The sequence below is a fragment of the Rothia sp. ZJ932 genome, from assembly GCF_016924835.1.
In the GTDB taxonomy this organism is placed as follows: domain Bacteria; phylum Actinomycetota; class Actinomycetes; order Actinomycetales; family Micrococcaceae; genus Rothia.
Genome location: NZ_CP070480.1, coordinates 115,343 through 230,685 on the forward strand (window position 1 = coordinate 115,343; position 115,343 = coordinate 230,685).

Here is a 115,343-nt window from a genome sequence, read left to right on the forward strand (position 1 = left end):
GTGCCGTGGGTGCGCGCCAGCGTGTACAGATGGGTGAGCTGCCGGGCGTCCGGGGACACCGGAGTAACGCCGGTATGCTCCTCCCAAGCATGCGCGCCCACCCCAGAGAGAGCAAAACCAACCGGGGCACCCCAATCAATCTGAGCACCAATCACGCAAGAAAGCCCGCCGGAGGGCGTCCACCCCGGAGTCTCATAAGCAAAGAAAGCTCGCGCAGCCGGGTCTGCGATATTCGTGGCGAATTCTTTGAGCCAGCTATCACGCTGGGCTTCTTGCCGTTCCGCAAAATCTGGATGAAGAAGCTGCGGATAGGTTTCAGCCAAGCACCTGAGCTGCAGATCAACATATTTATTGGCGTCCCCGACCTCAACCGGAGCCAACACATACCTGCCATCAACAACAAAACCCATGAGCGTTCCTTGAACTTTTACCTAGCTCAACAGCCTATAGCGTAGGCTTATTCCGTGGCTAAACGACGTAAAAAACAAGAACCCCTCATGACCGAACCCGCCGGGCTCGTTGAAGGCAAATACAAGATTGATACCGGCATCGCCGAACTCATCGAAGATGACTACACCCCCAACGGGTGGGTGCTTGAAATCAACGGCATGGAATCCTCCCACATCGTTATAGGACGCCCACGCGAACTCGACTTTGAGTACATGCGCTGGCTTGCCGCCGTCATCGAACCCTACATCCAAGCCCACCTCGATGCCGAGAAACTACGCATCACCCACCTCGGCGGCGGTGCCTGCTCGATGGCACGCTACCTTGCCGATGCTTACCCCAAATCCCGCAACACCGTAGTTGAACTTGACGGAAAACTCGCCGAATACGTGCGCGAATGGTTCGAACTACCCAAAGCACCTCTGGTGAAGATTCGTGTGGGCGAGGCACGCGCCGTCACCGAAAGTTTCACCCCAGCCTCCCGCGACATCATCATTCGCGACGTCTTTTCGGGCTACATCACCCCCGAACCACTGACCACCCTGGAATTCACCCAGATTGCCGCGCACTCGCTGGCAGAAAATGGACTCTACATCATTAACTGCGGCGATACCCGCGACTTAATAGGCGCTCGCGCTGAGGCGGCAGCTATCGCTGAGGTGTTCCCCTACACATGCGCGGTTGCTGACCCTGCCATGCTCAAAGGCCGCCGCCGCGGCAACATTATTCTTGCGGGTTCTTTCTCACCGCTACCACTGGAAGGTGAGGTGGCGACAGTCGCGATTTCTAAGCGGTTGCTGGGTGGTGGCGTCCCTGCCCAATACAAGGACGATGCGTGGACGCGCGACTTCGCCCGCTCCGGCAAGCCCCGCCGCGACCCAGCAGTGGTTGAAGCAGCCGTCCCCACCGTCCAGAGTGCAATTTAAGACAGGGTTTCGCCTAAAACCTGTACTTTTTGCATTCTCGACGGGTAGGGTTGCCTTACTCCACGTTCCCATCTATGTAGAACCATGCCCCGCCCTCGCGTACAAAGCGGGAACTCTCACTCTGCACCCCTTTTACTTTTTGCTTATCTGGCACAGCGGGCAGTGAGCGATAAAACGCGGCGAAACGTACTGTTCCGGTGGAGTCGAAGACCCCACCGCGCGCGTCCTGAATATCTAGGCGGTACCAGCGTAAGGTTTCATCGAGTTCTAAGGACGCCGGACGAGTGCTGGGGTGCCAGGTTGCAAGCAGGTAGTCTGTAGCGCCCACGGCGAAGGCAGTGAAGCGTGAACGCATGAGAGCCTCAGGCGTGGGGGCAGTGAGGGCGCCGGTTTCAGCGAATGTACTGTGAAAGCACGCGCAGCAGTTGCCGTAGGTTTCGCCCGTTCCGCAGGGGCAGCGAGTGTCTGTGTTCATGATGCTCTATTTTAAAAACGTCTTGTCGGATTTTATGGCGTTTTGAGAATAAAACGTCATAAAATCCGACAAGACGTGGGACGCGGGCTAGGGGTGCCTACTGCGACACTGAGCCTCTGCCCATCCTTTTGCGCAAGTTGCCTGGGAAGGTGATGGGTCACGAAAGATCCCGGAGAGGTTTTAAAGATTTAGCATTTTTTCAAGGTTGGTAATCTCAATATCATAAGGAAACTGGTATCTTTTTTCTACTTCTATGATGTCAGGAATAGTGGAGTGTTTTTCCATTTTTTCTGTATCAAGGTTGAATCGGTAAATATCAGCGTCTTGTCCTTTGTGAAATTTTATCTGAAATAAGTATTTATCATGAAACTCAAGGAACCCTGGGCTTGTTTTGGTGTCGTAATCAGCTAGATGGAACACCGTGGTGCTATGGGCGGTTTTAAGGTCTGTTTTAATAACATCACCACTGCCGGAAATCCACCACAATGAATTATTGTAGGAGTATGCACTACTGAGTTGTGAGTGCCACATCTCATCGTTAATGCGAGTTGACCAGTCGCCGCTCACCTCTTTTTCTGTAAATTCCCCAGTTTTAGTATTATAAGAAATCAGTGATGACCCGCTGAAGTCTTTTGGCCCTCCACCTATGGTATCTGTTATTTCTGGTTTGAAATTATCAACAAAGTAGTAGAGAGTATTTCCTTCGCAAATTGTTGGAACTGACTGGGAGTTGAATTTCTGATAGTTGAAAGAGCCTTGGGGATCTGGTGAAAAGTCTGGGTAGAGCGAGAGAAACTGGGCGGGTGAATTGGCAGGGCCGTAGCCGCTGTTGAAGGAGGTGTCATAGGGGCTTGTCCTGCCCCAAACGCTCCCATCTTCACACTGAGTCGCCCCAACAATATGGTGTCCGATAGTGTGTGAGGTTCTTTGGCCATTGTGATTAATGATGACGTCCCAGCGGTAGCCATGGGTGCTACTTTCAGATAGTGGTTCTTCGTTATCAAGCAGTTCTCCGTTTTCTTGAGTCACTCCGACATTACTTAGCGCAATAGAGCCAGGCATATCGTGACGTAGGGGGAAGCTCAAGGGGATTCTTGGGGTTTCATGGTCTGGGTGGGCAGCGACAGTAGTTCCTTCTGGGGTTAAAACGTAGTCATTTTCGTAGTCGTAATAGTGCAGGTTAACTCCGTCAAAATTAAAACTTGCTTTTTCGAGGCCGCCGGTAGCAATATCACTCCATGATTTTGACTGTGGGTTGTAAAAAAGGATGCTGCCACCAGGGTTGTTATTAACTCCGCCAGCACCGTGATAGTCGGTTGCCATTGATAGGGCAAAAGCACTATTTTTTAGTTGTTCCTCAGGTTTTTCATTGCTGATCTGTATATTCCCAGGGGCACATGCAGTGAGTGCTGAAACTAGGACTATGGCGGTGTAAAAGGCACGGGGGTTTTTCATGAGGTTATCTCTTCGTGATTGTTGCATAAGTGGGAAAATCCCTGCTCACGCTGGTTCAGTTACAGGCGGATTTCATACCATGTTGTCCATGATGAGTTTGCAATATCGCTTGGATACACGCCTGGACCTCCATTGGCGTCAAGGTCAACGTTTGGATCATTTGATTTATAAGCAGCCCATACAAGCTGGGAACAATTGTATTTAGACGCATTAATTTTCTTATTGTTAAAAAATACGCCATTGTAAGGTTTTCCTACTTGTTGCAGGGCAAAATTAGCTGCTTTGATTTTATTGGGGCTCTGCTTATCCCAACCCACATAGTATTTATGAGCTGGGGCAGGCACAACTCGATCTCCTGCATAGGTTCTTACAACTCCTTTCGAGAATCCAGCAGCCTCAACATAGTGGCTTAGAGTATAATAAATTCCATTGTGTCCGTGTCTGATGCCAAAACTGCTATTGGAAGAGTAGAAAATGTCTCCAATGTAACGTGCTTTTCCAAAGAAGTTGTGCGCCCTCCCCTGCTTGCAACCTCAGCGTTTTGATTTGCAGTGGTGCGCGATTCATGTTCCATGCTGGAAGCATAGAATTGGTAATCTTGAACTGCTTGGGCAGCAGCCTGCTCAACTGAGATGCCTTCTTGTTGAGACAGATTCTTTAGGTCATCTATTACTTCGGTGCGTACTGTGTAATCATTAGTTTTTGCACCAACTGATGTTACAAGGTAATTAATATTCTGCTCGTAATCACTTTGAGCAAATACTGGTGAAACAGCGCCAAAAGTAAGAAAAATTGTTGCAACTGCAGTAGTGGTTAATTTCAGGAACTTCATATTTTTCCTAACTTTAAGTATGAGGCCGATCAAAAAACTCTTAGATAGTTCTGGGTGAGGTAACGGCGAACTAACTTTCTCGTAGGGTTCGCTAGAAATAACTAGGCAATTTATGTCAGACCTAGTCATTTTGCCTTTGCTGTGTTCCTCCGCCGTCAGAATTTTGAATAATCCTCTATTTAGTCATGGGAATTACCGGAAAATTAAATTTTCCGTGTGCTTTCAATCTAAACCTTCTGGTGCTTGTTCTGAAGATTTTGCTTGGAAGAGGGTACTTAAGTACTTTTGCCTTGATGATCAGCCTGGCAGAGGGGGAGTCTGCTATTCTCAATAGCAACAGATTCACTTCGTCCTGTCCATAAGAAGATACGTGTGCAGAGCATCAGCCTAACCTTCAAGCAACTAGCTTTCATTCCGGCACCACGCAGCATCAGGGTTGTTGCGCTCTGCGGTGCGTTTGCTCTGTGCTTCCTAGAAATCGCGTTTCATATCGATTACCTCTTGACCCCTTACGGCATGCAGGCTTTGGTTCTGGTTAGTCATTTTGCAGTTTGGGGGCTTCTTTTCTACAGGGGCAGTAGACTTTCTATACTGGTGTACTGGTCAGCTCTTCTTTTTGGCTCACTTGTTTTTGCTACCTACTCTGACTATTATTTTCTTTTCTCGCTTGCGGTCTTTCCTGCGGCGGTAGCTTTCAGCTCTGCTCGTAGCAACCTTGTGAATTTCTGTATTTTTTGTGTTGCACTTGTGGACGACGTCCAAGGCGCCAGCATTTTCAACGCCGTTGCTTTCGTATTGGTTAGTCTTTCCGTCTTTTTCTTCTTCCCGCTTGCTCTCAGGATTCATTGGGAACGCAGACTGCACGAAACTAAAGAGCGTGAAGTGTTTCAGTCTCTGACTGAAGAGAGTAATAAGGAATTAGCTAGAGAACTTCATGATGGGCTCGCGCGACATATTAGTTCCCTTACCTTGCAAGCAAATAAAGCTCTTGCCACCCAAGATATTGATGGTAAGAATGAGCTCTTGATAATGATGAGCAAACAGTCACGCGATGCCTTAGACGATTTACGGCGGATTATGCGTGTGTTGCGTAAAGAGCAAGATTTGGTGCCACGGTCTAATCTGACGGGTACTAGCATGAACCTCAACCACTTCCTGAATCAGAGGGTGGAAGACCTCCACGAAGAGGGGTTTACTATGCAGGTGCAAATAAATGACCTTGATTCAGTGCCGACCAGTCTTATTCCCACAGTGCAACGCATTATTAATGAACTATTTTTTAATATTAAAAAACACGCTGATCAGTTAGAAACTATTACCTTTTCAGCAATAGTTGAGGGGAAAATTTTAAGTATTAGTACCAGTAATCGAACTCGTAGTGTTCTGGGTGTTCCGGGTACACAGTATGGTCTGGCTGGAATTGCTGAGAGAATAGAGGTTCTTGGCGGTACTATCGACGCGAGCCGTAACCATTCTATGTGGAGAGTTCAGATTTCTCTCCCACTTTAGGACGTCCAGTGAAAAAGAAAATCACAGTAGTTGTTGTTGATGATGTACCCGAAGCGCTAGATGCTCTTGCTTTCTATATCACTTGTTACTCTGAGACTCTAGAACTTGTGGGTCAAGCTACTAATGGTATGGAGGCGGTAGAGCTCATTCGTGAGCTGCGTCCTGATGTTGTGCTTATGGATCTTCAGATGCCCGTGATGGATGGGATCCAGGCGAGCAAAATAATCCTTTGTGAGATTCCATCGACAAAAATTATTGCTGTGAGCACTTTCCATTCAGATGATTATGTGGTGCCAGCTTTGCAGGCAGGAGTACACGGCTATCTCCTTAAAGACTCTCTGCCTGATGAGGTCTATAACGCTATTATTTCTGCCGGACGTGGTCGTTCAACTGTTGATGCTAGGGCAATGCATAACCTTGTGTCTTCTCTGCCGCAGCCTCAGGCAGCGCCTGGGCAAGTGTGGAGTTCGCTCAGTAGTACTGAGCAGAGAATTACTGCTGCGCTCTGTAACGGAATGAGTAACCGTGAAATTGCCCGATATACCGGTTATGCGGAGTCAACAGTGAAGAACACATTGGTGCGTGTGATGGAAAAACTGGGGGTAAATAGCCGACTGCAAATTGCAGTTGAGGCGGGCAAGCACCGCTTTCCTGTTCGAGAGCTTTAGTTATAAGCGGTGGTTGTTCAGGGAAAGAAGAACAAAATTGGGCGATTTCTGTTCTTTGACAGTCAGCGAAAGAACAGAAATTGCCCAATGGTGGGGGTGAGGTTTAGAAAACCCTAGCCGTGCATCCAGCCTTCAATGACGCCCATGCCGAAGAAGATTAGGAAGGCGAGCGATACAACGTACATGATGGGGTGTACGTCTTTGCCTCGACCCTGAATTACGCGGATGAAGGTGTAAGCAACGAAGCCCGCACCAATGCCGTCTGCAATGGAGTAGGTGAAGGGCATCATAATGATGGTCAAGAAGGCAGGAATGCCCAAGCCCCAGTCAGCCCAATCAATGTGGATTGCCTGGCGAACCATCAAGAAACCAACTACTACCAGCGCCGGTGCAACCGCCTCGAAGGGCACAATGTTTACCAGCGGTGAGATAAAAACAGCTAGCAGAAAAAGCACACCGGTGACGATGTTGGCGAAGCCAGTGCGGGCACCTTCACCGATGCCGGTTGCTGATTCTACGAAGATCTGGTGGGCTGAGCTTGATGAGCCACCACCTGCGATAGAGCCTGCTGCGTCAATCAGTAGGACGCGGTCGATGTTCTCGATTTTGCCGTCGGTGTCGATGGTGCCGGCCTCGCTTGCCAGACCCACAGAGGTGCCCATGACGTCGAAGAAGACTGCCAGCAGAATAGCGAACATGAGCATGGTTGCGCCCAGAGCGCCGAGTGCGCTGCCCGCGAAGGCACCGGTCATATCAACTGCACCAATCAGTGACAGGTCGGGGGTGCCTACCCACTGGGTGGGAATAGCGGGGATCATCAGTGACCAGCCGGTAGCTGAGTCTAGGGAAGAACCTGAGGGTGAAACCTTTTCAAGAATGATCGCCAGAACCGTTGAGGTAACCACGCCAATGAGGATTGCACCGCGCACGTTGCGAATAAAGAGTGCAATGGTCAAAAACAGGCCGAAAAGGAAGACGAAGATCGGCCAGCCTTGCAGGTGACCACCGGCGCCGAAAGAAACGGGGACGGTGGTGCCCGCTGCGTCCGGCATGCGGCGTACGATGCCCGCATTAACCAGACCAATCAGAGCGATGAACAAGCCGATGCCCACCACAATCGCGGTTTTCAGCGACTCGGGAACAGCCTGAAATACTGCGCGGCGGAAGCCGGTGAGTACCAGAATCGCCATGACGATACCTGCCCAGACTACCAGACCCATAATTTGCGGCCAGGTGAGGTTGGGGGTGGTTGCAATGGTGGAGGCAAGCAGGGCGTTAACTCCCAGACCTGCTGCCATGGCGAAGGGCTGCTTTGCCCACAGACCCATGATGATGGTGAGGATGCCGGCAATCAGGGCGGTTGCTGCTGCAACGCGTTCTACGCCGAGGGTGTTGCCTGCCGTGTCGGGGCCAAGACCCAGAATCAGCGGGTTAAGTACCACAATGTAAGCCATCGCGAAGAAGGTGGCGAGACCGCCACGGAATTCGGTGGCGAGGGTTGAACCACGTTCGGTGATCTTAAAGTAGCGATCCAAGCCGTTCTTCGGCTGTGGCGCTGAAGCGGAAGCATGAGCCGCGGTGTTCTCAGAAGACATTCGTGAAAATCCGTAGATACTCGTGGGGTGTGTGCGCCCCAAAATGAAAAGAGCGTCCCGCTGCGTGCATCTTTACCCCAGTGATTGAGGGCCCGGCGGCACACAGTTGACGCTCAGAAATGACGTATCAATATTACGGGGCGTGAGCACTGCACCCCACCGTTTGGGCGGGGGTGCGGGGTGTGTTTGTTCTTACGGACGCGCGGGTTCGGTGTTGATGCGCGCCCGGTTCTCTAAGGTTTACCTAACTTTTCATTTCAGTAGGTGAACATCGCTATATTTTGGGCAGGCGTAGCGGTAGGCTCACTGGTGGGTTGATAAGCAATCATTGAAAGATAAAAAAGTAGAGAGGCTCTGTGATATGAGCGAAAGCTCCGAGCATATTTCTGGCTCCGCTGATGTGGTTGGTCTTGACTCGGCTAGGTACCCCGGTGTTGATGAGATGGATTTCGTGAGTGAAACCATTGTTGATACTGACCGTCCTGAGCGTTACGCCAAGCAGTTGGCGTCGCATTTTGGTCATAAGATTCCGTGCAATGAGATTGAGCATGGGCACCGCCTGATTTTTAACCGTGAGGGCATATTTGGTGGATATGCCGATATCGTTGTTGAGCCAATTGACGGTGTTAATCATCTCAAGCTTGTAATTTACGCACCTGATGCTGCTAAGCGTGAAAATCTTGCCGGCGTGGTGGGCAGGCACCTAGAGCGCTTTGGTGAAAAAGACAGCATTGAAGTGTACTGGGATTTCTAGGCTTCACGGCTTAGACACTGATGTGGGCAGTTACTGTCGCGGTGGGTAGTTCAGCTGCCTGTTTGCGTGGGTAATTGCCCGCTGTCGTAGGGTGCTGAGTGGGCACGTCCGCCCGTTTTTTGGGTTTTGTCTCACTTATGCCTTGGAATCGCGGGGTATGCTTGCTCCCGGTGGCGTGGGCACAAGTAGACTGGTGGGAATACGTAATTACATAAATAATTCGCGCCCTTGTCAGGGGGCTTGAAAGGATTTACTGTGTCTGAAGCTTTGCGCCCCTTGCGCGTTGCGGTTATTGGTGGCGGTCCGGCTGGTATTTACACCGCCGATATTCTCACCAAGTCTGAAGAGGTTCGCTCGGGTGAGGTGGAGGTTTCCATTGATATCTTTGACCGTTACCCTGCGCCTTTTGGTTTGATTCGTTACGGTGTTGCCCCTGACCATCCCCGCATTAAGGGCATCATTACCGCTCTGCACAAGGTGCTTGATCGCGGCGATATTCGCTTCTTCGGCAATGTTGATTACGGTACTGATCTGAACCTGGCTGAGTTGCGCGAACACTACGACGCAATTATCTTCGCTACCGGTGCTATTAAGGATGCGTCGCTGGATATTCCCGGCATTGGCCTTGAGGGTTCTTTCGGTGCGTCTGACTTCGTCTCATGGTATGACGGTCACCCCGATTACCCCCGCGAGTGGCCCCTGAACGCCAAGGAAATCGCGGTTATCGGTAACGGTAACGTGGCGCTGGACGTTGCGCGTGTGCTCTCTAAGCACGCCGATGACATGCTGGTGACTGAGATTCCCGATAACGTCTACGAGGGTTTGAAGAGCTCCCCGGTCACTGACGTTCACGTTTTCGGACGTCGCGGCCCGGCGCAGATTAAGTTCACCCCGCTTGAGCTGCGCGAACTTTCGCACTCACGCGACGTTGATATTGTTCTCTACGAAGAGGACTTCGAATTTGATGAGGCGTCGGACGCACTGGTTCAAGAAAACAACCAGGTCAAGACTATGATGAAGACCCTCACCACCTGGCTCACCGACCAGGAAGAGTCAGAGCAGACCGCTTCGCGTCGCTTGCACCTGCACTTCTTGCAGTCACCCGTTGAGGTCTTGGGTGAAGACGGCAAGGTCGTTGGCATCAAGATGGAACGCAACGAACTTGATGGCAAAGGCGGAGTCCGTGGCACCGGCGACTACACCGAGTACCCCATGCAGGCTATCTACCGTGCGGTGGGCTACTTCGGTTCAGAGCTGCCCGAGGTTCCCTTCGACGAGCGTCGCGGCATCATCAGCAACAACGAAGGTCGCGTCACCGATGAAAATGGTGAGCACATTCCCGGTCTCTACGCATCAGGTTGGATTAAGCGCGGCCCTGTAGGTCTCATCGGTCACACCAAGGGTGATGCGCTCGAAACCATTACCCACCTGCTAGAGGACCGCGAAAACCTCTACACCGCCACCGAACCCAACGCCGACGCCCTCACCGACTACCTCGATTCCAAGGGCATCGAATACACCACCTGGGAAGGCTGGCACAAACTCGACGACCACGAAAAAGCCCTCGGCGCAGCAGCCAAGGACGCCGCGGGGGAGCCGAGAGCCCGCGTTAAGGTAGTAGACCGTGAAGAGATGAAGAAAATCTCACGCGGCTAGATTCTTAGATTTAGCTAGGTTAGTTACCTCTAACCACTCACGCGAAGGGAGCTTTGGGCAGCTTCTGTACAGAAACTGCCCAAAGCTCCCTTTTATGTACCTGCTTAGCCCAGCAGAACTTTTTCGAGGTAGGGGTTTAAGAAGGTGCCGTGTGGGTCGAGTTCTTCGCGTAGTTGGGTGAAAAACTCAAACTCTGGGTAGAGCGTGCTGAGGGACGCGGCACCCTGAGTGTGCAGCTGACCCCAGTGGGGGCGTCCGCCGTGGGCTTTGAAGATGTCTTCGATGAATTTGAAAGTCTCAGTGTAGGGGAAGCGCCAGTATTCGCGTACTGAGATGAAGCCGGTCGGGCGTCCGTAGGCAGGCGAGAGCGGAATATTGTCTGCCGCCGCTGATCGCACCACGAGAGGGTAAGAGAGCGTGAAGGGAGCCTGGGGCAGAACCCCCCGCAGTTCGTCGAGCACACCCTGAATCTGCGTAATATCAAAGGCGTATTCCATGTTATTCTGGCGCACTCGGCGGTTGATGGTGAAAACCTCAGGCGCTAGATCGGCGTAGCGGCGGTTGCCTCGGCCCATAGCGGTTGCTACATGACTGACTTTCTGCGCGGCGGGAACTTTAGTGCCGAGCATCAGTAGCGGTTCAAAAATTCCGTTGTTCACAAGGGTGTCTCTGCCGTGGCGGCGCAGGCGGCTCAGCTGGGCGTAGTGGGGTTCAAAGCCTTCGGGCAGCAGTTGCAGGTGCGTGAGACGGCGGGTGCGTACTTTGTCAGAGCCGGGCATCCAGCTCACTTCGTAGTGGTCAGCGCCTTCGGAGCGTTCAACGAAGCTGGACATGATGGTGTTGTAGGCGTGGCGGCGTTCAGCGGTGTGCAGGCGGAACATTGGCACCACCCTAAAAGTAATGCTGACTAGCACACCCAAAGCGCCCAGACCCACTAGAGCTGCCCTGAAAATCTCGGGGTTGAGATCGTGTGAGCACTCCACCAGATCGCCCTCACTGCTAACCATCACGAAAGACTCTACCTGCGTGGCGATAATGCCATACCTCAGCCCGGTGCCGTGGGTGCCGGTGGTGACCGCGCCTGCCAGGGATTGCTCGCCCAAGCGTCCGAGATTCTCAAAAGCTAAACCGTAGTGGGCGAGTGTTTTATTAGCATCGAGGACGCTGGTGCCCGCCAAAAAAGTTGCGGTCAGTTGGTGTTTATCAATGTCAGTGAGACCCGTCAGAAAATCAAGGCGCATGAGCTGATCGGTGGGCTGGGCAATAGCTGACGATGATTTTGAGTACCCCACCACTTTCAGCTTCTTACCAGCAGTGGACGCGGCCGTCACCGCAGCTTGCACATCGGCAATTGATCGGGGAGTGAGCACCTGATCGGTGGTGAAAGTGTGCTGGTGTCCCCAGGTCGACCAGGTATGTTTTTCGCTCACAATAACTCCTTGAAACTGCGTTTGAGGTGCCTGTAGCAGGTGAACCTTTTCTTGTTTCTATTGTGACATTCTTAGCGCCAGATGAACTGTTGGCAGGGCAAAAACAGGGCAATCGCGGTTCCATAAGGGTTGCTGGGAGTATGCGGGGTATACAATCACAATCCGATAAAAAGGGTTTTGACGGGGGCGCTGTTGTGCTGAAATGGGTTTAAAGAGAAAAGTTTTCGATTAACCGTAAAGCGCGGTGCTGGAAGTGTTATTTGCAGCGCTGCAATGAAAGGGGAATCCCCGATGACTATTTTAACTCGAACCAAGGTCTTGAAGACTGCTGCAGCAGCGGTGGGTGTCGCGTCCGCTCTGACTGCTGGACTCATTGCCCCCGCTCACGCGGTAGAGCCGGTCGAGAACCCGGCAGTCAGCTCGCCTGCTGCAGCCCAGCCAACCGGTAACGCTTACTACCAGCCTTTCGACGGTGGGGTGCATGTAAGGCATGATTTTCTGGGAACCCACACCGTTCGGGGCGGAATTTTCGCGGCATGGCACACCAACCACTCCCTCACCGCCCGCGGTGCCAGCCAAGTCTCTGACCTCATGCCTACCACCAACGAAACCCCTATTGCTGGAGGTTTCCAGCAAGCCTTTGGTCTAGCCAATCAGGGCCGCGGCTACTACTTCTGGAGCGAGGCAACCGGCGCCCACTTCGTTGATCTCGATACCGCAGCCGGTCAGTTTTACATCAAAAACGGCGGCCCCCAAGAACTGGGCTTCCCCACCGGCGAGGTTGTCACCGTTGATGGTGTGAGCGTCCTACCCACACAGTACGGCGCTTTCACCGCCACCTTCAAAGACGGTGCAGCGATCGCCCAGTTCATACCCAACCCGGCGGGTAACTAAGCACGTCATCACCCGGTGCTCAAACGCTGTTCAACTCCACCGAAATATTCAGTCACACCGGGGCGCAGGTGTGTTCTAAGTCAACAAACAGGACTACACTTGAAAGTAGAAAGCCCCCGGTGCTCACGGGTAAAGGCGCTCGCACCGGGCAGAAGTCCTCTTATAGAAGGAGCCCTAGCCATGACCGCTGAATCTCACGAATCCTTTGGCGTACAAGCCGTAAGAAACCGCACTAACGAGGCTGACTTAGCCAATATCTCCGGTGAAATCATCGTTGGTCTTGACGGTTCAGAGCAGAGCTACGGCGGACTTCTATGGGCAGCCCACGAGGCGAAGCTACGCCAGGTGCCCCTGCGTATTGTGACTGCTTACTCCCTGCCAGTATTTACCGGTAGCGGCTTCGACTCAGGCTACACCGTTGTTGATGAAGAAGTACTTGAAGAGGGCGTCGCGCAGATTCTCGATGAAGCCCAGAAGCGCCTTGTCGCTCTCGCCGATGAGGTTGAGCTGCGCACCAGCGTCCAAACCGGCGATGCTTCAGTGATTTTGCTGGAACTCTCTAAGAGAGCTGAGCTGATGGTTGTCGGTTCTCGCTCGCACGGTTCTTTCTTGGGTCGTCTGCTAGGTACGGTTTCTACCTCTCTACCTGCTCACTCGCACTGCCCGACTGTTGCAGTTCCGCAGTCTTACGCTGAGAAAATCGCTGACAACCCCGCGGTTCTCAATGAAAAGCAGCCGGTGGTTGTGGGTTCTGACGGTTCTGATCAGGCGCGTATAGCGATGCTCAAAGCGGCAGAAGAAGCTGAACGCCGCGGTGTGAAGTTGGTGTTGGTTAATGCTTTGGCACCGTACACGGGCGCTCTTAACTGGGTTCCTGCGGCGGTTGATTTCGAAGCTGTATACCGCGAGATTGCTGCTCTGCAGCGCAAAGCTGCCGAATGGATCCGCAGTTACTTTCCCTCTCTTGAGATTGAGTTCAAACTTATCGACGGCTCACCAGCACAGGTTTTGGTTGAAGAGGGTAAGAACGCTTCACTCATGGTGGTGGGCACACGCGGACGCGGCGGCTTGGCGGGTATGGTGCTGGGCTCGACCTCTCAGGGCGTACTGCACCACGCGCATACTCCTCTCATGGTCGTCCCTGAGCTGGAAGATTCCCGCATTGAGAATGCTCCCTCCGCAGATATCACCTGGGGCTAGGGAACGCATATAGACAAAGTTTTCTAAAGCTGAAAACAGCAGGGTAGCGTCGGCGATGTTCTTATGGTGAGTGCATCGGCGGGCTATCCTGCTGTCTTTTAAAAATTTGAGAAATTTTTGGAAGAAATTTATCTGCTCTAAATGTTGGCTTTGGTTAGGGTAAATAGTTTTCTGTGTAAAGTATATTTGCAATTTTTTGTGCTCTGGGTAACCAAAAAGCACCGTTTGGGGTGGGTTTTGGCTATTTTTCGATTTGCGCGGTCTTTTAATCTCCCGTAGAGTATTACTTGTTCGAGCGACGAACCGAAGAAAATAAAGTTCGAAGTTAGCGAATAGGCCCCCATCGTCTAGCGGCCTAGGACGCCGCCCTTTCACGGCGGTAACACGGGTTCAAATCCCGTTGGGGGTACAGTGAATCTTGCGAAAGATTCACGGCCTTATTCAAAACCTCGGTTTTGAATGTTAGGCCCCGTAGCGCAGTTGGTTAGCGCGCCGGCCTGTCACGCCGGAGGTCGCGGGTTCAAGTCCCGTCGGGGTCGCTCCGACCGCGTATTCTTTCGAGAATCGCGGTTGTGGCATATCTAAGCGATGTGCCTGGCTCTGTAGCTCAGTTGGTAGAGCGTGCGACTGAAAATCGTAAGGTCACCGGATCGACGCCGGTCGGAGCCACGAACCTATTCCCCAGGCTTCTACAGTGGGAATAGGTTCTTCCCAATTAACGGGAAAATTTTTCAAGCCCTAGCGGTTACCTTGTATGAGGTGAAGCGCGAGGGCTTTTTCTTTTTAAGTTTTACCTCTTCTGTTCTTGCGATTCTCCTTTAATTGCATGATTCACCCCGTGTGTATGGGCGAATCGTGCATCTAAAGGTGACTTACGGGTTTGCTGCCACTTGAAAGCGTATCGTTTTTCGATATGCTTAACCATATCGAATATCAATATGTTAAGGGCTAAGAAAGGACGTGAGGACGCGTGCCACCGCTTGAAGAGCACCGCATCAGGTGTCACCTGGACGAGCTGCTAGAGCAGCGCTCTATGAGCTTGGTGGAGCTTTCAGACAGGGTGGGCATCTCCGTCGCTAACCTTTCGATCCTTAAAAATAACCGTGCCAAAGCAGTTCGATTTTCAACTCTTACCGCTTTGTGTGAGGTGCTGGGTTGCGCACCGGGTGACCTATTTTCTCTGGAAGGAGAGGCTCATGTTAAAGGTTAAAGATTATTTTGGGTGCAATGCCCAAGAGGCTCAGCCCGCTGAAAACCACTTCTCTCTGCCGCTTGTATATAGCGGTGCGCTTCTAGTGTTTTTTGCTTATCTGGCGCTTCTGCAATGGCCTGCGTCTGGTATTCCCTCAGCCTTGCAACAGTACAACCTGCAACTTGAAGGCGGTACTTACTGGGTTGCTGATAAAGACCTACCTGCTTATGCGAAGGTTCTGGCATGGGTTGCTTTCGCCTGGAAGTTCTTTATCTACATCACGCTTACAGCGCTCATGTACCGGTTGGCACGTACCTTTTACACCAAGGCTGACTTTACTTCTCGCGTCTTCAAGACCCTGAAAGCAGCTCAGCTGACTTTACTCATTGGCATGATCGTTTATTCAATACTGGTGCATTTTGTGGGACGCGCAGTACAGCAGGCAAGCGGGTTAGCTGAATTTACGCAGATACCCACTTTCCTTTCAGACCAGGGTTTGCTGACTTTTCTTTTCTTGGTAGCGCTCTTCTTTATCGAGGGTGCGCTGCACCGTGGGCTGACGCTACAGGAGGACGTGGACGCCACCATCTAGCTTCCTGCTTCCCGCTGCGCGCCCACTGGCGCCGAGATCCTGATTTATCGCTGAGCCGGTTGCGGGGAGAGCCTAGCTCAGCTCCACTACTACGGGAGTATGATCGGACGCACCCGAACCGGCACGTTCGTCCTTATCAATGAACGCACCGCTCACGCGCGCAGCTAATGCGGGAGAGAGTAACTGAAAATCGATGCGCATGCCTTCATCTTTAGCGAAGCGCCCCGCCTGGTAGTCCCAGTAGGTGAAGCCGGGGGCGCGTTCGCGCACCGGATCAACCAGCCCGGTGTCTAAAAACCCGTTAAAGGCATCGCGCTCAGGGGCAGAGATATGTGTGAGTTCGTTGTCTAAAAAGTACTGGACGTCCCACACATCTTCATCGCGTGGTGCCACGTTCCAGTCACCCACTAGGGCAAATTCTGCGGCAGAATCAGCATTAAGCCAGGTTTCAACATTACCGCGCAGAGCATCCAGCCAACGCAGCTTGTAATCCATATGCGGGTCGGTGAGTCCGCGCCCATTGGGCACATAAAGACTCCACACCCGCACCCCACCGCAGGTTGCACCTATAGCGCGGGCCTCCAAAACCTCGTCCTCACCGGGCTTACCGAACACCGGCTGATTCTCGAAGCCGCGCTGAACGTCCTCAAGACCTACGCGCGAGGCAATGGCAACACCGTTCCACTGGCTGAGCCCAAAATGCGCTACCTCGTAGCCCATGAACTCAAAAATCTCTGACGGAAAATTGACGTCCGTACATTTGGTTTCTTGAATGGCGAGCACATCGACGTCACTGCGCTCTAACCATTCTTCAACGCGTTCGGCGCGGGCACGCAGAGAGTTCACATTCCAGGTAGCAATTTTCATGGTTTTAACCCTACCCGAACCGCGAAAACCGATAGTCTGGGTTAAGAAGTCATTGTAGGAGAGGTTGCTATGTCTGAAGAATCGCTAGTACTGGTCGAGGTGCGTGGAGGTCTTGGGGTTATCACCCTCAACCGTCCACGCGCGGTCAACGCCTTGAACTATGAGATGCTGAAAAGTGTTGATGGTGCTCTGACTGATTTCGAGAGTAATGAGGGCGTACACGCTGTGCTGATTCGCGGTGCGGGGGAGCGTGGGTTGTGCGCCGGTGGCGATGTTGTCTCTTTGTACCGCGCTATCGAAGAAGAGAACTTTGCTTTTGCTGAGGATTACTTCCGCGTGGAGTACACCCTCAACCACCGTATAGCTCATTACCCCAAGCCCTACATCGCTTTGATGGACGGGTTGGTGCTCGGCGGCGGTATTGGTGCATCAGCGCACGGTTCGCACCGCATTGTCACCGAGAACACTAAAGCTGGTATGCCCGAAACGGTGATTGGTTTTAGCCCCGATATTGGTGGTTTGAATATTTTGGCGCGCGCTCCTCACCACTTTGGCACGGCGATGGCGCTCACCGGTATTCATGTGGGTGCGGCGGACGCCCTGGCAGTGGGCTTGGCTGACTACTTTATTCCTGTTGAGAGGCTGGATGAACTGCAAGAAGCTCTCACACAGGTAAGTGGTGCCGAGCAGGTTACCCGAACCATTGAGCAGTTCACGCAGGACGCCGGTGCTTCAGCTTTTGAAGAAAATAAGGAGTGGATCGAGGCTGCCTTTAGCAAGGAGAACCCCCAGCAGATTGCGGATACGTTGAAGAAGGCGGCGCAGGGGGAATCAAGCAGTCTTGCTGAGGAGTTATATGCGTCCATTTTGCGTAACAGCCCCACGGGCGTGAAGACTGCCCTGAAAGCCATTCGTCGTGCCGAGGGTCAGAGTTTGGCGCAAACGCTAGAGCAGGATTATTTGACCTCCTGCAATGCTTTGCGTGCTCACGATATGCGCGAGGGAATTCGCGCTCAGGTGGTTGATAAAGACCGCAACCCGGTGTGGGAGCCCGCTTCTTTTGATGAGGTGAGTGACGAGCTGGTGGAGAGCTTCTTTGCACCGCTGAATGAAGATGAAGATTTGAAGTTGTAACTATGGGTGTGGGCAAAAATTGTTGGTTTGTATCTAACAGGCAACAATTTTTGCCCCTTTTTGTTGTGGGAAAGAAAGGGAGGTTATGTACGAGAATATTTTGGTTGAAACCCGCGGGCGCGTAGGAGTTATTACCCTCAATCGCCCCAAGTCGCTGAACGCTTTGAATGAGGCAAGTATGCGTGAGGTTGTCGCTGCTGCTCGGGAGTTTGATTCTTCTACCGAGATTGGCGCAATAGTGTTGGCAGGTAGCGAGAAGGCTTTTGCTGCCGGTGCTGATATTAAGGAGATGGCTCCGCAGAGTGCTACCCAAATGTTTGCCGCTGACTGGTTCGCGCACTGGGAGGGTTTGACGAGCGTGCGGACGCCCGTGGTCGCTGCCGTACGCGGTTATGCCTTGGGCGGTGGGTGTGAGCTGGCGATGATGGCTGATGTGCTGGTGGCTAGTGAGGATACTACGTTCGGTCAGCCCGAGATTAATCTAGGTATCATGCCCGGCATGGGTGGTTCGCAGCGTCTGACCCGCGCTGTCGGTAAGGCTAAGGCGATGGACATGATTTTGACCGGTCGAATGATCGGCGGGTCAGAGGCAGAACGTATTGGTTTGGTTTCCCGTTTGGTAGAGGATGAGCAGGTGCTTTCCACTGCTCTAGAGGTTGCTGAGACCATTGCGGGTAAGTCAAAGCATGCCTCCCAGGTTGCTAAAGAAGCGGTAAACACCGCTTTTGAAACCACACTGGCTCAGGGGCTGCTCTTTGAGCGCCGTGCCTTCCATGCCCTGTTCGCCAGTGAGGATCAGAAAGAGGGCATGGCTGCTTTCGTTGAAAAACGTGAGGCTGACTTCAAACACCGCTAAATTGATGTACCCCGCCTATTACGCAATATTTTCGTCTGCTCTCGTTTTCTCGGTAAAGTAAAGTGCATGACTACTAAGCAGCCAGATGACCTGGCTAATGCGCGTTTATTTCTTGCCGAGGTTGCGGGTGACCTCGATCTTGATGCGCAGATGATTGAGGACGCGATGCCCTACTTGCTGGGTATGACCAAGCACGTGGCGCATCGGGCGGTTCGACCGGCGGCACCTTTGGCAGCGTTTTTGGTGGGGTACGCATCCGCCCTCGCCGCACAAGATACTGACGGTAGCACCCTTGAAACGGTGCGCTCCAAAATCGGTAGCGTCGAGAAAGCACTGGAACAGTGGGTTGAACCTAGGGAGGGTGAAAAGTAACCGTGGGCAGAATTAATATCTCGGTGGCTACCACCAAGGTCACTCGTAACGCTGATGGCTCGTTTAGCTACAACAAGCGCGGCGATGCAGTGACAGCCGAGGAACCCCTAGAAATCAGGCTCAGCGGCACCACCATTACCACCACCATGCGCACCCCCGGTCACGATATTGAGCTGGCGCACGGCTTCTTGCACTCAGAGGGCATGATTCATTCGGCGCAGGACGTCACCAACGCCCGCTACTGCGCCGGAGCTACCGGCCCCGACGGACAAAACACCTATAACGTTCTTGATATCACTCCCATCAGCACAGTACGCGCGCCGGGTCTTGAGAACCTGCGCCTGACGGTCACCAACTCAGCCTGCGGCGTGTGCGGTTCAACGTCTATCGACCAGATTATGCACAAGGCCCACCGCCCGATTGCACCGGTGAAACTAGACCCCGAGACGATTCTTCAACTACCCGAGATTCTGCGCAAAGAACAGAAACAATTTCGGCGCACCGGTGGCATTCACGCGGCGGGCGTTTTTGAGCCGGACGGCACCCTGATTGTCGCCCGCGAAGATATCGGACGCCATAACGCCGCTGACAAGGTCATCGGTCACCTCATGCTTGAGGACTCTCTCGACACCCCCGGACGCATTTTGGTCATGAGCTCGCGCGCATCCTTTGAACTCGTGCAAAAGGCGATTATGGCAGGTTTCTCGGCACTGGTTACCGTCAGCGCAGCCTCCTCACTTGCCGTTGATTTGGCGCGCGAAGCCGGTCTCACCCTCGTCGCTTTTGCCCGTGAAGACCGCTTCAACCTCTACTCCGGTGAACTTGCCGAGGCGTCATAAATGTCCAAAAACTAAGCCTGTCTAGTAATCTTTAAAAGAAGCTCGAAAGATACATCCCACGCCCCACAAACTGTTAGGTATAGAGCTATGAATGCACCTTTAGAATCAAATCTTCCTACTGTCAGCCGGGTTAGCGAAGAAGCTAATGCTTTTGACAACCCCAAAGTAACCCATCGCGAAAAGGCTGCTGCCGGTATTCCTGGCGTTTTGCACGCGATGCAGCACGCTATTCCTGCGCGCGGTCTGCTACCCCTGATTAACATGAACAAGCACGGTGGCGTTGACTGCCCCGGTTGTGCATGGCCTGAGCCTAACCAGAAAGACCTCAACATTGTTGAGTTCTGCGAAAATGGTGCTAAGGCTGTTGCTGAAGAGACCACCCCTGATCGCGCTACCGCCGATTTCTGGGCTGCTCACACTATCAGCGATTTGCAGAACCAGACCGATCACTGGCTGGGCAAGCAGGGTCGTATCACCGAGCCCATGTACTATGATCGCGCATCAGGCGATGAGCACTACCGCCCCATCAGCTGGGAAAAAGCGATTTCACTGATCTCAGAGCAGCTGAAGAAGACCGACCCTAAGAAGGCTGTTTTCTACACTTCAGGACGCGCGTCCAACGAAGCTGCTTACACCTACCAGCTGCTTGCCCGCCGCCTGGGTTCAAACAACCTGCCCGACTGCGGTAACCTCTGCCACGAATCAACCGGTAGCGCACTGTCACAGACCCTGGGGCTGGGCAAGGGCTCTATCACCATGAATGATCTTGAAACCACAGACCTGTACTTCTCGGTGGGTCAGAACCCCGGCACCAACCACCCGCGTTCGCTGACCTCTTTCACCAAGATGAAAGAGAACGGCGGCAAGATGGTAGTGCTGAACCCTATGCCCGAGACCGGTCTGATGGCGTTCAAGGAACCCCAGTCCATTAAGGGTGGCTTGGGTATTGCTGAGAAGTTGGCGGACGAGTACCTGCAGGTTCGTCTTGATGGCGACCGCGCTTTCTTCCAGCAGCTTAACCGCGAACTGATTCGCCGTGACGCTATTGATCACGTATTCATTGAGAAGTTCACCTCTGGTTTTGAAGAGACCGTTGAGCACCTGATGAGCCTCGATGATGCTGAGCTGGAGCGCGGCTCAAACATCTCAGCTGCCAAGGTTTCACAGATTGCTGACATGGTTGAGAAGGCTGGCTCTGTGATTGTTGGTTGGACCCTCGGTGCGACCCAGCACAAGAGTGCCGTTGCAACTTTGCGCGAAATCGTTAACTTCTTGCTACTGACCGGCAACATCGGTAAGCCCGGTGCGGGCACCGCCCCCTTCCGCGGTCACTCCAACGTTCAGGGCAACCGCACCGTGGGCATCTGGGAAAAGATGCCTAAGCGTTTTATGGACGCTCTGCAGGACTACTTCGGTTTCGATGTTCCCCGTGAGTTCGGTTTGGATACCGTTGATTCACTGCGTCAGATGCGCGATGGTGAAAACCAGTTCTTCATGTCTTTGGGCGGTAACCTGGTGCGTGTTGCATCAGATACCAGCGCCTGTGAACGTGCAATGACCCAACAGGAAATGACCGTTCACCTCTCCACCAAGCCCAACGGTTCACACGCTTGGCCCGGTGAGAAGTCCTTGATTCTGCCCGTGCTGGCTCGTACCGATGTTGATATGCAGAAGTCAGGCCCGCAGCAGATTACCGTTGAGAACTCAGCTGGCGTGGTGTCAGCGTCTATCGGTAAGCGCACTGCTAATAAGGATCTGAACCTCAAGTCTGAGGTCGATATCATTTGCTCTATCGGTCGCGAGACCTTCGGGGACGATTTCTGGCAGCCCATGATCGACGATTACAGCGTAATCCGTGACGCGATTGAGGGCACCATTCCCGGTTTTGAGCGCTACAACGAGCGAATGAAGAAGCCTGGTGGTTTCTACCTGCCCAACGGCCCGCGTCAGCGCGTTTTCAATACCTCTGACGGTAAGGCTCACCTGACCGTGAACCAGCCTGCTGTTCTTGAGGTTCCCGAAAACCACTTCTTGATGTCAACCGTTCGCTCGCACGACCAGTTCAACTCAACCATGTACGGTTTGAACGACCGCTACCGTGGTATTCATAACGGTCGTCGCGTTGTCTTTATGCACAAGGACGATATCGCGGCGCAGGGTATGCGTAACGGTGATTTGGTAGACATCGTTTCGGTCTGGGAGGACGGCGAGCGTCGTGCGCCTAACTTCCGCGTGGTGGAGTACGATCACGCCCGCGGTTGCGTCAGCACCTACCTGCCCGAAGCCAACGTTCTGGTTCCTCTTGATTCCACTGCGGACGAGTCAAATACCCCCGTCTATAAGTCAGTTCTGGTTCGCTTGGAACCCCTGGGCAAGAACGCTGCGGACGCCTAAAAGCAAGGTCATTCTCACTGCTAAGTACCGTGTGAGTTAGCCCCAAAACGGCACCTAAAAACCCCGGTTCTTTCCTGAATCCTGTATTCAAGAGAGGGTCGGGGTTTTTAGCGGACGGGGTGAATGCTGAAAGTAATTAAAAAGGGGCTACCCTCTCCACTACTCTCATGCCGGCATCTCGCCGGGAGGTAGAAAGATAAGGTAGCCCCTTTCACTCCGAGAGCGTTAGTGTCGCGGGTGGTGCTGCCGCCCCGCTGACGCTTCTAGCTCTCGGCGCGCGGGAAGGTGGGGGTGGTGCGTCCTGCCATTGACTCAAGCACGCGAATTACCTGGCAGGAGTAACCGAACTCGTTGTCGTACCAGACGTACAGCAATACATTCTTGGGAGTCACAATAGTTGCTAGCCCATCGACAACACCGGCGGCACGCGAACCTACAAAGTCGGTGGAAACAACCTCGTTAGAATCGGTGTAGTCAATCTGGCGACGCAGCTTAGAGGTCAAGGACGCCTCACGCAGCAAGGTGTTCAGCTCGTCCTTATCAGCGGGGAGCTTCTCAAGCTGCAGGTTCAGAATCGCCATTGACACATCGGGGGTGGGCACGCGAATAGCGTTGCCGGTGAGCTTACCCTCCAGCTGTGGCAGTGCCTTCGAGACAGCTTTAGCCGCACCGGTTTCGGTAATCACCATATTCAGTGCAGCCGAGCGTCCGCGGCGGTCACCCTTGTGGAAGTTATCAATCAGGTTCTGATCGTTCGTGAATGAGTGAACGGTCTCAACGTGACCATGCTCAACGGTGTATGCATCGTCAAGAACCTTTAACACCGGGGTAATAGCGTTGGTGGTACACGAGGCTGCCGAAACAACGAGGTCAGAATCTTCGATGGTGTCATCGTTGACGCCGCAGACGATGTTCTTCATGCCCTTACCGGGTGCGGTGAGCAGCGCACGCTTGACGCCCTTAGACTTTAGGTGCTGACCCAGGCTCTCTGCATCACGCCAACGACCGGTGTTATCAACAATAATCGCGTCATTAATACCGTAGGCAGTGTAGTCAATATCAGCAGGATCAGAAGCGTAAATGAACTGAATCGGGGTGCCGTTGGCAATAATAATGTTGTTCTCTTCATCAACGCGAATAGTGCCCTTGAACGCCCCATGCACTGAGTCACGGCGCAGCAAAGAGGCACGCTTGAACAAATCAACGTCTGAATTCTTACGTACCACCACAGCGCGCAAATTCAGCTCAGACCCTGAAGAACGTTCAAGTAGAATACGTGCCAGCAGACGACCGATGCGTCCAAAACCGTAGAGCACTACGTCCTGCGGAGCCTGCTCATTCTTGCCCTTGCCGTCAATCACTTCAGCCAACTCTTCGCGCAACCACGCCTCAAGATCAGCGGAGTCAGACTTTTCAAAAGCGTGCCACAGCGCAGCAATATCAATAGAACACGCCCCCAAATTCAGGCCCTGCAGAGAGTTAAGAACTTTCAGGGAATCACTGGGGTTCAGCTCCACAGTGTCAATCTGGCGGGCAAAACGGTGAGCCTTGAGAATCTGAATAACAGACTTATTAATCAGGCTTCGTCCGTAGATGCTCACAACCACATGGTTTTCGCGGTTGAGCTTACCAATCAGAGGAATCATTGCCTCTGCTTCTGCTTCGCGTGCTACCCACTGGTCACGGGCTTGTGCGGGAGAAATAGTCACTGGTCTCAGACCTACTTCCTCGGTTCTGCCTCATTGCAGAACCGGTAGAGCACACTAGGGTGCGGTGTGATGAGCGGATCCAACTCGCATCATTCAACGATTAGGCGACCGAATCGTCGTTGAAACGAGCGCTACTTCTAGCTTATCGGTTGCTTACAACAGAAATCATTAAAACGGAGGGTGTTTTAGAAAAACAGGTGAAGCAAAGAGTTATGCCGGACGCTCACCATTGAGGTCGAGGTACTCACGCACCTCAGGTGCCGCGAGTGGGTTCTGCGGGTGATCGAGACGCACCGAACGCAATTCGTGGATGCTGAGGTAATAGTTTTCGAGATCAGCAAGGTGACGCGCGATCGCGTCACTGACAAGTTCGGAGACGGCTACGCCTGCGCGCACGCTAATGTTCTCCAGCCGTTCAACGAGGGAGTCATCTAAGGGCACAGACAGAATTTTTTCCATAATTTAAATGCTACAAAAAACTACCCCGAAGCTAGGCGTTACCCACCGTCTATAGACATAAGTGGGGTAAAGAAGATGCGTCTTACCTAACTGTAGGATCCACTTCACAGTCGCTGATAAAATGAGTTCATGTTGACTGTGATTGGTGAAGCCCTCGTAGATATTGTTAAGCGCCCCGGAGAGCCGGAGCACGCCCACCCCGGTGGTAGTCCCATGAACGTTGCCGTGGGGGTCAGCCGCTTGGGTCACCATGCTCAGTTCATTGGTCGTTACGGCGCCGATGATAACGGCGAGATGATTGACAAACACCTCAAAGACTCCGGCGTCATTCTGCCGGTGGGTGCCGACCAGAAGAAAACCTCAACAGCCCAAGCAAACATCAGCGAGACCGGTGCCGCTGACTACGAGTTCGACATCGACTGGTCGCTGGACGCCGCAGCCGATGCCCTTGCCGAGGTCGCCCGTGCCGCGTCCGCCATCCACGTTGGCTCTATCGGGGCAATGCTTGAGCCCGGCGCTTCAACCGTCGTAGAAACCATCAAAGCTGCCGATAATCACGCACTAATTACCTATGACCCCAACTGCCGCCCGACGATTATTCCTGATTCATCGGTTGCCCGCGCCTGGGTTGATCGAGTAGTTGCTCACGCCGATGTTATCAAGGCAAGTGATGAAGATATTCTGTGGCTCTACCCGCACCGCACCCTCGAAGAGAGCGCCGTTGCCTGGTTAGAAGCCGGCGTGAACCTTGTGGTGGTTACCCGTGGCGAGATGGGGCCTTGGGCTGTTAACAGCCAAACCCGTGACGTCGGTGTTGCTGTTCCCGCTCACCGGGTTGAGGTTGCAGACACCGTAGGTGCGGGCGATTCTCTCATGGCAGCGCTCATCGCCAACCTACTCGACCGGGGAATTGAGGGGGCAGAAGCCAGCGCCAAGCTCGACGCGCTGACCGCCGAAGACCTCACCGAGATCCTGACCTTCTCAGCTACTGCCGCTGGAATTACCGTCTCACGTGCAGGCGCTAACCCGCCCACCCGCTCTGAACTGATGCAGGTCTTGGGCAACTAGTTACTCGTTTCGCGCCATCTACTACACTGAAATCTAATTGCTAATCCCGTAACTCAAAGGAGCTACATCCATGTTGAACCGTGAACCCTACGCCGATCTGCCTGACCTGCCTGAATTTACGCTGACCTCCACTGACATCGCTGAAGGCGAGAAGGCTCAGCCTGCCCAGCTTTCGGGCATCTTCGGCATCGAGGGCGGCAAAGATATTTCGCCGCAGCTTTCGTGGAGCGGTTTTCCTGCTGAAACCAAATCGTTTGTGGTGACCTGTTTTGACCCGGACGCACCCACCCCCAGCGGTTTCTGGCACTGGTGCGCCTCAAACATCCCCGCAAGCATTACTGAACTGGCTACCGGCGCAGCCGAAAATATGCCCGAAGGTACGTTGCGTCACCGCAATGACGGTGGTACAGACGCTTTCTTGGGCGCGGCTCCTCCTGCCGGTCACGGTGCCCACCGCTACATTTTCTGCGTGACCGCTGTAGACGTTGAAGAACTCGACATCGATGCAGAGACCAGCCCCGCCGTCGTAAACTTTAACCTCTTCTCCCACGGCATCGCGCGTGCTTTCCTCACCATCACCCACGAGGAACACTAAAAATCACCCATGATCAAACTGATAGCCAGCGATATCGACGGAACCCTTATCGGACACGATTTTGCCTTTAGACCGCGCACCTTGGATGCGCTGGCGGCTGCTCGTACCGCCGGGGTTCATCTGGTGCTGGTCACCGGGCGTCCCTACCGCTGGTTATCTGCCATCGTGGAGCAAATGGGTGGTTACGATTCTTATGCTATCTGCTCCAATGGGGCGGTGACCTATCACCTGGGGCGTCAAGAAATTATAGAAACCCGTACCCTTACCGGCGAGCAGATGTTGCAGGTACACTCATTATTGAAAGAAGCGTTACCGGGGGCACACTTTACTGCTGAGACTATTGATGCCGCCTACATTGACGGTGATTTTCAGGTGGTGCCCGGTGGACCTTTCGACGGTATTAGATGTGAGTACGGTGCCCTGGAAGATGCCATCACCCCAAAGAGCGAAATCATCAAATACCTGGTGCGTCTTGATGAGGCTGACCCGGCTGAGCTTCTAGAAAAAGTGCGGTCTTTAGTGGGGCAGTATGTGTCTGTAACCCACGCAGTACCGGGTAGCCCCCTGATTGAGATGGCTCAGCTGGGGCTGAACAAAGGGTGCGTACTGGAGGATTTCGCCGCAGCTCGCGGTATTGATGCCAGCGAAGTCGCAGCTTTCGGCGATATGCCTAACGATACGGAGATGCTGTTGTGGGCTGGGCACGGCTACGCCCTAGAATCAGGTGCGCCCGCTGTTCAAGCGGCGGTGGGACGCACCTGCCCGCCTTTTGACGAGGACGGTGTAGCTCAGGTGATTGAGCAGCTCTTGGACGAGAACCGGTAGTTGATAACCGCCTTCTTTCACCTTATCTGTGGGGGTGAGCGGTGGTGCTCCTCGCAGTAACCATTAAGTTGTAGTATAAAATTTGTAGTTATGGTTGCACCCTCCACTTCAGCTGAGCAGCGTCAGACTATTGAGCGCTTCGCCCACCGCGGTTTTAGTCTCAACGCGCCAGAAAATACTCTCGCGTCTTTCAAAGATGCCCTGGACGCCGGTACCCAGTGGCTAGAAATTGACGTAAATACCACTGTAGACGGGGTGCCTATTGTTTTTCACGACCCCTTCTTGAACAGGCTTACCGGTCACTTTGGTCTGGTACGCAACACCCCTTGGAAAGAGATCAAAGAGCTAGAGCTTGAGGGCGGGCACCGCATCCCCTCGCTCGCCGAGGCGCTCGAAGCGTTCCCCGAGGCGTCCTTCAATATCGACATGAAAGATGCCGCCTCTGCTATTACGGTGCCGCGCGTTCTCTCGCAGGTGAAGAAACTACCGCGCGTGCGCATCACCTCTTTTACCGAACGCACCCGAAAAGCTGCCTACCGAAGCCTGGCTTTTTATGGGCTACAAGATCAGGTAACTCTGGGCGCTTCGGAACTGTCGATGACTTTTCTCTACCTTTCATCGCTGATTCACCCCAAGATGTGGAGTGTCATCAGTGCTAAAACTAATAACTGGGTGGCGCCCATCGACGCGGTGCAGATTCCCCTAACCCATAATTGGCTGGGCAAAACCTGGCAGGTGCTGACCCCGCGTCTGCTCGAAACAGCTCAAACTGCTGGTTACCAGGTGCATATTTGGACCATTGATGAGGCAGAACGTATGCGCGAACTCATCGAGCTGGGTGTCGATGGAATCATTACAAACCGCACCGATATTCTTAGCCGGGTTCTCAAAGAGCTGGGTAGATAACTTCACATCCTGAGTGCATAAGTGCCCCTTTCGAATACCGGAAGGGGCACTTATACACTCAGTTTTTGTTTGCTCGGTGGGCGCGCTATAGCCTAGTGGGCGCTAGCTGCCGGGTCTGAGGGGTCTGTGGCGTCAGGGGTGAGCGGGTGGGTACCTGCTGCCCCGGTTGCCTTATTGATAGCTGCCATCACGTGGTAGACGATCAGGGTTGCCGTGGTGCCCAGAGCGATACCGGCAAACTGTAGACCACCGAAATCCCAGGTGTAGTCGGCGATGCCGATAATCATGGCAATGGACGCGGTGCTCAGATTGACTTGGTTGGAGAAATCTACACGATTCTGTACCCAGATGCGTACACCGAGCATGCCGATCATGCCGTAGAGAACGGTTGCCGCACCACCCAGGACGCCGGCGGGAACGGATGCAACGGCGGCGCCGAAGACCGGGAAGATGGAGAGTAGCAACGCGAAGATAGCAGCTACCCAGTAGGCGGCGGTGGAGTAGACCTTGGTTGCTGCCATAACGCCAATATTTTCAGCGTAGGTGGTAGTACCCGAACCGCCGCCGAAACCGGCAACAGTGGTGGCAAGACCGTCAGCCATGATCGCGCGTCCTGAGTAAGCGTCGAGGTTTTGGTTAGTCATCAGTGCCACTGATTTAACGTGACCGATGTTTTCAGCAACCAAAACTAGAATTACGGGAATGAAGAGACCGGCGAGGTTCCAGTGGAATTCAGGGGTCTGAAAATGCGGCAGACCAATCAAGCCCTCGGTTTCCCAAGTCTGGCGGATGGCTGAAAAATTGACTTCGCCGCGCAGTACAGCGGTGATGTAGCCGATGACGACTCCCAGCAGAATTGAAAGACGCCCAATCATGCCCTTAAAGAGTACTGAAATCAGCACGATAGAAACCAGGGTGATGAAAGCGGTAACGGGTGCTTCCATAAAGTTCTTCTTCGCGCTGGGAGCGAGGTTGAAGCCAATCAGCGCTACGATAGCGCCGGTGACCAACGGCGGCATGAGCTTGGTGAGCCAACCGGTACCCGCGAACTGAATAATTAGACCCACGATAAAGAGCGAAACGCCAGCCATGACGATGCCGCCCAAGGCACCGGCGGGACCGTGCTGGTTGGTTGCCGCAGCCAGGGGCGCGATAAAGGCGAATGAGGAACCCAGGTAGGAGGGCACTCGTCCTGCTGTAATCAGCAAGAACAAAATTGTGCCTAAACCTGAGAAGAAGAGGGTAGTTGCCGGGGGAAAACCGGTCAGGAGCGGCACCAAGAAGGTAGCACCAAACATTGCCACCACGTGCTGGGCGCCAATACCGATAGTGCGACCCCACGCTAGGCGCTCATGAGGGGCAACAACAGCGCCGGGGGCAACGGTTTTACCGTCGCCGTGAAGCTGCCAAGAAAAAGGAGAACGAGACACGAGAAAAATCCTTGCGAGTAAGAAGACTCAAACGCCCTCAAGTTTACTACCTCTACCGGTAACCGGTTGATAGTCGGTAGCGGGGAAAACTCTCGCACTGCCTTGAGGTCGCGGTGCTCTTCTGAACATAGCCAGGCGCGTATATTCCCACGATGACCGCCAATTTTTGTGGAACCGCCCATAACAGTAAGCAGAGATTATCGACTAAACTAGAGGTAACTACGCCCAAACACAAACACGTAAGGCCTTCTTGTGACCTTCATTCTTTTTGCTTTCTTCTTGTGTTCTGTGGTTGCCCCTGCACTGTACAAAAAGCTCGGCATCAAGACCTTCTATGTCTTAGCGGCTATTCCTGCCCTAGCGCTGGTGTACGTGCTGGTGCATACTCAGCGCATTCTTGGCGGCGACGCTTTAGTACAGCAGCTGCAGTGGGTTCCACAGCTGAACCTTGAACTGACCTTCCGCCTCGATGTGCTCTCATACATCATGAGCCTGCTGGTGCTTGGAGTGGGTTCTTTGGTGCTCTTCTATTGCGCCTCTTACTTTGAGCACTCCAAAGGCTCGGTAGGAACTTTTGCCGCTTACCTCTTCGGTTTTGCGGGCGCGATGTTCGGTTTGATTACTGCGGACGACGTCATTGTGATGTTCGTTTTCTGGGAAATCACCACCATTCTTTCCTACCTGCTCATTGGCTATTCTTGTGAGCGTCTGTCTGCGCGTCGTTCTGCCTTGCAGGCACTGACTATTACCACCTTCGGTGGTCTCGCCATGTTCATCGGCTTGGTGATAGTAGGTCAGGCAATGGGTACTTACAGTATGCGCGAGTGGACGCAAAATGGCGCTGAGTTCGCCGGTCAGGTGCTTGCTGGTGAGGGTTCAATTTCATCTACAGTCTTATCGTGGGCGCTGTTCTTAATTCTTTTGGGCGCTATTTCTAAATCTGCTCTGCTGCCCATGCACTACTGGCTGCCCGGTGCAATGGCTGCACCGACCCCCGTCAGCGCCTACCTGCACGCTGCGGCGATGGTGAAAGCCGGTATCTATCTTCTGCTGCGTCTGGCACCTGCTTTCGGCGAGGTTCAGGTGTGGCATTACACCCTGCTCTTCTTGGGCGTTGCAACCATGCTTTTTGGTGGCTACGTTGCCCTCAAACAGTACGATCTCAAACTTGTTCTTGCCTACGGTACCGTTTCTCAGCTGGGTTTCTTGGCGCTCGTGATTTCAATTGGCACGCCGGATGCGATCTACGCGGCTATTGCCATGATGCTGGCGCATTCGCTCTTCAAAGCAACCCTCTTTCTCTCGGTAGGCATTATTGACCACCAGACTGGTACCCGAGATATCCGTAAGCTCTCCGGTCTCTACCGCCGTGCCCCCAAACTCTTTATCGCGGCTCTGATTGCTGCCGCGTCCATGGCGGGTGTGCCCCCGCTTGCCGGGTTTGTAGCAAAAGAAGCTGTGCTTGAAACCGCCCTGCACGGCGTACATACACCGCACGGGCTGTTGGCTGTTGCCGGTGTAGTGCTGGGCTCAGCACTCACTTTCGCCTATTCGGCACGTTTTGTCTGGGGCGCTTTTGCCGTCAAACCCCAGGGCTACATTGTCACCGACCAAATCAAATACTGCGAAGATGTTGATCTCGCCAAGGTCAAGCACGGACGCAACCAGCCCAGCCCTGACACCCGCTTTCACGCGGTCACCAACGGCTTTTTGGTGGCTCCAGCGGTATTGACTGTTCTGACTATCATCTACGGTCTGTACCCCGAACCCGTTCACCAGCTAATCTCAGCGCACATGAAAACGGTGGGGGAGTACGAGCTGCACCTTGCCCTGTGGCACGGTATCACCCCGGCTCTGATGACCTCTGTGGGTATCCTAGTCACAGGCATCATTCTCTACATCTTCCGCAGCCCAGTTGAACGCTTTCAGAAAGCGCTCCCGGCTATGCGCGGTGCCTACATTATTCACCGCGACATCATGGACGCGCTCGACGTGCTGGCGGTGTGGGTCACCGGTAAAACCCAGCGTGGTTCACTGAGTTTCTACCTCTCGGTTATCCTAGTCACCGCAGTGACCCTGCCCACCATCGCGCTCTTCGTAGAAACCACCCCGCCGCTTGCCAACGTCCGCGCCAGCGAATCGCCGGTGCAGTGGATTGTTGCTATCACCATGATTGTTGCAGCCATCGTTGCTGCTGCAGTGCGCAAACGATTCCTCGCGATTCTGATGGTCTCGGTCACCGGCTACGGTATGGTTCTGCTCTTCGCCCTACGTTCAGCACCCGACCTTGCCCTTACTCAGCTGCTGGTTGAAACCCTCTCACTCATCGCCTTCGTACTCGCCCTGCGCGTTCTCCCGCGCAACATGCCCCGCGATATTGTCGCCAACCGCAAACACCGCATGACCAAAGCAACCCGCATGGTCATCGCCATCGGCTTCGCGGTGCTCATGATGGCACTCGCTATGTTCACCTTCTCCTCGCGTGAACTGACCCCCATCTCGGTAGAAATGCCCCACCTCGCCTACGAATACGGTTACGGTTACAACACCGTCAACGTCACCCTCGTCGACATGCGAGCCTGGGACACCTTCGGCGAAATCTCCGTGCTAGCACTGGCAGCAACGGGCGTTGCGTCCCTCATCTTTATCGGCGGACGCAACGACACCCTGGGCGCCAACCCCAGCACCGCCAAGATGCGCACCATCGAAGCGTCCTTCAACAAGGGCAAAGTCAGCCAGCAGCGCAAGATGTCAAACATCTTCGGGCAGGTTGAAGGCAGCAGCCGAGACCCCTTCTTGATCGCAGGACGCACACTGCCCCCCGAGGCGCGTTCGCTACTGCTTGAAGTGATGACCCGACTGCTCTTTCACACCCTGCTGATAATCTCGCTCTATATGCTGGTCGCAGGGCACAACCTGCCCGGCGGTGGCTTCGCCGGCGGGCTACTCGCAGGTCTGGCATTCACCATTCGCTACCTGGCAGGCGGCGGCGCTGAACTCAGCAGCTCCGTACCCTTCTCAGCCGGTACCTTCCTCGGCACCGGCCTTGCAATTGCAACCCTCTACGCCGTAGCGCCCCTCTTTGCAGGAGACCCCGTCTTCACCTCCTACGTCTGGGACTTCTGGCTGCCGGTCTTCGGCGACGTCCACTTCGCCAGCGCCGTCATCTTCGACATCGGCGTCTACCTACTAGTCATCGGCCTCGTCCTCGATATCCTCCGCAGCCTCGGTGAAGGCATTGACGACGCCATCGCCGATAACACCGTCAACGTCAGCGAACAAGTCGAAGAGAGATCCGACGCAACTACAGGAGGCCGCAAATGATCATCGACCTCAGCCTCATCCTCGTCATGGGCGTCTTCTACGCCGTAGGCGTCTACCTGGTACTCGCCCGCTCACTCACCCGAGTGCTGCTAGGGCTCATGCTCATCTCCAATGCCACTAACCTGCTCATCTTCCACGCAGCAGGCCCGGCAGGTCTACCCGTCTTCTACGAAAAAGACATAGACCCCAGTGAGTACTCAGACCCGCTACCGCAGGCACTGGTACTCACCGCAATCGTCATCGGCTTCGCCATGGTTGCCTTCATCCTCGGCATGATCTACCGCGGCTGGGTGCTCTCCCGCGCTGATGAGATTCAGGACGATGATGAAGATATCCGCGTGGCATCAGCCGACCGCTTTGATGCTGAAGAGGACGCGCTCGCAGACGTTGAAGAGTCAGAATTCGACGCCGACGAGCAAACCCGCTTGCAGCAGCAAGAAGAAGAGAACCTGCGACGCTCAAAGGCAGGTTCAAGTGCGGCGGGTGTAGACGATGATGAAGAAGTCGCCTTGACTGCCCCCGGTGCTCCTGACCTCTCTGACCGAATCTCGCCCGATGCTTCCGCTACTATCCCGAAGGAGAGCTAACCAATGAATATCTTTGCTCTTGCTCCGCTCTCTGTTGCTCTGCTTTTCTTTGCGGCGGCACTGACTTTTATTCTGCTTAAGTATCCGCGTGCCCAGGCACTGATTTCATTCGGCGCTATTTTGGTGGCGTTGGGTCTTGAAATCACCCTGCTGCTGGCGGTGTGGAACAAAGAACCCCAGGCGGTTCATTTGGGTGGTTGGGAGGCTCCCTTCGGCATCGTGATGGTGGTGGACCAGCTCTCAGCCTTGATGCTGGTAGTCTCATCGACAATCTCGCTTGCAGTCTTGGTCTTCGCCACCGGTCAGAACCTGGCTGATGAAGACGACGAAGTGCCGATTTCGGTCTACTACCCCACCTACCTGCTGCTGATTGCCGGTGTGTCTAATGCCTTCTTGGCGGGTGACCTCTTCAACCTCTACGTGGGCTTTGAGATTCTGCTCTTTGCCTCCTACGTACTGACCACCATGAACGCTTCAACCGAGCGCATTCGCGCGGGCGTTACCTACGTGGTGGTGTCAGTGATTTCGTCCATGCTGTTCTTAATCGCCATCGGATTCATCTACGCTTCGGTGGGTACCGTGAACATGGCGGATCTTGCACTGAAACTGGGTACCCTGCCCGAAGGCACCCGTATGCAGCTGCACCTCATGCTGCTGATTGCTTTCGGCATTAAAGCGGCGGTCTTTCCGCTTTCGCTCTGGCTGCCAGACTCCTACCCGACGGCACCGGCACCGGTGACCGCGGTTTTCGCGGGCTTGCTGACCAAGGTGGGCGTGTACTCGATTATTCGTACCGAGACCCTGCTGTTCCCCGGCGGACATCTCAACACTCTGCTTGCTATCGTGGCGATTTTGACCCTCTTCGTGGGTATTCTGGGTGCTTTGGCGCAGAAAGACATCAAACGTCTGCTCTCCTTCACTCTCATCAGCCATATCGGCTACATGATCTGGGGTATTGCCCTGAGCAGCGAGCTGGCACTAACCACAGTGGTCTTCTACATCGCCCACCACATCGTCATCCAGACGGCACTGTTTATGGTGGTTGGTCTCATCGAACGTCGCACCGGCAGCACCAACACCGACCGCCTGGGTGGCATGCTCGCTATCTCACCGGTCTTGGGTGTTCTCTACATGGTTCCAGCCCTGAACCTGGGCGGTATTCCTCCCTTCTCAGGCTTTATCGGCAAGATCGGTTTGCTGCAGGCAAGTGCAGACGCGGGCACCTGGCAGGCATACGCCATGGCAGGGGTCGGCGTGTTAGTTTCTCTGCTGACCCTGATTGCCCTCATGCGTATCTGGAACAAGGCATTTTGGCGTCCGGTCGCCCAAGCCGAAGACCCCATGGTTGAGCTACTGAGCGCCGAGGAATCAGATAATCCCTCACGCTACAAGCACAAGCCCATTCCCACCTCAATGTTCTATTCAACTCTCGGGTTGATTTCGGTTAGCGTTGCCATAACTTTCTTGGCACCCCCCCTCTTTGAACTTGCAGACTTCGCCTCGGATAACCTCTTTGAACCTGACCGCTATGTACAGGCGGTCTTCGGTCAGACAGCGCCGACCATCGAAGAGTACCTGGCAGATCACGCAGGAGGAGCACAATGAAACGCATCAAAGATTTTTTCTTGCACGGGCTACCGCCCCTGCTGTGGATTCTGCTGGTCTGGTGCGCCCTCTGGCAGGATTTCTCAGTATCTAACGTAGCTTTCGGTCTGGTGCTCGCCGTCCTCGTGACCGTGCTTTTTCCCATGCCCAGCCTCTACCTCTCAGACAGATTTAACCCCTGGTACGCCTTTCAGTTTATGGTGTTCTTTCTCTGGCAGGTGGCGCTGGCAAGTTTCAAGCTACTCTTTCTTGCTCTCTCCTTCGGCAAACCCGTCAATAGCGCGGTAGTGGGCGTGCAGCTGCGTACTAAATCTGACCTGTTTATTACTGCAACCTCCCATACGCTCTCACTGATTCCTGGATCTCTGGTGGTAGAAGTGGATCGAGCGAACTCTATTCTTTACTTCCACGTCATTGATATCTCCACCCCTCAAGAAGCCATTGACTACTGCCTGATGGCACGCGATGTTGAGGCGAGAATCCTCAAAGCGGCAGGTCACAGTGACGAGTATCGGGCGCTTTTGCATGAGGAACCCAGCGATGACACTCAGGCAATAGAAATCGTTGCCAGCTTTACCCGCGAGAACGCAATCGTTGGTGAACGCGAAAAAACTCCTCAGAGCATGAAGGTCGCACAGAAAGGTCCCCGCTCATGAATATGACTATAGTTGTCTGGATCTGCGGCATTATTCTAACCTTTGCCACCGTGGGCGCTCTCTACCGCTTGTGGAAAGGGCCGACCCTGCTTGACCGCGTAGTGGCGTCAGACGTCATTCTTACCATTATTGGTGCGACCGTGTGCATCAACATGGTCTACGACAAAAGGTACGATCTGTTGCCCATGCTGGCGGTTGTTTCAACCATTGGTTTTATTGGTTCGGTGACGGTGGCTCGCTTCGCATCGAATGCGCCGGTGAGTTCTGAACTTGATACCTACTCAGCCGAAGAACTCAGCGATGACCTGGCTACGGGTACACGGGAGGACGCTTAAATGCTGATTGATATTCTTGTTTCGCTCTGCCTGATTACTGGCTCGCTGATGTCGCTGGCAGCTGCTGCCGGTCTGGTGAGGTTCCCCGATTTGCTGACCCGTTTGCATTCTGGTTCTAAGCCGCAGGTGTTTGGTTTGCTCATGATGGTGGTGGGTATCGGGCTGTACGCTCGAGATTTGAAACTGTTGCCGCTGCTCATTGTAATTTTCATGTTGCAGCTGCTGACTATCCCCATTTCAACGCACATGATGGCGCGCTCAGGCTACCGCAACAAGCACTTCCACAAGGAAGACCTGCTGCGGGATGATCTTCGCGCCCGCGTGGAGGCAGAGGAGTAAAACCCCCTAACGTCGAGAGGACACTGGTGCGTCATTTTTAGACCAAAAATGACGCACCAGTGTCCTCTTGCGGTGGAGCGCTGGGGTGTTAGCGGATTCCTGCCATCCTCTTCACAATCCACTTGTTCATTGCCCACAGGGCAAGACCAATAGCGACAGTGATGATGCCCAAGGTGGTGAAGTAAGGTACTTCAGTTTCGAGGGAGTAGAAACGAGCCAACCAACCGGCAAGGACGGTACCCAGTGCAACAGAGGTGAAGTAAAGTGCCACCATTGCTACACGGTGATTCTCGGGTGCCAGCTTGGTCGCCAGTGAGGTACCCACCGGTGAGATAGAAAGCTCACCCATGGTGCAAATGAATAGAATCAGCACAATCCACATAAAGTTCACGTTGGTGTTGCCCGCCTGGGTCAAGAAAATCAAGAAAGCAATGCCAATAAGAATCAGCGCGATGGCGAACTTAACCGGCGTCGCAGGCTGCTTGTCGCCCATCTTCGTCCACATTGCGGTGAAGATAGCACCGAAGATGATGATGAAGACCGGGTTGATGGAGTTCATGAACTCGGGGGTCAGCTGCAGACCGAAGATGTTCCAGTTAATGCGTGATTCTGAGTAGATCGCCAATACGGTGAACTGCTGCTGAAAGAGCGCCCAGAAAGCCACGTTACCGATGAACATGGGAATGAAAGAGACCACGCGGGAGTGTTCTTCAGCGGTGGTGAGTTTAGAGGTGAGCAGGGTGTAGAAGAGAATCGCTGCGCAGATAGCAATGATGCTCATGACCCAGGTCGCTAGGTTCAGCGGGTTGATGATGCCGGTGAAGACCAAGAGCAGAATGACCGCCAGTATGACAACAGTACCGATGCCGTAGACCTTCTTCTCTCGTGCGTTGAGCGGCTGTGAGAGCTGGTGGACGCTGGCGGGCAGGTTTTTGCGGGTTAGTGCGTACTGAATCAGACCGACTGCCATACCTACAGCTGCCATACCGAAAGCGATGTGGAAGCCGTAGTTTTCACGCAGAATACCTGTGAGCATGGGGCCAAAGAGCGCACCGATGTTCACGCCGATGTAGAAGATGGTGAAGCCACCGTCTCGGCGGGGGTCGGTCTTGTCGTAGAGCGAACCGACGAGTACGGATGCGTTGGTTTTCAGACCGCCTGAGCCAATAGCTACCAGCACCAGACCTGCGATAACGCCAGCAGCGCCGGGCAGAATGGCAAGTGCAATGTGACCTGCCATGATGGCGATTGCTGAGTAGAAGAGAGTGCGTTCGGGGCCGAGGACACGGTCGCCCAAGATACCGCCGACCACAGCCATGAGGTAAACCATGCCGCCGTAGGCACCCATAACGCCCGCTGCTGAGGTTTCGCTGAGCAGTGCTAGACCGCCGCGCTCTGCCTCCCAGTAGAGGTAGTAGAGCATGATGACTTGCATGCCGTAGAACGAGAAACGTTCCCACAGCTCTACCGAGAAAAGGTTAGCCAGGCTACGGGGGTGACCGAAGAACCCCGTGCTCTGCGTCGTCTGGGGTGTGTTAGGCGGGGTTGCCTGCACACCTTCAGAGAGTGATGCCATGTGTATCTCCCACAAAATGGTGACGCGTCCTGAAAACGCTGTAAAACTCAGGACGAGTAGTTTATTTTTCGTGGTTGAGTCTACTCTTCTTTGGGTAGGTGGGTGACATTTGGTTACAGGGTGTTAAACGGCAAGGTACACGGTTTTTCTAAAAACCTGCGTCAAAAGGGTGAGGCTCAGGGCATGGCTGCGAATAAAACATGTATGTGTGATTCAAATAACCCCAATGCTAAGAAAAACGGAGCTTTGTTAAGCACTCAGAGCGCAAAGTTACCCATGTTCCAGACGAAAACCTGTTAACTCTGCGCTCTGAGGAGAGCGAACCGCGAGAGGTTAGAGAGATTTAAGCGATGACGCTATCTACCAGTTTCTTCGCTTCAGCCTGCACCTGCGCCAGATGGTCAGCGCCTTTGAAGGATTCGGCATAAATCTTGTAGACGTCCTCAGTACCTGATGGACGCGCCGCAAACCAGGCGTTCTCGGTGGTTACCTTGAGACCGCCGATGGACGCGCCGTTGCCCGGTGCCTCGGTCAGCTTTGCGGTGATTGCTTCACCGGCAAGTTCAGACGCGGTCACATCAGCGGGGGAGAGCGCACCGAGCTTTGCTTTCTGCTCGCGGGTGGCGGCGGCGTCCACCCGCGCGTAAGCGGGCTCGCCGAAGGAACGAGTGAGTTCAGCGTAGCGCTGTGAGGGGGTCTTGCCGGTAACAGCGGTAATTTCTGCCGCCAGCAGAGCCAGAATGATGCCGTCCTTATCGGTTGTCCAGACCTTGCCGTTACGCATGAGGAAGGACGCGCCCGCTGACTCTTCACCGCCGAAACCGATGGCTCCGGTGCTCAAGCCATCGACGAAGTACTTGAAGCCCACGGGAACCTCAACGAGCGTGCGTCCCAGCGACTCGGCAACGCGGTCAATAATCGAAGAAGAAACCAGGGTCTTGCCAATGCCAGCATCTGCCGCCCAGCCGGTGCGGTTGCGGTAGAGATAGTCGATAGCAACAGCCAGGTAGTGGTTGGGATTCATTAGTCCGGCGTCGGGGGTGACGATGCCGTGACGGTCTGAGTCGGCGTCATTACCGGTAGCGATATCGTACTTTTCTTTGTTCTCAATCAAGGACGCCATAGCGCTGGGTGAGGAGCAATCCATGCGGATTTTTTCGTCCCAGTCCAGGGTCATAAATGCCCACTGCGGATCAACCTGCGGGTTCACCACGGTCATATTGAGCTTGTACTGCTGCGCGATGCGCTGCCAGTAGGCAACGGATGCGCTACCCATGGGGTCAGCGCCAATTTTCAGACCTGAGGCTGCGATGGCGTCCATATCAATGACGTCACCCAGCTCATCAACATAAGCACCCAGGTAGTCGTAGGTGCCGGTGGTCTCAGCAGCCTTCGCGTTCTCTAGGGAGAGGCGGGCGACGTCCTTGTTGTCGCCTTCAAGAAGCTCGTTGGCGCGGTTAGCGATCCAGCCGGTTGCATCGGAGTTAGCCGGGCCACCGTGAGGGGGGTTGTACTTGAAACCGCCGTCAGCGGGCGGGTTGTGGCTGGGGGTAATCACAATGCCGTCGGCCTGTGCGGTGTTTGCCGGGTCAGCGTTGTGTACAATAATTGCGCGAGACAGCGCAGGGGTGGGTACAAAGCCACCATCAGCATCAAGTAGCACGGTCACACCGTTAGCTGCCAGCACCTCCAAGGCGGTATCTTGCGCGGGGCCTGACAGCGCGTGGGTATCCTTACCCATAAAGAGTGGGCCTGTAATACCCTGCCCCTTACGGTACTCAGCGATCGCCTGCGAAATAGCGGCAATATGCGCGTCATTAAAGGAGCTCTTGAAAGAGCTACCGCGGTGACCCGACGTACCAAACGCTACACGCTGGGCGGGATCACTCAGATCAGGGATGAGGTCATAGTAGGCGCTGATCAGCGCGTCGATATCAACAAGATCTTCAGGGATGGCAACAGTGCCGGCACGATTAGACATACTTCAAGAGTAACCCGCAACACTCCAGTAATCGGCTCGGTTAAGGATTTTCGCGAATAGTTACGCGGGAGTTTTCCCGAGCACTTGGCTGTAGGCTGAAAAATTCTGCCAATCTTGTAGCACCCGGTCGCTGGTTCTAAGCTGAAAGGTAAGACAAAGATTTTTTCTTGCGAAAGGTGAAAACCGTGAACGATGATATTCCCCAGGTCACCGTAGACCAGATTCCTGAAGGCGCAAAGATTCTGGACGTGCGCGAGGACTACGAATGGCAAGAAGGTCACATTGAAAACGCCCAGCACATTCCCCTGGGTGAAGTGCCCGAACGCTACGGAGAAGTGCCGCTGGACGAAGACGTGTACGTCATCTGCCGCGCCGGTGGACGCTCCCTGCGTGCCGCCGCCTACCTCAACCAGTACGGTTTCGACGCCATTAACGTTATCGGCGGTATGGGTGCATGGCAGGACGCCGAACTGCCTATGGTCTCAGAAAACGGCGAAACCCCGCAGGTGCGCTAAAAATTTTCTAGGCTTGAAAGCCTTACCCCGTTGCTCTTTCATCTGGTTTTCAGTTGTTGGAGCAGCGGGGATTTTTATACCCGCTTGCCTCTCTACCGCTAGAATTCTTGGGTGACTACTGCGCCCCACACCTGCCCCGAATCGCTGACCGTTCGCCCCCTTATTACGAGTCTTTCTGTAGCTGAGATCTACCGGACTATCTCTGCTAACTCTGATTATTCTTTCTGGTTAGACTCTGCCCGAGAAGAATCACCCATGTCGCGTTTTTCTTACCTGGGGGTCGTACCGCAGGGCACCGAACCTCTCATCTGCACGGACGTGCGCACCACCGATTCTTTTGCCACTGACCTAGAAGCGGCTCTTGCCAACGCACCCCAACCTCACGACGTCCCATCAGAACTGACCGAAGCACTTTTGGGCGGTTACGTGGGGTACTTCGGGTACGAATACCGTGCCCTGACTGAACCGGCGTCTTCTGTTCGCCACCGCGCGTCCACCCCTGATGCCCTCTGGATTCCTGCCATACGATATATCATCCATGTGCATGCCACCGAAGAAAACTGGCTGATTGGTGATGAACAGTGGTGTGACGAGATGGAGCCGCACCTGGCAAGTACCGAAAACCGTGACTCGGCAGCAAGCCTCCTGACCGGCCTCACCTTCACCCCGCCCACCCGCGCTCGCTACACCGCAGCCGTGCAAGAATGCCAGCGTGAAATCTTTGAAGGCAATAGCTACGAAGTTTGCCTGACCGCGCAAACTCGGGCACGCGCATCCGCGCCAGTGAGCAAAGAGAGTGCGCTTGCCACCTACCTGGCGCAACGCGACCACAACGCAGCCCCCTACGCTGCCTTTATGCACTGCAAAGACTTCTTCATTTTGAGTTCATCGCCTGAGCGTTTTTTGAGTATCAGCACCGATAGGGTCTCTGAAACTAAACCCATCAAAGGAACCATCGCTCGTGCAACTGATTCGGTGGAGGACGCCGCCCGCGCCCACTGGCTCACCACCGACGCCAAAACCCGCGCTGAAAACCTCATGATTGTGGACTTGCTGCGCAACGATCTTTCGAGGGTCAGCTACCCCGAAACGGTGCAGGTGCCGGTACTTATGGGCGTGGAATCTTATTCAACCGTACACCAGTTAGTCTCGACCGTGCGCTCTCGTCTGCGGGCAGATGTGAGTTCGGTGGGGGCGGTGCAAGCCTGTTTTCCCGGTGGGTCGATGACTGGTGCGCCCAAGCCTTCGACCATGGACATTATCGACCGGCTTGAGGGACGCGCTCGCGGGATTTATTCTGGGGCGCTGGGGTTTTTCTCTGCTTCTGGGGCGGCGAACCTTTCGATTGTTATTCGCACCCTGGTGGTCTCTGCCTCCGGTGAAGTCAGCCTGAGCGCTGGGGGTGCAATCGTTGCGGACTCAGACCCCGACGCCGAATACGAAGAGATGCTGACCAAGCTGCGCGCAGCCCTGCCGCCGAGCGTGGGCGGGCTGGGGTAGCGGGCGGAGTTCTCCCACTTGGGTGTTAATTCAAAATAATGCTTACATCTGCGTGTTCCACCAGACGCGCATCGTGAGTGGCAACCACTGCTATGCCTCCCTTGGCGCAGTGTTGGTTGACGAAATCCCCGACGCGCCCCGCATTATCGTCATCCAAAGCGGCTGTTGGTTCGTCCAAGAGAACTAAGGGGGTATGACGTAGAGCCAAACGTATGAGACCGACCCTTTGCTGTTCACCACCACTTAGCTGAAAAACAGGTCTATCAAGATAATCGTAATCTAAGTTGAACCGCTCAAACGCTTCCTGGGCTTCCGCTTTGTGCTCCGCGACTTTGTAACCAGCAATATCTAGATTTTGCCGTACAGTCCATGAAGCAACTAGACCAGAGTTCTGGAAAGCAAAACTAACTTTGGTACGCAGAAAATCTCGTCGCGACTTTCCCTTTAGATGAGCGGGGTTTATATTGTCGAATTTAATGTCACCAGCTGTTGGTTTTTCGAGCCCTCCCAAACACTGTAATAAAGTAGTTTTTCCAGAACCGCTGTGCCCACGTAAGGCGATAAAGGAACCGGAGGGTGCTTCAAAACTGATGTTTTCCCATAAAGTTATAGCGGGGTAACTGAAACCGAGTTCTACGACTGATAAAGAGTTGCTTATAGTCATATTTTCCTTCCTAAGCTCATGAAATTTCAAGGGCGAAGCGCGAAATGGTGTAGTTATATCTACGTAAGGTTGTAGTGACTACTAGGAAGAAAACACACAACACGCCCAATGCGATCAGAACGGCGGGGAGAGGCTCCAGCGCAGACATAGCGACTGAAACTGCTACTGGTAGGGCAATAAGTAAAAGTATTTTATTCAGGAAACCCCGTGTATCTCAGTAAAATTAGCTCCCGACATAGTTTGCAAAAAGATTACTGCTCTATTACGGCTTACATAGATATACACTAATAAAATAGCACCGATAATCAATGCGCCTGAAGCTACAGATGTACCGATAACGACAACGGCAAGAGCAGCTTTTCGGTCTGTTTGGGCTAATTAGGTGTATTGCGAAAGACTCTCAAATCCAATAACCGCTAAGTCAAGATTATTCTCTGATACTGCTGCTTGATAAGCTGGGGCGCGATAGACCGTTTTTAAAGTCTCAACACTGCTTGGAGGTAAAACATTATTAGTGGAATCGACCACCACGAGGATGGGGTTCTTTATGTACATTTGAGTGTCAGTGCTGAAGTAGAGTAGCGGTATGATTCCCGTATTAATATCCGATGCAACTTTTACTGAAATATCACTATTCTCAGGCTCCTCCGGGGTGTTCTGAAAAGATGCCCATGATTGAACGCTTGACCGTATTTGATCTTCTGCGGAGGCATGCTCTGAGGGAATAAGTGCCACTACGGTGGAATCGGCAGATGCCATATCTGATATTTCTTCCACCGTCTGTTTATCAATCTCTGTAAAGGCAGAAAGATAATTAGGGCTGACGGCCATATTATGAGTAAGCACGCTGTCGCTTTGTTCGGTGTCAAAAAGAACATTTGGCTCAGCTAGAAAGCTGTCCCCAGTTCTTTGAAGCTCTGTGAACACATTGCCATAGACTTTTTGACACTGTCTGCTTGGCTACCCTGCAGAGCATAACCCAGTCAGGCTGAACAAGGTCAGGCTGGTTCAGACGTACCTCATCTGACTGGCGTTCCGCCTTGTAGTTCTGAATCTGTTTTAAGGTGTAAGAAGCTGTGGCAGAAGCCCCCAAGGCGGCTACGACTACGAGTAAAGCAGAGAGAAAACTAAGGATTGTTTCTGGGCATTTTCCTTTGATGAGCTCTCCCAGAGACTGTCGAGTCTCAAACAAAATCACTGCAACACGACTAATAAGTAATAACACCGCGAGAACTATGAACTGTTGGAACGCAATAGCGCCAATGCTGAGTAGACGGTAACCAGCAGATACTAATAGGCTATAGCTCAAAATAAATCTTGTTGATGCTATGAAGGGTACAAATACGGGAACAGCAAGTATTAGCAACTCAAATAATTGCACTCGTGTTTTTGACTCACCTGTGGAAACTCTTATAGCAACCACTGAGAGGCGGATGCTTTGCAACTGACAGAGGGCAAGCAACAACGCTAAAACCAAGCTAGCGATAGCTACACCCCAGCCACTTCCAATCACGAAGAATACCCACAGTAAGTATCCAGGGTGCGCAGAAACCTCTCGTGTCTCGACCCCCGCCTCTTTTAAAGAACTCGTAATACTGCGGGTTTCTGCTGAGGTGCCCTGCACCAGATAAGTGCCTGTCAACTGTGCTCGTTTGAGCGCAGAGGTGTCATACAAAGCAGCAGAGTATACTCCAGTAAAGGTGGGAAAAAATTGTGAATTGAGGTCACCTAAAGTCTTACTCGGATTCCCCTCGAAAAGGTAGTAATCAGTACTTCTAACATCATTATTAGATGATGGTGTTAATTTATAAACATTCAAGCCATTGTAATTAGCTACATCCTGTAGCGTTTTTATAAAGTGCTCAGTTTCAATGTTTGGCGAAATCTCAGAAACTGTAAAACCTGAGCTGAAATCTTCTGGTCCCCAACGGTCTTGGTCTACTAGAAACAAAAAGATTGCTCCTGTTAGTACGGTGCTCAATAGGCAAGAAATAACCCAAACTAAGGTAGAAGCTCTTTTTATATTATTCATGACGAGAACGCCTTTAATAAATTATTGTTGTAGCCCCAATAGCTACTGGGGCTACAACAATTAGCAGTAGGTAATAGACATCAACTCTTTAACGCCAGTATGCAATGTTCCCACCCCAAGTTGCTCGGATGGATGCATCTGACCAAACACCCCCAGGAACAGTCGGGCTTACACTGCATGAGCTTTGCGTTACATGCGGTACTTCCATGTGCGCGAGAAGGATGGTGGTATTTTGACCAAGTCTTCATTGTTAGGTAGGTGGTTCCGTAATCCCAAGTTCCACCACCTCCTGAAATGGTGGCCGCATTGGCTGCCGCCACCCCGCCGAGCAAGCTAACTCCAAGGGTGAGTGTGACTAGTGATTTCTTTGCAAACGATAGAGACATTATGGCCTCCGTAAGTAGTTCCTTTTACGATTTTGATAAATCGTAATTTGATTCTACCCCCTCTCTATAAATGCAATAAAGATCACAAATGAATATAAATTCAATTTTTGTGAATATTTCTGGATTTGTAAGCCTATATAGGTTTCATATGTTGCAGGTATCCGCCCCTCCTGCATGTTTTGATGGAACAATTGAAATTTTGTAATTTTTTGAAGGGAGAGCTATTTCTTAGCTACGTATAGGGCGCCCACGATCATCGGGATCTGCAGGGGTAGGCGCCGCGCTCGCTTAGCATCGGTATCAATCAGCCCCGGAATGTCGATACCCTCTCGCCACTGGTAAACATTTGCTGGGAAGACCGCGGCAAAGAGGGCTGCTGTGCCCAAGCCGGACGCGCGTCGTGCCCTGGGTGCGGTGAGTAAGCTCAGACCGAGGGCAAGTTCTGCAGCGCCTGATGCGTACACGACAGTTTCGGGGCTACCTGGCACCCAAGGCGGAACAATCGAGGCGAAAGACGGCACGGAATCCTTTTTAAAATGCAGGACACCCATGAAAGTAAGCCCGGCTCCTAGCCCCAGGCGGGTGAGCTTCTGACCGGTGGTTTCGGTGGGGTCTTTTTCGAAAATAGTCATGGTTCAACCCTACGCCCGCATTGATCTCTGTGTAGTTTATTTTCGTACACCCTATTGCGTGTACGGCAAGGGCTTTCGGTGTACCTGGCGCCGAGAGTGAGGGGGCGCTGTCTGCGCGCGTCCGCCTTGCCATCGCCGAGAGTGCAGTTTAAGACCGGCTTTCATGAGAAACCGGTCTTAAACTGCACTCTCGACGCTGTGAGGCTGCGACCACCCACTAGACTGGGCATTATGGCTAATTTTTCTAACACCCTCCCTATTGACCAAGCACGCGAGCGTCTGCGCGAACTAATTTCTGAACTTGCTGTTGTTCGTGGCAAGGTGACCCTGGCTTCGGGTAAAGAAGCTGACTACTACGTTGATTTGCGCCGCATTACCCTGCACCATGAGGCGTCGCGTCTGGTGGGGCAGGTCATGCTTGATTTGCTCGATCAGAACGCCATCGAATTTGAGGCTGCCGGCGGCTTGACTATGGGCGCAGACCCGGTAGGTCACGCCATCATGCGCGCTGCGGGCGATGCTGGACGCGCCATTGACACTTTTGTAGTGCGCAAGGCGCAGAAGTCCTATGGCATGGGCCGTCAGGTTGAAGGCCCCTCTGTCGAAGGACGCCGCGTGGTTGCTGTTGAAGATACCTCCACCACCGGCGGTTCAGCCTTGACCGCTGTCGAAGCTCTAAAAAAAGCTGGTGCTGAGGTTGTTGCTGTTGCCGTCATCGTTGACCGCGCAACCGGCGCTAAGGAGCACATCGAAGAGATAGCGGGCGTGCCCTGTTTCTACGCCTACTCCAAGGACGACCTGGGTCTGAGCTAAAAAGTTTCGTTTCTTTTTCAAGCGCCACCGGTAGACTTATCGGTGGCGTTTTGATGTGTAAAGGGTGAGGGTATGAGTAAAGAGAACGATGCACCGGTGCAGTCTTCTGAAGTAGAGCAGGTTGAGCCGACCTCTGCTGAAGCCAACCACGTGATTGGTGTTGGCCCCTGGGAAGGCGAGTTGCCTGAAGGCGACCACTGGGATGAAGAACTCTTGCGCGAGGGTGACCGTCGCAACGTGGTGGATCACTACCGCTACTGGAAGATGGACGCGATTATCGCTGACCTTGATACTAAGCGGCACGAGTTCCACGTGGCGATCGAGAACTGGCAGCACGACCTCAACATCGGCACGGTGGTACGTACCGCCAACGCGTTTTTGGCGAAAGAAGTACACATTATTGGTAAGCGCCGCTGGAACCGTCGCGGTGCCATGGTTACTGACCGCTACCAGCACGTGCGTCACCACCCCACCATTGAGGACTTTTTAGCGTGGGCTGAGTCTGAGGGCATTGCTGTGATTGGTATTGATATTTTCCCGGATTCCCAGCAACTTGAAACCTACGACTTACCCGAAAAATGCGTCCTGGTTTTTGGGCAGGAAGGCCCCGGTCTTTCGCCGGAGATTCACGAGGCTGCGCAGGCGACGCTTTCCATTGAGCAGTTCGGCTCGACCCGTTCCATGAATGCTGCATCTGCCGCCGCCGTGGCAATGCACGCCTGGGTGCGTAGGCACGTATTCGGGCAAAGGGTGAACTAGACGCTCGCTGATCTTTGGGCGAATAAATGAGAGTGGCGGACGCGCGCCTGCCTCTCTCTGTTCCCTCGACACAAGTGGGGCTAGGTCTTTGGGCTGTGAGCATGGGGGCAATTCCTGCCATCGGGTTATATATAGTTCCTAACCAACTATTTTCTGTTTCATCTAGCCAAACGATTATTTCTCTTAGGTAATACTATTACTCAAGTATTCCGTAGGACCATGCACCTTCTCGCTCACATGAGTTATCTTTCTGAAGTGTCCCAGGTTTTGTTCCGTTTGAGTAGATGGGAAAATCTGGAACATGCCGAAGAAATTTGATCAGGATGCCAAGGATCGGGTGCTCCGCCTTGTTGAGGACCGCATCCTGGCGGAGGGGATCTCCATGCAGGAAGCGTGCAAGATCGTGGCCCCGAAACTGGGTGTCTCGTGGCATACTGCCCGGCAGTGGGCTCAGGCGGCCCGTCGCGAAGGCAGGGCAATTGATCCTTTACCTGAAGATCTCGTTGCAGAGGTGGCCAAGCTGCGTCGTGAGAATCAGGAGCTTCGCGACACTAACGAGTTGTTGAAGGCCGCGTCAGCTTTTTTCGCCTCAGAACTCGACCCCAAACGTCGGAAATGATCCAGTTCATCGATGAACACCGGGATCGTTTCACAGTCGAGTTCATCTGTCAGAGGTTGAAGAGCAATCGGCAAGGTGGCTTCATTTCCTCACGCGGATACCGTCAGTCAAAAGCCCGGGGATTAAGTGCCCGCAGCCTTCGCGAGGCCGCATTGACAAGGCGTATTGCCGAGGTTCATGAAGAAAACTACGCAGTCTATGGTATCCGCAAGATGTGGCATGCTCTACGCCGTGAAGGAATCGACATCGGCCGTGAGCAAACCGCTCGCCTGATGCGCCTTGCTGGAGTCAGTGGGAAAGGTAAAGGCCGGTTGCCTGTGACAACTCGCAGGTCCAAGGACTCGGATAATCGCCCTGACTTGGTAGGCCGTGATTTTCGTGCCCCTGGGCCGAATCGGTTATGGGTGGCTGACATTACCTACGTCCGTACCGGTAATGGGTTCGTCTACACCGCTTTTGTCACCGATGTGTACTCCCGCAAAATTGTCGGATGGGCATTATCAGATACGATGCGCACGGAAGCGTTGCCACTACAAGCACTCAACCAGGCGATTGTATGCGCAAAGGAAACAACGGGACTGATTCACCATTCAGACCACGGCTCGCAGTATGTGAGCATTGTCTATAATGAGCGCCTTGCTGAGCATGGAATCACTGCCTCTACTGGGACAGTCGGTGACTCCTACGACAATGCTTTGGCTGAGAACGTCAACGGTTCTTACAAAAATGAGCTTATTCATAGGCGGTCGTGGACTGACGTGGTTGATGTTGAGATTGCGACGTTTGAGTGGGTCTCGTGGTGGAACGAATCACGGCTTCACCAAAGTCTCGGTTACCGTACGCCGATAGAGGTAGAAGCAGGGTTTTGGACTGGCAATCCAAATCACGAGAGAATAGAAATCAAGGCAAATGCCTAGGAACAAAACCCGGGGCACTTCATTCTAGACGGTAGAATCTTCCTAGCCACCCCTAAAGATGAATACCAAGGCAAAACAGGTCAGGCACGGAAGAGCAGGTTGGATAATGGCGAAAAAAGAAGCTGAAATTGATTTCTGGGTAGCTACTCAGCTTAAAGACGCAGGGATTGACTTCGATATTCAAGGAAGTAACGTCTTAGAGATAAACGAAGCCCTAAAATCAGCATCGAAAAAGCAGACAGGGAACGCTGGGTTTCCCGAATTCGTTGCAGTCATAGACGATTTTGTGCTGGTAATTGAAGATAAATCAAACCAAAACAAACACATCAAACTAAACGAAAATGGCATAATTTCAACTAACACAAAGGATACTGTAAATTATGCCGTCAACGGTGCATACTTCTATGGTAAACACATAGCCCAAAACAGCAATTTTAGAAAAGTTTTTGCAGTCGGCGTATCCGGCAATGAAAAATATCATTCCATTACCCCTCTCTGGGTAGATGATAGAGAGGGTTACAAGACCCTACCTGATATAGAGTCGTTCATTTCTTTCTCCCCGGAAAATATCAAGGAATATTACACAAGAAATGTCCTAGAAGAACCTACATCGTTTGAAAAAACGACTGAACAGATACTTAAGGATGCCGCTGAACTCCACGACTATCTGCGAACCTATGGGACTCTAAAGGACCAGGATAAGCCCTTAGTTGTGTCTGCGATACTGCTTGCCTTGGACGAAATCGAAAAAGATATGTTCAGCATTAAAAGTCTCAGGGGCGACCAAGTAGATACTGCACGGGATGGAGATAAGATCTTCAATGCAGTAAAAAGTCGCTTGACCCGCTCTAATGTCGGACCAGATATAAAAAGAGACAAACTACTCTCTGAATTTTCAATACTGACCACCAGTTTCAGATTGAATGAAGTAAACACATCCCTCAAAAAGACTCCACTTAAATTCTTTACTGAATTTTTATACGAGAGAATTTTTAAGAGCATAAAGTATCAAGAAACCTCCGAAGACTTTATCGGGCGTTTCTATGGTGAGTTTATGAGTTATTCAGGTGGAGATGGACAGTCGCTGGGCATCATCCTGACTCCAAAGCATATTACCGACCTCATGTGCGATCTTGTAGACATAAAACCTGACGATAAGGTACTAGACCCTACATGTGGCACTGGTGGGTTTCTTATCTCTGCCATGCACAAGATGCTTGAACAGTCAGAAACCTCTCAACAACGGAAAAATATCAAAAAAGTACAACTACATGGCTTTGAGATTCAAAGCAACATGTTTGCCGTTGCGGCTACCAACATGATTTTAAGGAAAGACGGTAACAGCAATCTTGAATGTAGCGACTTCCTAGCCAAAGACCCTGCTCAGATCCAGTTGAAAGGTGCTACGGTAGGACTAATCAATCCTCCCTACTCACAAGGATCCAAGTCTGATCCGACTCAGTATGAACTTTCGTTTGTGGAACATCTTTTGAAGTCAGTAGTAAAAGGTGCCAGAGTTGCAGCGATTATCCCGCAATCTTCACTTACAGGTAAGACATCTTCTGAAAAAGACTTCAAAAAGTCCATCCTAGAAAACCACACCCTAGAAGGTGTAATCACCTGCAACACCAGCACCTTTTACGGTGTGGGGACCAATCCTGTTATCGCTGTCTTCACAGCGCATGAACCACACCCAGAAGACCATATAAGTAAGTTCATTGACTTTAGAGATGATGGATATGAGACAAAAGCCCATCTCGGGCTCGTTGAGAGTGAATCTGCTAAGGATAAACAAAAACATTTAATTGATATTTGGCAGGGAAAGACCGAGGCCCCCGTAGAATTTTGCGTGGAGTCAAGAGTTGAGCATGATGATGAATGGCTACATAGTTTCTACTACTTTAATGATGCCCCGCCGATAGATGAAGATTTTGAAAAGACAGTCGGAGATTACCTAACATTTGAATTTTCGATGATTATGCAAAACCGTCAGCATCTTTTCCAGGAGACAGACAATGATCAAAAATAATCTTTCTTGGGACACTTTTTCAATCCCTGATATTTTTGATGAAATTCAGCGTGGAAAAAGATTTAAAAAATCTGATCATGTAGCCGGCAAAGTACCTTATATTTCATCAACAGCCCTGAATAATGGCGTTGATTCGTTTGTCACACAGATACACAAAAATCGTGTATTCAAAGACTGCATCAGCCTAGCTAACAGCGGTAGTGTAGGTAAAGCCTTCTATGAGCCTTTTACTTTTGTGGCAAGTGACCACATCACCCACCTCAAAAAATCTGGCATGTCAAAATATGGTTACCTCTACCTAACTACGTCACTTGAAAAGCAAAAATCTAATTTCAATTTCAACAGAGAAATAAACGATAAGCGGATTGAACGTCTCAAAATAGTTCTTCCTACTGATGCCTCGGGAAACCCAGCATACGACCACATGGAGGAATACACCTCCACACAGGAAAAAACCTTATTAGACCGTTATAAATCCTTCGCCCTCAAAAACTTAGAAGAAACTATCTTCAGCGACATACCCCCACTTGAAGAAAAGAAATGGGGTCATTTCCTCATTGACAGCCTTTTTATAGTCAACAGGCCCAGATACAGGACCCACCACTCATATCAAGACGGAGAAATACCTTTTATAGCATCTGGGGCAAGGAATAATGGGGTGGTCAGATATTGCGACCCCAAGAAAGATGAAAAACTTGACTCCGGAAACTGCATCACTGTAAGCCCTGTGGATGGTAGCTCGTTCTACCAGCCTGTCGATTTTCTTGGTCGTGGCGGCGGTGGTTCCTCAATGATCATTCTCAGAAACAGACGCCTTAATAAATACAATGGCATCTTTATTGCTGGTGCCGTACAAAAAGCATGTTCCCAATATATGTATGGGCGCATGGGGAACAGCAATAGCATAAAACGTAAACAGATACTATTGCCCATTGATGATTCTCAGCAACCAGATTATGCCTACATTGAGCAGTATGTTAAGAATAAAATGTGCGAAAAATATAAAAAATATTTAGACTATTTAGAAAGTCAGAATAGATAAAAATTAGCCCAGAACCCAGCTTTGTGCTACTGCAGGAAGTCCTCATACTGTAGGAGACGACCTAGCAGATGTTCGCGGGCGGTTTCCAGCTGGTGTAATTCTTCGCGAAGCTTTTTGTTTCTGGCTTTTTCATTCTCTAGCTCTTTTTTCAGGATGGAGATAATGGCAGACTCCCCCGCGGTTTTGGTTGGGGTTACAGGTCGCGGGGATTTGCCTTTTTGCTGGTCAGCTAAGGTTCGGATCCTATCTGATAGTTCATCGTTTTGGTGCAGGAACTTGGTGGATACCCCTGCGGTGCGTGCTACGGATGAGAAGTTGATGTTTCCGCCATCTTTAATAAGTTGGCGGATAGCTTTTTCAGCCCTTTGCGTTGCTTGTTGGGTGCGGTTTTTACCGGCTTTCCGAAGGGCGTCGGCTCGTTTCGTTTGTGGACTGGAATCGGTGATGATATTGGGCATGGGGTTCTCGCTTTTTTGGTGGCTTAGCGATGGGTTCGCAAGTTGGGTTGAATGATAGGTGAGGTGCCGTCTTTGGCAGGGTTGGTGATAAGAGTAAGCGCCACACGCCCTGATGTTCCTGCCCCAGAGACTGCTTTGTTTTGGGCAGCTTCGTCTTCTAACTTGGTGATGATTGCTTCGAGTGAGGTCTTTTCGCGAAGTCTGCCGGTAAGCCACACATTCGTCTCTGGCATATCCTCACCACGCCGCGCCTTGTACTGGTTTTTACGCTCATCAATCAACGCTTCTAATCGAGTGAGCTGTTCCCGATGCTCCTGGATATAAGAAGCATCAGTAGCAAAAGCACCACACGGCAAACAAGCATTACCCTTATCGCAACTCTGAGTCGGCGGCAGCATACAATACCCGTTGGGCAGAATACGATCTGCCCGATGATCTAACTGACTAATCTCCAAAAGGTCTTTAGCCGAAAGCCCAAGATCACGATCATCAGAACCAACCTTCTTATACCGCAAAAACTCGGCCTCTGCGGTAGCCGCTAGAGTCTCCGCGTAGCGCATGGTCATCTCCGGTGAACGGTGCCCCAAATAGCGTTGAACCACATGCACGGGCACACCATTATTCAGCAACTCAGTTGCGCGGGTGTGGCGCAGCCGGTGGGTCTGTGAGAAGCGTAGCGGTTCACCGGCTTTATTAGTGAGTTTTACGGTCTGGTCTAGGCGTTTGAGAGTGTCAGCGTAGGAACGATAAGAGCGAGGGCGTGCGCCAGTGAAGTTGGCCCTGGGATTAGGGAAAAGATAGGGATGTTCTAGACCAGGATATTTTTCTTCCACCCAAGCTTGTTGCTCCTGGATAATGTTCACTACCGCAACATCAACCAAGATAGTAGGTTCCACCCCGTCTACTTTGGTTTGCTGGTAATTCATACGCGCGATGAAGGAGTCCTCTTGTATCTTTTCGGGGTCTACATCCAACATGGTGAGAGGTTGGAAGTCCATCATGAGGATTTCTGAGGCGCGGCGGCCTGTGAGAGCTTGAATCATCCATACACGGGCTGCTTGTTCATCCCCTACACCGCCATAGGTAGCTGGTTCTCTACCAGGAATTTCAAGAGTGATGCGCTGGTTCATCGGTGTTTTTAGAACCTCAAGGTGAGAGAGCATTACGGCTAACTCATCAGGGGTGAAGAAAGTAACCGGGTGAGCTTTTCCCTTCTTTTTACGTTTATAGGCGGGGAAGAGCCGGGTATGGTCTGCGGTAATCCCAAGCCAAGCCTTATCGTCGGTGTTTTCAGCTACGAGGTCTTTATTCTCATAGGCGAACTCGTAGAAACGTTGCAAAGTGGAGGTCACTGAACCGATGGTGGTCTCTGAGAGGGCTTTGGCGTGGCAGCCCTCCACCGGTGTTTTAAGGTAGTCAGTGAAAGCGGTGGTGAGCTTCCTTATGACTCCCAGGCTCTCACCCAGAGTCACTGGGGAATGCTGATAGGTGGTCAGGAAGCGAGAGAAGTAGTTGAGGTGGGTTACTCGTGAGGCGATGGACGTCCAGGTGTAATACTCGTAGGTGAGGGCTTGGGAGAACCAGAATCGGGTCGCTTCTTTCAACCAGGGTTGGGTAATGTGCTCTAGGCTAATGACTCTCTCTGCGTGAGGTTCATTCTCGCGTCGAGGGATACGGTTATCCAGGTGCATATTCCAGACGTCGTGCTCATACCAGGGCTTATCTGAGCAGCGCACTGTCAGGTGCTGGTAGAGGTTTTTAGCGATGGATTCCACATTGCGCAGGTTATTGGGTGAGGGGTAGCGGTTGTTGCGTCGGTAGAAGGCGCGGGCTGCTTCACTTATCAGCCTGTAAGGTTCGATATTTGCAAGACTATAGGTGTCGCGTGAAGTGCCCCGGGTTTTGTTCCTAGGCATTTGCCTTGATTTCTATTCTCTCGTGATTTGGATTGCCAGTCCAAAACCCTGCTTCTACCTCTATCGGCGTACGGTAACCGAGACTTTGGTGAAGCCGTGATTCGTTCCACCACGAGACCCACTCAAACGTCGCAATCTCAACATCAACCACGTCAGTCCACGACCGCCTATGAATAAGCTCATTTTTGTAAGAACCGTTGACGTTCTCAGCCAAAGCATTGTCGTAGGAGTCACCGACTGTCCCAGTAGAGGCAGTGATTCCATGCTCAGCAAGGCGCTCATTATAGACAATGCTCACATACTGCGAGCCGTGGTCTGAATGGTGAATCAGTCCCGTTGTTTCCTTTGCGCATACAATCGCCTGGTTGAGTGCTTGTAGTGGCAACGCTTCCGTGCGCATCGTATCTGATAATGCCCATCCGACAATTTTGCGGGAGTACACATCGGTGACAAAAGCGGTGTAGACGAACCCATTACCGGTACGGACGTAGGTAATGTCAGCCACCCATAACCGATTCGGCCCAGGGGCACGAAAATCACGGCCTACCAAGTCAGGGCGATTATCCGAGTCCTTGGACCTGCGAGTTGTCACAGGCAACCGGCCTTTACCTTTCCCACTGACTCCAGCAAGGCGCATCAGGCGAGCGGTTTGCTCACGGCCGATGTCGATTCCTTCACGGCGTAGAGCATGCCACATCTTGCGGATACCATAGACTGCGTAGTTTTCTTCATGAACCTCGGCAATACGCCTTGTCAATGCGGCCTCGCGAAGGCTGCGGGCACTTAATCCCCGGGCTTTTGACTGACGGTATCCGCGTGAGGAAATGAAGCCACCTTGCCGATTGCTCTTCAACCTCTGACAGATGAACTCGACTGTGAAACGATCCCGGTGTTCATCGATGAACTGGATCATTTCCGACGTTTGGGGTCGAGTTCTGAGGCGAAAAAAGCTGACGCGGCCTTCAACAACTCGTTAGTGTCGCGAAGCTCCTGATTCTCACGACGCAGCTTGGCCACCTCTGCAACGAGATCTTCAGGTAAAGGATCAATTGCCCTGCCTTCGCGACGGGCCGCCTGAGCCCACTGCCGGGCAGTATGCCACGAGACACCCAGTTTCGGGGCCACGATCTTGCACGCTTCCTGCATGGAGATCCCCTCCGCCAGGATGCGGTCCTCAACAAGGCGGAGCACCCGATCCTTGGCATCCTGATCAAATTTCTTCGGCATGTTCCAGATTTTCCCATCTACTCAAACGGAACAAAACCTGGGACACTTCAGTCGCGTTCCTTGGCGGGTTGGCGCTCAATGAGGGATTGGGTGCTGGAAACGTACCAACGTAACATGGCCGGATCTACTTTAAGAGTGCCCTCTACCCAAATGGTGTAGATGTACCAGGCTAGTTCTCTATCGGCGAGGCTGTACCCGGTGCGGTAGTCGTAGGTTTTGTTGGAATAGAGGTAGTTGGAGTTGCGGACGAAGACCCGATTGTTAGGTTCTTGATCGAGTCTGTAGACCGGTTGCTGCCAGTCTGCAGGTACTTTTTCCCAGGCTGCTCCCCAGGAACGGTTCGAGACAGGTTCCTCCGGTGCGGGGAAGGCTAGTACATTGTGCTGTGCCATGATTCTAGTTACTCTCTTCTACTCTGCGGTATGGTTTTCCCAGCCGGTTGCGTACTCTTTCCAGCTACTGATTGATTTGAGTTCTGCATCTTCTGTTACCCACCCGTAGGTGTTCAGAGTGGTTTGGATGTCTTGGTGCCCAAGCCGGCGCATGACAATATGCGGTGGTGCCCCAGATAAGAGGAGGGCGGTGGCGTGGGTGTGTCTGAACCAGTGTGGTGTCCATGCCGGGTTCACCTTATCCCCTAGTTTTTTCTTCAATCGGCGTACTAGGTCGTAGACGTTGGTTTGGGTTAGTGCGGAGAAGGGTTCTTTCGCGTTATACCCATTGACCAGGATGAAGTGCTGGCTGAGTTCATCTATCACTAGGTCAATGTTGTTTTCCATGAGTTCCCAGACGTAGGCAGAGTAGAGGGAGGCTAGGTCATCGCCTATGTAGATGCGGCGTTCGTAGCGTGCTTTGACACGGGAGCCTCCGGGGTGGTCTTGGCGAGGTATTACGTCAATATAGGGCTGCACTCCGGAGGTGATGTTTATGTCATTGTGTCGTAGGGAGAGAGCTTCGCCGAGGCGTATGCCGGTTTCCGCCAGAGTGGCGAAGAGGAATCGGTTTCGGACTCCTTGCATTGAGGCTTTCCAATATCCGTATTCATCTTGCACAGCGCAAGCATCCAGGAGGGTTTTGATCTCGGCGGGAGTTAGTACGGGGGTGCGGGTTTTGTTCCCTGTGCGAATTTTGAACACTGGGGAACGGGATGGCTTTTTATCGGCTACACCCGTAAGGAATCCTTTGTAGGATGATCCGTAGCGGTTTCCGTGGTGGGAAGTGACGGATAGATAAGCAGTGTCGTTGCCGGTGTGTTGGGCGTGAAATTTGTAGAAGGCGGTCACGGCAGCAATTTTTAGTCCGATAGTAGCTGGTGAGCGTAGGGGTTCTGGTTCTTTACCGATGTGGGGTGTGCCTGGTGTTAGCCCGGTTTTGAGCCAGTGGGCGAAGCTGGCGATGGTGAGGTTATTGGGTTCTTCCCAGTGGGTGTCGGTGGTTTCGAGGAAGTTGAGCCATTGGGTGAGGGCGGTGGCGTAGGTGGTGATGGTGTTTGGTGAGGTTTCTTGGTAGGGCAGGAAGGTGAGGTATTTGTGTGCGGGAGGGAAGGGTAGGTAATCAGGGCCGATGATGGTGAGGGTTTTTGCACCGTTGGGGTGTTGTATTTTTTTGGGTTTTATACATGTGCTTATATCTTCTCTTGCGCGATGCTTTTTCACCTGTTAGCTTTAATCCCAGGAAACTTTCTGAGAAACTTTTTTACATAAAAATCGTACCGCCCGAGGAAGGCGAAAGCAATGCAGATTGAGCAAGACGATGTTGCGGAACTACTAGCAAACGATGGCACGCTTACCGTTATTGAAGAGATGACTGCCTGCCTCATGTATGCCCACGCTCAAAACTATGCTGAATTCGAGCAGAGAACCGCAGGATGGGACCCTGAGGACAAAAAGGCCTACCTTAATCAAACTAGATCACTCTCCGCCAGCTCGCTCACTCTTATTCTCATCAAGCGTCTTGCTAGAATCCGCCATGCGAAGGAGCTAAACCCACTAAACCTTTGGCACAACGACTGGTTCGAGTTTCGACATAAAGAGGTTCAAATCTATCTTCTGCGTAGCACCTCCACTAGATCCGACCGCAAAAAAGAGCTGCCCATTATCAACACCATCAAAAATGACAAAGCCAATCTTTTTGATGAATCCGGCGACAGGTCAGCAGATATTTACCGCTCACGTATTTCAGATAAGCTCTTATCTGTTGATAATGAACCCCTCTATTGTCAGCTGAAATACACCGTGGGCAGAAACGGGATGCTGACAAAAGCTGTATTCTCAGCTCAAACCATCTCCTTAGATCACCCAATCTTTGCCTACACCCTCGATCTAGGACAAGTGCAAGAATTACTAAAAGAACTCCTTTCGAGTGATCCTGAGATTTTCGCACCGGCCACGTTGCTGCGACAGAACACCATTCCTTCGCCAGCTGCACAGACCCATCAACTGTCCCCAGTCGAGGCTGAGGAAGTGGGGCGTGAACTCGATACCCACAGCGCTCCTGCGCTTGCTCCAACGCGAGAAGAAGATCAGCATAGGGGTCGTAAGAGCTCGTAATTACCTTTTCTGAAACCCGAAAAACCTATCTTTTTGTTTCCTTGATAGATTAATATGTGTAATATAGAGCGTTTGCAAAAACCGGTATACAAGGTTTTTCAGACTTTCTTTTAACAACGCACCATGTACTCCATCAAGGAAGGGTAGGTACTGACATGAGCCCCTCAGTTCATCCGGTGGAACACCCTGATACAATCCCTCAACCTCTGTCTCTTATCCCTAGAGAAAAAGAACTTGTAGCTGTTCCCGAAACCGTTAAACTGTTGCGTTTGCGCAGAGGTTTCACTCTTGAAGCTGCCTCAGCTCAGATAGGTAAACAAAAGGGGTGGGCTTCTAAGATTGAACGCGGAAATTTAGAGCTGAAAGGCGAAGATCTTGAGAGTTACGCTGAGATCCTCGATGTGCATGTAAAACTCCTAACGATTGAGCTTCCAATGGTTGATGCTGAGGGGATGATGTTCCGCAAATACCGGACGCCCAAGAAAACGGTAAATATGCTTGAAGCGGAAGCTTCTCTGCGGTTACATGTGGTTAATCGGTTGCTCGAAATCTCTAATCAGCCCTCGGCTCCGCTTTTTGAGCAGATTGCGGCTAATAACAACCATCAGGTGGTAGAAGCTGCACGTCAAACCCGTGCCCGATGGGGTATACCTCCCGATGCCCCTGTTGGCAATTTAACTGGGTATCTTGAGCGAGACGGTATTTTCCTTACCTTCCTTCCCTTAGATGTTGAGAAGGTCAACGGGGTTACTTATTGGCATGATGAACAGACTCCGCCTCTGATGATGCTCACTAGAAAAACTATTGATAATACTAAACGTTTCACGATGGCTCATGAGTTCGCGCATCTGGTGCTTGATAAGTATTCGTCTAGGCTTGATTCTCCTAAGGCGGTTGAGGCTCGTGCTGATTTGTTTGCGGGTGAGCTTTTAGCACCTTATGAGGTTGTTCGGGGGCAGTTCTTTTCTTTGAACACTGGGGATGTGGACGGTCTTATCAATCTTGCTCGTTATTGGGGGTTGCATCCTAAGAGTTTTGTGACCAGAGCATCGATTCATGGGGATATTAGTAAGGATCAGGCTTCGTCTTGGTATAAGAATTTGGGTGGGATTACTAAGAGTCGTATTGAGAATGAGTTTCCTGCTTATCCTGTGCGCTTTAATGCTCTTGGGAAAATTACGGATTATCTCAATAAGTATCACTGGAATATGGCTTCTGTGTTGTCTGAGGTTCTTGTGCGTAGAAGTGATTTTGAGCAGCTTGTTGGTGTTGATAATTCGTTGTCTTATGGCGCGGGCCGACCTAATTTTAGGGTTGTATAAGGGTCTGTGAATAAGGGATGTCCTCTAGTGTGTTGCTGGAGGACATTTTTTATTGGCGTCGAATGGATTCTGCGGCTGTTTATCTGGGGTTGACGTTGTTCTAGGTACTGCATATAACCCTGTTACCCAAGTGATAATTCTTCTTATATTCCAACTTGGGTTACTTTATTCCCGCTACTTAAAGAACTATAGATAACATCAGCAGTTTAGATTCTGCAAGTCTGCTGTTTTTACCGGTATGCACCTGCAAAAACCTTGTCAGGGGAGGTTTTCCCTCTGGATCAGGTGCTCTGTAATCCGCTCTAGGTAGAGTTGCCCGGCTGGGGTAAGCGTGAAATCTTTGCGTTTGGCGCCGGTGCCGGGCACGCTTGCAGGGGTGACGGCAAGTAAATCTGAGGACGAGAGGCGTTTGAGGGTGCGGTAGAGTCCGCGTTCGGTGATGGTCCAACCGGTGTGCTGTTCGAATTTCAGCTGAATATCACTTGCTGAAATGGGGCCGTGTGTTTTGACGATGCGTAGCAAAACCAGGGTGGTTACTGACTTTTTATAGACTTCTGCCCACGAGGCGGCGAGTTCTTCTACCCATTCACGCTCTGCCGAGCCAAGCGCGCTCACGAGATTTTCTCTGAGCCAAGCACGCTTGATGCCTCAAAGCCACGTGCGCCGATGACAGCGAACACGTGAATGAGTAAACCGATACCCCAGAACGCTCCCATGCCTACTGCTGACCCACCCCAGCGAGCAAGGAGTTATAGGCATCTCAATTTCCCTTGAGCCAGCGGCGATTGCGAAATGTGTGAGGTTGGTAGAGACTAACAGGGTGTAGGTGAAAGCGTTAACAATGAGCCCGCCGAAGCGTAGGCGGTCAAGCCCCTTGCCATAAAGAAGTGCGTACAGTCCCATGAGGAGAGCAACAAGGCCTGTGCCTCCTGCCAGAATGATGAGGGTGAAATCGGGGGGGGGCGAAAAATATTGCCGTGTGCATGGTGAGCGTAATCGCCGTAATGGTAAGACAGTAGGGCATGAGTGTCTTGAGCGCGGCGTCTGGGCTGGTGTGGCTGAAGCGTGTCATTGGGGCTCTAAAGATCTGTGTACCTTTCGTGCATTGGAAAATTTGCCGTCAAGTTTTTTAGCGAGTTACTTGCACAGTAAAGCATTCTCGGGTGTCTTCTGAAAGAAATAGAGGCAAAAAAGAAGAAAGAGAGCATCACGAGTTCGCAACAAATACCGGCTATTAGCCCCGGCAAGATTTTGTTCGTGCTGATGGTGCCGCTTTTCATGGTGCTGGCTGCCGTCTCAGCGGTCAATGTGGCGATGACGCCTATGGCGCGTTCCCTCACCGCGTCCTTCGCTGCGATTTCTGTGCTGGTGCTGGGCGGTCTTTACTTTGCGGTGAAGGATCGCAAACGCGAGCTGCGCGAGTAAGCCGCCGCTTAAAAAGTTCTCCCCGGGGTTATTTACATTTCCCTCTACTTTATACACGGGAAAAGTAAATAACCCCGGGGAGAACCGGAGGGGTACTTTAGGCTTGCAGCCCGAAGATCCAGACTGCCAGGGTCATGGTGACCAGGGTAATGAGCACAATACCGATGAGATTGAGCCAAAGGCCGCCCTTAACCATCTGCCCGATGGAAACGTAACCCGAACCGTAGGCGATAGCGTTCGGCGGGGTGGCTACCGGCAGCATGAAGGCGCAGGTTGCAGCCAGCGCTACGGGAATAGCTAGCAGCATGGGGTCGAAGCCCATACCGATGGCTACACCACCGGCAACGGGCAAGAAAGTTGCCGCAGTTGCAGTGTTTGAGGTCAGCTCGGTCAAGAAGATGATGCCTGCGGTGAAGAGAATAACCAGCAGTAGAACTGAAATGCCTTCAAGACCGGCAACCGATGAACCGATCCAATCGGTCAAACCTGATGACGAGAACTGTGATGACAGTGCCAGACCGCCGCCGAAGAGCAACAGGACGCCCCAGGGTAGCTGTAGCGCGGTATCCCAGTCGAGCAGACGGACGCCCTTTTTGCCGGCTGAGCCAGCGGGCAGCAGGAAGAGCAGAATACCTACAATAATAGCGATGCCGGCGTCTGAAATCATGGGCTTGTCGAAGAGAATCGGTACGAAGATCCATGCCAGTGCTGCCAGTACGAAGATGATAAGGACGCGAATTTCTCCGGAGCTCATCTTGCCGAGTTTGGTGTATTCGTTGGCGATGAGTTCTTTACCGCCGGGGATGTCATCGATTTCAGGTTTGAAGACGACTTTGGTGAGCATGAACCAGCAGATGAACATCATGACGACCGCCAGGGGAACGCCCACGATCATCCACTGACCGAAGCCGATTTCGACGCCGTGGGTGTCTGCCATGTAACCAGCCAGCAGGGTGTTTGGGGGTGTGCCGATGAGGGTGCCGAGTGAGCCGATGGATGCTGCGTAGGCGATGCCGAGCATGAGCGCGGTGCCGAAGTTGGATTTGACGATGTCTTCAGCGCCGCCGCCTGCTGTAGTGCGCGGGTGCTGAATCTGACCGATGAGGGTGAGCACTGAAATGCCGATGGGCAGCATCATGACTGCGGTTGCGGTGTTTGAAACCCACATGGAGAGAAAACCGGTAGCAACCATGAAGCCCGCAACCATGGAGGAGGGCTTGGTTCCCATCATTTTCAGTGTCAGTAGGGCGATGCGGCGGTGCAGGTTCCAGCGCTGCATAGAGAGCGCCAGCAAGAAGCCACCCATGAAGAGGAAGATGATGCTGTTGCCGTAGGATGCGCCGATGTCGTTGATCTTGACTTCTGAGTTGAGGGTGGGAAAGATCGCCAGTGGCAACAATGCTGTTGCCGGGATGGGCAGTGCTTCGGTCATCCACCAGCCACCCATGAGGATTGCGGTGGCTGCGGTGAGCTTGGCGCCGTGGGGAACGTCGGCGGGCATAATGAAGTAGATTGCCAGTGCGAGCAGGGGAGCGCCGATCAAGCCGATGAAGCGTTTGGTGCGTTCACTGCTGTCGATTTCTTCTGACTGGGCACCGCGTGAAAGCTGAACTTGCCCGATTGCTTGGGTGGGAATGGGTTCGTAGTTCTTGAGGTGGTCACCCACCATGTGGGGGTGCTCAGCGTGTTTTTCGTCGTGGTGCACGTGAGGGCTCCTTTGCTAAGTGTGTGTGGGCATCAGTGGATGCTTTCATACCTTAACCGAGAAAGATGAGTCGGTGATGAAAATAAGGTGCAGGTTTCTTCATCTGGGCGTGTTGCGCGTAACAAAACTTTCGGTAATGACAGGGGTGTGCGCGTCCGCCTGTTTTTCAGTGCTGGTGGGCGGTGGTTAAGCGTGCGGACGCGGCTAGGTGAGGAATATTGAGATGAGGTTTTTTGACCCCTAGGTAGGTGGGGTAAATGCAGCCTTAAAACCTGTTATTAAGTGGGTTTATGTGCGATTTTTTGCCCGTGGACTGAGGGCTTTTGCGCTTAACTTGGTAGACTTGAAGAAGGCAGGGGCGCGCCCTCACCGCACGGTAAGTACGCGACCCGAGTAACTACACAGACTCATCAACCAGGCGAGTCATAATCCAATTCAAGGAGTCAGCATGCCTATTGCAACCCCGGAAGTCTACGCAGAAATGCTCGACAACGCGAAGAACAAGGGCTTCGCGTACCCCGCAGTTAACGTCACTTCATCACAGACCCTGAACGCTGCTATCCAGGGCTTCGCAGAAGCTGGCTCAGACGGCATCATTCAGGCATCAACCGGTGGTGCTGCGTACTGGTCAGGCGCTTCAAAGAAGCACATGGTTACCGGTGCGTTGGCTATGGCTGCTTACGCTCGTGTTATTGCTGAACAGTACGATGTGAACATTGCGCTACACACCGACCACTGCCCTCAGGACAAGCTAGATGAGTACCTGCTGCCCCTGCTCGCAGAGTCAGAGAAGGCTGTTGCTCGCGGCAAAGACCCCATCTTCAACTCACACATGTGGGACGGCTCAGCAATCGCGCTGGACGAGAACCTGAAGATCGCTCAAGATATTCTGGCTCGTACCAACAAGGCGAAGATCGTTCTTGAGGTTGAGATTGGTGCTGTGGGTGGCGAGGAAGACGGCGTTGAAGGCGCTATCGATGACACTCTCTACACCACCATCGAGGACGCGCAGAAGACTGTTGACGCTCTTGGTTTGGGTGAGAACGGTCGCTACATGGCAGCACTGACCTTCGGTAACGTTCACGGTGTATACAAGCCCGGTAACGTTCACTTGCGCCCCGAGTTGCTGAAGGAAATTCAGGACGCTATCGGTAAGAAGTATGGCAAGGACAAGCCTTTCGACCTCGTATTCCACGGTGGTTCAGGTTCAACTGAGCAGGAAATCGCTGACGCTGTTAAGTACGGTGTTATCAAGATGAACATCGATACTGACACCCAGTACGCTTACACCCGCCCCGTTGTTGCTCACATGTTCAGCAACTATGACGGTGTGCTTAAGGTTGATGGCGAAGTTGGTAACAAGAAGACTTATGATCCCCGAGTATGGGGTGCTGCTGCTGAAAAAGGTATGGCTGCTCGCGTTGTTGAAGCTGCAGCTCAGCTCGGTTCAACCGGCACTTCACTCGGCAAGTAAAGTGCGTGAGCCCCGGTGAGGCTCGCAAGAGCGCTTTACTTGCCTGGCTGAGACAGAAAATTCCGAGTTAGTGAGGGGTAAATTTTCTGTCTCAGAAAGGGTAAGTGCGTTAGCCTAACCTGCTGATAAAGCTGAGAAGACCCACCTGCTCTCTACGGTGAGTGGGTGGGTTTTTGTGTTCTGCTGGTGCTGAAACTTGTGGTCTGATCATTACTGATGAGCGTGTGATGGGCAATGTTCAACACCGTCACTTTGGGGTGACCGCGTGCTGGTGCGAGGGGTAAAACTTGACCGTGCGGACGCGTCCGCCTAGCCCCTTGTTGTCTACCTACTCTCCAAGGAGTAAGTGGGTAGGGTGTAGGAAGCTCAGTGGTTCATTTTTGTGAACTATATTCATGTCGCTCGTGTTTTCGATGCCCTTTGTAGTGTGGGCAGCCCCTCACAATAGAGAACAAGAAGGTGAGAACCACAGGGTTCTTCTGAGTCTTGTGAGTGTTGCGGCGAACAAAAGGTAGCCAAGCTCAACCCGATTGACGCCCTACGTTACGAGTTACGAGTAAGGGCGGGGGAGGGATGCGTGTCCCCACCTGCCGAGGTGACCACCAAAAATAAGAGGTGACCGTACATATCACGGTCAGCATGACTTTTCGCGGTCACCCCTGACGGGGGCGTAGAAGATGACGCACATCCTCTCGCCCCTGTAAGCTGAACATAGTTCTACACGATCGATTTGAAGGAGCACCCCCCATGTCACTTGCCGGTAAGAATCTGCTGGACGGTCCCGCGCCCACCTACCTACCCGAAGAAACCGAGCTACTGGCTGCGGTAGCCGATGGCGCGTCCGCCGCTGAAACCGCGCAGAAGTTCCCCAAATCATCGCTGGCGTGGGCAAACCTCGCCGAAGAAACCCTGGCTGAGGGCAAGCTCATTGAGGGCTACGCCTTTGCGCGAGTGGGCTACCACCGCGGGCTGGACGTGCTACGCGGCAACGGCTGGAAAGGTCACGGTGCGATTCCCTTCAGCCACGAACCCAACCGCGGTTTTCTTAAAGCACTGAATCTGCTGGGCAAGGCAGCGGCTGAAATCGGTGAAACTGATGAGGCGCAGCGTATTGAAAAGTTCCTCAATGACTCTGACCCTGAGGCGGCAGCGCAGCTGAACTAAGCAGTCAGTCTTAAACGAAAAATTGCGGGCATCCCCATGGGGTGGTGCCCGCAATTTTTATGTCGTCATCTGCGCGGTGATCTTATGTTGCAGGTAGCTTGGGGTAGGCTGCTGCCACGCCGGGGTGGGTGATTTTACCGGCGTCTGTGTTCAGACCCTTCGCTAGATCATCGTTGGAGGTAAGTGCCTGTTCCACACCCTCAGCCAGCTTCAGCGCGTACCCCAGGGTTGCATCGGTCAGCGCAATGGTTGAAGTGCGCGCAACCGCGCCGGGCATGTTGGCAACGCAGTAGTGGCGAATACCCTCTACCTTGTAGATGGGGTCATCGTAGGTGGTGGGTTTGGAGGTCTCAAAGCAACCGCCCTGATCAATAGCAACATCAATCAGCAGTGCGGTGGGCTTGAGGTTTGCCAGGTGCTCTTGACGCACTAGCTTGGGAGTCTTAGCGCCGGGTACCAGTACTGAGCCAATAATGACATCGGCATCAGCGATTTCACGCTCAATATTTGCTGGGGTGCTGGTGAGGACGCGCGCCGTTGAGCCAAACTGCGTGGCAAGTTCGCGTACGCGCGGGCCGTAGCCCTCCAAAATAGTGACCTCAGCACCGAGACCAACCACCAGTTGCGCTGCCTGAGTGCCCACGTTACCGCCACCCAGCACCACAACACGGGCTGGAGCTACACCGGGAACACCGCCCAACAGAATGCCTGGCCCGTCCTCGGTGTTGAGCAGGTACTGCGCGGCAGCCTGGGCAGCCAAACGCCCGGCAACTTCACTCATGGGCAGTAGCAGAGGTAGAGCGCGTCCGTTTGCTACGGTTTCGTAGGCGATAGCGCGAGTGCCGGCCTCTAACAGAGCCTTGGTGAGTTCAGGTTCAGCCGCTAGATGCAGGTAGGTGAACAGGGTGAGGTCTTCGCGGAAGTACTTGTACTCAGACTCAATAGGTTCTTTGACCTTGATTAGTAGCTCTGCCTTGCCCCAGGCGTCCTCGGCGCTGACCAGTTGCGCGCCTGCCTGGGTGTACTGCTCGTCGGAGAAGCCAGCGCCCATGCCGGCTGAATGTTCAACAAAAACTTCGTGACCGGCATCGACCAGTGCTTTTACGCCGTCGGGGGTCGCGCCTACTCGTTGTTCGCGGGGCTTAATCTCGCGGGGAATACTAATACGCATGGTGGTGCGTTCCTTTCCTATCACCATTGATGGGTGTCCTTTTAGTCTAATCCTCAACGAGATAAAAACCTACCCGCGAAAAGGGGAAAGCTGCGCCTGTATACCTGCTCACAAAGACTGAGCCGCGCGTCCTGCAGTTTCTGCGTCACTGGTAGGTCTCAACACGGACGCCGGTGCGCTGGTATACCCGGGCGTGAAGGAGGCTTTCCCTGGACTTGGCGGGTTAGAGCTTGCGCTTGAAGTACTGAAGCACCGGCAAAACGCTGACATACAAGTAAGGCGCCGAGATCCCGGGTTTAATCTGGTATCTCGGCATCCTACCGGTACTTAGAAGTTAGATCTTAGGGTCCAGCGGCAGATCCTCAGTCTCTGGAACCTTCACACCGGTACTCATATTCAGCGATTCTCCGCGGAAGAAGGGTCGCATCGACTCTTGGCGCGAGCAGAAAACCATGACGATTCCACCGATGCCGAAAGCAACCACCGCCGTCAAAAAGACACCCGAGACTCCGAAGGCTTGGGTCATACCGTACTCTGGGTTCACCATATTAATCATCGAGAAGACCAGCACAAAGAGCATGAGAACGCCGCCCACCAGCGGCAGCACCAGGCGGTTAATAATGTTTCGGGTCGAAGTGAAAATATCGCCCTTAAAGTAGCGGACGCAAGCAAAGCAGGTTACGCAGTAGTAGAAGCCCACTGCCAGGGAGGTCGCTTCAACGGTGTCAGCCAGCATGTTAGTGCTGATGTAGCTCATGCCAGCGTAAAAGACAGCAGAGACGATACCCATTATCATTGTGGCAGGCTCCGGGGTTCGAAAGACCGGGTGGGTTTTCGCAAAGTTTGGCGGCAGAGCCTTGTACACGCCCATCGCAAAGACGCTACGGGCGGTCGGCAAAATCGTGGTCTGGCAGGTGGCAAGCGCTGAAACTGCCACCGCGAGAACCAGTACCCATCCCAGAGACCCTAGGGTCGCGTCCTTGAAAGCAAAAAACACGTCATCAACGATTTCTTCGTTGGCAAGGCCGATGCCGGTATCGCCAACACCTGCGTACATCATGATGATGACGGTGACAGCAACATAGGTAAGCACCAGAAGAGAGCTTGAAAGAATAGCCGCCTGACCGGGAGTTTTGTGGGGATTCTTAGTTTCTTCGCTGAGGGAGAGTGAAGTATCCCAGCCCCAATAAATAAAAATGGCAATCAAAACAGCCTGCAAAAGTCCGTTGAAATCAGCGGCAAAAGGATTAAACCAGCTCCACGAAAAATCCAAGGCGGGGGTAAGCGAGCCACTTATAAAGGCGCTCACAATACCTACCAGCAAAATACCGATTGCCAGGTACTGAATAATAATCAGACCCCATTGGGTGTACGCACCTGCCTCAACATGGCGGTGCGAAATCCAGGTTGTAAAAGCAATCAGTAGCACCCCAGTACCCGTGACCAGGTGCTTGTTATCCGCAAGAGAACCATCCCCGAGCATCAACCACAGGTAACGGGCGGCAATCTCAATCTGATTTGCCATAATAATGACGCCTGCCACCAGCACTCCCCAGCCCGATAGCCAACCCCACACCGGGCCAAAAGCCTTCGTCACCCACGTGAAAGAGGTGCCCGCATCAGGTACTGCGGTGTTGAACTCTTTATAGGCAAAAGCGGTCAGCAGCATAATCACAAACGCAATAATCAGCGCAATAGGAGCCTGCACACCCACCGCCATGACCACAAATCCAATGGTCGCCGCTAAAGAGTAAAGAGGGGCTGTCGATGCTAAGCCAACAACTGTCGAAGAAGCCAAACCGAGGCGGTCAGATGCCAAGCCCTTATCATGGGGCTGGCTGTGTGGGGCGGTAGCGCTCAATAAAGTCTCCAAACCGGTGGGTGTGAAAAAGAACTCCACCCATAGTAGGACTTTATGCCGGTTACTGGGGCAACCTCGCAAACACACGGGGTGTTGAGCTGGTCACCACCATCGCTGGGGGCGGACGCGCCTAGTTGCGTGGCGGGCGCAACATCCAACTGGCGGCGAAAAAGAACAGGACAACCACCGCCGATTGAAGAAGCACCAAGGGCAGCACATCCGGGTGGAAGAGCTGCAAAACAGAAAATGCGACAAGAAGAAAACCAATGCGCAGCGCGGAGGCTTTGCCGTTTACCGCTCGCATCGGGTCGTAGCTTGGTCTGAAGGCAAGCGCCGCCCCGACAGCTATAGCAATCGCGAGAACAACGGTGCCCACAGAGAACCAGATAATGGCATCAGGAAAAAGATACCGCCACAGGGGTAAAAGCCCCAGACACAGGGCAACCCCGGCAGCCACCACCGTGTAACTTTTACGCGTGCCCGCCCGCTCTTTGTCTTGTCTGGTGGCACGCGCGTCCAACTCTGCAAAAGTGTTAGGCATGAGAAACCTCCTTAGCTCCGTGTGACCCATTTTACACACTTAGGGGGTGTCAAGGGTAGGCAGAGTAAGTCTTCGGACGCATCCGCCCGGCTACACCACCCCTAGCCTCCGCTAATACCTGGCGTAGGGTCTAGGGGCTAATCACAATTTCAGCCCACAGCACGCGAATGACCTTCTACCCGGCGTGTTCTAGCTCGCGCTGACGTCGATGCTCAGCCTGAATAACCTCCGTCGGATCCCCATAGGCACCCGAGTACTTGACCTCAGCATCAACCTCCAGAATCAGCTTTTGTTTCTGCCACAAAAAATCGGGGCGGTAGTGGGCACCACTGAGTGTCACCAGCTCTGCCTGCTCCACCGGCATGTCTACACCCCACTCATGAAGCAGCAACTGCACCAGAGTCTCGGCGACTGACTCAGCACGCTCACTCATCTGCTCTTTAACTGTACGGACGCATGCCGCCCGCGGTGCTTTAAGGACTTAATAGAATTCTTAAATGGTAATTTTAGGGGCTTGGTGAGTGAGCGGCTATGGGTGTGGTTGTTGAGGTGACAGATAGGGCTGGGCGTTCATTTCGCTAGAGGTTGGTTAGCAACTTTTGAGGAGGCCTCATTTTGCACATGGTTTCGTTTTTACTCCGGGTGGTTCTTCCTGCGGTTGCCCATTTTTTTGCTCTCGTTTCTTGCACTCGGTGACCCGGGGAGCCATATCCCTACTTACTATTTGAAAAACGGAGGTGCAGCCATCGTGCCCCCCCCTATCCGCTTCGCCCAAGATATTGCCGAGCTGTTACGTCGTGCCTGTGCTGGTGATTCTGCGGTGAATGCGCTGAGTCCGTCTAAGGGCCGTAATTCGCTGTTTGAGGGCGCGGATGCTGTTTTCCCTGCTGTGGTTGCTCGCTGTATGTCCTCAAAGCTCTCTCAGGGTCTTTCTAGCAGCTTCCAGGCTAATAAAAGTAGCCGTACGCCCGTTCTGTGCCCGTGTGGGGCGATTTGGCGGATGGGCAGCGTAAGGGGGGGGTACTACTCCCCAAAAACCTACGAATAAGAGCATCCTCAATCCCTGCAAACGCCCAAAAACTCAGCATCACCAGCATCAGGCAAAAAGGTGTCCTAGCGTTGATTTGTTGGTGTGCTAGCTGGGCTATAGCCTATCGAAACTAGAACCTACCGAAACAAGCATTAGGGTTCCCTAAGTAAATAACTTTCTCCTCTTAGAGGGTCGTTGCTCAAATCAAAACCTGACGAATGTTGCATTCGGGGTTTCAAAGGGCGCGTGGAGTGTGCAGGGTGGTGTTTTGGTGGCTGGAATGGGCTTTGAATAACCCTCGAAAATTTAAATAATGAGTGGAAGTATTTGAAAAAATTGCCTCCACTCATTATTCATGCAGTGAAAAATTTAACGCACTAACCAATGTTCATAATATTATTTATTAAATATCTATCCGCCATAGCGGGTAACTTTTCCACCAGCAGAAAGAGTCTAGGATTCATTCCTTATTTTTTATAATCAAAGTGATTTTATTAATTAGCGCAAAAGATAGGGAGAAGAATAGTATTGAACTCACTGAGGGCACTACACCCCAGTCGGAATCATCCCTCCCCGAAGATAGGTAATCGAAAAAGAAAACCTGAGATTGCTCCCAGAATAAGTGCCCCGGATGTTCTACTACTTAGCATCAGGTTCTCCACCTCGCTTGTCTTTTCTGATGAAGTCACGGATCCAAGTCTTCACTGAGTCACTTGCTTTTTTGGTGACTGGGCGCAAAGCTACCTGTATAACTGATGTAATGCATCCATCAATCACCCCTTCCATACGCTCGTTCGCTTCAGTATAACGCCCCTCAAAGATGAGTGTCTTAACTTCTGAATAGGTAGTACCGACCAATGCTCCTACTACACATGTGCCCAGCACAGCTGCAAATGGAGCTAAAACAGCAGGTAGTGCTCGAAAAGATGTTTCTGAATAATCTTCTTTAGCGTTAGTCCATTTAGTAATTAAATCGATAAATTCTTCGCGCTCTTGAGCTTGTCCCTCATTGGGAAAAATAAAATATGCTTGCTCTCCAAGCGTTAGGTGTTGATAATCCTGATAAGAGGAGACGCTATTTGTAACCGGGACAGAGACCTCCCGGCTTGAGTAGGTAACGTAGTTGCCAATAAAGAACCAATAGTCAGAAAGGCTATAGGAGCAACTGTGCCAGCTGGAATTTTTTTACAAGGGTCATTGTCCTTCCTCTCGTTCCAGAGCATCTTCACTCTGGTGATGGAGATTACTTTAATCCAATCAAACCCCCTCACGCTGAGTCAACTTAGTAGATAACAATTCAATAACAAACCCAGCAAAACACCTAGTCACACCCACACCAAAAACTCCCTGTAACATCAACCCGTCAGGATGCTAGGTGGCAGCACCACCCAACCGGCACCCCTGCCGGCCCTCCGAGTCTTGATGGAGCCCGTCAGAAACCCAGTCATCGCACTAAAGAACACTACTGCCGATGAACGTGCCAGAATAGTTTTTGCCGGATTTTATCACCGCAGTGTGGTGGGCACGGTATCGTTCAAAGGGTGTGAGCTGCCGGCACCTGTCGGCAGATATATAGATACCGTGGCGCAGTTTAACAAGCTGCCCTTGGCACGCCTTGCGGACGGTGGCTGAGCGGCTCATTCCCTCGGCGACGAGCTGGGTTGAGGTCTTGACATCGTGACGTGCTTCTATGCTCACCAGTGTGTATGAAAGGTGCCGTGCTCGCACCCGGTAGGTCTGTAACCTATGGATAACTCAGAAGGTCGCACCAAGAAAAAATCTAAGCGCCACACCAGGGGTTAAATACGCTCCCTTGTGGCACTTTCGTGCGGAGTAAGCCTGCACAGTGCGTCCATCATATAGCGTTAAATACCGTGGCGCAGGTGTTCCGGACGTCCGTGGGGAAAGAGCGATTCAACCCAGTTGCGCGCCGCATCGAAGGCATCATCGCGATGGAACTCAGGGGTTTCTACATGCCGCAAATCAGCGCGGGGGTAAGAACCCAAGAACTGGATGCCCGGCGATACGCGGTGAAGCCCGCGCAGGGCATCGCGCACACGTGCGTCGTAGATGTGACCGTCTACGTCAATAGAGAAAAAGTAAGAACCCAAGAACTCGCCGGTCGGTCGTGACTCAATGCGCGAAAGGTTGATGCCGCGGGTTGAAAATTGCTCCAGCAGATCAAGCAGAGCACCCGGTCTATCAACCGGTAGGGGAATCACGAGGGTCGTTTTATCAGCCCCGGTCGGCTCAGGGATCTGCCCGTTGCGTGCCACCAGCACAAAGCGGGTTACTGCCTGCTTATTATCGCCAATATCCTCGGCGAGCACCTGTAACTCGGGGTTTTGCTGGGCAACGATGGGGGAACAGATAGCAGCGTTATAACCCGGCGACTCGTTATGAATCAGCCCCAGCGCAGCCGCTGCAGTAGAAGAACCGGGCAGGTACTCAACCTGCGGCAGGGTATCAGCTGCCCACTGGCGCACCTGCGCCCAAGCATGGGTGTGGGTTGAAACGGTAGTGACATCAGTCAGAGTCACGCCCTCTCCCGCCACCAAAACGAAGGAGACGGGTACGAGCACTTCAGCGATAATCCGTGCGTCCTGAGCCTGAGCAATAGCGTCGAGAGTAGCAGTGACACCACCCTCCACAGAGTTCTCAATGGGCACCATCGCGGCGTCTACTTCACCGTTTGCCACCATCTCCAAAGCCGCCGGAACCGACACCGCAGGCACGCGCGGCACGTCCGCCCCCGTATACGAGAGCAGGGCTTGTTCAGTGAAAGTTCCGGCGGGACCGAGAAAGGTGTAACGCATGGTTTTCATTGTAGGACGCGCCCACCCACACCCGCGAATAGTGACCGCTATTCGGTGGGTGCTTTGTAAACCTTTACGTTCAGCACCTTCGGGTGTACCGTGGCGTGCAGGCTAGCTGCTTCACCCACAATGTCGCCATCTACCTCAACGGGCTGCGGATCTTTCAGGAAGTCCAGGTGAACCTCCTCGCCCACAATATGCTCAAGTACCGGGGTGCGCCCGCCAAACTGGCGGGTAGCGATACGAATAACGAGGTTCAGCCAACCCAGCAGGGTACGCGGTGACAGCACAATAACCTCAAGTTTGCCGTCGGACGCGGTGGTGGTAGACGCCAGATTAATACCGCCCTGAATCTCACCGCAGTTGGCGATTAGAACTCCGCGCATCTTGCGCCCAAAAGATTTCTGCCCATCAATGGTGATACGCACGCGCTTACGCCGAGCCAACAGGTGCTTACCAGCAGCCACAAAGTAGGCAATAGAACCGAACTTAGATTTAAGGTCGGGGTCTGTGTCGGTCATAACCAGCGCATCAAAACCAGCACCACCCATCACCAGAAAGTCGCGCCGGCCGCGGCTACCGTCAGAGAACACCGTATTGAGCCGCACCATATCGACCGGGCGTTCACTGCCGAAAAGGGCAATATTGACGCAGGCGGGAATGTCATGCACGTCTAACCCGAGGTTGCGTGCCAGCAGGTTGCCGGTGCCCATAGGAACAATGCCCATCGGAATATCGGTATCGCGCAGGGCAGCTGCGACCGCACCTACCGTACCGTCACCTCCGACGACCAGAACAATCTCTGCGCCCTCGTCCACGGCTTGACGTGCTATTGAAATGCCGCCGTCCTCAACGGTGGTTTCGTACATTTTGGCGGGTTGCCACCCTGCCTCAGATAGCGCCCGGTAAATGACCTGCAATGCAGGCTGCGCGCGAGCTTTTGAGGGGTTGTAGACAATACCTACACGCTGAGCGGCGGTGGGGGTAAGCGGCCGGTAGGTGAAAGAATGTACCGGCAGCAGGTCTGGTCGGTGGTAGAGCACCGTCCGCAAACTAATCGCACTCAGCGCTGTGAAGCCCAAAAATGCAAGACCGGCACCGGTAATGAGGGTGCGCTTAGCCAGCAGCTTCTCGGCAAGAGTAGATAAAGACATACTCCTAAGCATAATTGCTACCTCTCTTTATTACGTGCGCGGGCGTAACGCCTTTCCGCAGGATAAAAGACACCACAGTGGGGCGTCTTATCAGTACCCACTATGCGGACGCACGTGGTCGCTGTGGAATCGTCCAGCAGGTTTTCCCCGTGACAACGCCTCATTATTGGGCAAGGATTAGGCGCATACGGTAAATTTAGAGGCGTGATTGACATTAACCTCCTGCGCGAAAACCCTGACCTGTTCCGTAATTCTCAGCGTGCCCGCGGCGCTGATGAGGGAATTATCGACCAAATTCTTGAGGCTGATGCTGCCCGTCGATCAGCTATCGGCGAATACGAGACTCTGCGCGCCCAACAGAACGCTTTTGGCAAGAAGGTTGCTAAGGCGCAGGGCGACGAGAAGAAGGCTCTGTTGGCTGAGGTCAAAGAGCTCGCTACCCGTGTAAACGCTGCTAAAAGCGCTAATGAAGAGGCTCAAGCGACCACGGATGAGCTGCTCGGTCAGGTCAAGAATCTCATTATTGAGGGTGTTCCTGCCGGTGGCGAAGACGATTTCACTGTTGTAAAGACCGTGGGCACTCCCCGCGATTTCGCCGCTGAGGGTTTTGAACCCCGCGACCACCTCGAAATCGGTGAGCTGGTTGATGGTATTGATATGCAGCGCGGCGCTAAAGTATCGGGCGCTCGCTTTTACTTCTTGAAGGGTCAGATTGCCCGCTTGGAGCAGGCACTGATGTGGATGGCGCTGGATCAGGCAAGCGCTAACGGCTTCACCATGATGACCACCCCCACTCTCGTGCGTCCTGAAGTCATGAACGGCACCGGGTTCAACGTTGAACACGATGACGAGATTTACCGTCTTGAGCGCGATGACCTTTACCTAGTAGGTACTTCTGAGGTGGCGTTGGCTGGCTACCATGCCGATGAGATTATTGACTTTGAAAAGGGTGCTAAGAAGTACTTGGGCTGGTCATCCTGTTACCGCCGCGAGGCAGGTTCGGCGGGTAAAGATACCCGCGGCATCATTCGTGTACACCAGTTCAATAAGGCAGAGATGTTCGTCTACTGCCCCGTTGAAGAGGCTGAAGAGATGCACGCTAAGATGCTGGCGTGGGAAGAAGAGATGCTGGCTAAGTGCGAGCTTTCCTACCGCGTGATTGACACTGCTGCCGGTGACTTGGGCACTTCAGCTGCCCGTAAGTTTGACTGCGAGGCGTGGGTTCCGACTCAGGACACTTTCCGCGAGCTGACCTCTACTTCTAACTGCACCACCTACCAGGCACGTCGCCTGAATATTCGTGAGCGCATGCCTGACACCGTAGACGTCAACGGCAAGACCAAGAAGGGCGCAACCCGCACAGTGGCTACCCTCAACGGCACCTTGGCGACGACCCGCTGGCTGGTTGCCATTATGGAAACCCACCAGCAGGCAGACGGCTCAATCCGCATTCCCGAAGCCTTGCGTCCCTACATGGGCGGCGCTGAGGTTATTCCGGTAGTTTCCTAGCTCTATAAAGCTGAGGTGCTGCGTCCGTAGATGGGCTGAACGCGAATTTTCCGAGTGTGCGAGGAAGCAGAAATTTGTGCTCAGGGGCGAAGCGTTAGCGGAGCAGGCGGATGTTATCCCGGTAGTTTCCTAGCTCTGCAAGGTCGAGCACGGACGCGTGCTGTTGGCTCAGATGGGCGCGGTATGGCGCGGGGTGAGAAACGTTGTGAGTTTCTCATCCCGCGCTTTTCTTTATTCGCTTGTGGCGGTGTGTTTGCTGACTGAACGCTGGTGCTGTTTGTGCGATACGGCGAAGGAGCGCGCGTCCGCCCTGTCCCACCAGCTTTGCCAGTCTTCGTGGGCGGTGCCGGTGAGGAATGATTCGGGTTCTAGCCAGTTGTAGATTTGGGCGAGGGACTGGCTGTGGGTGACGCTGGTGCGGTGCATGACGTGCTCGGGGCTGAGATCGTCGAAGGAGCGCAGACCCATGGACGCGAGCAGGCGGGTTGCTGAATGAATGACGCCCGCGTGGTAGTTGCGAATACGGGTGCCTTTGTCATCAACGTCGAGGCTGCGCACGAGCCAGGGGTTTTGGGTGGCGACGCCGGTGGGGCAGGTGTTTTCGTGGCATTGCTGGGTTTGCAGGCATCCGGCTGCCATCATCATGCCGCGTGCTGAATTGGTGAAGTCAGCACCGAGCGCGATGCGTTTGATGATGTCCGCGCCGCCGGCGATCTTGCCTGCCGCGCCGATAACGATTTTGTCGCGCAGACCTGCGGCAACGAGGCTGTTTTGCAGAATATAGAGACCATCGGTGAGGGTGGTGCCCACGGTGTCTTCAAATTCGATGGGTGCCGCGCCGGTTCCACCTTCGGCGCCGTCCACGGTGATCCAGTCGGGGGTGATGCCGGTTTCGAGCATTGCTTTGCAGAGCGAGAGCACCTCAATGGTTGAGCCAACGCAGAACTTCAAACCGATGGGCTTACCCCCGGAAAGTTCGCGCAGCTGCTTGACGAAGTGCATGAGTTCTAGCGGGGTGGAGAACGCTGAGTGCGCCGAGGGGCTTAGGCAGTCTTCGCCTTCGGGGACGCCTCGGGCAGCAGCAATTTCTGCTGTCACCTTAGCTGCCGGCAACAGACCGCCCATGCCCGGTTTGGCGCCCTGAGAGAGCTTGACCATGATGCCCTTAACCTGCGGGTACGCTGCCTTTTCGGCAAAGATTTCAGGGCTGAAGTTGCCTTCTTCATCGCGGCAACCAAAGTAACCAGAGCCGAACTCCCACATAAGATCAGCATCGTATTTCAGGTGGTAGTCGGTAATGCCGCCCTCACCGGTTTCTTGCGCGAAACCACCCATAGCCGCTCCCTTGTTCATCGCCAATACTGCATTCGATGAAAGCGAACCGAAGCTCATCGACGAGATATTGAAAATAGAAATGTCATAGGGCTGGGTGCAGTCGGGTCCGCCCAAACGTACTTTGGGCGCGTCCTTCATCTGCTCCACCGGTGCCATTGTATGCCGCAGCGTCTCATAACCCTCGGTCTGGGGTTTGCGTTCGGTGCCGAAGGCTTTCTCACCGCCCAAACCCTTGGAATACTCGTAAATCATGGAGCGGGTGTCGCGGTCAAAGGGACGACCGTCGTAGTTATTTTCGATGAAGTATTGGTGCATGGGCGCTCGCATGTGCTCCATGAAGTAGCGGCCGTGACCGAGCACGGGAAAACTGCGCAGCAGAGAGTGCTTTTTCTGCGTCAAGTCGTGGGCTGCCACCGCGGTGACAGCGGCGCCGGTTGCCACCGCAACACTGCGTAGAATCTTGGGCAAGTGTGTAGTCATGAGTATCAGGTCTTTCTCGCAAGTGCCGCTCACCGTCGGTGAGGGGCTAAGGGCTATCTAAAAGTAGATTACCCTTAGTTTCTACCTAGCTGGCGCAGGTGAACTAGGGAACATTACCATTCTTTTGGCACCTCCAAAGATGTAGGCTTAAGCCCTGGGTTTCAGATCGGCAGAAAGCTATAACAATGACGTTTTTCTCTTGCGTACAGGCACACTCACGCGGTGTCACTGGGATTTTGACAGCATCTGCTCTGCTACTTGCGGGGTGCTCTTCGACGGATACGCCCGGCGCAGGTTCGGCGGCGGGCAGTGAGGACGCCCCGCGCGTCCTGACAACCTTTACAGTGGTTGAGGATATCGCTCAGAACGTTGCCGGTGAGCACCTGGTGGTGGAGTCTTTGATTAAGCCCGGTGTCGAGGTGCATGAGTATGACCCGACGCCCAGCGACATTCGCCGGGTGCATGATGCCGATGTGGTGCTTAATAACGGGTTGAACCTTGAGGCATGGTTTGAGCGGTTCACCCGCGAGGCCGATGTTCAGCATGTCACGGTGAGCGAGGGCGTTGAGGTTATTGATATCGCCGGTGAGCCGGGCACCCCTAATCCGCACGCGTGGATGAGCCCCAGCAACGTGCAGGTTTACGTTGATAATATCGCTGAAACTTTTGCGGAACTTGACCCCGAGCACGCCGATGAGTTCCGCGCGAATGCAGATACCTACAAACAGCAGTTACAGCAGGTGCGCGATGATCTGGTGCAGGGTCTTGAGAGGTTAGAGCCGAACCAGCGTACCTTGGTGACCTGCGAGGGCGCGTTTAGCTACCTGGCACAGGATGCGAGTTTGAATGAGGCGTACCTGTGGCCGGTGAACTCTGAGGAGCAGGCTACTCCGGCGCAGGTCGCTGAGGTTATTGAGACCGTTCGTGAGGGCAAGATTGCCGCGGTGTTCTGTGAGTCCACAGTGAATCAGGACGCGATGCGGCAGGTCGCTGAGGCTACCGGGGCAGAGTTCGGCGGCACCCTGTACGTGGATTCTTTATCTGATGAGGGCGGGCAGGTGCCTACCTATTTGGATCTGTTGAAACATGACGCTGAGCTGATTCGTCAGGGGCTAACGCGTTGATGGCGGATTCTGTTGCTGATCGGGCCTTGGCAACGCGTCCTGTCTTAGAGGTGCAGGCGGTGAGCGTGCGTTACCGTGAGGTTCAGGCGTTAGAGCGGGCAACGTTGAGCTTGAACCGTGGCACAATCTGCGGGCTGGTGGGTATGAACGGCTCGGGCAAATCAACTCTTTTTAAAGCGATTATGGGCGTGGTGCCGTCCGTGGCGGGCACTGTTCAGATTGCCGGTATGCACCCTGCGAAAGCGCGGGCGCAGGGGATCGTCTCGTACGTACCGCAGAGTGAAGATATCGACTGGACTTTCCCCGTATCTGTGCGCGATGTGGTGTCGATGGGTGTTTATCAAAACCTGGGGTTTACCCGGCGTATGAACGCGCAAGCGCACGCTCGGGTTGATCGGGCTTTGGCGCAGATTGAGCTGACTGATTTCGCCGACCGTCAGATTGGTGAGCTTTCGGGCGGTCAGCGCAAGCGTGCTTTCGTGGCGCGCGCTATTGCCCAGCAGGCGCAGCTATTTCTGCTGGACGAGCCTTTTGCAGGTGTTGATAAGCGCAGTGAGGCAATGCTGGTGGAGGTTCTTAAAGACCTGGCTGCTGCCGGTGCCACGGTGCTTGTCTCTACCCACGATCTGCAGTCGCTGAGTCAGATGGCTGATGAGGTGGCTTTGCTCCGAAAGACTATTGTGATGCACGGGGAACCGCAGCAGGTGCTGGCTCCCGAAAATCTGGTGACGGCTTTCGGCATGAACGTTCTAGGTGGGGAAGGGCAGTAGTAATGGAATTTTTGATTGATCCCCTTGCCTACGATTTTATGGTGCGTGCCCTAGCGGTGACCGTTCTTGCCGCGCTGACCTGCGCCCTGCTCTCATGCTGGTTGGTACTAATGGGCTGGTCGCTGATGGGGGACGCGATTTCTCATGCGGTGTTGCCCGGCGTAGTGCTCGCCTACATTTTTGGTGCGCCCTTTTCAGCAGGTGCGCTTGTGGCTGCCTTGGTTGCGGTGGGCTTGATTGGGCTGGTGCGCCGCGGTAGCCCGCGCATCCGTGAGGACGCAGCAATCGGTATTGTTTTTACCACCCTGTTTGCCTTGGGGCTGGTGCTGATATCAGTGACGCCCTCGAACACTGATTTACACCATATTCTTTTCGGTAACGTGCTGGGCGTTTCTGCGGGTGATCTGCTACAGGTGGGCGGTTTGGGTGCGCTGGTTGCCCTGGTACTGCTTATCAAGCGCAAAGACCTCACTCTGTACGCTTTTGATCCGGGGTACGCACACGCTATTGGCATGCGTCCGCACCTTTTGGGGGCTCTGCTGCTGGTGGTGCTTGCGCTAACCAATGTGATTGCCCTGCAGGTGGTGGGCGTGGTGTTAGTGGTTGCCATGCTCATTATTCCCGGTGCAACGGCTCGGATGCTGACCAACCGTTTTCCGCGGATGCTGCTGGTTTCGTGCGCGGTTTCTGTGGTGGGGTCTGTCACCGGGCTCTACGCCAGCTACTATCTGGATGTTTCCCCCGGCGGTGCCGTGGTCTTACTCCTTGGCGGTCTTTTCTTCATCGTCTATCTTTTCAGCCCCACCTACGGGGTCATCAGCTCGTACCTGAGATCTAAGGGCACCTACGGTCGCTTCTAGAGGTTGCGAGGAATACCTCTAGGAGAGCGCCGGAGAAGTTTACTTCGCCTCAAAATGCCGTGCTGGGGGGAGAGATAAAAGTACCCGTGTATGGCACTTTCGGGCGTCATAAGGTGAAGCAACCGGTGAAAGGGGCAACGCGCGTCCCCCTACCGCCAGTCTCAACACCCCCTTTTCTTCATGTACCGTTTACCACCGCGTTACGTGCAGGTAAGCGATAGGCTTAGAAGATAGTAGACACTGAAGAAATGGTGAACACAATGATTGAAAAGATGCGCGTACACCCGCCCGTCACCAGCGACTGGGCGAAAGAGGACGCCACCTATCTGGTGGCAATTGATATCGACGGTACCCTGGTGCATCACGACGGCACCATGAGCGAGACCGTCAAAAAGGTGGTACAAGAGGTGATGGCGGCGGGGCACCACGTCATTGTTTCCACCGGACGCTCGCGCCAAGCTGCTTTCCCCATTGCCCAAAAGCTGGGTCTGACCGACGGGTACATGGTCACCTCAAACGGTGCGGTCACCCTAGAACTCAACCCCCGCCTTATTGACGGTTGCCGGGTAGCAGACAGCGTTGTTTTCAACCCCAGCCGAGCTCTGCACCTTCTTGCCGAGAAAGTGCCCTACGCCCAGATGGCGCTGGAATCAGAAGACGGCACTATCTATGCCACCGCTAATTTTCAGGACGGCTCCTTCGGTGCAACTTCAGTGCCTGTCACCAAGGATCAGCTGCTGCAGATGGACGCCGCCACGCGCGTCGTTATTTTCGCTGAAGACGTCGATCAGGACGAGTTCAAGCAGGCTATCTATCAGGCTGGTCTGCACGGTGTGAACTACGCGGTGGGGTGGAGCGCATGGCTCGATATTGCCGCCCATGGTGTTTCTAAAGCATCAGCCCTGGAGCAGTTGCGCCGCCAACTGGGGGTGGATCCCGCTTACACTATCGCTATTGGCGATGGGTATAACGATAAAGAGATGATTCACTGGGCAGCGCGAGGCGTCGCCATGGGCGAGGCACCCGATGAGGTTATCGCCGTGGCGAAAGAAGTGACCCTGAGTGTTTATGAGGACGGGGTCGCCCACACCCTGGCAAGCCTGCTGTAGGAGGCGTCCGTGCTACTGAGAGGGCTGATGTTTCAGATATACCTGAAATTTTCTTTCTAGGGTGGGGAGGAGGGCGACCGGCGCAGACTAGGTAGGTCTTAACCAGCGTATAGAGCGCATTGCCCATCAACTGGTGCAGCAGATTCTCACACGAAAGGACGCTCGATGAAACAGGCATTTATCGGGGCTCTGCTCTATGACCTCGATTGCGGGTTCTGCGAAAAAAGCGCCTCTTTTACCCAAAAATACCTGAATCTTGCGGCAGAGGTGAAGCCTGCCTACCCCGACGAGCTGGTTGCCTACCGTGTAGACCGGGCGCGCTTTGAGAGCGCCATCCCTTATGAATAACCCTCACACAATCCAAATAAACCCTTGTGTGATGTAGATTGCTATGGTAAATTTTTTCCAATGAGGCATAAATACAATAGTTAATTCCAGGAAAATTAAGTAAATATTTAGCTGATACCTGTCTATTACATTTGATGTGTAGTCCTCATGGAAAGGAGGTGAAAAAATGAACCAAGAACTAAATCTCGACAACGTTGAAATGATTCTTGAAGAAGTTACTGAGAAAACTCCGGCGCTGATTTAGCAGGGAAACGTTATTCGTTAGAACGCAATAATTTATAGTGTGTCGCATTTTGGATATCTCTAAAATGCGACACAATTTCCCATTAAGGAAGAAATGAAAAACAATACGAAAAAGAGAGATGGGAAAAACTGGGATGGCGTCAGGCTTATAGATACACAAGAATATCTTGGAACTACCCATTCAATGACTACTCATCTAATGGTCAATCATTAGATAAAAGACAAATGATGGATTATGAAAAAATTCAAAATGATACGAAAAGATACATTGAACCTAAAAGCGATAACTATATAGATTTACCTAATTTCGATGAATCTCTTCAATAGTAAGTGAACCATCTTTTGACGATTTAGATATATTGGAAAAGGCAAAAGTTGTGTCGGTATTAGTAGCATTTCCAAGAGGTAAATATCCGTCTAAAACAAATGGAACTGATCACCTAAGCAGAACCAGTCCTTCAGGGGGGAGCGCGGCATCCTTCAGAGCTTTATTTAATTGTAGTAGAAAGCGAATTTTCTGGAGTTTATCAAGTTAGTATTGGCACCGAAGACCTTAGAAAAATTTCTGAAGCTCCTACAGTAGAGAAACTTAAGAAAAATATTCCTGGAGCTTTTAGATTACCTGTTACTCCTAAATTAATTTTTATAGTTGCATCAGACTTCGAGAGGAATATGTATAGGTACAGGGAGCCTCGCACTTTTAGGACTTTATTTTATGATGCAGGGCATCTAGGAGGCCTAGTGGAATCTCTGATGGATACCGGGAATACAATTTCTCATGGGCACCAAGGATTTAATGATAGTTATTTGCAAAGAATTATATCTTCTGAGAGTCTTGCATCGGAAAGCCCCATATACATCATTTCTGCCGGATACAGAATAGCTAATTCCAAAGAAGTACAAGTAGGAAAGTCGTTTATATCAAAATGAAACTAACAATTATTTCTCAGTATAAATTTAATAATGGTAAAGTTTTCCTAAACCCACTTGGTTCATCAAAAAAATATACAATTGATGCTAAAAAACTTGCAATTTCAATTTCAGAAAAACATTTCGATTTTCGAGGATTAGATAAGGACATTATTAGTTATAAAAAATGGTACGAAAATGGCTGGGGTGAAAGTGTCCCATTTTACTTGTCAACACTTGACGGCAAATATGAGGATGCTGGTTTCAACTTTAATGATGTGCATAAAAAAGTATTGGCTGGCTATGCAGATAAAGATGAATTTCCGTCTGAATTAATCCCAAATTCAGAAACTGTATATGAATTAAAAAATGATATAGATCAGAATTTTTCCAGAAAAGATATTCTTGTTAACAGAAGAACTACTTACATCCCTCAAGGTTCGCGTTTAAAGTACTCTGATATTTCTCATATTTTACTAGACGGGTTCGATAAATTAAGTAAATTTAGAACGATAGACAACCAAAAGAATCCCTTAAATGCATTAGTAAATTTTGGGCCGTCTTTGGATGTATATGTTGTTGTTTACTCTGTTGAAGGGATGGATGAAGGAATCTATAGATATGATTTGGTCAATAAAAATTTATTGCAGATTGATAACAAAGCAGATCGTAAAGAATTTCAAGAAGCCTTAGTCGGCCAGCCTGCACCCTTAACATCTAGCGTATCTGTTATTTATGTATCTGACATAAAAAGACATCAGTGGAGGTACCGTCATGAACGTGCACTACGTGGCTTGTGGATTGATACTGCAAAAGTTACAAATGAGTTGCTTTGGAAGTTGGCATCACTGGCAATAACTCCGCATATAACACCTGCATTCAGGGATTCTAGAATCCTTGGATTATTGGGACTACCTGCTGATCTTAGTTATCTACCTGTATATGCTGTATCATTCAAGGGGTCAGAGAAAAACCATGAATAGCAAGAATAAAACTAAAAATAATTTACTTAAATATGTCTGGCCTTCTCTTCTTGCAACTTTAGGAAGTATAGTTGTTGGTTTAACAGATTCAGCATTAATTTCTTATTACTCAACTTATGCTCTTGCGGGTGTATCCTTAGGAGCTTCATTCTATGAGCTTCCAGTAAATTGTATTCTCGGTGCCTTAATGGCCTATAGAATTCTCGCACCACGAGTAAACTCTGATTCGAGTCACGAAACTATTGGAATAAAACTATTTTTTAAAATATTTGTTCCTATTTCGCTGTTTATTTCTTTTGTGGGTATAGTATTTTCAATACTGATTTATCGAAATAATTCTGATCCTGTTTGGACCGCTGCACTTTTATACTTTGCTGCTAGAGTACCTAGTCTCGTTGCCGAAACTATCTCAACACTTGTGGCAATACAATTGGTTTCTTGGGGTAAAACAAAAGTTCCAATTATCATATTCTGTATAACTGCTCCATTTAATTTAATTATTGATCTTTTTCTTATCTACGGATTATTTTTCTTTCCTGAGTTAGGAGTTTTTGGGGCAGGTTTAGGAAGCGCCATCGCTTCATTCATCCCTCTTGCATACCTTTTCATGGTATTCAGGAAGGAAAAGAAAAAATACAATAAAAAATCAGAGATCATCGTTAGTAACTATAAAGGTTGGGAAAAAATTTCTTTACCTTCACTTGGTTCTGCTTTCGTGGATTACGGAGGTAATATAGTTTTTACAGCATTGATTTCTGCTGCTGGAATTATTGAACTGGCGGGAATGAGATTTGCTATTCAATTCCATATAGTTATTTTTATAATAATATCGAGCTTCTCTGGTGGAATTTTATTTGTGCTGGGCAGTAAGCATAAAGAAGAAATGCGAAATGAAGATTTTATATCTATAAAAAATTATATAGATAAGGTATTTGCTAAAGTTTTTGTCTTTACTCTTATTCTATTTATTTCTTTCTGTGTAATTTTTGGGCGCTTTGTATCTCCAAACGAGGAGGTTGTTCATGCATTTTACAAACTAGCTATATTCTTAGTACTTATCATTCCTTTTGCCTGTATTGCGTACTCAAATATTACGCTGCAGCGCTTTTATGGAATTACTTTAGATGACTTCAAATCCAACTCTTTGGCAGTCTGGGGAGTTCAAATTCCTGTTGCGCTTCTTTTGTTAAACATGTTTTCTGGTATCTGGCCTTTTACTGGACTCCTTGGGTACTGGATTTTTAGAGCATTCTGGAGTAGGAAGCAGGTTAGAACTAGGTTTTATAAGGCGTGTGATCTAGAAAATTGAAAAATATTGCATATACGAACCCTATAGATCATCTAGTTTTTGGTGAGTGGTGGAAATATGACTACGAAGGTGTCCTTCATGGCCTGAATAGAGATAAAATAATTTTCTACAAAAGCCTACTTGCTGAAAATTTATCGAACCCAGAACTCTATCATTTTGGTAAAAGTAAACCGCTTAATAATAGTAAGTTAGAACTTAGTTACTCATTTATAATTAATTTGTTGAATTTACTTGAAGATGAATTCTTGGAATCTCGAGAAATTGTAGCTAACAACTATAATAGATATTTAGATAGATGGGAATTCCTTGGCGATACCCCTCTGGAAGTTATTGATTCATTGAAAAAAATTTATAAATATAACCTCCCTGAAAATCAAGCAAGAATTATCGATGAAACAAATTTTTTATTTTCACCGCCTGAGCTAAATAATAGTGTTGATTTAGCTTGTTTTGTGCCAATGCCTGACAGTCATCAGCCAGTTATTTTGTTAAACCCTGGTATTATTAAAAACTTTAGCAAGGATAAGATGTTTAGAATGAAGATGTCATTAATTTTTGCTCATGAATAGGGCATGCTCTGCAGCATCGTCTACAGGTTATTGATAACACTGATGGGATGTTTCTTGACTATGAGCTCATGGAGGGGTGCGGCATTGTTGCTGAGAGTTCTTTAAGGTTATTTGGTGATTTTGGTAAAGCTGCTGCTACTTTATATAAAGTCAAACGCATTCTCCCTTTTGCTTTTACTATGCTTGAAAATCCATTAATCTATCAAAAGATTATTTCATTTAAGGAAATTTGGCCTGATTTCTTTTGCTCAGATGATTTTAATATTTTCAGACGATCTACCCGAAGACATTCAGAAGGAATATTGAAAACATATTTAGAGTTTAATAATTCATCAAGCACTTGTGAAATTACTCCATGGAAAACCATCACCAGATAAACTGTAGTCTCAGTCAAATTTAAATAACTATGGATATGCGTAATAATATTTATTTTACAATATCTCTAGTAGCATGTAAGAGTAATCTTCCAGCTGCCGAGAACGATCCCTTTTGTAACCGCCGAACGGCAGCTAGCATACGGGGCACTGGGTATCGGGCTTGCCCTACGTATTAGCGGCACCGCCTGGGTACGCTGGGCGGGGGCGCTTATGGTGAGCTGGCCCGTGCGTCCTATCGCTGAAAGAGTCTATGCGCTCATTGCTACCAACCGTTACCGCTTACCCGGTGCTTCCGGGGCGTGCGCCCCACCGCCGTCTTTCTAGTCTGCTTGCTTCATAAAGATTCGGTACTCACCGGTAAACTCTAGAATAATGGGTAACTGAGGTGAACAGGGGTGCTAACGTGGGCGGTATTTTAGAGGGCTTTGCCATTATCGGCATCGTGATTCTGGTGGGTTACTGTGTAGCGCGCCTGAAGATTTTACCCAAGGACGCAGGTTTCACCCTCAACCGCTTTGCCTTCTTCGTGGCGATGCCCGCCCTCATGTATACTACCCTCGCAACCGCCGATGTCAGTATCGTTTTTTCCTCCAGATTACCGGTGGCTGCCTTGAGCTTCACTCTTGTTGCAGGGCTTTACACGCTGATTTTCGGTGTGTTACTGCGGCGAGGGGTAGGGCGCGTGACCATGGGAGCAGTCTCTTCTGCCATGCTGAATGCCAATAATATGGGTGTGCCCGTGGCGGTCTATATCTTTGGTGATGCCGCGCAGATTGCCCCGATTCTACTCTTCCAAATTATTGTGGTGACACCCATTTTGCTGGCAATCATGGACGTTATCGCCAACGGCAGGCTCAGGCTCAAAGACGTCCTCACCCAGCCTGTGCGTAACCCCCTAGTGATTGCCTCCATGCTGGGAGTTACTACCAACCTGGTGGGTTTTCAAACCCCCAGCGTTGTCATGGAACCCATGGAAATTTTGGGTGGAGCAGGTATACCCCTGGTGCTCGTTTCATTCGGTATGTCTTTGCGCGGTAGCACTCCGCTGACGGTGGCTGACCAGCGCCTTGAAACTATTACTGCGGCGCTGTTCAAGGTAGTGCTCATGCCCCTGGTCGCCTACCTCTTAGGCCGGTTCGCTTTTGACCTGCAACCCGATGATCTTATTGCCGCCGTCATGCTAGCAGCCCTACCCACCGCACAGAACGCCTACAACTACGCCTCGCGCTATCAACAATCTGTGATTCTGGTGCGCGATATCGTCCTGGTCTCAGCCTGCATATCTCTACCGGCAATGCTGGTGATTTCCTGGCTGCTGCACAGCGTTTAGGGCTCAATAAGACCTGAGTTCAGTTGCTTGAGAAGACGGTAGACCACCGCACGTGAGGCGATCTCTTCGTGCCAGGACGCGCGGTTCAGCGCGCGACTGACTGCCTGCGACGTAATACCCAATGCTTGGGCGACCGCTGCGGTCTGACCGCGTACACCGGGTATCAGTAAGTCAATGACGCGGTTTTCTGCAACGCTGCGTTTGGCAATGACGCGATAAAGCAGGCGCATCATGCCGGTGAGGTTCTCTGCTAACCCCTGATCGTCAGCACAGACCGCCACCGAACGCACGGGCATGCCGGTGCGGGCTAACTCAACAGCGCGGCGTGAGAGCTGTAAGCCCTCCCCACTACATTCGGCGGTGGAGACAGCGCCCAGAGCACCCGCCAAACGGGGCACCTTCACCTCGCCCACCCCAATACCAATCCAGAAATTTTGGTCGCGGGCAGCAAGCGCGAACGTTGAATACACCTCTTCGGGGTGTGCGAAAACTCCCTGAATTTCATCGTTGTGCAGGGCAGCAAAAGGCACGGCGGGGTCAAGGTCATTGAGCCGCTTGAGCAGCGGCGTCACGTTGTTGGTTGTGCGTGTTATGAGCGTGAGAGTATACATAGGTTCCTGAAGGTGCGAAGTGCGGGTGTACTATTCCCAGAAAAGCGATTCTGTGTCTACCCCGGCAAGGTAGAACTCTTCTTCCAGAGCCCCCCGGCAGATCATGGGTAAGGCAATGGAACTCATGCGCAGGTCGTACCCCAAATAGGCAGTGGTTTTCTCAAAACCATCGCGATAGTGGGCTAGATCCAGGCACAGCTGGTGGACTCGCTCTAGGTCATCGGCAGAGCCCAACACCCAGAAAGAATCAGGGTCAGTCAGCTGAAACAACCCGACCGGTTGGCCTGCCCTCTCGCGTCCGCGGGTGCGTACCCAGCCGCCTATATTGCCCGTGCCTTGAGCCGGTGCCACAGGGTCAAAAAACCAGCTACGAGCGTGAGACATCCACCCAGGAACCTCCGGCATCAGCAGTTCCTCACCCTGCGCGGGCCAGCTCATCTGGTCAAACAGCGGCGACTCAAGGGCGCTCCAGAACTCGTCCTCGGTGAGCTCAACACCCACACTGTTCATCATTTCCTGCATGCGCGAGCTTTCTTCAATCAGCTGCGGTTTGTTGCCCTCAATATCATCATCGAGCTGGGCTAAATACACCTGGTCCCAGTAGGTAATCTGCGGGTGGTAACCCTGTTCTTTCAGGTTGTGGGCAATAATATTCAGAAACCGCGGCTCGCCCAGGGCAACGCTGCGCTCACCAAAATGAAAGATATAGGGGGAACGCGAGGCGTGGGTAGGAACAAGTTTCATCTGCGTTCCTCCTTTAAACGGTCGCGATCAGGGGTGTGGTTCATGGTTTTCTCCTTAGCTCACAGGTAGCCCTGCGCTGCTTCTTTCTATCGTAGCGGTTTGTAGTGCGGTTATTTCTGTAGGCTTACCCCAACTGTTTGAGCTTGCGCGCCCGCGCGAGCAGGCGGGTAAATCTGCCCAGGAGCAAAAGCGCGTCCGGGGTGGCGGGTAGGTACTGGGTGAGGGTGGGCGCGTGAACGATAACGGCACACCATTTACCGCGTGAAATAGCAACATTGAGGCGGTTGGGTGAGAGAAGGAACTCCGCGCCGCGGGCGGAATCCCCGGCGTTGGAGGCTGCCATAGAGACCAGCACTACCGGGGCTTCTTGCCCCTGGAACTTATCGACGGTACCCACACGTACGTCCTGCAAACCTGCATGAATCAGATGTTCCGTGATGAGATCAACCTGAGCGTTGTAGGCGGCAACCACCAGAATATCGGCAGGTTCGAGAGGTCTGGGCTGGGGATTAGTAGTATCGCCCACCCACTCTAAACCGAGAAAGCTGAGTGCTAGTTTCACGATTTCTTGGGCTTCTTCACTCGACGCGGTGGTGTTACCGGTGTGAGGTACCGCCAGGGCATAAACTCCGGGCAGACGCCCCTGCAAGGACCGCTGTTCACCAGCCGGTGCTGAGCGCAGTTTATCGCTGTAGGAAAGTTGCGAGACGGGGCTGGTAAGCTGCGGGTGCATGCGCCAGGTGACATCGAGAAAGTATCCCAAGGTATTGGGCAGAGTGGTGTGCCCGGCAGAGAGCCAGCCGAGTGCTGATTCATCTACGGGGTAGGGGTGTGAGCCCTGGGTGACCTGGGGGAGCTGCTGGGGGTCGCCAAGAAGCAGCAGGTTGCGAGCTGCCCGCGAGACAGCAAGGGTGTTCGCCAGTGAATACTGCCCTGCCTCGTCAATGACAAGCAGGTCTAGTTCTGCTTCACTGAACTTGCTGCGGTTGGCAAAGTCCCAGGCGGTGCCACCAAAGAGTACCCCCGGTTGTTGCATGAATTTGCCAATGTCGAAGGTCGAAAGCTCCCACCAGCCGTGGGGGTTGGGGTCTTTGCCGCGTTTTTGGGCCTTGGCAATGCGTGCGGGTGGAATCTTACCGTTGCTGATGCACCCGGCGAGCATGTTATCAACCACCGCGTGGGATTGGGCAACGACGCCTACTCGCCAGCCATCGCGTACGAGACGGCTAATGACGTGTGATCCCACGAAAGTTTTCCCTGACCCTGGTGGACCCTGCACCGCCACATAAGAGTTGTCGAGTTCTTTGACCGACCGGTAGATAGCCTCTGCGGTTGCCATGCTGCCCTGAGCCTCAACGAACTCCTCTGGGCGCGGTAGTGAAAACCCGGTGGTGAGCTTGGGCGGACGCTTGCGCAAGATATCTACCCCGGCATGACGCGGCAGAGTGGGCAGGGCTGAACCCACGCGCAGGGCGAGCTCTACCAGTGAGCCCTCTTGCGCCGCTGTGTGCAACGGGGCTGCCGGGGTGAGGGCTATGGGCAACTCGTGGAAGGGCTGTGCTACCTGCGGCAGGGTTTCCTGCAAGACCACCCGCACTGTGACAAACCCTGCGGAAATTCCCTGCTTCTCAAAATCTAGAATCTCACCGGTAAAGTGCCCCGCTCTATCCATGACGCGCGGTAGTGCCCCCGTGCCATTAGTGGCGGCAAAGTGGGTAGCTTGAGCCATGAGCATCTCTTCAAAGTAAGACGGCAGCGGTGCCCCGTACATCAGGTAGAGATTACGCTCGCCCACCTTTAGTGAGGAACCCTCAGCCATGCGCGCGCGTGCCTCAATAATACGCACCATCGATCTTTTACGCGGGGGAACATGCCAGTTCTCCCGCACCGCGATGCGATCAAAAATAAGGGTATTGCGGGTTTCTGCCCAGTCTTCAACGGGTGCCGCCAGCCGGTCGAAATGATCCCACCAGAACTGCTTACGTTCACGGCGGTGGTAACCGGTAGCAGAAGCGACCATGGCAACCGCCTGCTCATCAGCGCTCAAATCAGCATCTGGCCCCAACTGATCCAAATAGTTATGCAGGGTGAGCTCGGCAGCTGACGCTGTTTCTTCTGCATCCACCTGGTTGGCTTCTAGAAGCTCAACGGCAGCCAGCACCTCAGGTTCACGCTCATACTCGCGGCTCACGTCGCGTTCTGCCAGCCCCAGCAACCACTGACGCAATTCCACCAAAGACGCGCAATGCCGGTGAGCGCCTTCAGATAAGGATGTCAAAAACTGCTGGGCTGATTCTTCCTCACCCACCTCTCGCGCCTGACAAAACTCAGCGTAGGTGATAGCCAAAGCACCCGCGTCCTTGGCTTCGCGAACCTGAAAATTCTCACCTTTGTACAAAGGTTCTAGCTTCTCCAGACCGTAGGAACCTTCAGTAATATGCAAAGACTCCCGCACAGTATCAAAGAGATCAACCAGCACATTCTCACGCAAAAGCTGATCAATAATGTCTTCACCGACACCGTGCGAAGCTGCCAGGTTCCGCAAGGCTTGCTTAGGGGCGCTGGTGTAGTGGTAGATACGCATTCCCGGAAACTGCGCTCGACGCTGAGCAAGGTACTCCACAAAGTTCACTAAAGCGGTGCGCTCTTGAGCGCGCGTATGAGCCCAAAAAGAAGTAAAACGCCCCTGCATGGGGTTATTCGGGTTAGTCTCAAGGGCACCTAATAGGTATTCCAGCCCCCAGCTGCCTTCACTGCCCTGCCACAGAGAATCACCCAGGGTCTCAATAAAAAGATCACCTGCATTAGCCAGCGGCAACCCATCTAGCACCGACCGGTTCATCAGGGTATAGCCCATACTCTTGAGTTCATCACCCTCGCGGTAGGTCACCGCACCGTCAGGTTCAAGGACGCCGGTTTGCAAAGCAGCCTGCACCTTTAGCTTCGCTACAGTACTCGAAAGCTGCCGACCGGCAGGTGCCTCCAACACCGCCAACTCATCAATGGTACGTACCCCAAAGTTCTGCACCAGCGCGGTACGCTGGCGCACGGTCAGCCCGGCGGTGAGCAGCACATCCCGGTGACGCTGAGCTTCAGCAAGACAGCGCTCGCACCTTCCACACTGGCTCAGTGTACTTACTGCCTGCGAGCCCTCCCACCAATGAACCGGGCTAGTACCGCTAGCGCCGTGGGCTGCTACCAGCTGCCTCAGCCGTCTACGGCGGTCAGCTACCACATAGAGCACACTGTCAATATCAAAGAGGGCACGCTCTCCGGTGCCCAGAATAAGCCCGGCATGTGGGGCAACGGAGATGCCGTTTTTGTGTAGCTGATCAGCGTAAGCCGCCAGCTGTAACAGTGCGGTAGCCTTGGCGGTGCGAGCAAGTTTGGTGTCGTAGACCGCGTACGAGTCATCTTCTTGCTTAACTAAGAAGTCCGCGCGTCCGAAAAACTCGCCGTCAAAAAAAGAACCCTGAAAAACAACGTCCGCTCCACCTTTTAGCGTGGCAATCGTTTCGGCGTTCTTGGCGGTGAGTTCCTCAAAGCTGTACCCGTGGCGGGTATCAACCTCATAGACGCCACCGATGTGCCCCGGCGTAAACTCCCCGAACTGCTCGCGATAACCAGCGAGCACCGCAGCTTCGTGGTTTTCGCCGAGAGCTATAGCGCGCTCCAGCATGGAGTTTTCAAGGGCGGGGGAGGGGGCTGATCGACCTAATTTTTCATCGAGTGCCTGAACAATAGCGAACTCACAGCTAGTAGCTGCCACTAAGTCAGTTGCCGAAAAAACGAGGTCTTGAGATTCCCTGCCCTCAAAAGAAATGCGGGGTATGGGGGTATCAACAAAGAACATGGGTGTGAAAGATCTCTTGCTAGGGGGCGGACGCTACACCCCGGCGCGGGGTTTACTTTCAGCCTAGCAAGGGTGGCTGACATTTTAGGGTTGAATGTGCCGGGTGCAACTGGGGTACTGAGTATCATCGACCTGCTTCGCAGGCGGTGCATCTGGTAGGTGTTTTATGCAGGGTGTTTTGTCGCTTGCAGGTGGGTCTGCCACAGGCAGCGTGGGTAGCTATATGAGGGGTGACGGTAGGCGTTCGTATATTTACATACAAAATAAAAAAGTAATCCTATATTCGATAAAATCGAATCTTTATTCGATAATAGGGTGAAAGATGTTAATGTTTGGTGAAGATTGCCGAGATTTTTTGAGGTCTATTAAGGGGGCAATTTTTATCAAATCTATATATTTGGTGGGGTGTAAATGCCGCCAAAGGGTGATTCAAAATCAGCGCGTCTAGCGCGCCGAAACCACCAAAACCCTTGTAGATAAAAGGTTTTATGGTTTTGATAAGCAGTATTTCTTTTATTCTTGTTGAGGTAGAGCCGTAGAGAGCGAATACGCAAAAATATCGAATAAATAAAAATTTTTAAGAGGTAGCGCAAAAGGTCACGATTCTATAAACTGTCACAAACAGAACGTATCCCTGATAGTCAGAGCCCCTCGTTATCGGCTATCGCGAGATGAAAGTGCTTTACCTATCAATGAGTAACCCCATCACCCGCTTGTCCCCCACCCGCCGTCAATTTGGCGCTCTTGCTTTGGCATCAGTGGCAACCACCGTTGCTGGCGCAACCGCTGCTTCTGCTGCGCCCTCAGATCTACGCTCCGTCTCAGCAGCCCAGCGTGAAGCTGATACTCAGGCTTTACTGAAACTGATCAACGACTACCGTGCAGCTCACGGACGCGGTCCCCTGCGTCACTCAGCTACACTGGCAGCTATTCAGGAGCCCGAGGCTAGCCGTCAGTTCACCCAGGGGTACATCTCACACGGCACTGCCTTTTTGAACGATGGTCGCGCATCGGGCTACTCCTTCGCTCGTGAAGTCATCGCTCTGTCGTACAACAATGATCTCGGTCAGCTGATGTATTTCTGGAAGAACTCACCTGCTCACCGCGCAGCAATCCTTGCCCCCGAAGCTAACGCAGCTGGCATTGGTTTGGCGTACGGTCATGGCAGAGGCTTGCCCTGGCGCGTCCTGGGTAACGTCAGCATCTACCGCTATGAGAACGGACGCGGCCCTGCAGACTTGCGCGGTGCCGTATCACGCGGTGAAGTCGCTCCTACCCCTGCTCCCGCCTTTGCCCTTCGCGGTGGCATTGGTGCGGCTTACCACTCCTACGGTGGTCACGCCCGCTTCGGTCACCCCATTATGAACGAAACACTCACCAGCAACGGTGGTTACTACCAGCGTTTTGAGAAGAACGGTGATATTACCCGTTTCATCTGGTCAGCTGATACTGGCGCTCACTTTATTCGCGAAGCCAGTGGTATCGGTTCGTACTGGCTCAACAACGGTGCCGAAAGTGTTCTGGGATTCCCGGTTATGGAGGAGCGAGGCGGTCTGCTTAACGGAGGCACTCACCTGGTGTTCCGTCGTGCAGATGGTTTGCGTAACCGTGTCATTTGGAGCCCCTTCACCGGAACCTCCCACGTGTATGAGAACGGCGCAATTGGCAACCATTGGCGCGTTACCGGTGCCGAGCGTAACCTGGGCTACCCCACCACCACTGAGTACTGGGACCGTCACGAGGTCAAGCAGCACTTCTCCAGCGGTGCAACCATCGCGTGGAGCTCCATCGACGGTTCGGTAGCTGTTCGGTAGTTTTACTCAATATCCATTCCCTTGACACCTCGGTAAGTATCTTCACCTCTCATATTTTTTTAGGGCGTATCCCTAGCGTGGCGAAGACACTTACCGAGGAGTTTCATACCCTACCGGCGTCCGGCAATAAGTGCCGCGGCGCGGTCGAGGGTATTTTTTGCTTGGCTGGTGTTATCGACATCGTTGGTAATGATAGAGAACACCAGCACCTGCTCACCGGGGGTGACAGTGTAACCGCTGAGTGAGAGAACGTCGTTGAGCGTGCCGGTTTTAGCGCGCACGTACCCTTGAGCGCCGCTTTCGTCGGGGTCATCGAACCGGCTGGTAAGAGTGCCGGTGCCACCTGCGATCGGTAAAGAGTCAAGACCGTGAGCGGTGCCGTGCTCGTTCTGCATCATGCTGGTGATGATTTCGGTGATGAGCTGGTTGGTGACCTTGTTGGTGGGCAGCAGACCGCAGAGGTCTTTAAGGGTTAGCCCCTGGGTCGTGAATCCGTCGTGGGTGAGTACTTCTTCAACGTGGCTAATGGCACCGTCAATGGATCCCTCTTTGCCGCTTTTGAGGGCGGACGCGCGTCCTAAGGTTTCTGCGAGCAGGTTATCTGAGACTTGCATCATGTAGGCGCTCTGCTCATAGACGGGCGCTGATTCTACAGTGCTGAGCTGCTGGGCATCCGGTGAGGCGGGTGTATTGTCACCGGTGGTGAAGCTGGTATCTTGCGGTGCCAGGGCGTTGAGAGCGTCTATGAAAGCTCGGTGAGCACTGTCAGCGGCGTTGTCGTAGCGGTTTTCGGTGGGGGCACCGTTTACGGGAATCGAGTGGGAGTAGAGGGCGATAGGGTGAACGTCTGAGACAAAGCCCGATGCAGTGTCTTCTTGACTCCACTTGGGGTTGGCGGAGGGGCCACTGAAGGCAGAGGTATCGAGGTTCACTTCGTAGGTTCCAGAGCCGCCCTGGGCTGTCAGCGCGTCGATGGTGTCTTGCGCTAGGGTCTGCAGACCGGCACGCCCCACTATCGACTGCGGATCAGAAACACCGGTAGAAAGCAGGGTGTCACCGCCTGCTACCAGGGTGATGGTTTCACCTTCGAGCACGGTTGATGTGGTGAAAGTGTCAGTGAGTGAAAAGGTGCGTAGCACGGTGTAATCTATCAAGAATTTGAGGTTGGACGCTGGGGTACGCGGCTCTGCGTCATTGCGGCTGTAGAGCACTTCACCGGTGGCGGGGTCTTCAACGCGGGCGCTTACCGTTCCCTTGAAGTCTTTAAAAATATCGTCGAGCGCTTGGGCGAGAACCTGCGCGTTGGTGGTACTTGAAACCTGCGGGGGTTGCGGTGAAATGGGGGAGTGGGTGGCGTAGCGCGGCTGTGCCTGCTCTTCAAGGTTGTTCGCTGCAACCATCTGTGGAACAGCCCATACTCCAGCGCCTACACAGGCAAGAGTTGCAACACCGGCGAGGGAACCTATAGCTTTTTGTGATACCACGCTTTGACCTTTCTCAATTACTGCTAAGAGCCTACCGGCTATCCCTGCCCAAGTACATTGCCCCGTGCAGCAGGTACACTGTTGCCCCGTTGAGCTATTGGCTCAAAACCGCAGGCTCAGGATGCACAGGTTCTATAAAGTGTGCTTGCATAGATGCTATGACACTTAGACGTTCGCCCATTAGCCGGAGTACCGCAAGCAAAATCGCAGGGTTCTTAGCCCCTGCCGGCCCGAAACTCAAAGGTGAAGACGCGACAAAAGCCGTGGAGTCGATGCGTGCCGCTGCCGATGCCGCTGTTGAGCATGTGTACGCTATCACCCGTCTTGAAGCTGCCCACAATCTGCGTGACTCTGAAGTTCTTATTGTTGACCGCGCCAGTTGGGCGAAGGCGAACGTGCAGTCCTTCAGCGTGCTCCTTGCACCGCTGGCGTCCTCACCCATGGGCAAAAAGCTTGAGAGCATGAGCGCTACCGAGTACAAGTTGGCTACCTCTGCCGCGTCAGCTGAGCTGGGCGCTATTCTCGCTTTCCTCTCGGGCAAGGTACTGGGGCAGTATGACCCTTACGCCCAGGACGCCGGGGTGAGCGATAAGGTTGGTCGCCTCATGATTGTCGCCCCCAACCTGGTTGCTCTTGAGAAAGAGCTCAACCTTGAGCCCGAGGACTTCCGCCTCTGGGTCTGCTTGCATGAGCAGACCCACCGCGTACAGTTCGCCGCTGCACCCTGGCTGAAAGACTATATGCTCGATCAGGTGCGCGCCCTGACCAACGAAATGGGCGATTCACAGAAGTTCATGGAGCAGTTAGTTAGCTCATCTAGGAAGGCACGTGCTGAGCTTAAAGGCAAAAAGCTGGCAGATACCGCGCCACCGTCTCGAGTTTTTGACCAAGGGTTCACTGAGGAAGGTCGCGCTCGCATCAGTCACCTGACCGCCATTATGAGCTTGATGGAGGGGCATGCCAACGTGGTCATGGATTCTGTGGATCGTTCGATTGTGCCCACTGTCAAAACCATCCGCCAGCGTTTTGAGCGCCGCAGTGCCGCGCAGAAGTTCCTCACCAAGTTCATCTACTCCCTGCTCGGTATGGATGCCAAGAAACGTCAGTACCGCGACGGCCAGAAGTTTGTGCAGTACATCGTTGATGAGCGCGGTATGGACGCTTTCAACCGCATCTGGACCAGCCCCAATACTCTGCCCACCGAAGATGAAATTCACGACCCTCAAGCATGGATTGACCGCGTGCTGGGGCAACCCAAAGAAACCTCTAGCAACAGCGCGGAGGCGTAAGTGGTTCAGGACGCGCGTTCCGGACGCTTGCACCCGGCGGTGGGCGCCGCCCGTGTTGAGGCTGCCCGTGCCCTCAACGATGCCCTTGGCACTGACACTGTTGCCGCATCGGGTAAAACGCGGGCACACACGGATGGTACAGCACCGCTGATTCTTGTCGGTCTCTCAGGCGGAGCCGACTCCTTAGCCCTGGCTGCAACCCTCTCCCACTTCGCCCGCCGCGGCGAGTTGCGCGTGGGCGCAATCATCGTGGACCACCAGCTCCAAGAAGGCTCAGCTCGGGTAGCTCGCACCGCCGCAGCCCAGGCAACTAAACTCGGTCTAGACCCCGTGCTGATCGAAACCGTCACCGTCGCCACCGGCACTGAAGGTCCCGAAATGGCAGCCCGCCAAGCCCGCTACGGTGCCTACAAAAAAGCCGTGTACGCCACCGGCGCCCGCGCCGTAGCCCTTGCCCACACCCGCAACGACCAAGCAGAAACCGTCCTCCTCGGCCTCGCCCGAGGCTCCGGCACCCGGTCGCTGGCAGGCATTCCGCGCGTCCGCACTGAAAACGGCGTCACCTACCTACGCCCCATTCTCAACACCACCCGCGCCAAAGTTGAAGACATCTGCGCCGCAGAAAACCTCACTCCTTGGCACGACCCCACCAACTCAGATGAAAGCATGATGCGCGCTCGCGTGCGTCACCGCATCATGCCCTACCTTGAAGAGAATTTGGGCGGGGGAGTGGCAGATGCTCTTGCGCGCACCGCGCACATTGTTGCCGCAGACGCTGATTATTTGGCGGTTACCGCGGAGCAAGAACACTCCACAGTAACCCTGAATCTGAGCGAACTAACCAGCACTGTACCGGGTGCAGCCCAGCACAGTGCGGCAAAAAAACTGCAGGTGCCTGCCGAGGCTCTGGAGGGGGCAGAGCTCGTACTGGCGATGGATCGTGATGCTGTAAGCCAGCTGCACCCTGCTGTGCGCCGACGGGTTCTTGCCCACGCGGTTGTACAGGCAGGCGGAGAAACCCCGGGCTTCGAGCGCCTAGAGGCACTCGACGACTTCGCGCTCACCACCGCTAAAGGTGGTCCCTTGCAAATGGCAGGGCACATTTCCGTCTACAAAACCCGGCCACCAGTGGCAGGTAAACACGGCAAATCTTTGAGTAAAAGCGGCGTTCTGGTATTCCTACGAACCGATAACCGTTAGACTTGTACCCTAAGCACCAAGCACTCATATCCAAGGATTATTCTCGTGGACGCAAACGACGTAAAGGACGACATCAAGCACGTACTCTTCAGCAAAGAAGAGATCGACGCGAAGATAGCAGAGCTTGCAGCTCGCATTGACGAAGACTACAAGGGCAAAGACGTTCTGCTGGTAGGTGTTCTCAAGGGCGCCATCATGGTCATGGCAGACCTCTCCCGTGCGCTCAAGAGTCACTACACCATGGACTGGATGGCTGTGTCATCCTACGGATCGGGCACCAAGTCATCGGGTGTTGTTCGTATTCTCAAAGACCTCGACACCGATTTGACCGGTCGCGATGTGCTAATCGTTGAAGACATTATCGATTCTGGTCTGACCTTGCAGTGGTTGCAGGGCAACCTGAAGTCACGCGGCGCTAACTCCGTTGAAATCTGCACCTTGCTGCGCAAGCCCAAGAGCGTCAAGACCGACGTTGAGGTCAAGTATGTGGGTTGGGACATCGAACCCGAGTTCGTAGTTGGCTACGGTCTGGACTTCGCTGAGCGTTATCGCAACCTCGATTGCATCGTGACTTTGGCACCGCACGTTTACTCCTAAGGGTTTTTACTTTTTGTAGTGTCTAGGACGCGCCCATCGGCTCTTTTACAGAAGAGTGGGTGGGCGCGTCCTTGTTGTCTTTGCCTTCAACCCCACTGGAATAGAGCAACTTTCGGTGAGGGCAGAGACAAATAGTGTTTTGCTTTGAGGTGAAGAACGCCCCCCACCGAGCAAAATATCAGCTTTATTGGGTACATTGGATAATTGCAGCTTTTTATCTGCGCGCGTTGCCACCTCAGCTCAACACCTTGGCGGGTGTGGACGCGCGTGTTCAACAGTTGGCGGGACGCCGCCGCACACGGAGGGTAGCTTTGGCTCAGAATTCTGATAACAAGCCCCAGGGTGAGAAGAAGGGCTTTTTCTCGAAGCTCTTTTCTGGTCCTTGGTTCTTTGTCATCATTGCGCTGGTAATTTTTGGTGGCATGTTCGCAGGCCCGCTGTTTTCGGCGACCAACCGCGTTGATACCAACGTCGGTATGAACCTTCTGAATGAGCAGAAGGTGGTGAGCGCGAAGATCCACGATGGCGATCAGCGTGTTGATCTTGAGCTGAGAGATGATTACACCAACGCTGCCGGTGACAATTTGGGTAAGGCGCTGACTTTCTACTATGTAAAGCCGCGCGCTACTGAGGTTGTTGAGGCGATGAACGGCGCTGACCTTGAGAGCTACACTGACCAGCCGGTGCAGACTAACTGGTTTACCACCATGTTCTCGTATATGTTCCCGCTAATTGTTGTGATCGCTATTTTTTGGTTCTTGTTGAGCCGTATGGGTGGCGGTAGCTCACAGATTATGAACTTCTCGAAGTCGAAGGCTAAGAAGTTCAATAAGGACAACCCGACCGTTCGTTTTGCTGATGTTGCCGGTGTCGATGAGGCGTTAGCTGAGCTTGAAGAAGTTCGCGAGTTCTTGGCTGAGCCTGAGAAGTTCACCCGTTTGGGCGCGAAGATTCCCAAGGGCGTTTTGCTGTACGGCCCTCCGGGTACCGGTAAGACTTTGCTGGCGAAGGCTGTTGCCGGTGAAGCTGGCGTGCCTTTCTATTCCATTTCTGGTTCTGACTTTGTTGAGATGTTTGTGGGCGTGGGTGCTTCTCGCGTGCGCGATTTGTTCAAGGAAGCTAAACAGAACCCCGCAGCTATTATCTTTGTGGACGAAATCGACGCTGTTGGCCGTCAGCGTGGCGTCGGCATGGGCGGCGGTAACGACGAACGTGAGCAGACCCTGAACCAGTTGCTGGTTGAGATGGATGGCTTCGACGGAACCTCCAACATTATCGTGATTGCCGCGACCAACCGTCCTGACGTGCTTGACCCTGCGCTGCTGCGTCCCGGTCGTTTTGACCGCCAGGTGGGTGTGGACGCCCCCGATTTTAAGGGTCGTCAGCGTATTCTTGAGGTTCATGCAACGGGTAAGCCCATTGATCGCAGTGTTGAACTTTCATCGGTGGCTAAGCGCACCCCCGGTTTCACCGGTGCTGATTTGGCGAACGTGATGAACGAGGCAGCTCTACTCACCGCCCGTGACGGTGGCAACGTGATTGACGAGCGCGCTATCGATGAGGCTATTGATCGCGTCATGGCGGGCCCGCAGCGTTCTTCACGCATTATGAACGAGCACGAGCGTAAGGTGACTGCTTACCACGAGGGCGGTCACGCTCTGGTGGCTGCTGCCCTGCGTAATTCATCCCCGGTTACTAAGATTACGATTCTGCCACGCGGACGCGCCCTGGGCTACACCATGGTTATGCCGCAGGACGATAAGTATTCAACTACCCGTCACGAGCTGCTGGATCAGATGGCATACGCCATGGGCGGACGCGCGGCTGAAGAGGTCGTGTTCCATGACCCCTCGACTGGTGCGTCCAACGATATTCAGAAGGCAACTGATACTGCCCGCAAGATGGTGACCGAGTACGGTATGAGCGCCAAGGTCGGTTCTGTGCGTTTGGTATCGCAGGAATCTGATCCCTTCTTGGGAGGTGGCTCCGGCGGTGGTAACCAGCACTCAGACGCTTTGGCTTTTACTGTGGATCAGGAAGTTCAGGCTCTGCTGGAGAACGCCCACGACGAGGCATTTGAGATTCTGACTGAGAACCGCGACGTTCTTGACCGTCTTGCCTTTGCCCTTTTGGAGCGCGAGACCCTGCTAGAAAACGAGATCGCTGAGATCTTCAAGGACGTCCGCAAGCGTCCTGAGCGCGAACACTGGTACTCCAAGCAGACTCGTGAGAAGACCGAGATTCCTCCGGTGAAGGCTCCCAGCGAGCTTGCCGGTGAGAAGACCTCTGAGGAACCTGCCGAGGGCATCGTTCAACAGCCCGTGGTTGACCCCGACATGGGGGTTGAGAAACCCGCTACCGATGTGAACCCGACCCCCGGTTTGGGTGATAACGGTGGTGTACAGAACCCCGGCGGTCCGGCTGATAATCCCTTCGGTGGTGCTCGCTAGTGGCTGGTGTTAAAGACACTTACGCTCCCGAGATTGACCAGCCCCGCATTGAAGCTGCGGTACGTGAAATCTTGGCTGCCATTGGTGAGGATCCTGACCGCGATGGTCTGGTAGATACTCCCGCTCGTGTAGCGCGTGCCTACGCTGAAATGTTTGTGGGGTTGCATCAGGATCCGGCTGAGATTCTGGGTACGACCTTCGATATTGAGCATTCAGAGCTGGTGTTGGTCAAGGATATTCCTTTTTACTCGACCTGCGAGCATCATCTGGTGCCCTTTCACGGAGTAGCCCATATCGGTTACATTCCGGGATCCGGTGGCAAGGTGACGGGCTTGAGCAAGCTGGCGCGCACGGTGGACGTGTTTGCCCGCCGTCCTCAGGTGCAGGAGCGTCTCACCACTCAGGTCGTGGAGGCACTGGAAGAGAACCTGAAGCCCCTGGGTGCCATTGTTGTGGTGCAGGCGGAGCACATGTGTATGTCGATGCGCGGGGTGAAAAAGCCCGGCGCGAAGACGGTCACTAGCGCGGTGCGCGGTGCTTTGCGTGACCCTGCGACCCGCGCTGAGGCAATGAGCCTTATTATGAGTCAGAACTAAACCCACCCCAGAGGTGACCACGAAAACTAAGAAGTGACCACGAAAAGTAATGCTGACCGTACATCTCGCGGTCAGCATTACTTTTCGTGGTCACCTTGATGATCTATCGTTAGGCTAAAAACCATGAGCACCCTCTCTTCCCTTCATCAGTTGTCTCTGCCCACTGACCGCACCCTCGTGATGGGTATTCTCAATGTCACCCCCGATTCTTTTAGCGACGGTGGGTTGCATTTGGCAGTTGAGGACGCGGTAACACATGCCAAGACCATGATGGCTCAGGGCGCTGACATCATCGACGTAGGCGGTGAATCAACCCGCCCCGGCGCGACCTCGGTAGGGCTAGAAGATGAGCAGGCGCGCGTCCTGCCCGTAATTGAAGCCCTAGCTAAGACGGACGCTGTCATCAGCATTGATACGAAGAACTGGCAGACCGCTCGGGCGGCTATTGAAGCTGGCGCGCATATTATCAATGACGTGTCAGGTATGGAAATCACGGACGGCATGATTGCCACTGTCGCCGACCTGCAGGTGCCTTACATTCTCATGCATTCTCGCGGTAACTCGCAGACTATGGATTCCCTGGCAGCCTACACCGACACCGTTGCCGAGGTAAAGGACGAGCTGATACAGCTGCGCGAGCGTCTCTATGCTGCTGGGGTGAAGCCCGAGAACCTGATTCTTGACCCCGGCTTGGGTTTTGCCAAGGGCGGGCAACAAGACTGGCAGCTGGTCGCTGCCACCGCTGAACTTGCTCAGCTCGGCAACCCCCTACTGGTGGCAGGCTCACGCAAGCGCTTTATCGGCACTGCCCTTGCTGAAGCCGCGCAAGCGCGTCCTGGCGTCCGCGCAGAAGATCAGCAGAAGGACGCGCGTACCCGCGACGGTGCAACGGCGGCTATTACTGCTCTGGTGGCTGCTGCTGGTGCCTGGGCGGTGCGAGTGCATGATGTTCCTTCGAGCGTGGATGCTGTGACTGTTGCCCAGTATTTCTCGCGCAACTCCTCATAGGCTGGGGCGGTGCGTCCGTAAAGTGCCTGACAAACAGTTGGCGTCGTAACTTCACATAGACGTAAAGTCAGTGTGACCTTAAGCTCGGCTGTGGATACCCATATAGAAACGGTCTGCCTGCGATGCCCTATTTTTCCTAGCAAAAGCGGCAATTAGTAGGTGTTTCATTAAACCTGTGGTGTAACTCGCCCGCGCTGACGCGGGTGTTCGGTGGCGAATTTGGGTGATAATTACGAGTAGCTACCAACAGGCGATGCAGAAAGGTAGAAAGTGCATGCGCGGTACTTTTTCGGCGGACGCGATGGAGCGTTACGCTACGGCAGATCGTATTACGCTCACCGGTGTTGAATGTCTGGGCTACCACGGCGTTCTTGAATCTGAGAAGCAGAACGGTCAGCCTTTTATCGTTGACGTGACTCTTTTGACCGATTTTTCATCGTCTGCCAGTAGCGATGATATTGGTAAGACTGCCAATTACGCTGAGGTCGCTGAGACTATTCGCGAGGTTGTCAGCGACGGTTCGGTGGATCTTGTTGAGACCCTGGCAGAGAAGTTGGCGGCAACTATTTTGAGTCGTTTCGCAATTGATGCGCTAGAGCTGACTGTTCACAAACCGCAGGCGCCGATTGAGGTTCCGTTTGCTGATGTTGCGGTTACTATTTTTAGAAAGAAGCAGGCATGAGCGTAGAGGCTGTACTTGGTCTGGGTTCTAACTTGGGCGAGAAGCAAGAGACTTTGTTGCGGGCGATTGTTGATATTTGTTCGCATCCTAAAATTAGGGTGAAGAAGGTTTCTCCCGTTGCAGTGACTGCTCCTGTGGGTGGGCCTGCGCACCAGCCTGATTTTGTGAATCTTGTGGTGCGTATTGAGACTGATTTGAGTCCTTTTGATTTGCTGGATTTCACCCAGTCTGTGGAGAATAAGCATCACCGGGTGCGTGATGTGCGCTGGGGTCCTCGTACCCTTGATATCGACATTATTGACTACTCCACTCTTGAGATGGACGAACCCGATTTGACTCTGCCTCACCCGCGGGCGGCGGAGCGCGCTTTTGTGTTGGAGCCGTGGGCTCGTATGGAACCTGAGGCGGTGCTGAGTGGCGCGAGCGTGCGTGATTTGGCAAAGACTGCCGATGATGCTGATGGTATTAGAGAGTTCTTCCCCGCCCCAGTGGTGTGTGAATGAATCAGGTGCGTGCCCGAGCTCTTCTCTTATGCGCGTCTGTTGCTTTAGCCGCAGGGGCGGTGCTGAACGGGTTGTCGGTGGCAGCCGGTGGCGCTGAGTTGCTGTTGCCTCAGGCGACTGTTTTTCTTGCCCTGATAGTGGGCGCTGTGGTGCTTTTTTATGCCCGCCAGGTGGCAAAGTTTCAGGATGTTTCAACCCGCGCCCAAGCACCGCGTATGAATGCTTTGTTAGCGGCGCGCGTGGCAGTTTTTGCTCAGTCGAGTGCGTTCTCTGGGGCACTTATTCTTGGCTGGCATGTGGCACTGTTGGGTTTTGAACTGACTCTTTACACCCAGCGCGGTGCGTTTGATCCCGTGATAACTGCTGTTCTGGGTCTGGTGACGGGCGGTATTTTGCTGGGCGCTGGTTTGTGGGCCGAGAGCATGTGTAAGATTCCGCCGAATAAGGACGCGGGTACCTCCTCTGCGTCGTCGCCGCGTACGGGCGAAGGTTTTGTGGCTCGAAACGATTAACCCAGCCTACTGAGTGATGCCAAGAGGCAGTTTCTTTGAGAGTATGGGGTTATAACTTTTTGCCCCGTTTCCTAAGGACGTGAATGATGACCGACCACCAGCCGCATCGAGTGGGCACTACTTCTGCTGAACCTCTTGGCTCTGAGACATTTTATGATTCTTCTGCGCTGGTACCAGAAACTGCTGATGCTCCCTGGGAATCTGCGGCAAATACACCTGAGACAACACCCGCTGAACAGATTGAAGCCACCCCGGTTGCAGCCGCGTCCTTTCCCGCTACTTTGCCCCCTTTGGAGATTGATGAGCGCGGTGGTGAAACCATAGAACCTGCTGAGATTAGCTGGAAGAGGGTGTCGCCGCGCTATGTTAAAGTGCGCTTGCTGGGTCGCGCTCTCTGGTCGGTAATAATGGTGGCAATCTTCGCGCTTCCTCTGATTTTTACCGAAGTTTTGAACTGGTGGAACTGGCCTCTGTGGGTAACGGTTGGCTTGGTAGCGATCATGCTGGTCTGGCAAATCTGGTTGACGCTTTTGGTGAGTCGTCAGGTAAAAGCTATTGGTTATAGTGAACGTCAAGACCACATTCTGCGTACCAGCGGCATTATGTTCAAATCAATGCGCGCTATTCCCTACGGCAGAATCCAGTACGTTGACGTAAAATCTGGGCCTATTGAGGGTAAACTTAAGCTGGCGAGCGTCACTATAACAACAGCCTCTGGCACTATCAGCATTCCCGGCGTGGAGCGTCCTGAGGCCGAACGCTTACGCGAAATCCTCACTGACCTCAGCGACGCCAAGATGGTGGGGCTGTAAACCATGAACACCGAAAACCTCACTCCCGTTGAGGGGGAGCAACCGGCGTCCGCCCTCGTATGGCGTCGTGCCCACTGGCTCTCACCCATTATTAACGCGTGGCTGCTGATCGCTGTTTTCCTTTTTACGTTTGGTCGAGAGTTCGTAGAGCTTATTGTTGAGGACGGCGAGCTGCCCGATGTCTCTCAGGTACCTGATTTTCCCGATGCCCTGAGCTTTTTGGGTCAGTTGGGTACGCTGTGGTTGCCCGCGCTGTTTCTGCTGATTTTTGCGGTCTTATTGCTGCCCTACTACATCGGCTGGTGGTTCTATTCCTTCGCGGTGGACGCCCGCAACGTCTACGTTCGCTCTGGTATGTTGAGTAAAACTGAGCGTCAGGCGCGCCTTGATAGGGTGCAGTCCATCGATATTAATCGTTCACTCCTTGCCCGGTTGCTGGGCTTGGCTGAGTTGAAGTTTGATGTGGCTGATGGTGATTCTTCTGCTCTTGCGGTGAAGTTCTTGAAGTATAAGGACGCGCGTGAGGTGCGCACTCGCCTGCTGAGCCAGGTGCGGGCGCTTAAGGAAGAGCTACCCACTGCCCCTGCGAATGTGAGTGCGAAGAACCCGCAGGCTGAAATCGCACCTGGGTCTCAGACCCCTAACCGTCGTGAGCGTTTGCACCAGCACCTAGTGGATAATCTGGGCGCGGGTATCACGGATGCTGATGAGCGTCAGGTACTGCACGTACCTGTTGCCCGACTGCTGGCGTCTATGGCGCTGAGCGTGGGCACTATTTTTTCGGTACTGTTCATCATGTCAATGGTGGCGCTCCTGGTACTTCAGGGCGGGAATTTCGTGGCCAATATTGCAGCGATTTTCGGCGCCGTTTCATTATTGTGGAAGCGTTTTAATGCCGGTTATAACTTTCGCCTCTCTATCAGCCCCGATGGGTTGAAGACTCGCTACGGGTTTACCGATACCCTCACTCAGACCCTCCCTAGCGGGCGAGTGCAGGCTATTTCTGTGACTCAGCCACTGCTGTGGCGAAAGATGGGCTGGTATCGGGTGAGCGTTGCGTTGGCTGGTAAGGGCGAGGGCGAAGATGCTGCGTTCGCCGGGCAGCTTCTGCCCGTTGGCACTTACGATGATTTGTTAGCTGTTTTGCCGCTGGTGGTTCCCGGTGCCGATGTTGGTGGTGCGGACGCAACAACTCTGCAAGCTGGGCTTGTTGGTACTGGCGTTGAGGGTGGGTTTACCGTTTCGCCGAGTCGCGCCCGTATCTTTGACCCGCTGACTTATAAACGTAATGGTTTCACCCAGTTGCCCGCTTTGTTGCTGACTCGCAGTGGCAGGTTTACTCGTCGGCTATCTATTGTGCCCCATAGTAAGATTCAGAGCTTGGAGATTGAACAGGGTCCGCTGGCTCGCCGCCGCGCCCTTGCCAATATCACCGTGCAAACCGCAGGGGGCGCGTTCGCCCGGGTACATAATGCCGATGCGGCAACCGCCCGCGCTCTTTTTGTACGCCAGGCACAGTTGGGTGTACTCGCCACCCACTAGCTTCCTTGGATTCTGTCATACCGCCGGGGGCTAACTGTAGCCCCCGGCGGTATAAGCTGTAGTAAACCCCCGTAGAAAGGCACGGTGTAAAGTGGTGAGCCATGAGTAATTACCTCAAACCAGCCCGTCTGGGTATCGGCATCATCAGCGCCGGTAAGGTTGGTGCTGTACTCGGTGCAGCTCTGACCAGCGCGGGTCACGCCATCGTGGGTGTCTACGCTAAATCAGAAGAATCGCAAGAACGCGCCCGCACCCTCCTGCCGCAAGCCCCCCTCATGGAAATCCCCCAGATCGTTGAAAAGTCTGAGGTAATTTTGCTTGCTGTGCCCGATGACGCGCTGGCTCCCCTAGTCGCCTGGATCGCAGAACACACCCCCCTGCAATCGGGCCAGATTATTCTGCACACCTCCGGACGCTACGGGGTAGGAATCCTCAAACCCGCCACAGATAAGGGCGCTATCGGCCTAGCAATCCACCCCGCCATGACCTTCACCGGGCTCTCCCTCGACCTCGCCCGCCTCCACAACACCAGCTTCGGTGTTAGTGGCGCTGCACCATTTTTGCCCATAGCGCAAGCCCTAGCTGTAGAAATGGGTGGTGAACCCGTTATTATTGCTGAAGGCGATAGACCGCTTTACCACGCGGCTTTAGCTCACGCATCGAACCACCTCGTTACTATCACGGGGCAGTCGATGCAGATACTAGCATCGCTGGGAATCGAGAACCCTGCACGTTACCTAGAACCCCTAGTGCGTGCCTCGCTCGATAACGCGCTTGCATCCGGTGAATCAGCACTCACCGGGCCTGTGGTGCGCGGAGATTCCCAAACGGTAGAGGCTCACACTGAGGTTCTGCACGGCTTTGCTGTAGAAGAGAATGCTCAAGATATTGAGGTAGCCTACCGGGCGTTAGCTCGCGCAACCGCGCAACGAGCCCACGCCCACCAGGCTTTGAATGATGAGCAATACGCGCGCATCATTGACGCCCTCGATAGCTAAAAGCACACATTCATGAAAGGACCGTTCACACCGTGACGAGCCAACCCGTGATTACCCGTACCACGGCAGAATTTCAGACGGCTGTTGCCCAGGCACTTGCAACAGCGCAGCGCGAATTTGATGCACAGGCAACCGATGAGACACCGGCTGAGGCTGCGCGTCTTGGCTTTGTACCCACCATGGGTGCCCTGCACAACGGCCACGCCACCTTGATGCGTCGCGCCCGCGAACAGAACGCCGTCGTTGCTATATCTATCTTTGTGAATCCTCTGCAATTTGGCCCCGATGAGGATTTCGAGAAGTACCCCCGCACCCTCGAAGCCGACGCACAACTTGCCGGTGAAGCGGGCGTCGATATTATCTTTGCCCCCGATGTCGAAGAAATGTACCCCGGCGGTAGCCCGCTCATTACCGTTTCTAGCGGCTCTTTGGGTGGTCTCTTTGAAGGTAAAACCCGCCCCGGTCACTTCGACGGTGCGCTCACCGTCGTTAACAAGTTCTTCAACATTCTTGAAGGCTGCGTGGGCAACCACGAGATCCTCGCCTACTTCGGGCAGAAGGACGCGCAGCAGCTCTCACTCATGCAGCGCATGGTCACAGACTTCAACCACCCCGTCACCATCAAACCGGTGGCTATCGTCCGCGAAGACAACGGGCTGGCACTCTCATCGCGCAACCAGTACCTCTCAGACCAAGAGAAAGAAGCAGCACTCGTGCTCTCCCGCACCCTGGCTCTGCTGCGCGAACAGAGCATCTCCCGCGGTTTTGAGAACCTTGATCTCAAATCAGCGCGTGATTACATCAACAACGCAGAAGGCGTACGCTTGGACTACCTCGAAGTCGTAGACCCCGAAAACTTCGTAGCTCCTACCGAGAACTCCAAACGGGCACTGGCACTGGTCGCCGCCTACGTGGGCGACACCCGCCTCATCGACAACATGGAACTAAGCTAGCAAAGAAGGTTATAGAAGGTTGAGCACTGAGAACACAACCCCCGAAGAAACCGCGCAGACCGAAAACGCTGACCGCGCCTCTGCCCAGCAGAAAGCAGCCGCAGAAGTTTCAGAGCAGATGCAGATTCGCATGGAAAAGCGCGAGAAACTGCTGGCAGCAGGGCATGAGGCTTACCCCGTAGGTCTTGAAATCACCCACAGCATCGACGAAATCCGTGCCCAGTACGAGGATAAACTCGAAGCAGGCGACGAAACCGGCGACATCGTGGGTGTCTCAGGACGCGTAGTCTTTGTCCGCAACACCGGCAAGCTCTGCTTCGCAACCCTGCAGGCTGGCAACGGCACCCGCATTCAGGCAATGATTTCACTGGCAGCAGTGGGGGAGGACGCGCTCGCCAGCTGGAAGGCTCTGGTCGACCTGGGCGACTTCGTCTTCGTTCACGGTGAAGTGATTTCTTCTCGTCGCGGTGAGCTCTCCATCATGGCTGATAGCTGGCAGATGGCTTCCAAGTCACTGCGTCCGCTACCCACCCTGCACAAGGATCTGAACGAAGAAACCCGTGTGCGTCAGCGTTACCTCGATTTGATGGTGCGCGATGAAGCGCGCGAAACCGTTATTCGCCGCGCGAAGATTACCCGCACTGTACGCAAGGTACTTGAGGACCGCGGCTACATTGAGGTAGAAACCCCCATTCTGCAGCTGATTCACGGTGGCGCGGCGGCACGCCCGTTCGAGACTCACCTGAACGCTTTTGACCAGGACATGACCCTGCGCATCGCTACCGAGCTTTACCTCAAGCGCGCTGTTGTCGGTGGTATCGAGCGCGTGTACGAGATTGGGCGCGTGTTCCGCAACGAAGGTGTGGATTCAACCCACAGCCCGGAGTTCACCACCCTAGAAGCCTACGAGGCGTATGCTGATCAGTTCGTGATGGCTGAGCGCATTAAAGAAATTATTCTTGCCTGCGCTGATGAACTGGATATTCACCAGATTGAAACCGACAGGGGCACCATTGACCTCGCCGGTGAGTGGAAGTGGGTTGGCGTTTACCCCGGTCTGTCAGAGGCTGTCGGCGTAGAGATTACCCCCGCTACTTCACTGGAAGACCTGCAGGCTATCGCTGAAAAGCACGAGGTTGATTTTGACCCCAAGTGGGACGCTGAGAAGCTCGTGGTCGAACTCTTCGGTGAGATTGTTGAGCCTACGCTCATCAACCCCACCTTCGTCTACGACTACCCGCCCTCGGCACAGCCGCTGGCGCGTCCGCACCGCGAAAAGGAAGGCCTCATCGAAGCATGGGACCTGATTATCGGTGGCATGGAACGCGGCACCGCGTTCTCCGAGCTGATTGACCCCGTCATTCAGCGTGAGCGTCTGACCGAGCAGTCAAAGCTGGCTGCCGGTGGTGATGATGAAGCGATGCAGCTTGATGACGACTTCTTGCGCGCGCTGGAACACGGCGCTCCCCCCATGGGTGGCTTGGGCTTGGGTATTGATCGTCTCATTATGCTCTTCACTAACCTGGGTATTCGCGAGACAATCCTGTTTCCGCTGATGAAGCCTGAAGCTGAGTAAGGTTTTTTCTACAGGTTTTCTTTGGTAAGGACGCCGCCAGGTACTTTTATGGAGTACTTGGCGGCGTTTTTGCCGTGGCGTAAACTGATGAAACAGATAAGCCTTACACGTCTCTTGCAGAAGGAACCTTTCATGGATTACCTCATTGCCCTTGTGCCCTCAGTATTTGCCGGAATTATTCTTTATTTCATTCTCAAATGGATTTCCAGCGCTGATAGGGCAGAACGTCAGGCACAAAAGGACGCCGAAGCAGATGCCGCTTTGTGGTATGAAAATGTTAAGAAGTCTTCGGGAAACTCTAATCCTTTTGGCAGTAGGAAAGATGACTAAATTTTAATTCTTTTCTGGTTTCGTTTCTTCCCGGTTTATTTGCTATTATGTGAATGCACTTAGCAAATACATGGTGCATCATTAATGCGTCATAATTCTTGAAGAATCAGCACCTTCAAGTAACCCCGTGATGTATCGTGTTTAAACTACTCCAAGGAGAAATTCCCCATGGCTCAGAAAGTTAAGATTATTCTTGAAGATGATCTCGACGGCGGTCCCGCAGACGAAACCGTGCGTTTCGGTCTCGACGGTGCTCAGTACGAGATTGATCTTTCAGGCGCTAACGCAGCTCGCTTGCGCGATGCGATTCGCCCCTTCGCGGCAAAGGCACGTCGTGCAACTACCGCTAACCGCCTCGGTCGTCCCCGCTCAAAAGCCTCAGCTGGCGTTAACCGCAACCCCGAAATCTCGGAAATCCGTCAGTGGGCTAAAGAAAACGGTTATGAGGTATCAGACCGCGGTCGTATTCAGCAGCACATCCAGGACGCTTACTACGCAGCGAAGAAGTAAACTGATTTAGTATTTAGCTCTCCAGGAGCTATATAAAGGGAAGGTTCTTGCCCCAAAGAGCCTTCCCTTTTTGTGCCTTAAAGTGTTTTAGGGGTAGAACCTTGAAAATATGGTCGGAATATTCTAGAAGTTAGCTCAGGGTTGGTGTGGTAGGGATTAGACCAGTACGGGCTTAAGAAATGGGTTTCGGTGCAGGGTGTCGTGGCCGGCAAGCTGAGAACGCAGTGGATATTGTCCTCTCTCGCATGGGTGTGACTCTACCTCTGCCTTACCTGTAGAAAGGCAGCTCACCCCTATTAATGTGGTGATTGGCACGGGCGCTTTCAAAGGCACCCTTGCGTTCACTCTCTAGCGAACACAGACGAAAACCTGCCTGAAGATGCGTAATCTGGAGGGTAAGAAAAACTGTTTGAGGGAGAGTTCTATGTTTGAACGATTTACCGACCGTGCTCGTCGCGTGGTGGTTTTAGCGCAGGAGGAAGCGCGCATGCTGAACCACAGCTACATCGGCACGGAGCATCTCTTGCTGGGGCTGATTCATGAGGGCGAAGGTATTGCTGCTCGTGCGCTGGAATCTCTTGGTGTTACCCTAACCGCTGTTCGCGAGCAGGTTCAGGACATCATCGGTTCGGGGCAGCAGGCTCCTAGCGGTCATATTCCTTTTACTCCGCGTGCTAAAAAAGTGCTTGAGCTATCAATGCGTGAGGCTATTCAGCTCAACCACGGCTACATCGGTACCGAGCACATCCTGCTGGGTATGGTGCGCGCAAATGAGGGCGTCGCTAACCAGGTGCTGACCGCGCTGGGTGCTGACCAGGCACGCATCCGACAGACCGTGACCGACCTGATTTCGGGCTACCCCGGTGCTGGCGAGAACAAAGAGACCGCAGGTGTTGGCGCGGGTAACTCTAAGGAAGGCACCCCCGCAGGTTCGGCTATTCTTGACCAGTTCGGCACCAACCTGACTGCCGCTGCCCGCGAAGGTAAAATTGACCCCGTCATTGGTCGTCAGCGCGAGATGGAACGTGTCATGCAGGTTCTCTCACGCCGTACCAAGAACAACCCGGTGCTCATCGGTGAGCCCGGCGTCGGTAAGACCGCCGTGGTTGAAGGTCTAGCGCAGGCTATTGTGGCAGGTAACGTTCCCGAAACCCTCAAAGATAAGCACCTCTACACCCTCGATTTGGGTTCACTGGTTGCCGGTTCACGCTACCGCGGTGACTTTGAAGAACGCCTGAAGAAGGTTTTGAAAGAAATCCGCACTCGCGGCGACATTATTCTTTTCATCGACGAGATTCACACTCTGGTGGGCGCTGGCGCGGCTGAGGGCGCTATTGATGCGGCATCAATCCTCAAGCCCATGCTGGCTCGCGGTGAGCTGCAGACTATCGGTGCAACCACTTTGGACGAGTACCGCAAGCACATTGAGAAAGATGCGGCGCTGGAACGTCGTTTCCAGCCCATCCAGGTCGATGAGCCTTCGCAGGCAATGGCTATTGAGATTCTCAAGGGTGTGCGCGATAAGTACGAGGCACATCACCGCGTCACTATCACTGACGAGGCTATTGAGTCTGCGGTGAACCTTTCAGCGCGTTACATTTCTGACCGTTTCTTGCCCGATAAGGCAGTGGATTTGATTGATGAGGCGGGTGCGCGTTTGCGTATTCAGCGCATGACCGCTCCGCCCGAAATCAAGGTGCTTGAAGAGCGAATTGCCAAGGTGCGTAGCGAAAAAGAAGCCGCTATTGGTGGTCAGGATTATGAGAAGGCAGCTTCACTACGCGATAAAGAGCAGAAGCTCATTGCTGAAAAGGACGAGAAAGATGCGGCATGGCGTGAAGGCGGCGACGCTTTCGGTCAGGTAACCCCCGACGTTATCTCTGAGGTTTTGGCTGTCTCAACCGGTGTGCCCGTCTACAAGATTACTGAGGAAGAAACCGGCCGTCTGCTCAAGATGGAAGACGAGCTGCACAAGCGCGTCATCGGTCAGGACCACGCGATCAAGGCTCTTTCCCGTTCAATCCGCCGTACCCGCGCGGGTCTGAAAGATCCAAACCGTCCCGGTGGCTCATTTATCTTTGCAGGCCCGACTGGTGTGGGTAAGACTGAGCTTGCTAAGGCTTTGGCTGAGTTCCTCTTCGGCGACGAGTCAGCTCTGATTACCCTTGATATGTCGGAGTACCAGGAGAAACACACCGTTTCACGTCTGTTCGGCGCCCCTCCCGGATACGTCGGCTACGAAGAGGGCGGTCAGCTTACCGAAAAGGTGCGCCGCAAGCCCTTCTCTGTTGTGCTGTTCGATGAGGTTGAAAAGGCTCATGCTGACCTCTTTAACTCCCTGCTGCAGATTCTTGAAGACGGTCGTCTGACCGACTCTCAGGGTCGCGTCGTTGACTTCAAGAACACCGTTATCATCATGACCACCAACCTCGGTTCACGCGACATGGCACGTAAGGTGCCTGTCGGTTTCCAGAGCGTTGGCGACCACGAGGGTGATTATGAGCGTATGCAGGCACGGGTGATGGAGGGTCTCAAGGAGCACTTCCGCCCCGAGTTCCTCAACCGCGTGGACGACATCATCGTATTCCCGCAGCTCTCAGAAACCGAGATTCTGCAGATTGTTGACCTCTTTGTAGGTCGCCTGGCTAAGCGTCTCGCTGAGCAGGATATGAGCATTGAACTCACCCCCGCGGCGAAGGCTCTGATGGCAACTAAGGGTTACGACCCGTCGATGGGCGCGCGTCCGTTGCGTCGTGAAATGCAGCGCAATATTGAGGACGTCCTTTCAGAGAAGATTCTGTTTGGTGAGGTCAAGAGCGGTGAGAAGATCACCGTTGATACTGTAGGTGAGGGCGACCTGGCGAAGTTCACCTTCTCTTCACAGCCGATGAGTCAGATGGAAGCTGACGCGCTGGACGCGTGGGCCAAAGACTCCGATGATGATGAAGAGGCACCGGCAGAGCCCGTTTCGGGTATTGCTAATGCGGCAGCTGAATCGGCTGTAGAAGCTGAGGACGCCCAGGAGCCCGGCGATAGCGCTATCGCTCAGGAGCAGCCGCGTACCGACAATGACACCCTCTAATCTAAGAGACTGAAGAAGTTCCTCTTCAAGGGCCTGTCTTTCCAGTCCGGCGAGACAGGCCCTTTTTGTTCACATTACTCATATGTTCACATATTATGAACATGTGAGTAACGTGAACATAGGTAGTGTGGGTGCTGTCGAACCCATTCTCGAGGAATTTTTCGAGGGCGGGGTATTTATGGAGGGCACTGAGGGTCTATTGTTCAGTCCTTTTGGTGGCGAACTAACCTATGAGTTGACCTGACGAAGTGCTACGAAGAATTCAGTCAAGGCTGAGTTGTTCAACCGAGCGGTAGTTCCCCGACAGTCACAGGAATACCAGCAGGTGCTACTTTGTTTTCCGCACGTGACCAGAGGGGTTCAGCAGTGGCTCCACAGTAAAAATATTCAGTTTGTTGACCCATCTGGTAATGCTTGGATTGAAGGGAAAAACTACAAGATTTGGGTCGAAGGGCGCAGACCAAAAAATGTTCCTGACCTAGACGGTCGTCAGCAGATGTCTCGGGCTTTTACTGCAACCGGACTGCGGGCGGTGTTTATGCTTTTAGTTAATCAGGATTTACTAGAACAGCCGGTGCGGAGCCTTGCAGATGCAGCCGGAATATCGGTGGGGGCTGCCTCGAACGTGTTAAAAAGTTTGGAGCACGAGGGCTTTATTCGCATCAACGGCAGAAGGTCCTTTATACAAAAATCTAAGCTGGCAAAGCGTTGGATTGAAATGTACCCGGTGGCGCTCAAACCTAAATTACGAACTCGCATAAGTGCTGGCTCTGAGCCAGCAGAGGTGATAAAACGGCGCGACGAATGGTCTGACAGTATTCAACTGGGTGGTGAAGTTGCCATGTTGGCTAAGGGGTATGGTATTCGCCCTGTCGAGTCGCTTTTGTATGGAGGTTTCCCGTGGGGAGACGTTACACACGAGCTCTTCGCCTGCGACCTTCTCAGGGAGGAAACGTTATTCTTACTGAGCGGTTCTGGAATCCTGACTACCTACCTGAATCGGATGTAGTCCCCTCGTTATCGATTTTTGCTGATGAATCTATAGATGGTGATGAACGTCAGACACTTATAGCCCAAGATATGTGGAGAGACGATGAAGACCTTCAGAAATTCCACTAGAGATGAAGTATTTACATTTCTTGAGACAAAAATTTAAGAGGCTGATGCCCTACTGGGGCATCATTCCTACATGATGATTGGTTCGTATGTGCGTGACCTGCACTTGAGCAGGGCGGATATGCCGAGTCCGCGGGGTACCCAAGACCTAGACCTGAGTTTGGTCGCAGAAAATTTTGAGGGGTTTGAGCGAACCTTAGAAAGGTTGGGCTCTTCACATGGGGTTATTACACGTGAGCTTTAGGTGATACTCCGGTGGGTGTTATCCCCTTTGGAGCTATTGCAGAAGGCGGATCATTTGAATACGGAGATAGTCATTGGGAGCTGCGTGGTTTGCAAGAGTCTTATGATGCTGCTGAAGCTTTTACTGTTGGAACGAGCAGTGTGAAGATTCCTCCCATCCAAGCGATGATGGTTTTGAAGATCATTGCCTGGGGTGAGCGTACATTTCCCACAGACTGCACTGATTTTTACCACTTATTAGTTGCCGCCTGCAAGATTGCAGATGAAGATGGAACACTGCGGGAGTCAGAGATGTGGGATAGCTACACCATCGTAGAGCTGTGTGAAGGAAACCCACAACTCATTGCTGCCGTGATTCAGAGTCAAAGGCTTAGAAATAT

General features: G+C 53.0%; 104 protein-coding genes and 3 tRNA genes (2 of these 107 running past the window's edge). 71 read left to right on the forward strand and 36 right to left on the reverse strand.

Features of this window, described 5'->3' with window-relative positions:
* Window positions 1–410, reverse strand: the 5' portion of a protein-coding gene (locus JR346_RS00525) for a GNAT family N-acetyltransferase (RefSeq protein WP_205482529.1). It extends 193 nt beyond the left edge of the window; the window shows 410 of its 603 coding nt (coding positions 1–410); it begins with the start codon at window positions 408–410; its stop codon lies beyond the left edge, outside the window.
* Window positions 411–497: 87 nt separating this feature from the next.
* Here JR346_RS00525 and JR346_RS00530 point away from each other — a divergent pair, with 87 nt between their 5' ends.
* The gene (locus JR346_RS00530; protein ID WP_205482530.1) at window positions 498–1,373 is read left to right on the forward strand and encodes a spermidine synthase; all 876 of its coding nucleotides are present in this window, start codon (window positions 498–500) and stop codon (window positions 1,371–1,373) included.
* Between the two features lie 55 nt (window positions 1,374–1,428).
* Here the strand turns inward: JR346_RS00530 and JR346_RS00535 are convergent, their stop codons facing one another.
* The 4 genes from JR346_RS00535 to JR346_RS00550 form a co-directional block, all read right to left on the reverse strand.
* Window positions 1,429–1,848 (reverse strand): YchJ family protein, encoded by a 420-nt coding sequence (locus tag JR346_RS00535; protein ID WP_204877671.1) that lies wholly within the window; start codon window positions 1,846–1,848, stop codon window positions 1,429–1,431.
* Between the two features lie 180 nt (window positions 1,849–2,028).
* Window positions 2,029–3,303 carry a hypothetical protein gene (locus tag JR346_RS00540; protein WP_205482531.1) on the reverse strand — a complete coding sequence of 425 codons (1,275 nt, stop codon included), beginning with the start codon at window positions 3,301–3,303 and terminating at the stop codon, window positions 2,029–2,031.
* A gap of 59 nt (window positions 3,304–3,362) precedes the next feature.
* Entirely contained in the window at window positions 3,363–3,647 is a 285-nt protein-coding gene (locus JR346_RS00545) for a YiiX/YebB-like N1pC/P60 family cysteine hydrolase (protein WP_205482532.1), read from the reverse strand.
* Window positions 3,648–3,712: 65 nt separating this feature from the next.
* A complete protein-coding gene (locus tag JR346_RS00550; RefSeq protein WP_205482533.1) occupies window positions 3,713–4,135 on the reverse strand; it encodes a hypothetical protein in 423 nt (140 codons plus the stop codon).
* A gap of 372 nt (window positions 4,136–4,507) precedes the next feature.
* Here JR346_RS00550 and JR346_RS00555 point away from each other — a divergent pair, with 372 nt between their 5' ends.
* Together JR346_RS00555 and JR346_RS00560 are read left to right on the forward strand one after the other, a co-directional pair.
* A complete protein-coding gene (locus tag JR346_RS00555) occupies window positions 4,508–5,644 on the forward strand; it encodes a sensor histidine kinase (RefSeq protein ID WP_205482534.1) in 1,137 nt (378 codons plus the stop codon).
* Between the two features lie 8 nt (window positions 5,645–5,652).
* Complete coding sequence (locus tag JR346_RS00560; RefSeq protein WP_204877666.1) at window positions 5,653–6,312, forward strand: response regulator transcription factor; 660 nt, start codon at window positions 5,653–5,655, stop codon at window positions 6,310–6,312.
* A 113-nt stretch (window positions 6,313–6,425) separates the two neighbouring features.
* Here the strand turns inward: JR346_RS00560 and JR346_RS00565 are convergent, their stop codons facing one another.
* A complete protein-coding gene (locus tag JR346_RS00565) occupies window positions 6,426–7,907 on the reverse strand; it encodes an NCS2 family permease (protein ID WP_205482535.1) in 1,482 nt (493 codons plus the stop codon).
* Window positions 7,908–8,268: 361 nt separating this feature from the next.
* Between JR346_RS00565 and JR346_RS00570 the strand changes: the two genes are divergently transcribed.
* Both JR346_RS00570 and JR346_RS00575 read left to right on the forward strand, forming a co-directional pair.
* Window positions 8,269–8,661, forward strand: a complete 393-nt coding sequence (locus tag JR346_RS00570; RefSeq protein ID WP_239478959.1) for a DUF2218 domain-containing protein — start codon at window positions 8,269–8,271, stop codon at window positions 8,659–8,661.
* A gap of 255 nt (window positions 8,662–8,916) precedes the next feature.
* Window positions 8,917–10,317, forward strand: coding sequence for an FAD-dependent oxidoreductase (locus JR346_RS00575; protein ID WP_205482536.1), 1,401 nt, complete (start codon window positions 8,917–8,919; stop codon window positions 10,315–10,317).
* 104 nt (window positions 10,318–10,421) lie between these two features.
* Here the strand turns inward: JR346_RS00575 and JR346_RS00580 are convergent, their stop codons facing one another.
* Window positions 10,422–11,747 carry a D-arabinono-1,4-lactone oxidase gene (locus tag JR346_RS00580; protein ID WP_205482537.1) on the reverse strand — a complete coding sequence of 442 codons (1,326 nt, stop codon included), beginning with the start codon at window positions 11,745–11,747 and terminating at the stop codon, window positions 10,422–10,424.
* Window positions 11,748–12,038: 291 nt separating this feature from the next.
* On the opposite strand from JR346_RS00580, the gene JR346_RS00585 reads away from it, so the two are divergent.
* The 7 genes from JR346_RS00585 to JR346_RS00615 all read left to right on the forward strand — a co-directional run bounded on the left by JR346_RS00585 (window position 12,039) and on the right by JR346_RS00615 (window position 15,625).
* Entirely contained in the window at window positions 12,039–12,641 is a 603-nt protein-coding gene (locus JR346_RS00585) for an LGFP repeat-containing protein (protein ID WP_205482538.1), read from the forward strand.
* A 180-nt stretch (window positions 12,642–12,821) separates the two neighbouring features.
* Window positions 12,822–13,841 (forward strand): universal stress protein, encoded by a 1,020-nt coding sequence (locus JR346_RS00590; RefSeq protein ID WP_205482539.1) that lies wholly within the window; start codon window positions 12,822–12,824, stop codon window positions 13,839–13,841.
* Window positions 13,842–14,177: 336 nt separating this feature from the next.
* Window positions 14,178–14,250 (forward strand) — tRNA-Glu (locus JR346_RS00595).
* Window positions 14,251–14,306: 56 nt separating this feature from the next.
* A tRNA-Asp gene (locus tag JR346_RS00600) sits at window positions 14,307–14,380 on the forward strand.
* 57 nt (window positions 14,381–14,437) lie between these two features.
* Window positions 14,438–14,510, forward strand: a tRNA-Phe gene (locus tag JR346_RS00605).
* 301 nt (window positions 14,511–14,811) lie between these two features.
* The gene (locus tag JR346_RS00610) at window positions 14,812–15,051 is read left to right on the forward strand and encodes a helix-turn-helix transcriptional regulator (protein WP_205482540.1); all 240 of its coding nucleotides are present in this window, start codon (window positions 14,812–14,814) and stop codon (window positions 15,049–15,051) included.
* The gene (locus JR346_RS00615) at window positions 15,038–15,625 is read left to right on the forward strand and encodes a hypothetical protein (RefSeq protein ID WP_204877659.1); all 588 of its coding nucleotides are present in this window, start codon (window positions 15,038–15,040) and stop codon (window positions 15,623–15,625) included. Before JR346_RS00610 ends, JR346_RS00615 begins: the two co-directional genes overlap by 14 nt.
* A gap of 72 nt (window positions 15,626–15,697) precedes the next feature.
* Here JR346_RS00615 and JR346_RS00620 read toward each other — a convergent pair whose 3' ends face one another.
* Window positions 15,698–16,492: an exodeoxyribonuclease III gene (locus JR346_RS00620; protein WP_205482541.1), complete on the reverse strand. Its 795-nt coding sequence runs from the start codon at window positions 16,490–16,492 to the stop codon at window positions 15,698–15,700.
* Window positions 16,493–16,561: 69 nt separating this feature from the next.
* On the opposite strand from JR346_RS00620, the gene JR346_RS00625 reads away from it, so the two are divergent.
* The 5 genes from JR346_RS00625 to JR346_RS00645 all read left to right on the forward strand — a co-directional run bounded on the left by JR346_RS00625 (window position 16,562) and on the right by JR346_RS00645 (window position 22,087).
* On the forward strand, window positions 16,562–17,626 hold the full coding sequence (locus JR346_RS00625; RefSeq protein WP_205482542.1) for an enoyl-CoA hydratase/isomerase family protein: 1,065 nt from the start codon (window positions 16,562–16,564) through the stop codon (window positions 17,624–17,626).
* A gap of 85 nt (window positions 17,627–17,711) precedes the next feature.
* Complete coding sequence (locus JR346_RS00630; protein ID WP_205482543.1) at window positions 17,712–18,482, forward strand: enoyl-CoA hydratase; 771 nt, start codon at window positions 17,712–17,714, stop codon at window positions 18,480–18,482.
* Between the two features lie 66 nt (window positions 18,483–18,548).
* Window positions 18,549–18,854, forward strand: coding sequence for a DUF6457 domain-containing protein (locus JR346_RS00635; protein ID WP_204877655.1), 306 nt, complete (start codon window positions 18,549–18,551; stop codon window positions 18,852–18,854).
* A 2-nt stretch (window positions 18,855–18,856) separates the two neighbouring features.
* Window positions 18,857–19,693 carry a formate dehydrogenase accessory sulfurtransferase FdhD gene (gene fdhD / locus JR346_RS00640; protein WP_240333970.1) on the forward strand — a complete coding sequence of 279 codons (837 nt, stop codon included), beginning with the start codon at window positions 18,857–18,859 and terminating at the stop codon, window positions 19,691–19,693.
* A gap of 87 nt (window positions 19,694–19,780) precedes the next feature.
* Window positions 19,781–22,087, forward strand: a complete 2,307-nt coding sequence (locus tag JR346_RS00645; protein WP_204877654.1) for an FdhF/YdeP family oxidoreductase — start codon at window positions 19,781–19,783, stop codon at window positions 22,085–22,087.
* 263 nt (window positions 22,088–22,350) lie between these two features.
* Here the strand turns inward: JR346_RS00645 and JR346_RS00650 are convergent, their stop codons facing one another.
* Window positions 22,351–23,796 carry a glyceraldehyde-3-phosphate dehydrogenase gene (locus JR346_RS00650; protein ID WP_205482544.1) on the reverse strand — a complete coding sequence of 482 codons (1,446 nt, stop codon included), beginning with the start codon at window positions 23,794–23,796 and terminating at the stop codon, window positions 22,351–22,353.
* A gap of 210 nt (window positions 23,797–24,006) precedes the next feature.
* On the reverse strand, window positions 24,007–24,255 hold the full coding sequence (locus JR346_RS00655) for a hypothetical protein (RefSeq protein ID WP_205482545.1): 249 nt from the start codon (window positions 24,253–24,255) through the stop codon (window positions 24,007–24,009).
* Between the two features lie 129 nt (window positions 24,256–24,384).
* Here JR346_RS00655 and JR346_RS00660 point away from each other — a divergent pair, with 129 nt between their 5' ends.
* From JR346_RS00660 to JR346_RS00675, 4 genes are all read left to right on the forward strand, one after another.
* Window positions 24,385–25,323, forward strand: a complete 939-nt coding sequence (locus JR346_RS00660) for a carbohydrate kinase (RefSeq protein WP_205482546.1) — start codon at window positions 24,385–24,387, stop codon at window positions 25,321–25,323.
* A 70-nt stretch (window positions 25,324–25,393) separates the two neighbouring features.
* The gene (locus tag JR346_RS00665; protein ID WP_204877650.1) at window positions 25,394–25,918 is read left to right on the forward strand and encodes a YbhB/YbcL family Raf kinase inhibitor-like protein; all 525 of its coding nucleotides are present in this window, start codon (window positions 25,394–25,396) and stop codon (window positions 25,916–25,918) included.
* A gap of 9 nt (window positions 25,919–25,927) precedes the next feature.
* Complete coding sequence (locus tag JR346_RS00670) at window positions 25,928–26,743, forward strand: HAD family hydrolase (RefSeq protein ID WP_204877649.1); 816 nt, start codon at window positions 25,928–25,930, stop codon at window positions 26,741–26,743.
* A gap of 90 nt (window positions 26,744–26,833) precedes the next feature.
* Entirely contained in the window at window positions 26,834–27,649 is an 816-nt protein-coding gene (locus JR346_RS00675) for a glycerophosphodiester phosphodiesterase family protein (RefSeq protein ID WP_204877648.1), read from the forward strand.
* 92 nt (window positions 27,650–27,741) lie between these two features.
* On the opposite strand, the gene JR346_RS00680 is transcribed toward JR346_RS00675, so the two are convergent.
* Window positions 27,742–29,079: a uracil-xanthine permease family protein gene (locus tag JR346_RS00680; RefSeq protein WP_205482547.1), complete on the reverse strand. Its 1,338-nt coding sequence runs from the start codon at window positions 29,077–29,079 to the stop codon at window positions 27,742–27,744.
* A 252-nt stretch (window positions 29,080–29,331) separates the two neighbouring features.
* On the opposite strand from JR346_RS00680, the gene JR346_RS00685 reads away from it, so the two are divergent.
* Genes JR346_RS00685 through mnhG form a run of 6 tightly spaced genes read left to right on the forward strand, consistent with a single transcriptional unit; the run spans window position 29,332 to window position 35,925 of the window.
* Window positions 29,332–32,403, forward strand: a complete 3,072-nt coding sequence (locus JR346_RS00685; RefSeq protein WP_205482548.1) for a Na+/H+ antiporter subunit A — start codon at window positions 29,332–29,334, stop codon at window positions 32,401–32,403.
* Complete coding sequence (locus JR346_RS00690) at window positions 32,400–32,990, forward strand: Na(+)/H(+) antiporter subunit C (RefSeq protein ID WP_204877645.1); 591 nt, start codon at window positions 32,400–32,402, stop codon at window positions 32,988–32,990. Before JR346_RS00685 ends, JR346_RS00690 begins: the two co-directional genes overlap by 4 nt.
* Before the next feature lie 3 nt (window positions 32,991–32,993).
* Window positions 32,994–34,595, forward strand: a complete 1,602-nt coding sequence (locus tag JR346_RS00695; RefSeq protein ID WP_204877644.1) for a Na+/H+ antiporter subunit D — start codon at window positions 32,994–32,996, stop codon at window positions 34,593–34,595.
* Entirely contained in the window at window positions 34,592–35,251 is a 660-nt protein-coding gene (locus JR346_RS00700; protein WP_204877643.1) for a Na+/H+ antiporter subunit E, read from the forward strand. The genes JR346_RS00695 and JR346_RS00700 overlap by 4 nt, the downstream gene beginning before the upstream one ends.
* Window positions 35,248–35,586, forward strand: a complete 339-nt coding sequence (locus JR346_RS00705; RefSeq protein ID WP_370592523.1) for a monovalent cation/H+ antiporter complex subunit F — start codon at window positions 35,248–35,250, stop codon at window positions 35,584–35,586. The genes JR346_RS00700 and JR346_RS00705 overlap by 4 nt, the downstream gene beginning before the upstream one ends.
* Complete coding sequence (mnhG, locus tag JR346_RS00710) at window positions 35,587–35,925, forward strand: monovalent cation/H(+) antiporter subunit G (RefSeq protein ID WP_204877642.1); 339 nt, start codon at window positions 35,587–35,589, stop codon at window positions 35,923–35,925.
* An 88-nt stretch (window positions 35,926–36,013) separates the two neighbouring features.
* Here mnhG and JR346_RS00715 read toward each other — a convergent pair whose 3' ends face one another.
* Together JR346_RS00715 and pgm are read right to left on the reverse strand one after the other, a co-directional pair.
* Complete coding sequence (locus JR346_RS00715; RefSeq protein WP_205482549.1) at window positions 36,014–37,501, reverse strand: peptide MFS transporter; 1,488 nt, start codon at window positions 37,499–37,501, stop codon at window positions 36,014–36,016.
* Window positions 37,502–37,844: 343 nt separating this feature from the next.
* The gene (gene pgm, locus JR346_RS00720) at window positions 37,845–39,482 is read right to left on the reverse strand and encodes a phosphoglucomutase (alpha-D-glucose-1,6-bisphosphate-dependent) (RefSeq protein ID WP_205482550.1); all 1,638 of its coding nucleotides are present in this window, start codon (window positions 39,480–39,482) and stop codon (window positions 37,845–37,847) included.
* 176 nt (window positions 39,483–39,658) lie between these two features.
* Between pgm and JR346_RS00725 the strand changes: the two genes are divergently transcribed.
* The gene (locus JR346_RS00725) at window positions 39,659–39,997 is read left to right on the forward strand and encodes a rhodanese-like domain-containing protein (RefSeq protein WP_204877824.1); all 339 of its coding nucleotides are present in this window, start codon (window positions 39,659–39,661) and stop codon (window positions 39,995–39,997) included.
* Window positions 39,998–40,108: 111 nt separating this feature from the next.
* Window positions 40,109–41,497, forward strand: coding sequence for an aminodeoxychorismate synthase component I (gene pabB / locus JR346_RS00730; RefSeq protein ID WP_205482551.1), 1,389 nt, complete (start codon window positions 40,109–40,111; stop codon window positions 41,495–41,497).
* Between the two features lie 25 nt (window positions 41,498–41,522).
* Here the strand turns inward: pabB and JR346_RS00735 are convergent, their stop codons facing one another.
* The 5 genes from JR346_RS00735 to JR346_RS00755 form a co-directional block, all read right to left on the reverse strand.
* Window positions 41,523–42,161: an ABC transporter ATP-binding protein gene (locus JR346_RS00735; RefSeq protein ID WP_205482552.1), complete on the reverse strand. Its 639-nt coding sequence runs from the start codon at window positions 42,159–42,161 to the stop codon at window positions 41,523–41,525.
* Window positions 42,162–42,539: 378 nt separating this feature from the next.
* Entirely contained in the window at window positions 42,540–43,088 is a 549-nt protein-coding gene (locus JR346_RS00740) for a hypothetical protein (protein WP_205482553.1), read from the reverse strand.
* Window positions 43,045–44,193 carry a hypothetical protein gene (locus tag JR346_RS00745; RefSeq protein WP_205482554.1) on the reverse strand — a complete coding sequence of 383 codons (1,149 nt, stop codon included), beginning with the start codon at window positions 44,191–44,193 and terminating at the stop codon, window positions 43,045–43,047. The genes JR346_RS00740 and JR346_RS00745 overlap by 44 nt, the downstream gene beginning before the upstream one ends.
* A gap of 80 nt (window positions 44,194–44,273) precedes the next feature.
* The gene (locus JR346_RS10550; RefSeq protein WP_205482555.1) at window positions 44,274–44,579 is read right to left on the reverse strand and encodes a lactococcin 972 family bacteriocin; all 306 of its coding nucleotides are present in this window, start codon (window positions 44,577–44,579) and stop codon (window positions 44,274–44,276) included.
* 221 nt (window positions 44,580–44,800) lie between these two features.
* Window positions 44,801–45,211 carry a hypothetical protein gene (locus JR346_RS00755; protein WP_205482556.1) on the reverse strand — a complete coding sequence of 137 codons (411 nt, stop codon included), beginning with the start codon at window positions 45,209–45,211 and terminating at the stop codon, window positions 44,801–44,803.
* 231 nt (window positions 45,212–45,442) lie between these two features.
* Here JR346_RS00755 and pyrE point away from each other — a divergent pair, with 231 nt between their 5' ends.
* The 5 genes from pyrE to JR346_RS00785 all read left to right on the forward strand — a co-directional run bounded on the left by pyrE (window position 45,443) and on the right by JR346_RS00785 (window position 51,390).
* Window positions 45,443–46,024, forward strand: a complete 582-nt coding sequence (gene pyrE / locus JR346_RS00760; protein WP_204877633.1) for an orotate phosphoribosyltransferase — start codon at window positions 45,443–45,445, stop codon at window positions 46,022–46,024.
* 72 nt (window positions 46,025–46,096) lie between these two features.
* Window positions 46,097–46,783 (forward strand): TrmH family RNA methyltransferase, encoded by a 687-nt coding sequence (locus tag JR346_RS00765; RefSeq protein WP_205482557.1) that lies wholly within the window; start codon window positions 46,097–46,099, stop codon window positions 46,781–46,783.
* 301 nt (window positions 46,784–47,084) lie between these two features.
* A protein-coding gene (locus tag JR346_RS00775) for an IS3 family transposase (RefSeq protein ID WP_370592585.1) occupies window positions 47,085–48,319 on the forward strand; the annotation gives its coding sequence in 2 pieces (ribosomal slippage) (window positions 47,085–47,376 and window positions 47,376–48,319; 1,236 coding nt in all).
* A 58-nt stretch (window positions 48,320–48,377) separates the two neighbouring features.
* Window positions 48,378–50,348: a class I SAM-dependent DNA methyltransferase gene (locus JR346_RS00780; RefSeq protein WP_205482559.1), complete on the forward strand. Its 1,971-nt coding sequence runs from the start codon at window positions 48,378–48,380 to the stop codon at window positions 50,346–50,348.
* A complete protein-coding gene (locus JR346_RS00785; protein WP_205482560.1) occupies window positions 50,335–51,390 on the forward strand; it encodes a restriction endonuclease subunit S in 1,056 nt (351 codons plus the stop codon). The genes JR346_RS00780 and JR346_RS00785 overlap by 14 nt, the downstream gene beginning before the upstream one ends.
* 26 nt (window positions 51,391–51,416) lie before the next feature.
* Here the strand turns inward: JR346_RS00785 and JR346_RS00790 are convergent, their stop codons facing one another.
* The 5 genes from JR346_RS00790 to JR346_RS00815 form a co-directional block, all read right to left on the reverse strand.
* Window positions 51,417–51,848, reverse strand: coding sequence for a DUF6262 family protein (locus JR346_RS00790; protein ID WP_205482561.1), 432 nt, complete (start codon window positions 51,846–51,848; stop codon window positions 51,417–51,419).
* Between the two features lie 23 nt (window positions 51,849–51,871).
* A complete protein-coding gene (locus tag JR346_RS00795) occupies window positions 51,872–53,764 on the reverse strand; it encodes a tyrosine-type recombinase/integrase (protein WP_205482562.1) in 1,893 nt (630 codons plus the stop codon).
* Window positions 53,757–54,991, reverse strand: a protein-coding gene (locus JR346_RS00800) for an IS3 family transposase (protein ID WP_370592585.1) whose coding sequence is annotated in 2 segments (ribosomal slippage) — window positions 53,757–54,700 and window positions 54,700–54,991 — 1,236 coding nt in all. Because the reading frame shifts where the segments join, the coding sequence is not laid out codon by codon here. The genes JR346_RS00795 and JR346_RS00800 overlap by 8 nt, the downstream gene beginning before the upstream one ends.
* Before the next feature lie 47 nt (window positions 54,992–55,038).
* Window positions 55,039–55,383 (reverse strand): hypothetical protein, encoded by a 345-nt coding sequence (locus JR346_RS00810; RefSeq protein WP_205482563.1) that lies wholly within the window; start codon window positions 55,381–55,383, stop codon window positions 55,039–55,041.
* Window positions 55,384–55,401: 18 nt separating this feature from the next.
* The gene (locus JR346_RS00815) at window positions 55,402–56,646 is read right to left on the reverse strand and encodes a tyrosine-type recombinase/integrase (protein ID WP_205482564.1); all 1,245 of its coding nucleotides are present in this window, start codon (window positions 56,644–56,646) and stop codon (window positions 55,402–55,404) included.
* Window positions 56,647–56,724: 78 nt separating this feature from the next.
* Between JR346_RS00815 and JR346_RS00820 the strand changes: the two genes are divergently transcribed.
* Together JR346_RS00820 and JR346_RS00825 are read left to right on the forward strand one after the other, a co-directional pair.
* Entirely contained in the window at window positions 56,725–57,540 is an 816-nt protein-coding gene (locus tag JR346_RS00820) for a hypothetical protein (protein ID WP_205482565.1), read from the forward strand.
* A 155-nt stretch (window positions 57,541–57,695) separates the two neighbouring features.
* Window positions 57,696–58,862, forward strand: coding sequence for an ImmA/IrrE family metallo-endopeptidase (locus tag JR346_RS00825; RefSeq protein WP_205482566.1), 1,167 nt, complete (start codon window positions 57,696–57,698; stop codon window positions 58,860–58,862).
* Window positions 58,863–59,120: 258 nt separating this feature from the next.
* Here JR346_RS00825 and JR346_RS00830 read toward each other — a convergent pair whose 3' ends face one another.
* Window positions 59,121–59,477, reverse strand: a complete 357-nt coding sequence (locus JR346_RS00830) for a PadR family transcriptional regulator (RefSeq protein ID WP_205482567.1) — start codon at window positions 59,475–59,477, stop codon at window positions 59,121–59,123.
* A gap of 642 nt (window positions 59,478–60,119) precedes the next feature.
* Here JR346_RS00830 and JR346_RS00835 point away from each other — a divergent pair.
* On the forward strand, window positions 60,120–60,287 hold the full coding sequence (locus JR346_RS00835) for a hypothetical protein (RefSeq protein WP_205482568.1): 168 nt from the start codon (window positions 60,120–60,122) through the stop codon (window positions 60,285–60,287).
* A gap of 97 nt (window positions 60,288–60,384) precedes the next feature.
* On the opposite strand, the gene JR346_RS00840 is transcribed toward JR346_RS00835, so the two are convergent.
* Entirely contained in the window at window positions 60,385–61,956 is a 1,572-nt protein-coding gene (locus JR346_RS00840) for a DASS family sodium-coupled anion symporter (protein WP_204877823.1), read from the reverse strand.
* Between the two features lie 484 nt (window positions 61,957–62,440).
* On the opposite strand from JR346_RS00840, the gene fbaA reads away from it, so the two are divergent.
* Window positions 62,441–63,466 carry a class II fructose-bisphosphate aldolase gene (gene fbaA, locus JR346_RS00845; protein WP_205482569.1) on the forward strand — a complete coding sequence of 342 codons (1,026 nt, stop codon included), beginning with the start codon at window positions 62,441–62,443 and terminating at the stop codon, window positions 63,464–63,466.
* A 747-nt stretch (window positions 63,467–64,213) separates the two neighbouring features.
* Window positions 64,214–64,630 (forward strand): DUF3151 domain-containing protein, encoded by a 417-nt coding sequence (locus JR346_RS00850; RefSeq protein ID WP_205482570.1) that lies wholly within the window; start codon window positions 64,214–64,216, stop codon window positions 64,628–64,630.
* 82 nt (window positions 64,631–64,712) lie between these two features.
* Here the strand turns inward: JR346_RS00850 and ald are convergent, their stop codons facing one another.
* The 6 genes from ald to JR346_RS00880 all read right to left on the reverse strand — a co-directional run bounded on the left by ald (window position 64,713) and on the right by JR346_RS00880 (window position 73,203).
* A complete protein-coding gene (ald, locus tag JR346_RS00855) occupies window positions 64,713–65,801 on the reverse strand; it encodes an alanine dehydrogenase (protein WP_204877822.1) in 1,089 nt (362 codons plus the stop codon).
* A 334-nt stretch (window positions 65,802–66,135) separates the two neighbouring features.
* Window positions 66,136–67,662 carry an APC family permease gene (locus JR346_RS00860; RefSeq protein WP_240333971.1) on the reverse strand — a complete coding sequence of 509 codons (1,527 nt, stop codon included), beginning with the start codon at window positions 67,660–67,662 and terminating at the stop codon, window positions 66,136–66,138.
* A gap of 130 nt (window positions 67,663–67,792) precedes the next feature.
* The gene (locus JR346_RS00865) at window positions 67,793–68,203 is read right to left on the reverse strand and encodes a hypothetical protein (RefSeq protein WP_205482571.1); all 411 of its coding nucleotides are present in this window, start codon (window positions 68,201–68,203) and stop codon (window positions 67,793–67,795) included.
* 175 nt (window positions 68,204–68,378) lie between these two features.
* On the reverse strand, window positions 68,379–68,636 hold the full coding sequence (locus JR346_RS00870; protein WP_205482572.1) for a hypothetical protein: 258 nt from the start codon (window positions 68,634–68,636) through the stop codon (window positions 68,379–68,381).
* Window positions 68,637–71,098: 2,462 nt separating this feature from the next.
* Window positions 71,099–72,049, reverse strand: coding sequence for a prephenate dehydratase (gene pheA, locus JR346_RS00875; protein ID WP_205482573.1), 951 nt, complete (start codon window positions 72,047–72,049; stop codon window positions 71,099–71,101).
* A gap of 47 nt (window positions 72,050–72,096) precedes the next feature.
* Window positions 72,097–73,203, reverse strand: coding sequence for a diacylglycerol kinase family protein (locus tag JR346_RS00880; RefSeq protein ID WP_205482574.1), 1,107 nt, complete (start codon window positions 73,201–73,203; stop codon window positions 72,097–72,099).
* Window positions 73,204–73,407: 204 nt separating this feature from the next.
* Here JR346_RS00880 and serS point away from each other — a divergent pair, with 204 nt between their 5' ends.
* Window positions 73,408–74,712 (forward strand): serine--tRNA ligase, encoded by a 1,305-nt coding sequence (serS, locus tag JR346_RS00885; RefSeq protein WP_205482575.1) that lies wholly within the window; start codon window positions 73,408–73,410, stop codon window positions 74,710–74,712.
* A gap of 231 nt (window positions 74,713–74,943) precedes the next feature.
* Here serS and JR346_RS00890 read toward each other — a convergent pair whose 3' ends face one another.
* A complete protein-coding gene (locus tag JR346_RS00890; RefSeq protein WP_204877622.1) occupies window positions 74,944–76,527 on the reverse strand; it encodes an FMN-binding glutamate synthase family protein in 1,584 nt (527 codons plus the stop codon).
* 185 nt (window positions 76,528–76,712) lie between these two features.
* Between JR346_RS00890 and JR346_RS00895 the strand changes: the two genes are divergently transcribed.
* From JR346_RS00895 to JR346_RS00940, 10 genes are all read left to right on the forward strand, one after another.
* On the forward strand, window positions 76,713–77,651 hold the full coding sequence (locus JR346_RS00895; RefSeq protein ID WP_205482576.1) for a metal ABC transporter substrate-binding protein: 939 nt from the start codon (window positions 76,713–76,715) through the stop codon (window positions 77,649–77,651).
* On the forward strand, window positions 77,651–78,421 hold the full coding sequence (locus JR346_RS00900; protein WP_204877620.1) for a metal ABC transporter ATP-binding protein: 771 nt from the start codon (window positions 77,651–77,653) through the stop codon (window positions 78,419–78,421). Before JR346_RS00895 ends, JR346_RS00900 begins: the two co-directional genes overlap by 1 nt.
* A 2-nt stretch (window positions 78,422–78,423) precedes the next feature.
* Entirely contained in the window at window positions 78,424–79,281 is an 858-nt protein-coding gene (locus JR346_RS00905) for a metal ABC transporter permease (protein WP_205482577.1), read from the forward strand.
* A 260-nt stretch (window positions 79,282–79,541) separates the two neighbouring features.
* Window positions 79,542–80,390 carry a Cof-type HAD-IIB family hydrolase gene (locus JR346_RS00910; RefSeq protein ID WP_239478953.1) on the forward strand — a complete coding sequence of 283 codons (849 nt, stop codon included), beginning with the start codon at window positions 79,542–79,544 and terminating at the stop codon, window positions 80,388–80,390.
* A gap of 165 nt (window positions 80,391–80,555) precedes the next feature.
* Window positions 80,556–80,738 (forward strand): hypothetical protein, encoded by a 183-nt coding sequence (locus JR346_RS00915; RefSeq protein WP_205482578.1) that lies wholly within the window; start codon window positions 80,556–80,558, stop codon window positions 80,736–80,738.
* A gap of 1,169 nt (window positions 80,739–81,907) precedes the next feature.
* A complete protein-coding gene (locus tag JR346_RS00920) occupies window positions 81,908–82,873 on the forward strand; it encodes a hypothetical protein (protein WP_205482579.1) in 966 nt (321 codons plus the stop codon).
* Window positions 82,866–84,182: an MATE family efflux transporter gene (locus tag JR346_RS00925; RefSeq protein WP_205482580.1), complete on the forward strand. Its 1,317-nt coding sequence runs from the start codon at window positions 82,866–82,868 to the stop codon at window positions 84,180–84,182. Before JR346_RS00920 ends, JR346_RS00925 begins: the two co-directional genes overlap by 8 nt.
* On the forward strand, window positions 84,179–84,751 hold the full coding sequence (locus tag JR346_RS00930) for a hypothetical protein (RefSeq protein ID WP_205482581.1): 573 nt from the start codon (window positions 84,179–84,181) through the stop codon (window positions 84,749–84,751). The genes JR346_RS00925 and JR346_RS00930 overlap by 4 nt, the downstream gene beginning before the upstream one ends.
* A 47-nt stretch (window positions 84,752–84,798) precedes the next feature.
* A complete protein-coding gene (locus tag JR346_RS00935; protein ID WP_205482582.1) occupies window positions 84,799–85,128 on the forward strand; it encodes a hypothetical protein in 330 nt (109 codons plus the stop codon).
* 403 nt (window positions 85,129–85,531) lie between these two features.
* On the forward strand, window positions 85,532–86,458 hold the full coding sequence (locus tag JR346_RS00940; RefSeq protein WP_204877612.1) for an AEC family transporter: 927 nt from the start codon (window positions 85,532–85,534) through the stop codon (window positions 86,456–86,458).
* Here the strand turns inward: JR346_RS00940 and JR346_RS00945 are convergent.
* The 3 genes from JR346_RS00945 to JR346_RS00955 all read right to left on the reverse strand — a co-directional run bounded on the left by JR346_RS00945 (window position 86,455) and on the right by JR346_RS00955 (window position 91,666).
* Complete coding sequence (locus tag JR346_RS00945; protein WP_205482583.1) at window positions 86,455–87,069, reverse strand: recombinase RecJ; 615 nt, start codon at window positions 87,067–87,069, stop codon at window positions 86,455–86,457. The genes JR346_RS00940 and JR346_RS00945 overlap by 4 nt on opposite strands.
* Before the next feature lie 30 nt (window positions 87,070–87,099).
* Entirely contained in the window at window positions 87,100–87,813 is a 714-nt protein-coding gene (locus tag JR346_RS00950; protein ID WP_205482584.1) for a hypothetical protein, read from the reverse strand.
* 124 nt (window positions 87,814–87,937) lie between these two features.
* Window positions 87,938–91,666: an AAA domain-containing protein gene (locus tag JR346_RS00955; protein WP_205482585.1), complete on the reverse strand. Its 3,729-nt coding sequence runs from the start codon at window positions 91,664–91,666 to the stop codon at window positions 87,938–87,940.
* 692 nt (window positions 91,667–92,358) lie between these two features.
* On the opposite strand from JR346_RS00955, the gene JR346_RS00960 reads away from it, so the two are divergent.
* A complete protein-coding gene (locus JR346_RS00960) occupies window positions 92,359–93,480 on the forward strand; it encodes a CAP domain-containing protein (protein WP_204877608.1) in 1,122 nt (373 codons plus the stop codon).
* Window positions 93,481–93,590: 110 nt separating this feature from the next.
* Here the strand turns inward: JR346_RS00960 and dacB are convergent, their stop codons facing one another.
* A complete protein-coding gene (gene dacB, locus JR346_RS00965) occupies window positions 93,591–94,964 on the reverse strand; it encodes a D-alanyl-D-alanine carboxypeptidase/D-alanyl-D-alanine-endopeptidase (protein WP_205482586.1) in 1,374 nt (457 codons plus the stop codon).
* A 158-nt stretch (window positions 94,965–95,122) separates the two neighbouring features.
* Here dacB and JR346_RS00970 point away from each other — a divergent pair, with 158 nt between their 5' ends.
* The 20 genes from JR346_RS00970 to JR346_RS01065 form a co-directional block, all read left to right on the forward strand.
* Entirely contained in the window at window positions 95,123–96,253 is a 1,131-nt protein-coding gene (locus JR346_RS00970; RefSeq protein WP_205482587.1) for a zinc-dependent metalloprotease, read from the forward strand.
* Window positions 96,254–97,453, forward strand: coding sequence for a tRNA lysidine(34) synthetase TilS (gene tilS / locus JR346_RS00975; RefSeq protein WP_240333973.1), 1,200 nt, complete (start codon window positions 96,254–96,256; stop codon window positions 97,451–97,453).
* A 45-nt stretch (window positions 97,454–97,498) separates the two neighbouring features.
* Window positions 97,499–98,050 carry a hypoxanthine phosphoribosyltransferase gene (gene hpt / locus JR346_RS00980; protein ID WP_204877605.1) on the forward strand — a complete coding sequence of 184 codons (552 nt, stop codon included), beginning with the start codon at window positions 97,499–97,501 and terminating at the stop codon, window positions 98,048–98,050.
* Window positions 98,051–98,361: 311 nt separating this feature from the next.
* Window positions 98,362–100,500 carry an ATP-dependent zinc metalloprotease FtsH gene (gene ftsH, locus JR346_RS00985; protein ID WP_204877604.1) on the forward strand — a complete coding sequence of 713 codons (2,139 nt, stop codon included), beginning with the start codon at window positions 98,362–98,364 and terminating at the stop codon, window positions 100,498–100,500.
* A complete protein-coding gene (folE, locus tag JR346_RS00990; protein WP_204877603.1) occupies window positions 100,500–101,096 on the forward strand; it encodes a GTP cyclohydrolase I FolE in 597 nt (198 codons plus the stop codon). Before ftsH ends, folE begins: the two co-directional genes overlap by 1 nt.
* A gap of 123 nt (window positions 101,097–101,219) precedes the next feature.
* The gene (gene folP, locus JR346_RS00995; protein WP_204877602.1) at window positions 101,220–102,104 is read left to right on the forward strand and encodes a dihydropteroate synthase; all 885 of its coding nucleotides are present in this window, start codon (window positions 101,220–101,222) and stop codon (window positions 102,102–102,104) included.
* Window positions 102,105–102,378: 274 nt separating this feature from the next.
* Window positions 102,379–102,786, forward strand: coding sequence for a dihydroneopterin aldolase (gene folB / locus JR346_RS01000; protein ID WP_239478952.1), 408 nt, complete (start codon window positions 102,379–102,381; stop codon window positions 102,784–102,786).
* Window positions 102,783–103,289: a 2-amino-4-hydroxy-6-hydroxymethyldihydropteridine diphosphokinase gene (gene folK, locus JR346_RS01005; protein WP_204877601.1), complete on the forward strand. Its 507-nt coding sequence runs from the start codon at window positions 102,783–102,785 to the stop codon at window positions 103,287–103,289. Before folB ends, folK begins: the two co-directional genes overlap by 4 nt.
* The gene (locus JR346_RS01010) at window positions 103,286–103,801 is read left to right on the forward strand and encodes a DUF3180 domain-containing protein (RefSeq protein ID WP_204877600.1); all 516 of its coding nucleotides are present in this window, start codon (window positions 103,286–103,288) and stop codon (window positions 103,799–103,801) included. Before folK ends, JR346_RS01010 begins: the two co-directional genes overlap by 4 nt.
* An 83-nt stretch (window positions 103,802–103,884) precedes the next feature.
* On the forward strand, window positions 103,885–104,613 hold the full coding sequence (locus tag JR346_RS01015) for a PH domain-containing protein (protein ID WP_205482588.1): 729 nt from the start codon (window positions 103,885–103,887) through the stop codon (window positions 104,611–104,613).
* Window positions 104,614–104,616: 3 nt separating this feature from the next.
* On the forward strand, window positions 104,617–106,155 hold the full coding sequence (locus tag JR346_RS01020; protein WP_205482589.1) for a PH domain-containing protein: 1,539 nt from the start codon (window positions 104,617–104,619) through the stop codon (window positions 106,153–106,155).
* A 101-nt stretch (window positions 106,156–106,256) separates the two neighbouring features.
* The gene (locus JR346_RS01025; protein ID WP_204877597.1) at window positions 106,257–107,153 is read left to right on the forward strand and encodes a Rossmann-like and DUF2520 domain-containing protein; all 897 of its coding nucleotides are present in this window, start codon (window positions 106,257–106,259) and stop codon (window positions 107,151–107,153) included.
* Window positions 107,154–107,185: 32 nt separating this feature from the next.
* On the forward strand, window positions 107,186–108,106 hold the full coding sequence (gene panC, locus JR346_RS01030; RefSeq protein ID WP_204877596.1) for a pantoate--beta-alanine ligase: 921 nt from the start codon (window positions 107,186–107,188) through the stop codon (window positions 108,104–108,106).
* A gap of 118 nt (window positions 108,107–108,224) precedes the next feature.
* Complete coding sequence (gene lysS, locus JR346_RS01035) at window positions 108,225–109,682, forward strand: lysine--tRNA ligase (RefSeq protein ID WP_204877817.1); 1,458 nt, start codon at window positions 108,225–108,227, stop codon at window positions 109,680–109,682.
* A gap of 132 nt (window positions 109,683–109,814) precedes the next feature.
* Entirely contained in the window at window positions 109,815–110,012 is a 198-nt protein-coding gene (locus tag JR346_RS01040; RefSeq protein ID WP_204877595.1) for a hypothetical protein, read from the forward strand.
* Window positions 110,013–110,180: 168 nt separating this feature from the next.
* Entirely contained in the window at window positions 110,181–110,522 is a 342-nt protein-coding gene (locus JR346_RS01045) for an Lsr2 family protein (protein WP_205482590.1), read from the forward strand.
* A 424-nt stretch (window positions 110,523–110,946) separates the two neighbouring features.
* The gene (locus tag JR346_RS01050; RefSeq protein WP_204877593.1) at window positions 110,947–113,604 is read left to right on the forward strand and encodes an ATP-dependent Clp protease ATP-binding subunit; all 2,658 of its coding nucleotides are present in this window, start codon (window positions 110,947–110,949) and stop codon (window positions 113,602–113,604) included.
* 277 nt (window positions 113,605–113,881) lie between these two features.
* On the forward strand, window positions 113,882–114,613 hold the full coding sequence (locus JR346_RS01055) for a hypothetical protein (RefSeq protein WP_205483975.1): 732 nt from the start codon (window positions 113,882–113,884) through the stop codon (window positions 114,611–114,613).
* A complete protein-coding gene (locus tag JR346_RS10555) occupies window positions 114,562–114,723 on the forward strand; it encodes a hypothetical protein (RefSeq protein WP_370592603.1) in 162 nt (53 codons plus the stop codon). Before JR346_RS01055 ends, JR346_RS10555 begins: the two co-directional genes overlap by 52 nt.
* A gap of 252 nt (window positions 114,724–114,975) precedes the next feature.
* Window positions 114,976–115,343 carry the 5' portion of a hypothetical protein gene (locus tag JR346_RS01065; protein ID WP_205482591.1) on the forward strand. It continues 166 nt past the right edge of the window, so the window shows 368 of its 534 coding nt (coding positions 1–368); it begins with the start codon at window positions 114,976–114,978; the stop codon falls past the right edge of the window.

Bases quoted from the DNA above. Each gene is read 5' to 3' on its own strand.
- JR346_RS00530 (WP_205482530.1), top strand. From the start codon at position 498: ATGACCGAACCCGCCGGGCTCGTTGAAGGCAAATACAAGATTGATACC.
- JR346_RS00535 (WP_204877671.1), bottom strand. From the start codon at position 1,848: ATGAACACAGACACTCGCTGCCCCTGCGGAACGGGCGAAACCTACGGC.
- JR346_RS00540 (WP_205482531.1), bottom strand. From the start codon at position 3,303: ATGAAAAACCCCCGTGCCTTTTACACCGCCATAGTCCTAGTTTCAGCA.
- JR346_RS00550 (WP_205482533.1), bottom strand. From the start codon at position 4,135: ATGAAGTTCCTGAAATTAACCACTACTGCAGTTGCAACAATTTTTCTT.
- JR346_RS00565 (WP_205482535.1), bottom strand. From the start codon at position 7,907: ATGTCTTCTGAGAACACCGCGGCTCATGCTTCCGCTTCAGCGCCACAG.
- JR346_RS00570 (WP_239478959.1), top strand. From the start codon at position 8,269: ATGAGCGAAAGCTCCGAGCATATTTCTGGCTCCGCTGATGTGGTTGGT.
- JR346_RS00585 (WP_205482538.1), top strand. From the start codon at position 12,039: ATGACTATTTTAACTCGAACCAAGGTCTTGAAGACTGCTGCAGCAGCG.
- JR346_RS00590 (WP_205482539.1), top strand. From the start codon at position 12,822: ATGACCGCTGAATCTCACGAATCCTTTGGCGTACAAGCCGTAAGAAAC.
- JR346_RS00615 (WP_204877659.1), top strand. From the start codon at position 15,038: ATGTTAAAGGTTAAAGATTATTTTGGGTGCAATGCCCAAGAGGCTCAG.
- JR346_RS00620 (WP_205482541.1), bottom strand. From the start codon at position 16,492: ATGAAAATTGCTACCTGGAATGTGAACTCTCTGCGTGCCCGCGCCGAA.
- JR346_RS00625 (WP_205482542.1), top strand. From the start codon at position 16,562: ATGTCTGAAGAATCGCTAGTACTGGTCGAGGTGCGTGGAGGTCTTGGG.
- JR346_RS00630 (WP_205482543.1), top strand. From the start codon at position 17,712: ATGTACGAGAATATTTTGGTTGAAACCCGCGGGCGCGTAGGAGTTATT.
- JR346_RS00635 (WP_204877655.1), top strand. From the start codon at position 18,549: ATGACTACTAAGCAGCCAGATGACCTGGCTAATGCGCGTTTATTTCTT.
- JR346_RS00645 (WP_204877654.1), top strand. From the start codon at position 19,781: ATGAATGCACCTTTAGAATCAAATCTTCCTACTGTCAGCCGGGTTAGC.
- JR346_RS00655 (WP_205482545.1), bottom strand. From the start codon at position 24,255: ATGGAAAAAATTCTGTCTGTGCCCTTAGATGACTCCCTCGTTGAACGG.
- JR346_RS00660 (WP_205482546.1), top strand. From the start codon at position 24,385: ATGTTGACTGTGATTGGTGAAGCCCTCGTAGATATTGTTAAGCGCCCC.
- JR346_RS00665 (WP_204877650.1), top strand. From the start codon at position 25,394: ATGTTGAACCGTGAACCCTACGCCGATCTGCCTGACCTGCCTGAATTT.
- JR346_RS00670 (WP_204877649.1), top strand. From the start codon at position 25,928: ATGATCAAACTGATAGCCAGCGATATCGACGGAACCCTTATCGGACAC.
- JR346_RS00675 (WP_204877648.1), top strand. From the start codon at position 26,834: ATGGTTGCACCCTCCACTTCAGCTGAGCAGCGTCAGACTATTGAGCGC.
- JR346_RS00690 (WP_204877645.1), top strand. From the start codon at position 32,400: ATGATCATCGACCTCAGCCTCATCCTCGTCATGGGCGTCTTCTACGCC.
- JR346_RS00695 (WP_204877644.1), top strand. From the start codon at position 32,994: ATGAATATCTTTGCTCTTGCTCCGCTCTCTGTTGCTCTGCTTTTCTTT.
- JR346_RS00700 (WP_204877643.1), top strand. From the start codon at position 34,592: ATGAAACGCATCAAAGATTTTTTCTTGCACGGGCTACCGCCCCTGCTG.
- JR346_RS00705 (WP_370592523.1), top strand. From the start codon at position 35,248: ATGAATATGACTATAGTTGTCTGGATCTGCGGCATTATTCTAACCTTT.
- mnhG (WP_204877642.1), top strand. From the start codon at position 35,587: ATGCTGATTGATATTCTTGTTTCGCTCTGCCTGATTACTGGCTCGCTG.
- JR346_RS00715 (WP_205482549.1), bottom strand. From the start codon at position 37,501: ATGGCATCACTCTCTGAAGGTGTGCAGGCAACCCCGCCTAACACACCC.
- pgm (WP_205482550.1), bottom strand. From the start codon at position 39,482: ATGTCTAATCGTGCCGGCACTGTTGCCATCCCTGAAGATCTTGTTGAT.
- JR346_RS00735 (WP_205482552.1), bottom strand. From the start codon at position 42,161: ATGACTATAAGCAACTCTTTATCAGTCGTAGAACTCGGTTTCAGTTAC.
- JR346_RS00745 (WP_205482554.1), bottom strand. From the start codon at position 44,193: ATGAATAATATAAAAAGAGCTTCTACCTTAGTTTGGGTTATTTCTTGC.
- JR346_RS10550 (WP_205482555.1), bottom strand. From the start codon at position 44,579: ATGTCTCTATCGTTTGCAAAGAAATCACTAGTCACACTCACCCTTGGA.
- JR346_RS00755 (WP_205482556.1), bottom strand. From the start codon at position 45,211: ATGACTATTTTCGAAAAAGACCCCACCGAAACCACCGGTCAGAAGCTC.
- pyrE (WP_204877633.1), top strand. From the start codon at position 45,443: ATGGCTAATTTTTCTAACACCCTCCCTATTGACCAAGCACGCGAGCGT.
- JR346_RS00765 (WP_205482557.1), top strand. From the start codon at position 46,097: ATGAGTAAAGAGAACGATGCACCGGTGCAGTCTTCTGAAGTAGAGCAG.
- JR346_RS00780 (WP_205482559.1), top strand. From the start codon at position 48,378: ATGAATACCAAGGCAAAACAGGTCAGGCACGGAAGAGCAGGTTGGATA.
- JR346_RS00785 (WP_205482560.1), top strand. From the start codon at position 50,335: ATGATCAAAAATAATCTTTCTTGGGACACTTTTTCAATCCCTGATATT.
- JR346_RS00790 (WP_205482561.1), bottom strand. From the start codon at position 51,848: ATGCCCAATATCATCACCGATTCCAGTCCACAAACGAAACGAGCCGAC.
- JR346_RS00795 (WP_205482562.1), bottom strand. From the start codon at position 53,764: ATGCCTAGGAACAAAACCCGGGGCACTTCACGCGACACCTATAGTCTT.
- JR346_RS00810 (WP_205482563.1), bottom strand. From the start codon at position 55,383: ATGGCACAGCACAATGTACTAGCCTTCCCCGCACCGGAGGAACCTGTC.
- JR346_RS00820 (WP_205482565.1), top strand. From the start codon at position 56,725: ATGCAGATTGAGCAAGACGATGTTGCGGAACTACTAGCAAACGATGGC.
- JR346_RS00825 (WP_205482566.1), top strand. From the start codon at position 57,696: ATGAGCCCCTCAGTTCATCCGGTGGAACACCCTGATACAATCCCTCAA.
- JR346_RS00840 (WP_204877823.1), bottom strand. From the start codon at position 61,956: ATGGTGGGTGACCACCTCAAGAACTACGAACCCATTCCCACCCAAGCA.
- fbaA (WP_205482569.1), top strand. From the start codon at position 62,441: ATGCCTATTGCAACCCCGGAAGTCTACGCAGAAATGCTCGACAACGCG.
- JR346_RS00850 (WP_205482570.1), top strand. From the start codon at position 64,214: ATGTCACTTGCCGGTAAGAATCTGCTGGACGGTCCCGCGCCCACCTAC.
- ald (WP_204877822.1), bottom strand. From the start codon at position 65,801: ATGCGTATTAGTATTCCCCGCGAGATTAAGCCCCGCGAACAACGAGTA.
- JR346_RS00865 (WP_205482571.1), bottom strand. From the start codon at position 68,203: ATGCCTAACACTTTTGCAGAGTTGGACGCGCGTGCCACCAGACAAGAC.
- JR346_RS00870 (WP_205482572.1), bottom strand. From the start codon at position 68,636: ATGAGTGAGCGTGCTGAGTCAGTCGCCGAGACTCTGGTGCAGTTGCTG.
- pheA (WP_205482573.1), bottom strand. From the start codon at position 72,049: ATGCGTTACACCTTTCTCGGTCCCGCCGGAACTTTCACTGAACAAGCC.
- JR346_RS00880 (WP_205482574.1), bottom strand. From the start codon at position 73,203: ATGTCTTTATCTACTCTTGCCGAGAAGCTGCTGGCTAAGCGCACCCTC.
- JR346_RS00890 (WP_204877622.1), bottom strand. From the start codon at position 76,527: ATGACTACACACTTGCCCAAGATTCTACGCAGTGTTGCGGTGGCAACC.
- JR346_RS00895 (WP_205482576.1), top strand. From the start codon at position 76,713: ATGACGTTTTTCTCTTGCGTACAGGCACACTCACGCGGTGTCACTGGG.
- JR346_RS00900 (WP_204877620.1), top strand. From the start codon at position 77,651: ATGGCGGATTCTGTTGCTGATCGGGCCTTGGCAACGCGTCCTGTCTTA.
- JR346_RS00905 (WP_205482577.1), top strand. From the start codon at position 78,424: ATGGAATTTTTGATTGATCCCCTTGCCTACGATTTTATGGTGCGTGCC.
- JR346_RS00910 (WP_239478953.1), top strand. From the start codon at position 79,542: ATGATTGAAAAGATGCGCGTACACCCGCCCGTCACCAGCGACTGGGCG.
- JR346_RS00915 (WP_205482578.1), top strand. From the start codon at position 80,556: ATGAAACAGGCATTTATCGGGGCTCTGCTCTATGACCTCGATTGCGGG.
- JR346_RS00920 (WP_205482579.1), top strand. From the start codon at position 81,908: ATGAAACTAACAATTATTTCTCAGTATAAATTTAATAATGGTAAAGTT.
- JR346_RS00925 (WP_205482580.1), top strand. From the start codon at position 82,866: ATGAATAGCAAGAATAAAACTAAAAATAATTTACTTAAATATGTCTGG.
- JR346_RS00935 (WP_205482582.1), top strand. From the start codon at position 84,799: ATGTTTCTTGACTATGAGCTCATGGAGGGGTGCGGCATTGTTGCTGAG.
- JR346_RS00945 (WP_205482583.1), bottom strand. From the start codon at position 87,069: ATGTATACTCTCACGCTCATAACACGCACAACCAACAACGTGACGCCG.
- JR346_RS00950 (WP_205482584.1), bottom strand. From the start codon at position 87,813: ATGAAACTTGTTCCTACCCACGCCTCGCGTTCCCCCTATATCTTTCAT.
- JR346_RS00955 (WP_205482585.1), bottom strand. From the start codon at position 91,666: ATGTTCTTTGTTGATACCCCCATACCCCGCATTTCTTTTGAGGGCAGG.
- JR346_RS00960 (WP_204877608.1), top strand. From the start codon at position 92,359: ATGAGTAACCCCATCACCCGCTTGTCCCCCACCCGCCGTCAATTTGGC.
- JR346_RS00970 (WP_205482587.1), top strand. From the start codon at position 95,123: ATGACACTTAGACGTTCGCCCATTAGCCGGAGTACCGCAAGCAAAATC.
- folP (WP_204877602.1), top strand. From the start codon at position 101,220: ATGAGCACCCTCTCTTCCCTTCATCAGTTGTCTCTGCCCACTGACCGC.
- folB (WP_239478952.1), top strand. From the start codon at position 102,379: ATGCGCGGTACTTTTTCGGCGGACGCGATGGAGCGTTACGCTACGGCA.
- folK (WP_204877601.1), top strand. From the start codon at position 102,783: ATGAGCGTAGAGGCTGTACTTGGTCTGGGTTCTAACTTGGGCGAGAAG.
- JR346_RS01010 (WP_204877600.1), top strand. From the start codon at position 103,286: ATGAATCAGGTGCGTGCCCGAGCTCTTCTCTTATGCGCGTCTGTTGCT.
- JR346_RS01015 (WP_205482588.1), top strand. From the start codon at position 103,885: ATGATGACCGACCACCAGCCGCATCGAGTGGGCACTACTTCTGCTGAA.
- JR346_RS01020 (WP_205482589.1), top strand. From the start codon at position 104,617: ATGAACACCGAAAACCTCACTCCCGTTGAGGGGGAGCAACCGGCGTCC.
- JR346_RS01025 (WP_204877597.1), top strand. From the start codon at position 106,257: ATGAGTAATTACCTCAAACCAGCCCGTCTGGGTATCGGCATCATCAGC.
- lysS (WP_204877817.1), top strand. From the start codon at position 108,225: ATGCAGATTCGCATGGAAAAGCGCGAGAAACTGCTGGCAGCAGGGCAT.
- JR346_RS01040 (WP_204877595.1), top strand. From the start codon at position 109,815: ATGGATTACCTCATTGCCCTTGTGCCCTCAGTATTTGCCGGAATTATT.
- JR346_RS01045 (WP_205482590.1), top strand. From the start codon at position 110,181: ATGGCTCAGAAAGTTAAGATTATTCTTGAAGATGATCTCGACGGCGGT.
- JR346_RS01050 (WP_204877593.1), top strand. From the start codon at position 110,947: ATGTTTGAACGATTTACCGACCGTGCTCGTCGCGTGGTGGTTTTAGCG.